At 62.3% G+C, this 113,309-nt stretch carries 108 protein-coding genes, 2 other RNA genes and 1 pseudogene (2 of these 111 cut by a window edge); 67 read left to right on the forward strand and 44 right to left on the reverse strand.

What is annotated here, in order from left to right; translation table 11 throughout:
* Both HFC70_RS07440 and HFC70_RS07445 read right to left on the reverse strand, forming a co-directional pair.
* Positions 1-887: the 5' portion of a pyrophosphate--fructose-6-phosphate 1-phosphotransferase gene (locus tag HFC70_RS07440; protein ID WP_168472604.1), read on the reverse strand. The gene continues 328 nt to the left of window position 1, outside the view; the window shows 887 of its 1,215 coding nt (coding positions 1-887); the start codon lies at positions 885-887; its stop codon lies beyond the left edge, outside the window.
* A gap of 91 nt (positions 888-978) precedes the next feature.
* On the reverse strand, positions 979-1,854 hold the full coding sequence (locus HFC70_RS07445) for a DMT family transporter (protein WP_168472605.1): 876 nt from the start codon (positions 1,852-1,854) through the stop codon (positions 979-981).
* A gap of 182 nt (positions 1,855-2,036) precedes the next feature.
* Here HFC70_RS07445 and HFC70_RS07450 point away from each other — a divergent pair, with 182 nt between their 5' ends.
* The 28 genes from HFC70_RS07450 (at position 2,037) to ligA (ending at position 35,394) form a co-directional block, all read left to right on the forward strand.
* Entirely contained in the window at positions 2,037-2,774 is a 738-nt protein-coding gene (locus HFC70_RS07450; protein ID WP_168472606.1) for a DnaJ family molecular chaperone, read from the forward strand.
* Positions 2,771-3,532: an N-acetylmuramoyl-L-alanine amidase gene (locus tag HFC70_RS07455; protein WP_168472607.1), complete on the forward strand. Its 762-nt coding sequence runs from the start codon at positions 2,771-2,773 to the stop codon at positions 3,530-3,532. Before HFC70_RS07450 ends, HFC70_RS07455 begins: the two co-directional genes overlap by 4 nt.
* 253 nt (positions 3,533-3,785) lie before the next feature.
* Complete coding sequence (locus tag HFC70_RS07460; protein ID WP_168472608.1) at positions 3,786-4,307, forward strand: lytic transglycosylase domain-containing protein; 522 nt, start codon at positions 3,786-3,788, stop codon at positions 4,305-4,307.
* 108 nt (positions 4,308-4,415) lie between these two features.
* Positions 4,416-5,609 carry an FAD-binding oxidoreductase gene (locus tag HFC70_RS07465; RefSeq protein WP_168472609.1) on the forward strand — a complete coding sequence of 398 codons (1,194 nt, stop codon included), beginning with the start codon at positions 4,416-4,418 and terminating at the stop codon, positions 5,607-5,609.
* A 68-nt stretch (positions 5,610-5,677) separates the two neighbouring features.
* Positions 5,678-6,076: RNase P RNA component class A (gene rnpB, locus HFC70_RS07470), an RNA gene on the forward strand.
* A 410-nt stretch (positions 6,077-6,486) separates the two neighbouring features.
* Positions 6,487-6,927: a division/cell wall cluster transcriptional repressor MraZ gene (gene mraZ, locus HFC70_RS07475; protein WP_168472610.1), complete on the forward strand. Its 441-nt coding sequence runs from the start codon at positions 6,487-6,489 to the stop codon at positions 6,925-6,927.
* A 14-nt stretch (positions 6,928-6,941) separates the two neighbouring features.
* On the forward strand, positions 6,942-7,967 hold the full coding sequence (rsmH, locus tag HFC70_RS07480) for a 16S rRNA (cytosine(1402)-N(4))-methyltransferase RsmH (RefSeq protein WP_168472611.1): 1,026 nt from the start codon (positions 6,942-6,944) through the stop codon (positions 7,965-7,967).
* A gap of 3 nt (positions 7,968-7,970) precedes the next feature.
* The gene (locus tag HFC70_RS07485) at positions 7,971-8,354 is read left to right on the forward strand and encodes a hypothetical protein (protein ID WP_168472612.1); all 384 of its coding nucleotides are present in this window, start codon (positions 7,971-7,973) and stop codon (positions 8,352-8,354) included.
* Positions 8,354-10,105 (forward strand): penicillin-binding protein 2, encoded by a 1,752-nt coding sequence (locus HFC70_RS07490; protein ID WP_168472613.1) that lies wholly within the window; start codon positions 8,354-8,356, stop codon positions 10,103-10,105. Before HFC70_RS07485 ends, HFC70_RS07490 begins: the two co-directional genes overlap by 1 nt.
* Positions 10,106-10,158: 53 nt before the next feature.
* On the forward strand, positions 10,159-11,619 hold the full coding sequence (locus tag HFC70_RS07495; RefSeq protein ID WP_168472614.1) for a UDP-N-acetylmuramoyl-L-alanyl-D-glutamate--2,6-diaminopimelate ligase: 1,461 nt from the start codon (positions 10,159-10,161) through the stop codon (positions 11,617-11,619).
* Positions 11,616-13,049 (forward strand): UDP-N-acetylmuramoylalanyl-D-glutamyl-2,6-diaminopimelate--D-alanyl-D-alanine ligase, encoded by a 1,434-nt coding sequence (locus HFC70_RS07500; RefSeq protein ID WP_168472615.1) that lies wholly within the window; start codon positions 11,616-11,618, stop codon positions 13,047-13,049. The genes HFC70_RS07495 and HFC70_RS07500 overlap by 4 nt, the downstream gene beginning before the upstream one ends.
* A 25-nt stretch (positions 13,050-13,074) precedes the next feature.
* Positions 13,075-14,175: a phospho-N-acetylmuramoyl-pentapeptide-transferase gene (gene mraY, locus HFC70_RS07505; protein ID WP_168472616.1), complete on the forward strand. Its 1,101-nt coding sequence runs from the start codon at positions 13,075-13,077 to the stop codon at positions 14,173-14,175.
* Between the two features lie 7 nt (positions 14,176-14,182).
* Positions 14,183-15,592: a UDP-N-acetylmuramoyl-L-alanine--D-glutamate ligase gene (gene murD, locus HFC70_RS07510; RefSeq protein WP_168472617.1), complete on the forward strand. Its 1,410-nt coding sequence runs from the start codon at positions 14,183-14,185 to the stop codon at positions 15,590-15,592.
* A gap of 1 nt (position 15,593) precedes the next feature.
* Positions 15,594-16,751 (forward strand): putative lipid II flippase FtsW, encoded by a 1,158-nt coding sequence (gene ftsW, locus HFC70_RS07515; RefSeq protein ID WP_168472618.1) that lies wholly within the window; start codon positions 15,594-15,596, stop codon positions 16,749-16,751.
* A 6-nt stretch (positions 16,752-16,757) separates the two neighbouring features.
* Positions 16,758-17,879, forward strand: coding sequence for an undecaprenyldiphospho-muramoylpentapeptide beta-N-acetylglucosaminyltransferase (murG, locus tag HFC70_RS07520; protein ID WP_168472619.1), 1,122 nt, complete (start codon positions 16,758-16,760; stop codon positions 17,877-17,879).
* Positions 17,876-19,288, forward strand: coding sequence for a UDP-N-acetylmuramate--L-alanine ligase (gene murC / locus HFC70_RS07525; RefSeq protein ID WP_168472620.1), 1,413 nt, complete (start codon positions 17,876-17,878; stop codon positions 19,286-19,288). The genes murG and murC overlap by 4 nt, the downstream gene beginning before the upstream one ends.
* Positions 19,289-20,263 carry a UDP-N-acetylmuramate dehydrogenase gene (gene murB / locus HFC70_RS07530; RefSeq protein ID WP_168472621.1) on the forward strand — a complete coding sequence of 325 codons (975 nt, stop codon included), beginning with the start codon at positions 19,289-19,291 and terminating at the stop codon, positions 20,261-20,263.
* Positions 20,264-20,407: 144 nt separating this feature from the next.
* Positions 20,408-21,265 (forward strand): GGDEF domain-containing protein, encoded by an 858-nt coding sequence (locus tag HFC70_RS07535; protein WP_168472622.1) that lies wholly within the window; start codon positions 20,408-20,410, stop codon positions 21,263-21,265.
* Positions 21,266-21,513: 248 nt separating this feature from the next.
* Positions 21,514-22,440: a D-alanine--D-alanine ligase gene (locus HFC70_RS07540; protein WP_168472623.1), complete on the forward strand. Its 927-nt coding sequence runs from the start codon at positions 21,514-21,516 to the stop codon at positions 22,438-22,440.
* Complete coding sequence (locus HFC70_RS07545) at positions 22,437-23,354, forward strand: cell division protein FtsQ/DivIB (protein WP_246735690.1); 918 nt, start codon at positions 22,437-22,439, stop codon at positions 23,352-23,354. The genes HFC70_RS07540 and HFC70_RS07545 overlap by 4 nt, the downstream gene beginning before the upstream one ends.
* Positions 23,351-24,682, forward strand: a complete 1,332-nt coding sequence (gene ftsA / locus HFC70_RS07550) for a cell division protein FtsA (RefSeq protein ID WP_168472625.1) — start codon at positions 23,351-23,353, stop codon at positions 24,680-24,682. The genes HFC70_RS07545 and ftsA overlap by 4 nt, the downstream gene beginning before the upstream one ends.
* A gap of 105 nt (positions 24,683-24,787) precedes the next feature.
* Positions 24,788-26,551 (forward strand): cell division protein FtsZ, encoded by a 1,764-nt coding sequence (gene ftsZ, locus HFC70_RS07555; RefSeq protein ID WP_168472626.1) that lies wholly within the window; start codon positions 24,788-24,790, stop codon positions 26,549-26,551.
* A gap of 306 nt (positions 26,552-26,857) precedes the next feature.
* Positions 26,858-27,814: a UDP-3-O-acyl-N-acetylglucosamine deacetylase gene (gene lpxC / locus HFC70_RS07560; RefSeq protein ID WP_168472627.1), complete on the forward strand. Its 957-nt coding sequence runs from the start codon at positions 26,858-26,860 to the stop codon at positions 27,812-27,814.
* A 280-nt stretch (positions 27,815-28,094) separates the two neighbouring features.
* Positions 28,095-28,964: an outer membrane protein assembly factor BamD gene (locus tag HFC70_RS07565; RefSeq protein WP_168472628.1), complete on the forward strand. Its 870-nt coding sequence runs from the start codon at positions 28,095-28,097 to the stop codon at positions 28,962-28,964.
* 32 nt (positions 28,965-28,996) lie between these two features.
* Positions 28,997-30,670: a DNA repair protein RecN gene (gene recN / locus HFC70_RS07570; RefSeq protein ID WP_168472629.1), complete on the forward strand. Its 1,674-nt coding sequence runs from the start codon at positions 28,997-28,999 to the stop codon at positions 30,668-30,670.
* 174 nt (positions 30,671-30,844) lie between these two features.
* Positions 30,845-32,293 (forward strand): cardiolipin synthase, encoded by a 1,449-nt coding sequence (gene cls, locus HFC70_RS07575; RefSeq protein ID WP_168472630.1) that lies wholly within the window; start codon positions 30,845-30,847, stop codon positions 32,291-32,293.
* A 54-nt stretch (positions 32,294-32,347) separates the two neighbouring features.
* Positions 32,348-33,160 carry an endonuclease/exonuclease/phosphatase family protein gene (locus tag HFC70_RS07580; RefSeq protein ID WP_168472631.1) on the forward strand — a complete coding sequence of 271 codons (813 nt, stop codon included), beginning with the start codon at positions 32,348-32,350 and terminating at the stop codon, positions 33,158-33,160.
* A gap of 74 nt (positions 33,161-33,234) precedes the next feature.
* Positions 33,235-35,394, forward strand: a complete 2,160-nt coding sequence (ligA, locus tag HFC70_RS07585) for an NAD-dependent DNA ligase LigA (protein ID WP_168472632.1) — start codon at positions 33,235-33,237, stop codon at positions 35,392-35,394.
* An 18-nt stretch (positions 35,395-35,412) separates the two neighbouring features.
* Here the strand turns inward: ligA and HFC70_RS07590 are convergent, their stop codons facing one another.
* The 6 genes from HFC70_RS07590 to HFC70_RS07615 form a co-directional block, all read right to left on the reverse strand.
* The gene (locus HFC70_RS07590) at positions 35,413-35,823 is read right to left on the reverse strand and encodes a TIGR02588 family protein (protein ID WP_168472633.1); all 411 of its coding nucleotides are present in this window, start codon (positions 35,821-35,823) and stop codon (positions 35,413-35,415) included.
* A gap of 10 nt (positions 35,824-35,833) precedes the next feature.
* On the reverse strand, positions 35,834-36,697 hold the full coding sequence (locus HFC70_RS07595) for a TIGR02587 family membrane protein (protein WP_168472634.1): 864 nt from the start codon (positions 36,695-36,697) through the stop codon (positions 35,834-35,836).
* A 164-nt stretch (positions 36,698-36,861) separates the two neighbouring features.
* The gene (locus HFC70_RS07600; protein WP_168472635.1) at positions 36,862-37,257 is read right to left on the reverse strand and encodes an MAPEG family protein; all 396 of its coding nucleotides are present in this window, start codon (positions 37,255-37,257) and stop codon (positions 36,862-36,864) included.
* Between the two features lie 28 nt (positions 37,258-37,285).
* Positions 37,286-38,065 carry an SRPBCC domain-containing protein gene (locus HFC70_RS07605; RefSeq protein ID WP_168472636.1) on the reverse strand — a complete coding sequence of 260 codons (780 nt, stop codon included), beginning with the start codon at positions 38,063-38,065 and terminating at the stop codon, positions 37,286-37,288.
* Positions 38,066-38,197: 132 nt separating this feature from the next.
* Complete coding sequence (locus tag HFC70_RS07610; protein ID WP_168472637.1) at positions 38,198-40,153, reverse strand: DEAD/DEAH box helicase; 1,956 nt, start codon at positions 40,151-40,153, stop codon at positions 38,198-38,200.
* A 211-nt stretch (positions 40,154-40,364) separates the two neighbouring features.
* Positions 40,365-40,907: a GNAT family N-acetyltransferase gene (locus HFC70_RS07615; protein ID WP_168472638.1), complete on the reverse strand. Its 543-nt coding sequence runs from the start codon at positions 40,905-40,907 to the stop codon at positions 40,365-40,367.
* Between the two features lie 245 nt (positions 40,908-41,152).
* On the opposite strand from HFC70_RS07615, the gene HFC70_RS07620 reads away from it, so the two are divergent.
* Complete coding sequence (locus HFC70_RS07620) at positions 41,153-41,782, forward strand: 3'-5' exonuclease (RefSeq protein ID WP_210259181.1); 630 nt, start codon at positions 41,153-41,155, stop codon at positions 41,780-41,782.
* 71 nt (positions 41,783-41,853) lie between these two features.
* On the forward strand, positions 41,854-42,345 hold the full coding sequence (locus HFC70_RS07625) for a CreA family protein (protein WP_168472639.1): 492 nt from the start codon (positions 41,854-41,856) through the stop codon (positions 42,343-42,345).
* Positions 42,346-42,643: 298 nt separating this feature from the next.
* Here the strand turns inward: HFC70_RS07625 and HFC70_RS07630 are convergent, their stop codons facing one another.
* The 4 genes from HFC70_RS07630 to HFC70_RS07645 all read right to left on the reverse strand — a co-directional run bounded on the left by HFC70_RS07630 (position 42,644) and on the right by HFC70_RS07645 (position 46,645).
* The gene (locus tag HFC70_RS07630) at positions 42,644-42,991 is read right to left on the reverse strand and encodes a hypothetical protein (protein WP_168472640.1); all 348 of its coding nucleotides are present in this window, start codon (positions 42,989-42,991) and stop codon (positions 42,644-42,646) included.
* A 224-nt stretch (positions 42,992-43,215) separates the two neighbouring features.
* Positions 43,216-43,680 carry a chemotaxis protein CheW gene (locus HFC70_RS07635; protein WP_168472641.1) on the reverse strand — a complete coding sequence of 155 codons (465 nt, stop codon included), beginning with the start codon at positions 43,678-43,680 and terminating at the stop codon, positions 43,216-43,218.
* Between the two features lie 2 nt (positions 43,681-43,682).
* The gene (locus HFC70_RS07640) at positions 43,683-45,653 is read right to left on the reverse strand and encodes a methyl-accepting chemotaxis protein (protein ID WP_168472642.1); all 1,971 of its coding nucleotides are present in this window, start codon (positions 45,651-45,653) and stop codon (positions 43,683-43,685) included.
* Positions 45,654-45,856: 203 nt separating this feature from the next.
* On the reverse strand, positions 45,857-46,645 hold the full coding sequence (locus HFC70_RS07645; protein ID WP_168472643.1) for a DUF2189 domain-containing protein: 789 nt from the start codon (positions 46,643-46,645) through the stop codon (positions 45,857-45,859).
* Positions 46,646-46,785: 140 nt separating this feature from the next.
* Between HFC70_RS07645 and HFC70_RS07650 the strand changes: the two genes are divergently transcribed.
* The 3 genes from HFC70_RS07650 (at position 46,786) to HFC70_RS07660 (ending at position 48,728) form a co-directional block, all read left to right on the forward strand.
* Positions 46,786-46,944, forward strand: coding sequence for a hypothetical protein (locus tag HFC70_RS07650; RefSeq protein WP_168472644.1), 159 nt, complete (start codon positions 46,786-46,788; stop codon positions 46,942-46,944).
* Positions 46,945-47,121: 177 nt separating this feature from the next.
* Complete coding sequence (locus HFC70_RS07655) at positions 47,122-47,721, forward strand: SCO family protein (RefSeq protein WP_168472645.1); 600 nt, start codon at positions 47,122-47,124, stop codon at positions 47,719-47,721.
* A 134-nt stretch (positions 47,722-47,855) separates the two neighbouring features.
* On the forward strand, positions 47,856-48,728 hold the full coding sequence (locus HFC70_RS07660) for a 50S ribosomal protein L11 methyltransferase (RefSeq protein ID WP_168472646.1): 873 nt from the start codon (positions 47,856-47,858) through the stop codon (positions 48,726-48,728).
* A gap of 248 nt (positions 48,729-48,976) precedes the next feature.
* On the opposite strand, the gene HFC70_RS07665 is transcribed toward HFC70_RS07660, so the two are convergent.
* Positions 48,977-49,150, reverse strand: coding sequence for a hypothetical protein (locus HFC70_RS07665; protein ID WP_168472647.1), 174 nt, complete (start codon positions 49,148-49,150; stop codon positions 48,977-48,979).
* Positions 49,151-49,491: 341 nt separating this feature from the next.
* Here HFC70_RS07665 and HFC70_RS07670 point away from each other — a divergent pair, with 341 nt between their 5' ends.
* Positions 49,492-51,327 carry an aminopeptidase P family protein gene (locus HFC70_RS07670; protein WP_168472648.1) on the forward strand — a complete coding sequence of 612 codons (1,836 nt, stop codon included), beginning with the start codon at positions 49,492-49,494 and terminating at the stop codon, positions 51,325-51,327.
* Here the strand turns inward: HFC70_RS07670 and HFC70_RS07675 are convergent.
* Together HFC70_RS07675 and HFC70_RS07680 are read right to left on the reverse strand one after the other, a co-directional pair.
* The gene (locus tag HFC70_RS07675; RefSeq protein ID WP_168472649.1) at positions 51,317-51,628 is read right to left on the reverse strand and encodes an AzlD family protein; all 312 of its coding nucleotides are present in this window, start codon (positions 51,626-51,628) and stop codon (positions 51,317-51,319) included. The two genes, HFC70_RS07670 and HFC70_RS07675, sit on opposite strands and share 11 nt — an antisense overlap.
* Positions 51,625-52,353, reverse strand: a complete 729-nt coding sequence (locus HFC70_RS07680) for an AzlC family ABC transporter permease (protein ID WP_168472650.1) — start codon at positions 52,351-52,353, stop codon at positions 51,625-51,627. The genes HFC70_RS07675 and HFC70_RS07680 overlap by 4 nt, the downstream gene beginning before the upstream one ends.
* Positions 52,354-52,502: 149 nt before the next feature.
* Here HFC70_RS07680 and HFC70_RS07685 point away from each other — a divergent pair, with 149 nt between their 5' ends.
* Entirely contained in the window at positions 52,503-52,751 is a 249-nt protein-coding gene (locus HFC70_RS07685) for a DUF2164 domain-containing protein (protein WP_168472651.1), read from the forward strand.
* 6 nt (positions 52,752-52,757) lie between these two features.
* Here the strand turns inward: HFC70_RS07685 and panB are convergent, their stop codons facing one another.
* The 3 genes from panB to pncA all read right to left on the reverse strand — a co-directional run bounded on the left by panB (position 52,758) and on the right by pncA (position 55,163).
* Positions 52,758-53,576 (reverse strand): 3-methyl-2-oxobutanoate hydroxymethyltransferase, encoded by an 819-nt coding sequence (panB, locus tag HFC70_RS07690; protein ID WP_168472652.1) that lies wholly within the window; start codon positions 53,574-53,576, stop codon positions 52,758-52,760.
* 1 nt (position 53,577) lies between these two features.
* Entirely contained in the window at positions 53,578-54,450 is an 873-nt protein-coding gene (panC, locus tag HFC70_RS07695) for a pantoate--beta-alanine ligase (RefSeq protein WP_168472653.1), read from the reverse strand.
* 86 nt (positions 54,451-54,536) lie between these two features.
* On the reverse strand, positions 54,537-55,163 hold the full coding sequence (gene pncA, locus HFC70_RS07700) for a bifunctional nicotinamidase/pyrazinamidase (RefSeq protein ID WP_168472654.1): 627 nt from the start codon (positions 55,161-55,163) through the stop codon (positions 54,537-54,539).
* 229 nt (positions 55,164-55,392) lie between these two features.
* Here pncA and HFC70_RS07705 point away from each other — a divergent pair, with 229 nt between their 5' ends.
* Both HFC70_RS07705 and HFC70_RS07710 read left to right on the forward strand, forming a co-directional pair.
* Positions 55,393-57,741 carry a glucose/quinate/shikimate family membrane-bound PQQ-dependent dehydrogenase gene (locus HFC70_RS07705; protein WP_168472655.1) on the forward strand — a complete coding sequence of 783 codons (2,349 nt, stop codon included), beginning with the start codon at positions 55,393-55,395 and terminating at the stop codon, positions 57,739-57,741.
* A 175-nt stretch (positions 57,742-57,916) separates the two neighbouring features.
* On the forward strand, positions 57,917-58,198 hold the full coding sequence (locus HFC70_RS07710; RefSeq protein ID WP_168472656.1) for a DUF6074 family protein: 282 nt from the start codon (positions 57,917-57,919) through the stop codon (positions 58,196-58,198).
* Between the two features lie 131 nt (positions 58,199-58,329).
* Here HFC70_RS07710 and HFC70_RS07715 read toward each other — a convergent pair whose 3' ends face one another.
* Positions 58,330-58,944 (reverse strand): cupin domain-containing protein, encoded by a 615-nt coding sequence (locus HFC70_RS07715; RefSeq protein WP_168472657.1) that lies wholly within the window; start codon positions 58,942-58,944, stop codon positions 58,330-58,332.
* 140 nt (positions 58,945-59,084) lie between these two features.
* Between HFC70_RS07715 and HFC70_RS07720 the strand changes: the two genes are divergently transcribed.
* Positions 59,085-59,984: a LysR family transcriptional regulator gene (locus HFC70_RS07720; protein WP_168472658.1), complete on the forward strand. Its 900-nt coding sequence runs from the start codon at positions 59,085-59,087 to the stop codon at positions 59,982-59,984.
* A 63-nt stretch (positions 59,985-60,047) separates the two neighbouring features.
* On the opposite strand, the gene HFC70_RS07725 is transcribed toward HFC70_RS07720, so the two are convergent.
* Entirely contained in the window at positions 60,048-62,528 is a 2,481-nt protein-coding gene (locus HFC70_RS07725; protein ID WP_168472659.1) for an ATP-dependent helicase, read from the reverse strand.
* Positions 62,529-62,804: 276 nt separating this feature from the next.
* On the opposite strand from HFC70_RS07725, the gene HFC70_RS07730 reads away from it, so the two are divergent.
* The 6 genes from HFC70_RS07730 to HFC70_RS07755 all read left to right on the forward strand — a co-directional run bounded on the left by HFC70_RS07730 (position 62,805) and on the right by HFC70_RS07755 (position 73,993).
* A complete protein-coding gene (locus tag HFC70_RS07730; RefSeq protein WP_168472660.1) occupies positions 62,805-63,992 on the forward strand; it encodes an efflux RND transporter periplasmic adaptor subunit in 1,188 nt (395 codons plus the stop codon).
* Positions 63,992-67,159, forward strand: coding sequence for an efflux RND transporter permease subunit (locus HFC70_RS07735; protein ID WP_168472661.1), 3,168 nt, complete (start codon positions 63,992-63,994; stop codon positions 67,157-67,159). Before HFC70_RS07730 ends, HFC70_RS07735 begins: the two co-directional genes overlap by 1 nt.
* A gap of 94 nt (positions 67,160-67,253) precedes the next feature.
* Positions 67,254-67,934: a dienelactone hydrolase family protein gene (locus HFC70_RS07740; RefSeq protein WP_246735692.1), complete on the forward strand. Its 681-nt coding sequence runs from the start codon at positions 67,254-67,256 to the stop codon at positions 67,932-67,934.
* A gap of 56 nt (positions 67,935-67,990) precedes the next feature.
* The gene (locus HFC70_RS07745; RefSeq protein ID WP_168472662.1) at positions 67,991-68,611 is read left to right on the forward strand and encodes a methyltransferase; all 621 of its coding nucleotides are present in this window, start codon (positions 67,991-67,993) and stop codon (positions 68,609-68,611) included.
* A gap of 149 nt (positions 68,612-68,760) precedes the next feature.
* A complete protein-coding gene (locus HFC70_RS07750; protein ID WP_168472663.1) occupies positions 68,761-70,170 on the forward strand; it encodes an FAD-binding oxidoreductase in 1,410 nt (469 codons plus the stop codon).
* Between the two features lie 76 nt (positions 70,171-70,246).
* Positions 70,247-73,993 carry an AsmA family protein gene (locus tag HFC70_RS07755; protein WP_368669576.1) on the forward strand — a complete coding sequence of 1,249 codons (3,747 nt, stop codon included), beginning with the start codon at positions 70,247-70,249 and terminating at the stop codon, positions 73,991-73,993.
* A 75-nt stretch (positions 73,994-74,068) separates the two neighbouring features.
* Here the strand turns inward: HFC70_RS07755 and HFC70_RS07760 are convergent, their stop codons facing one another.
* The gene (locus HFC70_RS07760; protein ID WP_168472664.1) at positions 74,069-74,455 is read right to left on the reverse strand and encodes a hypothetical protein; all 387 of its coding nucleotides are present in this window, start codon (positions 74,453-74,455) and stop codon (positions 74,069-74,071) included.
* Between the two features lie 390 nt (positions 74,456-74,845).
* Here HFC70_RS07760 and HFC70_RS07765 point away from each other — a divergent pair, with 390 nt between their 5' ends.
* The gene (locus tag HFC70_RS07765) at positions 74,846-75,424 is read left to right on the forward strand and encodes an XRE family transcriptional regulator (RefSeq protein ID WP_210259182.1); all 579 of its coding nucleotides are present in this window, start codon (positions 74,846-74,848) and stop codon (positions 75,422-75,424) included.
* Between the two features lie 7 nt (positions 75,425-75,431).
* On the opposite strand, the gene HFC70_RS07770 is transcribed toward HFC70_RS07765, so the two are convergent.
* The 5 genes from HFC70_RS07770 to HFC70_RS07790 all read right to left on the reverse strand — a co-directional run bounded on the left by HFC70_RS07770 (position 75,432) and on the right by HFC70_RS07790 (position 77,793).
* On the reverse strand, positions 75,432-75,644 hold the full coding sequence (locus HFC70_RS07770; RefSeq protein ID WP_168472666.1) for a ribbon-helix-helix domain-containing protein: 213 nt from the start codon (positions 75,642-75,644) through the stop codon (positions 75,432-75,434).
* Positions 75,645-75,737: 93 nt separating this feature from the next.
* A complete protein-coding gene (locus tag HFC70_RS07775) occupies positions 75,738-75,932 on the reverse strand; it encodes a DUF4169 family protein (protein ID WP_168472667.1) in 195 nt (64 codons plus the stop codon).
* Between the two features lie 60 nt (positions 75,933-75,992).
* On the reverse strand, positions 75,993-76,505 hold the full coding sequence (locus HFC70_RS07780) for an SspB family protein (protein WP_168472668.1): 513 nt from the start codon (positions 76,503-76,505) through the stop codon (positions 75,993-75,995).
* A 151-nt stretch (positions 76,506-76,656) separates the two neighbouring features.
* Positions 76,657-77,024, reverse strand: a transfer-messenger RNA (tmRNA) gene (gene ssrA / locus HFC70_RS07785).
* 22 nt (positions 77,025-77,046) lie between these two features.
* On the reverse strand, positions 77,047-77,793 hold the full coding sequence (locus tag HFC70_RS07790) for an AprI/Inh family metalloprotease inhibitor (RefSeq protein WP_168472669.1): 747 nt from the start codon (positions 77,791-77,793) through the stop codon (positions 77,047-77,049).
* Positions 77,794-78,033: 240 nt separating this feature from the next.
* On the opposite strand from HFC70_RS07790, the gene HFC70_RS07795 reads away from it, so the two are divergent.
* The 6 genes from HFC70_RS07795 to HFC70_RS07820 all read left to right on the forward strand — a co-directional run bounded on the left by HFC70_RS07795 (position 78,034) and on the right by HFC70_RS07820 (position 83,407).
* Complete coding sequence (locus HFC70_RS07795; RefSeq protein ID WP_168472670.1) at positions 78,034-78,828, forward strand: thymidylate synthase; 795 nt, start codon at positions 78,034-78,036, stop codon at positions 78,826-78,828.
* 42 nt (positions 78,829-78,870) lie between these two features.
* On the forward strand, positions 78,871-79,398 hold the full coding sequence (locus tag HFC70_RS07800; RefSeq protein WP_168472671.1) for a dihydrofolate reductase: 528 nt from the start codon (positions 78,871-78,873) through the stop codon (positions 79,396-79,398).
* A gap of 146 nt (positions 79,399-79,544) precedes the next feature.
* Complete coding sequence (gene hflK, locus HFC70_RS07805; RefSeq protein ID WP_168472672.1) at positions 79,545-80,630, forward strand: FtsH protease activity modulator HflK; 1,086 nt, start codon at positions 79,545-79,547, stop codon at positions 80,628-80,630.
* Positions 80,630-81,550 (forward strand): protease modulator HflC, encoded by a 921-nt coding sequence (hflC, locus tag HFC70_RS07810; RefSeq protein WP_368669588.1) that lies wholly within the window; start codon positions 80,630-80,632, stop codon positions 81,548-81,550. The genes hflK and hflC overlap by 1 nt, the downstream gene beginning before the upstream one ends.
* A gap of 11 nt (positions 81,551-81,561) precedes the next feature.
* A complete protein-coding gene (locus HFC70_RS07815) occupies positions 81,562-81,747 on the forward strand; it encodes a DUF2065 domain-containing protein (RefSeq protein ID WP_168472674.1) in 186 nt (61 codons plus the stop codon).
* A gap of 109 nt (positions 81,748-81,856) precedes the next feature.
* Positions 81,857-83,407 (forward strand): Do family serine endopeptidase, encoded by a 1,551-nt coding sequence (locus tag HFC70_RS07820; protein WP_168472675.1) that lies wholly within the window; start codon positions 81,857-81,859, stop codon positions 83,405-83,407.
* A 33-nt stretch (positions 83,408-83,440) separates the two neighbouring features.
* Here HFC70_RS07820 and HFC70_RS07825 read toward each other — a convergent pair whose 3' ends face one another.
* From HFC70_RS07825 to serB, 3 genes are all read right to left on the reverse strand, one after another.
* Positions 83,441-85,699 carry a putative bifunctional diguanylate cyclase/phosphodiesterase gene (locus HFC70_RS07825; protein WP_368669577.1) on the reverse strand — a complete coding sequence of 753 codons (2,259 nt, stop codon included), beginning with the start codon at positions 85,697-85,699 and terminating at the stop codon, positions 83,441-83,443.
* 251 nt (positions 85,700-85,950) lie between these two features.
* On the reverse strand, positions 85,951-86,508 hold the full coding sequence (locus HFC70_RS07830) for a GNAT family N-acetyltransferase (RefSeq protein ID WP_168472677.1): 558 nt from the start codon (positions 86,506-86,508) through the stop codon (positions 85,951-85,953).
* Positions 86,509-86,525: 17 nt separating this feature from the next.
* The gene (gene serB / locus HFC70_RS07835; RefSeq protein WP_168472678.1) at positions 86,526-87,416 is read right to left on the reverse strand and encodes a phosphoserine phosphatase SerB; all 891 of its coding nucleotides are present in this window, start codon (positions 87,414-87,416) and stop codon (positions 86,526-86,528) included.
* Between serB and miaA the strand changes: the two genes are divergently transcribed.
* Positions 87,415-88,308, forward strand: a complete 894-nt coding sequence (miaA, locus tag HFC70_RS07840; RefSeq protein WP_168472883.1) for a tRNA (adenosine(37)-N6)-dimethylallyltransferase MiaA — start codon at positions 87,415-87,417, stop codon at positions 88,306-88,308. The two genes, serB and miaA, sit on opposite strands and share 2 nt — an antisense overlap.
* A gap of 21 nt (positions 88,309-88,329) precedes the next feature.
* Here the strand turns inward: miaA and HFC70_RS07845 are convergent, their stop codons facing one another.
* Positions 88,330-90,381 carry an ATP-binding protein gene (locus HFC70_RS07845; protein ID WP_168472679.1) on the reverse strand — a complete coding sequence of 684 codons (2,052 nt, stop codon included), beginning with the start codon at positions 90,379-90,381 and terminating at the stop codon, positions 88,330-88,332.
* 335 nt (positions 90,382-90,716) lie between these two features.
* On the opposite strand from HFC70_RS07845, the gene HFC70_RS07850 reads away from it, so the two are divergent.
* The 3 genes from HFC70_RS07850 (at position 90,717) to HFC70_RS07860 (ending at position 93,522) form a co-directional block, all read left to right on the forward strand.
* On the forward strand, positions 90,717-92,495 hold the full coding sequence (locus tag HFC70_RS07850; RefSeq protein WP_168472680.1) for an acetolactate synthase 3 large subunit: 1,779 nt from the start codon (positions 90,717-90,719) through the stop codon (positions 92,493-92,495).
* Between the two features lie 22 nt (positions 92,496-92,517).
* Positions 92,518-93,090, forward strand: coding sequence for an acetolactate synthase small subunit (ilvN, locus tag HFC70_RS07855; RefSeq protein ID WP_168472681.1), 573 nt, complete (start codon positions 92,518-92,520; stop codon positions 93,088-93,090).
* Positions 93,091-93,252: 162 nt separating this feature from the next.
* The gene (locus HFC70_RS07860; protein WP_168472682.1) at positions 93,253-93,522 is read left to right on the forward strand and encodes a hypothetical protein; all 270 of its coding nucleotides are present in this window, start codon (positions 93,253-93,255) and stop codon (positions 93,520-93,522) included.
* 12 nt (positions 93,523-93,534) lie between these two features.
* Here HFC70_RS07860 and HFC70_RS07865 read toward each other — a convergent pair whose 3' ends face one another.
* Complete coding sequence (locus tag HFC70_RS07865) at positions 93,535-94,380, reverse strand: aldo/keto reductase (RefSeq protein WP_168472683.1); 846 nt, start codon at positions 94,378-94,380, stop codon at positions 93,535-93,537.
* Positions 94,381-94,506: 126 nt separating this feature from the next.
* Between HFC70_RS07865 and HFC70_RS07870 the strand changes: the two genes are divergently transcribed.
* Together HFC70_RS07870 and HFC70_RS07875 are read left to right on the forward strand one after the other, a co-directional pair.
* Positions 94,507-95,118 (forward strand): LysE family translocator, encoded by a 612-nt coding sequence (locus HFC70_RS07870; protein ID WP_168472684.1) that lies wholly within the window; start codon positions 94,507-94,509, stop codon positions 95,116-95,118.
* A 31-nt stretch (positions 95,119-95,149) separates the two neighbouring features.
* Positions 95,150-95,941: a DUF4239 domain-containing protein gene (locus HFC70_RS07875; protein ID WP_168472685.1), complete on the forward strand. Its 792-nt coding sequence runs from the start codon at positions 95,150-95,152 to the stop codon at positions 95,939-95,941.
* 11 nt (positions 95,942-95,952) lie between these two features.
* Here HFC70_RS07875 and HFC70_RS07880 read toward each other — a convergent pair whose 3' ends face one another.
* Both HFC70_RS07880 and HFC70_RS07885 read right to left on the reverse strand, forming a co-directional pair.
* Positions 95,953-96,432, reverse strand: a complete 480-nt coding sequence (locus HFC70_RS07880; RefSeq protein WP_168472686.1) for a DUF2269 domain-containing protein — start codon at positions 96,430-96,432, stop codon at positions 95,953-95,955.
* Entirely contained in the window at positions 96,432-97,718 is a 1,287-nt protein-coding gene (locus HFC70_RS07885) for an SDR family oxidoreductase (protein ID WP_168472687.1), read from the reverse strand. Before HFC70_RS07885 ends, HFC70_RS07880 begins: the two co-directional genes overlap by 1 nt.
* A 100-nt stretch (positions 97,719-97,818) precedes the next feature.
* On the opposite strand from HFC70_RS07885, the gene nthA reads away from it, so the two are divergent.
* Genes nthA through HFC70_RS07900 form a run of 3 tightly spaced genes read left to right on the forward strand, consistent with a single transcriptional unit; the run spans position 97,819 to position 99,495 of the window.
* Positions 97,819-98,481 (forward strand): nitrile hydratase subunit alpha, encoded by a 663-nt coding sequence (gene nthA, locus HFC70_RS07890; RefSeq protein ID WP_168472688.1) that lies wholly within the window; start codon positions 97,819-97,821, stop codon positions 98,479-98,481.
* The gene (gene nthB / locus HFC70_RS07895; RefSeq protein ID WP_168472689.1) at positions 98,478-99,137 is read left to right on the forward strand and encodes a nitrile hydratase subunit beta; all 660 of its coding nucleotides are present in this window, start codon (positions 98,478-98,480) and stop codon (positions 99,135-99,137) included. Before nthA ends, nthB begins: the two co-directional genes overlap by 4 nt.
* On the forward strand, positions 99,124-99,495 hold the full coding sequence (locus HFC70_RS07900) for a nitrile hydratase accessory protein (protein WP_168472690.1): 372 nt from the start codon (positions 99,124-99,126) through the stop codon (positions 99,493-99,495). Before nthB ends, HFC70_RS07900 begins: the two co-directional genes overlap by 14 nt.
* Positions 99,496-99,504: 9 nt before the next feature.
* Here HFC70_RS07900 and HFC70_RS07905 read toward each other — a convergent pair whose 3' ends face one another.
* The 3 genes from HFC70_RS07905 to HFC70_RS07915 are packed head-to-tail and all read right to left on the reverse strand — an operon-like array spanning position 99,505 to position 101,211.
* Positions 99,505-100,299, reverse strand: coding sequence for an anti-sigma factor (locus HFC70_RS07905; protein WP_168472691.1), 795 nt, complete (start codon positions 100,297-100,299; stop codon positions 99,505-99,507).
* The gene (locus tag HFC70_RS07910) at positions 100,296-100,850 is read right to left on the reverse strand and encodes an RNA polymerase sigma factor (protein ID WP_168472692.1); all 555 of its coding nucleotides are present in this window, start codon (positions 100,848-100,850) and stop codon (positions 100,296-100,298) included. Before HFC70_RS07910 ends, HFC70_RS07905 begins: the two co-directional genes overlap by 4 nt.
* A complete protein-coding gene (locus tag HFC70_RS07915; protein WP_168472693.1) occupies positions 100,834-101,211 on the reverse strand; it encodes a hypothetical protein in 378 nt (125 codons plus the stop codon). The genes HFC70_RS07910 and HFC70_RS07915 overlap by 17 nt, the downstream gene beginning before the upstream one ends.
* Positions 101,212-101,381: 170 nt before the next feature.
* Between HFC70_RS07915 and HFC70_RS07920 the strand changes: the two genes are divergently transcribed.
* Entirely contained in the window at positions 101,382-102,509 is a 1,128-nt protein-coding gene (locus HFC70_RS07920; RefSeq protein ID WP_168472694.1) for an ATP-dependent RecD-like DNA helicase, read from the forward strand.
* Between the two features lie 134 nt (positions 102,510-102,643).
* On the forward strand, positions 102,644-103,714 hold the full coding sequence (locus HFC70_RS07925) for a type II CAAX endopeptidase family protein (protein WP_168472695.1): 1,071 nt from the start codon (positions 102,644-102,646) through the stop codon (positions 103,712-103,714).
* An 84-nt stretch (positions 103,715-103,798) separates the two neighbouring features.
* Here the strand turns inward: HFC70_RS07925 and HFC70_RS07930 are convergent, their stop codons facing one another.
* From HFC70_RS07930 to HFC70_RS07940, 3 genes are all read right to left on the reverse strand, one after another.
* Positions 103,799-104,443 (reverse strand): DUF4405 domain-containing protein, encoded by a 645-nt coding sequence (locus HFC70_RS07930; RefSeq protein ID WP_246735682.1) that lies wholly within the window; start codon positions 104,441-104,443, stop codon positions 103,799-103,801.
* Positions 104,433-105,125 carry a MerR family transcriptional regulator gene (locus HFC70_RS07935; RefSeq protein WP_168472696.1) on the reverse strand — a complete coding sequence of 231 codons (693 nt, stop codon included), beginning with the start codon at positions 105,123-105,125 and terminating at the stop codon, positions 104,433-104,435. Before HFC70_RS07935 ends, HFC70_RS07930 begins: the two co-directional genes overlap by 11 nt.
* A 250-nt stretch (positions 105,126-105,375) precedes the next feature.
* Positions 105,376-106,545: a hypothetical protein gene (locus HFC70_RS07940; protein ID WP_168472697.1), complete on the reverse strand. Its 1,170-nt coding sequence runs from the start codon at positions 106,543-106,545 to the stop codon at positions 105,376-105,378.
* Positions 106,546-106,756: 211 nt separating this feature from the next.
* On the opposite strand from HFC70_RS07940, the gene HFC70_RS07945 reads away from it, so the two are divergent.
* Entirely contained in the window at positions 106,757-107,509 is a 753-nt protein-coding gene (locus tag HFC70_RS07945) for a pyridoxine 5'-phosphate synthase (protein WP_168472698.1), read from the forward strand.
* Positions 107,510-107,590: 81 nt separating this feature from the next.
* On the opposite strand, the gene HFC70_RS07950 is transcribed toward HFC70_RS07945, so the two are convergent.
* Positions 107,591-108,481 carry an SDR family oxidoreductase gene (locus HFC70_RS07950; RefSeq protein ID WP_168472699.1) on the reverse strand — a complete coding sequence of 297 codons (891 nt, stop codon included), beginning with the start codon at positions 108,479-108,481 and terminating at the stop codon, positions 107,591-107,593.
* A gap of 140 nt (positions 108,482-108,621) precedes the next feature.
* Between HFC70_RS07950 and HFC70_RS07955 the strand changes: the two genes are divergently transcribed.
* Complete coding sequence (locus HFC70_RS07955) at positions 108,622-109,032, forward strand: helix-turn-helix domain-containing protein (RefSeq protein WP_168472700.1); 411 nt, start codon at positions 108,622-108,624, stop codon at positions 109,030-109,032.
* Between the two features lie 17 nt (positions 109,033-109,049).
* Here HFC70_RS07955 and HFC70_RS26940 read toward each other — a convergent pair.
* The 4 genes and pseudogenes from HFC70_RS26940 to HFC70_RS07975 form a co-directional block, all read right to left on the reverse strand.
* Positions 109,050-109,187, reverse strand: a pseudogene (locus tag HFC70_RS26940) (MarR family transcriptional regulator); the annotation flags it as partial.
* Positions 109,184-109,525, reverse strand: coding sequence for a DUF4087 domain-containing protein (locus HFC70_RS07965; protein WP_246735695.1), 342 nt, complete (start codon positions 109,523-109,525; stop codon positions 109,184-109,186). The pseudogene HFC70_RS26940 and the gene HFC70_RS07965, both read right to left, overlap by 4 nt.
* A gap of 190 nt (positions 109,526-109,715) precedes the next feature.
* The gene (locus HFC70_RS07970; RefSeq protein WP_168472702.1) at positions 109,716-109,961 is read right to left on the reverse strand and encodes a hypothetical protein; all 246 of its coding nucleotides are present in this window, start codon (positions 109,959-109,961) and stop codon (positions 109,716-109,718) included.
* 98 nt (positions 109,962-110,059) lie between these two features.
* A complete protein-coding gene (locus HFC70_RS07975) occupies positions 110,060-110,305 on the reverse strand; it encodes a hypothetical protein (RefSeq protein ID WP_168472703.1) in 246 nt (81 codons plus the stop codon).
* Between the two features lie 364 nt (positions 110,306-110,669).
* On the opposite strand from HFC70_RS07975, the gene HFC70_RS07980 reads away from it, so the two are divergent.
* The 3 genes from HFC70_RS07980 to HFC70_RS07990 all read left to right on the forward strand — a co-directional run.
* Positions 110,670-111,320, forward strand: a complete 651-nt coding sequence (locus HFC70_RS07980) for a TetR/AcrR family transcriptional regulator (protein ID WP_168472704.1) — start codon at positions 110,670-110,672, stop codon at positions 111,318-111,320.
* A 70-nt stretch (positions 111,321-111,390) separates the two neighbouring features.
* Complete coding sequence (ilvC, locus tag HFC70_RS07985; protein ID WP_168472705.1) at positions 111,391-112,410, forward strand: ketol-acid reductoisomerase; 1,020 nt, start codon at positions 111,391-111,393, stop codon at positions 112,408-112,410.
* 254 nt (positions 112,411-112,664) lie between these two features.
* Positions 112,665-113,309 carry the 5' portion of a PLP-dependent aminotransferase family protein gene (locus HFC70_RS07990; RefSeq protein ID WP_168472706.1) on the forward strand. It continues 582 nt past the right edge of the window, so the window shows 645 of its 1,227 coding nt (coding positions 1-645); it begins with the start codon at positions 112,665-112,667; its stop codon lies off the right edge, out of view.

Here is a 113,309-nt window from a genome sequence, read left to right on the forward strand (position 1 = left end):
TCGATCTTCACATGGCCGAAGGCATCGCGCTTGATGTCCTCGCCGGCTGCCTCGCGGTCGGCGACAATCTCTTCCAGGCAGGCGCCTTCCGAGACGAACAGCGTCACAAAGCCGCAGCGGTCCATGATTTCCTTCAGGCGCTCGGCTTCGGCATCGAGATCGAAATGGGTCTCAGGCAGGTAGATCCCGTCGATGTTCTTCATCTCGGTGTTCATCATGAAACCGTCGATATATTCGTTGTGACGGGTGCGCTGGATATAGGCGCGGGCGGTGGCAGCCGTCAGCCAGCCGCAATGGCGGCCCATGACCTCGTGGATGACCAGCGAACGCGGTGCCGCACTCTGCTCGTTGGAGACGTGATCGAAGAAGCGCGCGCCGACTTCCGCCGCCGTCCAGGCGCCGAGCGATTGACGGATCGGCACGACGTCGTTGTCGACGGTCTTCGGCAGGCCAACCACGGTGAGGTTATAGCCATTGGCGCCGAGATAGGCGGCAAGGTCGGCAGCGGTCGTATTGGTATCGTCGCCGCCGATGGTGTGCAGGATGGTGACGCCGTCCTCGGCCAGCCGTTCAGCGGCGACGCGCAGCGGATTTTCGCCTTCCTTGACCAGGCCGCGCTTGATGCAGTCGGCCGCGTTGGTCAGCTTGACGCGGCTGTTGCCGATCGGCGAGCCGCCATAGCGATGCAGCACATGGGCCTTCTCGCGCATCTCCTTGGTGATCTCGATCTTGTAGTCCATCAGGAGGCCGCGATAGCCGGATTTATAGGCGATCAGCTCGACATCGGGGGCGATGTCGGTGTAGCGCTCGATCAGGCCTCCGACTGCGGACGAGAGGCAGGGTGCCAGACCGCCGGCGGTCAGCATTGCGACTTTCTGTTTGGCCATCATTCCTCCTTGGACGCCGGGATGCGCCGCTCAGATGTTTGTTTCGGCGCCATGGATGCGACAAGACAGGCAGGCCTGTAAAGTGAATTAATCAAGAAATTCGGGCCTTTCGCCCGAGCCAGACGACGAAGGCGACGCTGAGCGCGAATATAATCGTTTCAATGTCGATATGCTCGCCGAGCAGCAGCGCAGAAAAAATCAGGGTGACGAAAGTCTGCATCAGTTGCACCTGCGCGACGCGCGAAATCCCGCCGATCGCCAGGCCGGCATTCCAGAAAACGAAGCCGCCGAACATCGACAGCAGACCGTGGTAGAACAGCGCGCCGACCGCTGTCGGACCGGGTGACGCGATGCCGCCGGTCAAGGCGGTAACAAGTGCGCCCACCACCGCGATCGGGCAGGTCACAAGCAAGGCCCATGAAATGACTTCCCAGCCAGCGACGCGGCGGGCGAGCCTTGCCGACAGGACATAGCCGAGCGACGCCGAGACAGCGGCGGCCAGCAGCCACAAGTCGCCGATTTCCAGATGCAGCCCGCTCTGGCGCACGGAAAAGCCGATCACCAGAAGTGCGCCGGCAATGCCGCAGACCCAGAACAGAGGGCCGGGCCGTTCGCCATCGACGATCACGGCGAAGATCGAGGTCAACAGGGGAAGGGTGCCCAGCACCACGCCGCCATGGCTGGCCGGCAGGGTCTGCATGGCAATGGAGGAGAAGGCCGGAAAGCCGACGGTGACGCAAAGACCGGCGCCGAACAGGGTGGCGAAGGAACCTGTCGGCCAGCGCTTGCCGAGCGCCAGCAGGGTGATGCCGGCGGCGGTCGAGGCAATGACGGCGCGGCCGAAGGTGATGAACAGCGGCGAAAAGCCATCGAGAGCGATCCGGGTCATCGGCAGCGTCAGCCCAAAGATCGTGACGCCGGCAAGGCCAAGGAGCATGCCGAGGGAGGCGGAGGATAACGGCTGCATGATGGCTCCTGTATGGGGAGCCGAGGCCTCGCATGCGGCAAAATGATAGTCCAATCAATTGCGCAAATGACAAGAACGAAAGCCGCTGCCGCGCTTGAACGCGTTATTGTGAACAAAGTTTAACCTGGTCCGCAAGTCTCCGTGGCTTGCTTTTTGCGCGATTATTTGGTCATGCTGCCTATATGATTTTCGATTTTGCATGCGAACAGATAGCTTCGTTCTGGGATAAGCTGCTCGGCGCTATCGGCGATGCGGCGGGAAATGCGCTGTCCAGCATGGTCGAAGCGGTCAGGACCGTCTTCGAGGGCGATCCGGAAACCCGCCGGCGCGTGTCCTTTTCCGTGGCGATCATCGCCTTGTCCGCCAAGATGGCAAAGGCCGACGGCATTGTCACCAATGCCGAAGTGGACGCGTTCCGGTCGATCTTCGACTTTCCGCCGGAAGAGGCGAAAAACGTGGCACGGCTTTACAATCTGGCCCGCCAGGACGTCGCCGGCTACGAGGCCTATGCCGAGAAGATCGCCAAGATGTGCGGCTCCGGCACCAAGGGCTGCCCGGTGCTGGAAGACATCGTCGACGGTCTTTTCCACATCGCCAAGGCCGATGGGCTGATCCACGAGAAGGAACTGGCGTTCCTGGCGCGCATCGCCGACATATTCGGCCTAGATGAGGACCGCTTTGAGCTGGTGAGCCGCCGGCACCTTCATGGCGAGCGGGATCCCTATGGCGTTCTCGGCGTGTCGCCGTCGGATGATTTCGCGACGATCCGCAAGCGTTACCGGGCCCTGGCCTCGGAGCATCATCCCGACCGGCTGCATGCCCGCGGTGTGCCCGTGGAATTCCATGCCGCGGCCCATCAGCGCATGGCGACGTTCAACGCGGCCTACGCAGCGATCGAAAAAGAACGCCGCGCCGCATGATATCCTTCAAGGCCGATTACCCCGGCGCTCGCGTCGTGCCGTCTCCCAACTTTGGGGAGCGGGCCGGCGGGATCGCCGCCGACATGATCATTCTCCATTACACCGGCATGGAATCGGACGAGGGCGCGCTGGCCTGGCTCTGCAACGCGGAAAGCCAGGTCTCGAGCCATTATTTCGTGCACCAGGATGGCACGGTCGTGCAGATGGTGCCCGAGGCGCACCGGGCCTGGCATGCCGGCAAGAGCCAATGGGCCGGCGAGAGCGATATCAATTCCCGGTCGATCGGCATCGAGATTGCCAATGGCGGCCATCCGGCGGGCCTGCCGGCCTTTCCGGATGCGCAGGTCGATGCGGTCGTCGAATTGTGTCGAGATTGCGTCGAGCGCCGTGGAATCGCGCCCGAGCGGGTGCTGGGCCACTCCGATATCGCGCCCGGACGCAAGGTCGATCCGGGTGAAATGTTCCCCTGGGGAAAACTCCACCGGGCGGGCGTCGGTCACTGGGTTGAGCCGGTTGCGGTTAGCGGCGGCCGCTACTTCCAGCGCGGCGATTGCGGCCAGCCGGTCGAAGCCCTGCAATCGATGCTGTCCCTCTATGGTTACGGAATTGATATCACGGGTGAATTTTCGGAAAAAACCGAGGCGGTAGTGAAGGCCTTCCAGCTGCATTTCCGGCCGCAGCAGGTCGACGGCATTGCGGACATGTCGACCATCGAGACGCTGCACCGCCTGTTGTCCTCCCTGCCGCGTTTCGGCTGAAAAACCGGACTTGGTGAGTGCGTGATCCGAGCGCTCTGGACGGTCTTTCTGCCTAAAAAACCGGAGTGCCACAGGAATTCCTTAAAGAACGGCTCTAAGGACGGTGCTGAATGCGGTGCTCGCTGAGTAGAGTGGCCGCGGATATCAACGATGAGGGCAGGGCAGCGCGGATCCGATGGTGGAGCGTGTCGCCGGAAGACTGACGCAATACAGCGCAGCGGCACCGCCCCTGGTTCGGAGACTGACTTTCAAAATGACAAGACCCTTTGTTGCTGCTGCGGCATGCCTCGCTATTCTTGTGTCCGGATTCGGAACGGCGAGCGCCCGCGATGAGGAACGCACCTATACCAAGCCGCTTTTGACCGTAAAACGCGAGAGCGGCTTTGCCATGCCGAAATTCTCGCAGAGCCCCTATGGAAAGCTGATCTCGACCTATGCGGCCAAGTATGGCGTGCCGGTCTCGCTGGCCCATGCGGTGGTGCGTGTCGAGAGCAATTTCAACCCGAAGGCCCGCGGCAGCGCCGGTGAAATCGGCCTGATGCAGATCAAGCCTGCCACCGCACGGGCCATGGGCTATCGCGGCAAGATATCGGGTCTCTACGATCCGGAGACGAATATCATGTTCGGCATGAAATACCTGGCGGCAGCCCACGAGCTTGGCGGCGGCGAGACCTGTGGCACGATCCTGCGCTATAATGCCGGACATGGCGCCACGCGCATGAACCCGGTGTCGAAGCGTTATTGCGGCAAGGTGCTGGCCCTGATCGGCTCGTGACGGAATGTCGCGCGGCGGTCTCGCTGCGCGACGCAAACCGATGATGCAGGACGTTTGTCCGCATGCTATCTCCGGACGATTGCAGTCGATCGGTTGGTGGATAAGGGCATGGCGGACAGGTTTAGATTTATCATTGTCGGGAGAGGCATGATGGGGGCCGCGGCGGCCCGCCATCTGGCGCAGATGACGGATGGCGTGGCCTTGATTGGTCCGGACGAGCCGGTCGACAAGGCCAGCCACCAGGGCGTTTTTGCCAGCCATTACGACGAGGCGCGCATTACCCGCACTATCGATCGCGATGCGGATTGGGCCTTGCTCGCCAACCGTTCCATTGCACGATATGGCGAAATTGCCGAGCAGAGCGGCATCGACTTCTATCATGAGACCGGGTGCCTGATCGTCGGGCCGCAGCGCGGCGGCGCCAATGCCTATGTGGGCGAGGTGGTGGGGGCCGCGGGCCGGCTCGGGGTTTCGACCGATCTGTTGGACGATTCCGGGCTTTCGGACGGGTTTCCCTATTTCGCCTTCGAGCCGCGCAGCGAAGGCGTGTTTGAGGCGAAACGGGCCGGTTATGTCAATCCGCGCAAGCTGGTGGCAGCACAGGCGCTGCTGGCTAAGCGGGCAGGAGCGGCGATCATTGCTGAGACCGTCGTGTCGGTTGTTCCGGATGGTTCCGGTGCCACGGTGACGACGGCCGAGGGCCGCAGCTATCGGGCCGACAAGGTTCTGGTAGCCGCGGGCGGTTTCTCCATTGCCCAGAATCTCTTGCCGCGTCCCGTTGACCTGAAGGTTTACGCGAGGACCGTCGCCTTCTTCGAAATCGCAGACGCAGATCTGCCGCGCTATGCCGGCATGCCGTCGCTGATCGTCGAATCGCACGAACCCCACGATCACATCTATCTGCTGCCGCCGGTGCGTTATCCCGACGGGCGGACCTATCTGAAGATCGGCGGCGATCCGGACGATCTGCCATTGTCCACCGAGCCGGAGATTCGTGCCTGGTTCCGGCGCGGCGGTCGCGACAGCACGCGCGATCACCTGAAGCGGATCATCGACCGGCTGGTGCCGGGTCTTTCGCAGGCGCCGGTGACGATGAGCGCCTGCGTGACATCCTTTACGCCAACGGGATATCCCGCTATTGGCCCGGCCGGTAGCGACAATGTCGTGGTGTTGACCGGCGGCTGCGGGGCGGCGGCCAAGAGTTCCGACGAAATCGGCCGGCTTGGCGCTGAGATGCTGCTCACAGGCCGAATCAACGACGATGGCTACAGCACTGATTTCCGGCCGCATTTCCTCAGCTGAGGGCAGTGCGGTCCTGGAGGAGATATTTTCGGTGGCTTTCCCGGTCGGTGTCGGTTATGGACGCCCTGCCAGTTGGCTGGGCAGCCGCGCTTTACCAATGCCGAAAGGCGGTAAGGTGAGGAAAGTCCGGGCTCCACGGAAACACGGTGCCGGATAACGTCCGGCGAGGGCGACCTCAGGGAAAGTGCCACAGAAAGCAAACCGCCCCGTTTACGGGGTAAGGGTGAAAGGGTGGGGTAAGAGCCCACCGCGTGTCTGGTGACAGAGACGGCACGGTAAACCCCACCGGGAGCAAGACCGAATAGGGATGACGCGGGTCCTGCGCAAGCAGGGCTACAGCCTGTTTCCGGGCCAGTCATCCGGGTGGGTTGCGAGAGGCAGCGTGCAAATGCTGTCCCAGATGAATGGCTGCCACGTTCCGGGCGACCGGAGCCATACAGAACCCGGCTTACAGGCCAACTGGCACCCTTTGCCCAAAGGGCATGAACAAGGACTGAGACTTCCCGTAATGCATTGAAAGATAATCCTTATATCCGCCCATTTCAGCGTGGTGACACCGCGCCGGCGAAGCTTTGCGCAGGCGTCTTCAAATGAGCGTTCCTAACCATTCGTTAAACTTAACAGCTTATAAAGATTTGAATGCCGAACGTGTCGCTACAGACCTCATCCCATTGACGCCCAAATTGTCCCATGATATCCCATAATTGCACTTTTGAACGACCCATCGAAGCGTTCGTTTCCGGAACCGGAGGCGGTGAATTCGATGTGTTTTGCGGTTGCTCAAGCTGCTCTTTTGCAGGCGTCGCGGCGCAGGTGCGGGGGAAATCAAGGGGGCGGGCAATCCGTCTCATTCGAGAAGGAGCGGCTGTAAAGCGTCATGAACCGCTTCCTGTCCAATGCGACAAACAGGATCGATGCGAAGGGGCGGGTTTCCGTTCCGGCGGCGTTCAGGTCTGTTCTGGCGCAGCGCGATATCCAGGAGCTTTACTGCTTTCAGGATTTCGTGTTTCCAGCGATCAGCGTCGGCGGTCCGGATCTGCTCGAAAGGTACGAGCGGCAGATTTCGGCGGAGGATCCTTTTTCGCCGGAGGCGAACGAGATGTCCTTGCTGGTGCATGGCGGCGGCATCTTCATGCGGCTCGATGCGGAAGGGCGCTTGATGGTTTCGGATTTCATCCGGGACTTCACGGGTATCACGTCCGAGGTCACCTTCGTGGGGCGTTCGGATCATTTTCAGCTTTGGCAGCCGCAGGCGTTTCACGAGGCGCAGGCGGCGGCAAGAGAGGAGCGCAAGCGACTGGGTTTGCGCTCCCGGTAGTACGGGGAAACGGAATGGCGGCGGATCTTGGCGGAGGTTCTACTGAAGCTGATGGCGGACCGGTCCGTCACATTCCGGTTCTTCTGAAAGAAGTGCTGACGGCGCTGGCGCCGCAGCCGGGCAAGGTCATCCTCGACGGCACGTTCGGTGCCGGCGGCTATACGACGGCGATCCTGGATGCAGGCGCCGACGTCATCGCGCTCGACCGCGACCCCACGGCCATTGCCGGCGGACAGGCGCTGGTCGCGTCGCGCGGCGGTCATCTGGCGCTGCATCACGCGCAGTTTTCCAATCTCGACCAATTCGCACCTGAAGGCGGGCTCGACGGTATCGTGCTCGATATCGGCGTGTCGTCGATGCAAATCGACGAGGCGGAACGCGGCTTTTCCTTTCAGCGCAACGGGCCGCTCGATATGCGCATGTCCGGCGCCGGCGTTTCGGCAGCCGACGTGGTCAATCGCGCTAAAGTGTCGGATCTGATCCGCATTTTCGGCTTTCTCGGTGAAGAGAAGCAGTCGGGCCGCATTGCCCGTGCGATCGAAAAGCGGCGGACCAACGAGCCTTTCCGCACCACCCGCGACCTGGCGGGCATGATCGAGATCGTCACGCCGCGCAAGGCCAAGGACAAGATCCATCCGGCGACGCGCGTCTTCCAGGCGCTGCGCATCTTCGTCAACGACGAACTCGGCGAATTGGCGGAGGCGCTTTTCGCGGCGGAACGGGCGCTGAAGCCTGGCGGCCGGCTGGTGGTCGTCACCTTCCATTCGCTTGAGGACCGCATCGTCAAGAAATTCCTGTCGGATCGCGACGGTCGGGCTGCCGGCTCGCGGCATATGCCGATGGTGCATGAGCGTCCTGCCACCTTCGAACCGATCGGCAAGACCATGGTGTCGGTCAGCGAGGAAGAGGCGGAGGCCAATCCGCGGGCCCGTTCGGCCAAGCTGCGGGCTGCGGTGCGCACCCAGGTGCCGGCCGAACGGCCCGACATGTCAATCTTCGACCTGCCGGATCTGGCAGAGATCAACCGGATGGGAGGCTGATCGATGCTGAGGACCTTCGATCTCGTCATGATCGGCGCCATGGCGGCTGCGGCGACCGTGACCTATCAGATCAAGCATCTGACCGACAACAAGCGGCAGGACGTTCGCCGTATCGAGGCCGAGATCAAGCTTGAGAGGGATACGATCGAACTGCTGAAGGCCGACTGGGCGCTGCTCGCCCAGCCTAACCGCCTGGAGCGGCTGATTGCCGTCTATGGGCCTGAGCTGAAGCTGGAGCCGACGATGCCGACACAGCTGGCACGGCCCTTCGAGCTGCCGATGCTGCGCTCGCAGCTGCCGCAGGCCGAGCCCAAGGACGAAATTGCCGATGGCAATGGCGCGGGCGAGGCCACGGATGAGATTGCAACCGGATCGGTGAAGCCCTGATGTCATTCCTTTCCCGCATCATGCTCTTGAAGAGCCAGGCCCATTTCTCCTCCGACGGCAAGGGTGGCGTTTCCCATTCCGTCAAGAAGCCCGCCTTCGAGGGATCCGGCAAGCGCAAGACGGAACTGGCGAGGAAACGCGTCGGCCTGATGATCGCCGGCTTTGCCGTGGCCTACGGGGTGATCGGCGGGCGGCTGGTGCAATACGGCTATGCGCAGCCCGAGACGGTGTCGAGCATCATGCCGGCCGACCGGCTGATGGCATCGCGGCCGGATATTCTCGACCGCAACGGCGAACTTCTGGCCACCGACATCCGTACCGTGTCGCTGTTTGCCGAACCGCACAAGGTGGTCGATCCGGACGAGGCGATCGAGAAGCTTGCGACGGTTCTCACGGATCTCGACATGAAGGACACCTATAAGAAGCTGTCCTCCAAGTCGCATTTTCAATGGCTGCGCCGCCAGCTGACGCCGAAGCAGCAGAGCCAGATCCTGGCGCTCGGCATTCCCGGCATTGGCTTCCGTCCGGAAAAGCGGCGTTTCTATCCCGGCGGCTCCACCGCCTCGCATATCGTCGGTTACGTCAATATCGACAACCGCGGCATGGCGGGCATGGAAAAGTTCATCGACAATCAGGGGCTGGCCGATCTCGCAGCCCTCGGCATGACCAGCGACACGCCGCTCGAGCCCGTCAAGCTGTCGATCGACCTCAGGGTTCAGAACATCGTTCGCGACGTGCTGGTGGGGGCGATCACCAAATTCGAAGCGCTCGGTGCCGGTGCTGTGGTCATCGATGTGCATACGGGCGAAGTGTTGGCAATGGGCTCGCTTCCCGACTTCGACCCCAACAATCCGGCGGCCAGCGCCAAGGAAGGCTGGCTGAACCGCATGTCGAACGGCACGTTCGAGATGGGCTCCACCTTCAAGTCCTTCACCATTGCCATGGGGCTCGATTCCGGCAAGGTGAAGCTCACCGACAGTTTCGATGCCCGTGCGCCGATCCGCATCGGCGGCTTCACGATCAAGGATTTTCACGGCAAGAATCGCGTGCTGACGGTGCCGGAAATCTTCCAGTACTCGTCGAATATCGGCACGGCGAAGATTGCGGACACGGTCGGGACTGATGGACACAAGGAATTCCTGACCAGGATCGGCCTGCTCAGCAAGATGCAGACCGAACTGCCTGAAGTGGCGATGCCGAGCCAGCCGCGGCAGTGGAAGAAGATCAACTCGATCACCATTTCGTTTGGCCACGGTGTCTCGACCACCCCCTTGCAGACGGCGGTGGCGGGAGTGGCGCTGGTCAATGGCGGCAAGCTGATCGAGCCGACCTTCCTGCCTCGCACCCGCGAACAGGCCGACCAGGTTGCCACGCAGGTTCTGCAGCCCTCGACCAGCAAGGACATGCGGTTCCTCTTCGAGTGGAACGGCGTCAACGGCTCCGGACGCAATGCCCGCGTCGACGGCTTCAACGTTGGCGGCAAGACCGGCACGGCCGACAAGGTGGTCAACGGCCGCTATGTCGGCGACAAGAACTTCAACGCCTTCCTGGCGGCGTTTCCGATCGACGATCCGAAATATGTGGTTTTGACCGTCATTGACGAGCCGAGGACCGACAAGGGCAATGGCGCAGCGCTTGCCGGCAATTCGGCCGCACCGATGGTGGCCGACATTATTCGCAGAAGCGCCGCAATTCTCGGTGTAGAACCAAATTTCGGTGAGGTGGGCAACGAATTGCTCGTGTCCTATTGAGAGATGTTTAATTACGCGGCCGATTCGGCCGCGCTACTGGAAAAGTCGACATCATGAAACTGCGAGATCTGGCTGACGGGACCTTCGGTAAGCAGGGAGACCGTCCCGACGATGCAACAGGCGATATCGAGATCTCCGGCCTGACGGCCGACAGCCGCAAGGTGACGCCCGGCATGCTGTTCGTGGCGCTGGCCGGCACCAAGGCTGACGGTGCGGCCTTTATCGACGACGCCGTGTCGCGCGGCGCATCCGCCGTCGTCGCTTCGCACGCCCATTCCACATCGGTGCCGGTCCTGGTGTCCGACACGCCGCGCCGCTTCCTGGCGCTGGCCGCAGCAAGATTCTATGGCGCGCAGCCGCAGACCATGGTTGCCGTCACCGGGACGGCCGGCAAGACCTCGGTTGCCTCCTTCACCCGGCAGATCTGGGCGCAGCATGGTCTTGCCGCTGCACAGATCGGCACGACCGGCGTCATTTCACCTTCCCGCAACGATTACGGCTCGCTGACCACGCCTGACCCGATCGCCCTGCACAAGCTGCTTTCCGAGCTTGCCGAAGAGGGCGTTACCCATGCGGCGATGGAGGCCTCCAGCCATGGGCTCGACCAGAGCCGGCTCGATGGCGTCAAGCTGGCGGCGGCCGGTTTCACCAATCTCGGCCGCGATCACATGGACTACCACCCAACGGTCGAGGCCTATATGGCCGCCAAGATGCGGTTGTTCGACACGCTTTTGCCAAAAGGCTCGCCGGCGGTGATCTTTGCCGACGATCCGTGGTCGACGGAAGCGATCCGTGTTGCGACAGCGGCCGGACACGATATCCGCACGGTCGGCCGGCACGGTGAATTCCTGGCCTTGAAGCGCGTTGAGCATTTCCGCCACAAGCAGGTCGCCGAGGTTCATGCCGAGGGTGAGATCTTCGAGGTGCATATCCCGCTTGCCGGCGACTTCCAGGTGGCCAATGCGCTGGTGGCGGCGGGCCTTGCGATTTCGACCGGCGTACCGGTTGGCGCAGCGTTGAAGGCGCTCGAAAAGCTGGTCGGAGCCTCTGGCCGTCTCGAACTGGTCGGTCACACCAAAACCGGGGCGCTGGCCTATGTCGATTATGCCCACAAACCCGATGCGCTGGAAAACGTGCTGGCCTCGGTGCGGCCGTTTACCACCGGCCGGGTGATTGTCGTGTTCGGCTGCGGCGGCGACCGGGATCGCGGCAAGCGGCCAATCATGGGCGAGATCGCCTGCCGGCTGGCCGATGTGGCGATCGTCACCGATGACAATCCGCGTTCCGAAGTGCCGGCGGAGATTCGTGCCGCCATCATGAAGGCAGCGCCTGGCGCCCTTGAGATCGGCGATCGCGCGCAGGCCATCCGGCAGGCCGTCGCGATGCTGGCCGCCGGCGACACCCTGATCGTGGCCGGCAAGGGGCATGAAGAGGGCCAGACGGTCGGCGATGTGACGCTGCCGTTCTCCGACCATGCAGAATTGCGCAAGGCGCTGGAAGGGATGGAGATTTGAGTTTTCTCTGGACGACTGAAGAACTGATAACCCATCTCGTCGGGCGTCCGTTCGGCACCTTGCCCGAGGGCATTACCGGGATCTCGATCGACAGCCGCAGTATCGCTCCGGGCGAGGCGTTCTTTGCGATCAAGGGCGACCGGGTCGATGGTCATGACTATGCCAGCATAGCGGTTGCCAATGGCGCGGCGCTGCTCATCGTCAGCGAGGCCAAGCTGCCGGCGCTGGGACGCATCACGGTTCCGATGATCGTCGTCGAGGACGTGCTGGCCGCACTGCAGAAACTGGGTCTTGCGGCGCGCGACCGCAGCCATGCCAAGATCATCGCCGTCACGGGATCGGTCGGCAAGACGACGACCAAGGAAATGCTGCGGCGGGTACTCGAGCCGTCGGGCCGGGTGCATGCCGCCGTCGCCTCGTTCAACAATCATTGGGGTGTGCCGGTAACGCTGGCCCGCATGCCGGCCGATACCGACTACGGCGTCTTTGAAATCGGCATGAACCATGCCGACGAAATCCGGCCGCTGGTCAAGATGGTGCGTCCGCATGTGGCGGTGATCACCACGATCGCGCCGGCCCATCTCGGCAATTTCGCCGATCTGGAGGAGATCGCCGCCGCCAAGGCCGAGATTTTCGAAGGCATCGAGCCGGGCGGTCATGCGCTGCTCAACCGCGACAATAGCCAATTCGAGTATCTGGAGCGGGCAGCACAGGCGGCCGGCGTCGAGCATATCCACAGTTTTGGCCAGCATGCCAAGGCCGAGTTCCGGCTGGCCGAATTCGACGGTTCTGCCGAAAGCTCGGTTGTCTGGGCGGTGATCGGCGGCGAGACCCGGGAGATCGCCATCGGCGCGCCCGGCCGACATCTGGCCGAGAACGCCATGGCGGCGCTGGGGGCTGCCAGCCTATGCGGTGCCGATCTCACTAGCGCGATCGAGGCGCTCGGGCACCTGTCCGCCGTCAAGGGCCGCGGGCAGCGTCACCGACTGGCGCTCGACACGGGCAGCTATGTGCTGATCGACGAAAGTTACAATGCCAATCCGGCCTCGATGCGCGCGGCCATCGCGGTTCTTGCCTCGTCCGTTCCGACCGGCGAGGGGCGGCGGATTGCGGTTCTCGGCGACATGCTGGAAATGGGCGCCTTTTCGAAGGACGTTCACAGCGAGTTGGCCGGACCGCTGCTGGCGGCCGGCATCGAGCATGTCTGGCTGGCCGGTCCGGAAATGGCGGCGCTGCGGGACGCACTGCCGGATAGCGTCCAAGTGGAATACCTGGAAAAGACCGAGGATCTGGCGGCTTTCGCCGTTCGAGCCGTGCGACCGGGCGATGTCGTGATGGTCAAGTCGTCGCTGGGCATCGGCTTCGGCAAGATTGTCGCGGCCCTGCTTGACAAGCATGCACCATTCACCGACACCGAGCGCCAAATTTAAACTTGGGCTTTTGGAAAGGGCTCTTATGCTGATCTGGCTTGTGGAACTGGCGGATAATCTTCAATTTTTCAACCTGTTCCGATACATTACCTTCCGCACGGGTGCAGCCCTGTTCACCTCGGCGCTGATCGTCTTCCTGTTTGGCCCGCGGATGATCTCGTCGCTGCGGGTGCGCCAAGGCAAAGGACAGCCGATCCGGGCCGACGGTCCGCAGACCCATTTCAAGAAGGCCGGCACGCCGACCATGGGCGGGTTGATGATCCTGGCCGGCATCGTCGGCTCGTCGCTGCTCTGGGCCGATCTCTCCAGCGTCTATGTGGTGGCGACGCTGCTGGTGACGCTCGGCTTCGGTGCCATCGGCTTCTACGATGATTACCTCAAGGTTACCAAACAGACCGACAAGGGCTTTTCTGGCAAGGCACGGCTCGCCATCGAATTCGTGATTGCCGGCATCGCCGTCTATTTCATGATGAACACGGCGCTGGCATCCGGGCAGCATGGCTCGACCTTCGGCTCTTCGGTCGCCTTTCCGTTCTTCAAGGATTTCCTGATCGATCTCGGCATCTTCTTCGTGCTGTTCGGCGGCTTCGTCATCGTTGCGGCCGGCAATGCGGTGAACCTGACCGACGGTCTCGACGGTCTGGCCATCGTGCCGGTGATGATCGCGGCGGCCTCGTTCGGCATCATCGCCTACCTGACCGGTAATGCGGTGTTTTCCAACTATCTGCAGATCAATTTCGTGCCCGGAACGGGCGAATTGGCCGTCATCCTGGGGGCGGTGATCGGGGCGGGGCTCGGGTTCCTGTGGTTCAACGCGCCGCCGGCCGCCATCTTCATGGGCGATACCGGGTCGCTGGCGCTCGGCGGCCTGATCGGCTCGGTGGCGGTCGCCACCAAGCATGAGATCGTCATGGCGATCATCGGCGGCCTGTTCGTCATCGAGACCATGTCGGTGATCATCCAGGTCGGCTATTTCAAGATGACCGGCAAGCGCGTCTTCCTGATGGCGCCGATCCATCACCATTTCGAAAAGCTCGGCTGGACCGAAAGCCAGGTGGTGATCCGCTTCTGGATCATCGCCGTCGGCCTCGCCATGCTTGGCCTCTCGACGCTGAAATTGCGGTGAGGCTCTGATGATACCGGTCACCACCTCCAGGGATCAACGGATAGCGCTTTTCGGTCTCGGCGGCTCGGGACTGGCCACGGCGCGGGCGCTTTTGGCCGGGGGTGCTGATGTGACCGTCTGGGACGACAATCCCGACAGCGTGGCCAAGGCTGAGGCCGAGGGCATGCGCGCCGAAGACCTGCGCGGTATCGACTGGAGCGGCTTGTCGGCGCTGGTGCTGTCGCCGGGCGTGCCGCTCACCCACCCGAAGCCCCATTGGTCTGTCGATCTGGCGCGGGCGGCCGGTGTCGAGATCATCGGCGATGTGGAACTGTTCGTGCGCGAACGGCGGGCGCATGCGCCGGATTGCCCGCTGATCGCCATTACCGGCACCAACGGAAAATCGACGACGACGGCGCTGATCGCTCATATTCTCTCCGCCAGCGGACGGGATACGCAACTGGGCGGTAATATCGGCACGGCCGTGCTGACGCTCGATCCGCCGAAACAGCAGCGCTTCTATGTGGTGGAGTGCTCGTCCTACCAGATCGACCTGGCCCCGACGCTCGATCCCTCCGCCGGCATCCTGCTGAACCTGACGCCCGATCATCTCGACCGGCATGGCACTATGCAGCATTATGCGGATATCAAGGAGCGGCTGGTCGCCGGCAGCGACGTGGCGATCATCGGCATGGACGACAGCTTTTGCGAGCGCATCGCCGACCGTGTCGAGCGCTCCGGCACCAAGGTTATCCGCATCTCCAAGCGCCTGGCGCTGGCCGATGGTTACTATGCCGAGTCACATTTTATTGTCGCAGCACATGGCGGGGCGAATTTGGTGGTCGCTGATCTCGACGGTATCCAGACGCTGCGCGGCAGCCACAATGCCCAGAATGCCATCGCGGCGGTTGCCGCCTGCCTCTCCGTCGGATTGTCGATCGAGGAAGTGCAGGCCGGCCTGTCGTCGTTTGGCGGGCTCAAGCACCGCATGCAGCCGGTCGGACGGCGGGGCAACGTCGTCTTCGTCAATGACAGCAAGGCCACCAATGCCGATGCGGCTGCACCCGCTCTTTCGAGCTACGAGCGGATCTACTGGATTGCCGGCGGCCTGCCGAAGGAAGGCGGGATCACCAGCCTTGCGCCGCTGTTTCCGCGCATTGCCAAGGCCTATCTGATCGGCGAGGCGGCGTCCGGCTTTGCTGCGACCCTTGGCAACGCCGTTCCCTTCGAAATCTCCGGCACTCTCGACAAGGCCCTGGCCCATGCGGCAGCCGATGCGACTGCGGACGGGGCCGACGTGGCCGTGATGTTATCACCGGCTTGCGCAAGCTTCGACCAGTATAGGAACTTTGAAGTCAGGGGCGACGCCTTCGTAAGCCAGGTGGCGAGCCTTGATGGCGTGACCATGCTGATCGAAACAGCCACAGGAGACAGATGAGATGGTAAGCCGTGCGGAGCGAGGGCCGGTCGCCGACTGGTTTTGGACGATCGACCGTCTGTTCGTGGTGCTCTTTGTCCTGTTGATGGGCATCGGCTTCATGCTGTCCTTTGCCGCATCGCCGGCGGTGGCCGAGCGGCTCGGTCTCGACAGCTTCCATTTCGTCAAGCGTCATGCCGCCTTCATGCTGCCGGCGCTCGGCGTGATGATCGGCCTGTCCTTCCTGTCGCCGCGCCAGATCCGCCGCACCGCCATGCTGATCCTGGTCGTCTCGCTCGGCATGATGCTGCTGGCGCTGTTCTTCGGCATCGAGGTCAAGGGCGCGCGGCGCTGGATCACCATTGCCGGCCTGTCGATCCAGCCGTCCGAATTCATGAAGCCGGCCTTTGTGGTGGTCTGCGCATGGCTGTTTGCCGAGCATTCCCGCCAGCCGGAAATTCCCGGCAATTTTTTCGCCATGATCCTGTTCGGCATCGTGGCGGTGCTTTTGATCGCCCAGCCCGACTTCGGCCAGACCATCCTGACATCGGTCGTCTGGGGCGGCATGTTCTTCATGGCCGGCGTGCCGTGGTTCTGGATCTCGGTCCTGGCGGGTCTCGGGGCGGCCGGCCTTGTCGGCGCCTACTACACACTGCCGCACGTGTCGGGCCGAATAGACCGGTTCCTGACAGGCGAGGGCGATACGTTCCAGACGGATACGGCGCGCGACGCTATCGTGCGCGGCGACTGGTTCGGCGCCGGGCCGGGAGAGGGCGTCGTCAAGCGCATCATTCCCGACAGCCATACGGACTTCATCTTCTCGGTGGCGGCCGAAGAGTTCGGCATCATCTTCTGCATGGTTCTGGTGGCGATCTTCGCCTTCCTGGTGCTGCGCGGCCTCAACCATGCCTTCAAGGAGCGCAACGACTTCAACCGCTTTGCGGTGGCGGGCCTCGTACTGCAGATCGGCGTGCAGTCGATGATCAATATCGGCGTCAATCTGGAACTGCTGCCGGCCAAGGGCATGACCCTGCCGTTGATTTCCTACGGTGGCTCGTCGATGATCGCGGTCTGCGTCACCGCCGGCTTCATCCTGGCCCTGACACGGCGCCGGCCGGAAAAGCGCGCCCAGGAGCGCAGCCTGTTCCGGACCATTCACCATGGCGTCCCGGCGGAGTAAATGTCGATGAGCAAAGGGATCATTCTTCTGGCGGCCGGCGGCACCGGCGGCCATCTCTTTCCGGCCGAGGCGCTGTCGCACGAGCTGATCGCGCGGGGCTATGCGGTCCATCTGGTGACCGACAGCCGGGCCGAGCGATTTGCCGGCATGTTTCCCGCCGACACCATTCACACGGTTCCCTCGGCGACGATCGGCTCGAAGAACCCGGTGGCGGTGCTGCGCTCGCTGTGGACCCTGTGGCGCGGTTTGCGCGCCGCGCGCCGGCTGATTGCTGAGCTGAAACCGCGGGCGGTCATCGGCTTCGGCGGCTATCCCACCGTGCCGCCGCTGCTGGCTGCGACCGGGCTTGGCGTGCCGAGCGTGATCCACGAACAGAATGCCGTGATGGGGCGCGCCAACAAGGCGCTGGCCAAGCGAGTGCAGGCGATTGCCGGCGGTTTTTTGCCCGAAGGCGGAATCTATGCCGCAAGGACCGTGGTGACCGGCAATCCGGTGCGTCCGGCGATTCTGGAGGCGGCCTCCCGCGATTACATACCATCGGCAGCGGAAGAACCGTTTCGTCTGGTGGTGTTTGGCGGCAGCCAAGGCGCGCAGTTCTTTTCCTCGGCGCTGCCGACGGCCATCAGCCTGCTCGACGAGGCGTTGCGCGGCCGCTTGACCGTCACCCAGCAGGCGCGGCCGGAGGATGAGGAGCGAGTAAGATCCTGCTACAGCAAACTCGGCATAACCGCGGAGGTCTCGCCGTTCTTCAAGGACATGGCGGATCGCATCGCATCTGCCCATCTGGTGATCTGCCGGTCGGGTGCATCGACCGTCTCTGAACTTGCGGTGATCGGTCGGCCGTCGATCCTGGTGCCTTACCCCTATGCGCTGGATCACGATCAGGCGGCCAATGCGGCGGCCCTTGCCGGGCTTGGCGGGGCAAAAGTCATTGCGCAGTCAGAGCTTTCGCCTGAAAAACTGGCCGAACTGCTGAAAGGTGCGATGACCGATCCCGTCCGGCTGCAGGCCATGGCGGATGCGGCGCGACAAACCGGCAAACCGCAGGCGACGCGCTTGCTTGCCGATCTGGTTGAGGCTATTGCCGCTGGAAAGAGTGTCGCCGAGGTAAAGGGAGCCCATTCATGAAAATGCCGACAACCATAGGACTGGTCCATTTCATCGGGATCGGCGGCATCGGTATGAGTGGCATTGCCGAAGTGCTTCACAATCTCGGCCATCGCGTCCAGGGCTCCGACCAGGCCGATAGTGCCAATGTGCAGCGACTGCGCGACAAGGGCATCGAGGTGTTTGTCGGCCACAAGCCGGAAAATCTCGGCGATGCGGAAGTGGTCGTCGTGTCGACGGCGATCAAGAAGAGCAATCCGGAACTGATCGCGGCGCGCGAAAAGCTGCTGCCGATCGTGCGTCGCGCCGAAATGCTGGCCGAGTTGATGCGGTTTCGCAATGCGATTGCCATCGGCGGCACTCATGGCAAGACCACGACGACCTCGATGGTGGCGGCGCTGCTCGATGCCGGCGGCCTCGACCCGACCGTCATCAACGGCGGCATCATCAATGCCTATGGCACCAATGCCCGCATGGGCGAAGGCGAATGGATGGTGGTGGAGGCCGACGAATCGGACGGCACCTTCCTGAAGCTGCCGGCCGAAGTGGCTGTTGTCACCAATATCGATCCTGAACATCTCGACCATTACGGGACGTTCGATGCCGTGCGCGCCGCCTTCCGCCAGTTCGTCGAAAACGTGCCGTTCTACGGTTTCGGGGTGATGTGCCTCGACCATCCGGAGGTGCAGGCGCTGGTCGGCAGGATCGAAGATCGCAAGGTCATCACATACGGCGAAAATCCGCAGGCCGACGTGCGTTTTTCGAATGTCCGTCAGGACGGGGTACGCTCGACCTTCGACGTCGAAATCCGCCGCCGCCGCACGGGCCGCGTCTTCAATTTCAATGATCTGGTGCTTCCCATGCCGGGTCGGCACAATATCTCCAATGCCTGTGCGGCGATTGCGGTTGCCAATCGGCTTGGCATTTCGGAAGAGGCGATCAAGAAGGGCTTGTCTTCGTTCGGCGGCGTGAAGCGGCGCTTCACGTTGACCGGCACCTGGAACGGCGTTCAGGTCTTCGACGACTACGGCCACCATCCCGTCGAGATCAAGGCGGTGCTGAGGGCGGCGCGCGAGGCCTGCAAGGGGCGAATCATCGCCGTGCACCAGCCGCATCGCTACAGCCGGCTGGCCAGCCTGTTTGAAGATTTCGCCAATTGCTTCAACGATGCCGACAGTATTTTCCTGGCACCGGTCTATGCGGCCGGCGAGGATCCGATCGAGGGGTTCAACTCGGAAGCGCTGGTTTCGCGGATCAAATCGGGCGGTCATCGCGACGCACGCTATCTTCCTTCGCCTGACGGACTGGCTTTAGCCGTATCAGGCATTGCACAACCGGGTGATTTCGTGATTCTCTTGGGGGCTGGAAATATCACGCAATGGGCGGCTTCGCTGCCCAGGGAATTGGAAGCTCTTTCGGGAAAGTCTTGAATGAAACAGGTGGATGGGGAAAAGCTGCTGGCCTCGCTGGGCAAGGGGGTCGATGAGTTGCGCGGGCGGTTGACGCCTGACGCGCCGATGGACCGGGTTACTTGGTTCCAGGCGGGCGGACTTGCCGAACTGATGTTCCAGCCGCACGATATCGACGATCTCGTCACCTTCCTGAAGCTGTTGCCGGAAGAGGTGCCTCTGACGGTGGTCGGCGTCGGCTCCAACCTCCTGGTGCGCGATGGCGGCATTCCGGGCGTGGTGCTGCGGCTTTCGGCCAAGGGCTTCGGCCAGGTCGATCTGGCCGGTGAAAACCGCATCCGCGCCGGCGCGATCTGCCCAGACAAGCATATTGCCGCGATGGCCATGGACAACAATATCGGTGGCTTCCACTTCTATTACGGAATTCCCGGCTCGATCGGCGGCGCGCTTTACATGAATGCCGGCGCCAATGGCGGCGAGACTGCCGACCGGCTGGTCGAGGTCGAGGCTGTCGACCGTCAGGGCAATATCCATGTCCTGTCGAAGGCCGACATGGGCTACAGCTATCGTCACTCGGCAGCGCCCGAAGGCCTGATCTTCACCAGCGCCGTGTTCGAGGGTTACCCGGAGGAAAAGGCCAAGATCCGCGCCGACATGGATGCGGTGCGCCATCATCGCGAGACCGTGCAGCCGATCAAGGAAAAGACCGGTGGTTCGACCTTCAAGAACCCGCCGGGCCATTCTGCCTGGGAACTGATCGACGAAGCCGGCGGTCGCGGCCTGATGATTGGCGGCGCGCAGATGTCGTCGCTGCATTGCAACTTCATGATCAATGTCGGTCACGCCACCGCATACGATCTGGAATATCTCGGAGAGACGGTGCGCCAGCGGGTGTTCGAACATTCCGGCATCAAGCTCTCGTGGGAAATCAAGCGGCTGGGTCTTTTCATGCCGGGACGCGAAGTCGTTCCGTTCATGGGCGTGACCACGGAATAGGTCTATTTAATCCCAAATGAATGTCCACTGCGGCGAATAGTGCGCCGCAGCATTTTTCTCCGGAATTACCACTTCGTGCCGTGCCTTGGCACGAAATGTTAATTGCGCGGCTCTAGGCTTCGCCGAGTTTTTCGGAGCAGCGCTATGGTTCTCGCCACCAGGAACTGGATCGTTCGTCAGCTGTCGCTTGGCGAATTTGCATCCCGTCGCGATGTCGTGCTGCATGCATTCTGGATGTCCCTGAAGATCGCAGCCCTTGCCTATGGGCTCAACCTGATCGCTCACTTCAACCTCTACGCCTTCGACCTCCTGCCTTACGACCTGTTCCCCGCTCTGATCATTGCGACGGTGCTGACGCCGCCGGTGTCCTTTGTCGTGGCCATGGCCGCCTATAGCGTCGTCGGTTTCGCCGTCTACGATCTTGCCATGTCGTCCCAGGAACTGTCGCGGCTCAGTCGCACCGACGCCTTGTCGGGGCTGCTCAATCGTCGGGCGTTTCTCGACGCGTTCGAGACTCGCCAGGGGGAGGCAGTGCTGGTGTTGTTCGACATCGACCGCTTCAAGGCAGTCAACGATACCTATGGCCACGCGGCCGGCGACGATGCGATCGTGGCCGTTGGCAAGGTCATCGAGACGTCGTTTGGCGAAGGTGCCGTTTCGGCGCGAATCGGAGGCGAGGAATTTGCAGTGCTTTGCGCCAGCGATAGCCACGAATCGCTGATGCACCGGGCAGAGCTTGCCCGACGTGCCGTCTGCGCTTGTCGCATCGTGTCAGGCGACCGTCAGTTCAGCGTTACCGTGTCGGCCGGCGTTGCCAATCCGTCGGGGTCCCGCGGGTTCGCCGAGGTTTTCACGGAGGCCGACCGGGCGCTCTACGGTGCCAAGGCGGACGGCCGCGACCGGATCGTCGCCTTCCGGGATCTTGAAATCACGGTTGCCAACGATCTGCCGCAGCCGGGCGGCCAGGTTGCCGAGAACACCCCGTTCAGGAAATACGCTTGAGCGGAGCGGCTATGTGGCGATCTGCCAACTCACTGAATATTGCATATTATTCAATGGCATAGCTCAATTTTCTTGCTTTTTGATTCCAGGGCGCCCGCTCGCCTGTGCCTCCCGGTTAACCAAAGTAAACGCTTCGTTAACTATAATGTCGTTCTATCACGGCTAGCGAATGTTGCAGAGATTCGACTCTGGTCAGCTTCGCGCAAGCGTATCGTCGTTTTCTGCAGGTTATTTTTCCGGGGTCGTAAATGGGTAGCAAGCATGTCGCCGTCCTGATGGGCGGATTTTCCTCGGAACGACCGGTCAGTCTGTCGTCGGGAACGGCATGTGCCGCAGCTCTCGAAGCCGAGGGCTACCAGGTCACCCGTATCGATGTCGGCCGCGATGTGGCTGAAGTTCTGGCTGCATTGAAGCCGGACGTCGCCTTCAATGCGTTGCATGGCCCGTTCGGCGAGGACGGCACCATTCAGGGCGTGCTGGAATATCTCGAGATTCCCTATACCCATTCCGGCGTTCTGGCCTCGGCGCTTGCCATGGACAAGGCGCAGGCCAAGATCGTTGCCAAGGATGCCGGCATAGCAGTTGCCGAAGCGCGGGTGATGCAGCGATTCGATATCGGCTCCAAGCATCCGATCGCGCCGCCTTACGTCGTCAAGCCGGTCCGTGAAGGATCGAGTTTCGGTGTGGTGATCGTGCAGGAGGGGCAGTCCCATCCGCCGCAGGTCATCGGCTCGTCGGAATGGCGCTATGGCGACCGGGTCATGGTCGAAAAATACGTGGCCGGCCGGGAACTTACCTGCGGGGTCATGGGCGATACGGTTCTGGGTGTCACCGAAGTCGTTCCGCAGAGCGGTGCCTTTTACGACTATGACGCGAAATATGCCGCCGGCGGATCAAAGCACGTCCTTCCGGCGGAAATTTCACCAAATATTTACCAAAAAATACAAAGAATGGCACTAAGGGCGCATCAGGCGATCGGGTGCCGCGGGGTCAGTCGATCCGACTTCCGCTACGACGATCGCTTCTCCGAGGATGGCGAGCTTATCTGGCTGGAAATCAACACGCAGCCCGGCATGACTCCCACATCGCTGGTGCCTGAAATGGCGGCTCTTGCCGGCTATTCCTTTGGTGATTTCGTTCGTTGGATGGTGGAGGACGCGTCGTGTTTGCGTTGAGCGGCAGAAAAGCTCCGGGAAGTGGTCGTCGCGCCGTGCTGGCTGCGGACGAAGACACTTTCATTTTGCCGCGGCCGCTGCGTCGCGTGGTGCGATTCGTGATCGCGCTCTGCTCCGGCAAGATTGCCGTGCCGGCCCATACCGGCCGTCTTTCGTTTGCGCTTTATTGCTCGGCCGTCGGCGCCTATGGCGTTGTGGCAGGCGGCCATGGTCCGGCCTTCACCCAGGCCATGACGTCGGCTGCCGGCTTTGCCATTGAGGATGTCCGGGTGTCCGGCAACGAGCATACCTCGGAAATCGATATCCTGCAGTTGCTGGGCCTCGATGGCACGACGTCGCTTGTGGCGCTCGATATCGACGAGGCGCGGCAGAAGCTGTCTGGTCTGGCCTGGGTCGAGGCTGCCGAAGTGCGCAAGATCTATCCCCGTACCATCGAGGTCGTTTTGAAAGAGCGCCAAGCCTATGGCATCTGGCAGCACGGAACCGAGCTCTCGCTGATTGAACGCAACGGCAGCGTCATTGCGCCGCTGCGCGACAACAAGTTCGCCGACCTGCCGCTGTTCGTCGGTCGTGACGCCGAAATCGCCGCTGCGGCCACGGAGGCGGAATTCTCCGGCTGGCCGGATATCGCATCGCGCGTCAAGGCCTATGTGCGGGTCGCCGGTCGCCGTTGGGATCTCCATCTCGACAATGGCATCGTCGTCAAGCTGCCGGAAGAGAACGTCGCTTCGGCGCTGACGCTGCTGTCCAAGCTCGATGCCGAACAGCAGGTTCTGTCGCGCGATATCGCGGCGATCGACCTCCGCCTGAATGACCGTACCGCCATCCAGTTGACGCCGGATGCGGCGCTGCGCCACCAGGCGGCCCTGGCCGAGCGCAGCAAACTCCTCAAGAAGGCGGGCCAGCGCACATGAGCCTGTTTGGATCGTCCCATTTCGGTCTGCCCCGCCTGAAGCCGCTGTCGTCGAAGCGGTCTCATGTCGTTTCCGTGCTCGATATCGGCTCGACCAAGGTCGTCTGCATGATCGGCCGGCTGACGCCGCGCAAGGAAAGCTCGGTTCTGCCGGGCCGCACCCACAATGTCGAAGTGATCGGCATCGGTCACCAGCGCTCGCGCGGCATGAAGTCCGGTGTGATCGGCGATCTGGAAGCGGTGGAAAGCGTGGTGCGCCTGGCGGTCGATGCTGCCGAGCGTATGGCAGGGCTTACCGTCGAAAGCCTGATCGTCAACATTTCTGCCGGCCGGATCGGCAGCGACGTCTACACGGCGACGATCGATCTTGGCGGCCAGGAAGTCGAAGCCGGCGATCTGAAGCGGGTGCTGACGGCTGCCAGCCAGCAGTCGCTGAGCCAGGACCGGGCTCTGCTGCACTCGCTGGCCACAGGCTTCTCGCTTGACGGCGAGCGCGGCATTCGCGATCCGCTCGGCATGTTCGGCGACGTTCTCGGCGTCGACATGCATGTGGTGACGGCCGAGCGCTCGGCGCTGAAAAATCTCGAGCTGTGCATCAACCGGGCGCATCTGACGGTCGAAGGTGTCGTTGCGACACCTTACGCCAGCGGCCTTGCAGCACTCGTCGATGACGAGGTCGAGCTTGGCTGCGCTGCCATCGACATGGGCGGCGGTACGACGACAATTTCGGTGTTTGCCGAGGGTAAGCTGATCCATACCGACGCAATCGGTATTGGCGGCCATCACGTGACCACCGACCTGGCGCGCGGTCTGTCGACCCGCATCGAGGATGCGGAGCGTCTGAAGGTCGTGCACGGTTCGGCCTTTTCCAACAGCGCCGACGAGCGCGACGTGATTTCCATCCCGCCGATCGGCGAGGACGATCGCGACCTGCCGACGCAGGTTCCTCGGGCCCTGGTGACGCGGATCATCCGCGCCCGCATCGAGGAAACGCTGGAAATGATTCGCGACCGCATCCATGCCTCGGGCTTCAGCCCGGTGGTCGGCAAGCGCGTCGTGCTGACGGGTGGTGCCAGCCAGTTGACCGGCCTGCCGGAAGCGGCTCGCCGCATTCTGGCCCGCAATGTCCGCATCGGTCGTCCGATGGGCGTGTCCGGCCTGCCGGCGGCGGCCAAGGGGCCGGCCTTTTCGACGGCCGTCGGGCTGATGATCTATCCGCAGGTGGCGGACCAGGAAGTCACCATCGGGCAGGGGGGCTTGTTCTCCCCGTTCGGAATGGCCAACAGCCGCGTGGCGCGGGTTGGTCAATGGCTGAAAGAGAGTTTTTGAGCATTCGCCGATCCGTCCACAGAAGGGCGGAGCGGCGCGAGACACACGAATTGAACTGATATGGCCGGCGTGGCGATGCGGCCAGAGAAAGAAGGAACGGGTACAATGACGATCAAGCTGCAAAAGCCAGATATCACCGAGCTCAAGCCTCGGATCACGGTGTTCGGGGTTGGTGGTGGTGGCGGCAATGCCGTCAACAACATGATCACGGCCGGCCTCCAGGGCGTCGACTTCGTCGTCGCCAATACCGATGCCCAGGCCCTGACCATGACCAAGGCCGAACGGATCATCCAGCTCGGCGTCAACGTCACCGAAGGTCTCGGCGCCGGCTCGCAGCCGGAAGTCGGCAGGGCGGCGGCCGAAGAGTGCATCGATGAAATCATCGATCACCTCAACGGCACCCACATGTGCTTCGTCACCGCCGGTATGGGCGGCGGCACCGGCACGGGTGCAGCCCCCGTCGTTGCCCAGGCGGCCCGCAACAAGGGCATCCTGACGGTTGGCGTCGTCACCAAGCCGTTCCATTTCGAAGGCGCGCGCCGCATGCGTCTGGCGGAAGCCGGTATCGAGGAACTGCAGAAGTCCGTCGATACGCTGATCGTCATCCCGAACCAGAATCTCTTCCGCATTGCCAATGACAAGACGACTTTCGCCGACGCCTTTGCCATGGCCGACCAGGTGCTCTACTCGGGCGTTGCCTGCATCACCGATCTGATGGTCAAGGAAGGTCTGATCAACCTCGACTTCGCGGACGTTCGCTCCGTGATGCGCGAGATGGGCCGCGCCATGATGGGCACCGGCGAGGCATCCGGTCCGGGCCGCGCCATGCAGGCGGCAGAGGCGGCCATCGCCAACCCGCTGCTCGACGAAACCTCGATGAAGGGCGCGCAAGGGTTGCTGATCTCCATCACCGGCGGTCGCGACCTGACGCTGTTCGAAGTGGACGAAGCGGCAACCCGCATTCGCGAAGAAGTCGACCCGGATGCCAACATCATCCTCGGCGCCACCTTCGACGAAGCGCTGGAAGGCCTCATCCGCGTGTCGGTCGTCGCCACCGGTATCGATCGTGCCATGAATGCCCAGGCCAACAAGGCATTCGACGCTCGCCCGATCGCCAAGCCGATTGTCCGTCCCTCTGCGGCCGTTGCTCCGGCACCGGCCGCGATGCAGCCTGTCCAGCCGCAGGCACCCAAGGCCATCGATCCGATCGCCGAGACCATCCGCTCGGCCGAAGCCGAAATGGAACGCGAACTGGAGATCGCCATCGCCCGCCAGGCCACGCAGGCCCAGCCGGTCCAGCAGGCTCCGGTCGAAGACTTCCGTCCGCAGAGCAAGCTCTTTGCCGGCGCAACTCCGATGGAAGCCCAGCCGGCTCCGCGCATGGCTGTCGCTCCGGCTCCCCAGCCGGCTCCGGCACCTGCACCGGTCATGACCCGCCCGGCCGCTCCGGTCCAGTTGGCTCCGCTGCGTCAGGAGCCGGTTGCTCCGGTCGTTCGTCCGTCGGCCGACAATGTCCGCATGCCGAAGGTGGAAGACTTCCCGCCGGTCGTGCAGGCCGAGATGGACCACCGCACCCATGGTGCCGCTGCTGCTGCTTCGACGGAAGAGCGCGGCCCGATGGGCCTGCTGCGGCGAATCACCAATTCGCTCGGCCGGCACCAGGACGAAGAGGGCGTTGCCTCCGACATGACCGCTCCGCCGCCGGCTGCCGCCTCGCAGCAGCGCCGGGCCTTGTCGCCGGAAGCCAGCCTCTACGCACCGCGCCGCGGCCAGCTCGACGACCAGGGCCGTCAGGTTCCGCAGGCCCGCACCAGCCACGAAGACGATCAGCTTGAAATCCCGGCATTTCTGCGCCGCCAGTCGAACTGATCGCTGTCTTTTCAACATTGATCGGCGCCCGGGCATCTGCTCGGGCGTCGCTGTTTTCAGGGCTCTGGTCCGGCGCCGAGATACCAAGCCTTTTCAATCACCTGCCTTCGTAACAATCGGAAAGAAACATTGATTTGGATTGTTCCGCGACCATCCGTATATCCCGGATAGGGCAAGGGAAAACCGGCAGCCGAATGTTTCGCGCAAACGGCCGGGTTGACATCTTGATGAATAAACGGCGAGAGCGCAGCCGCTCTATCTCGGGCGGCACTGGTTTTTGCTGACAGTGCGGAAGGCGACACATATATGGCAATCGGATTGCTCAGTTTTCAGACGACCATCGCGAGCCCCGTCACATTGACCGGGATTGGCGTGCATTCCGGCGTGCCGGTGACGATGAGCTTCCTGCCGGCCGAAGCCGGTACGGGCGTCGTCTTCAATCGCCTGCATCCCGATGGCAGCGTCACTGAACTGAAGGCCGTGTCCTCGCAGGTCGGCAATACCGATCTCTGCACGGTTCTCGGCTTTTCGCCGGCCCATTCGATCGCCACCATCGAGCATGTCATGGCGGCCGTTTATTCGCTCGGCCTCGACAACCTGATCATCGAAGTCGATGGCGCCGAGGCGCCGATCATGGATGGCAGCTCGGGCTATTTCATCGATGCGATCGAGCAGGTCGGCATCAAGATCCTTGGCGTGAAGCGCCGCTACATCCGGGTTACCAAGCCGGTGCGCATCGAATCGGGCGCATCCTGGGCCGAGTTCCGGCCCTATGACGGCACGCGCTTCGAAGTCGAGATCGATTTCGATTGCCCGCTGATCGGCCGCCAGGCCTGGAACGGCGACCTGACGGCGGCAAGCTTCAAGCAGGAGCTGTCGCGCGCCCGCACCTTCGGTTTCATGCGGGATGTCGAACGGCTGTGGGCCGCCGGCTTCGCGCTCGGCTCGTCGCTGGAAAATTCCGTCGTCATTTCCGACGACAACAAGGTCATCAATATGGAAGGCCTGCGCTACGAGGACGAGTTCGCACGGCACAAGACGCTGGACGCCATCGGCGACCTGGCGCTGGCCGGCGCGCAGTTCATCGGCTGCTACCGCTCCTATCGCGGCGGTCACAAGCTGAATGCCAATGCCCTGAAGGCGCTGCTCAGCGACAACGGCGCCTATGAGGTCGTCGAAGCGCCGGCCGCAAGGGGGCCGCAGGCACGGGTCCGCGAATTCGTGGCCGTCAACGCACCGGGCTTTGCTCCCTGGTCGGCATGAGGCGACCGCCGTTCCGGCCGTTTGCGAAGGCAAGATAGAAGGCCGTGATCCCTATCCTTTCGAGGGCAGGGATCACGGCCTGATTTTTTCACGCAATGAGCGTCTGCGGTTTGTCGGCGGCGTCGCGCCAAGTGACGCAAATAACTGAATTTACTTTCCGACGCGCCATAAAAATGCGTTAAATCGCCATCATTGCGTTGCTCTCACGTGGCTTTTATGGCTAGAAACGCCAGTCGGAAGCGATGGCTTTTCTAGCGACGCTGCAATCGGGATCTGTCGAATGAGTGAAGTAGGGTCTGCAATGGTAATTAAAGCGGCGCGGATTTTGACCGTGTGTTTGTCGATCGCAGGCGCCGGTGCTCTGCTTTCGGCCTGCCAGACGGACCCGGATATCGACATCACCAAGCTTGCCGCGGAAACAGATCCGCCGGAAGTGCTCTACAATCAGGGTCTTGCCAACATCAAGGCCGGCAATATGTCGGAAGCCGGACGCAAGTTCGACGCCGTCGATGCGCAGCATCCGTTCTCGGAATGGTCGCGCAAGGCGCTGGTCATGAGCACTTTCGTCAAGTACCGGCTCGGCCGCTACACCGAAGCGACATCGACCGGCGGGCGCTATCTCAATCTCTATCCGAAGTCGTCTGACGCGGCCTATGTGCAGTATCTGGTCGGTCTGTCCAATTGGCGCCAGATCGCATCGGTCACCCAGGACCAGAAATATTCGCAGCGCACCATCGAGGCGATGCAGAAGGTCGTGACCGATTATCCCGAGTCGGAATATGTCGAGGACGCCCAGGCCAAGATCCGCTTTGCCCGCGACCAGCTGGCCGGCAAGGAAATGCAGGTCGGCCGCTACTATCTGGAGCGCAAGGAATATCTCGCCAGCATTTCGCGCTTCCGCGTCGTGGTCGAGCAATATCCCAATACCAACCAGGTCGAAGAGGCTTTGGCGCGTCTGGTCGAAGCCTATTTCGCCATGGGCATCGTAACGGAAGCCCAGACGGCTGCGGCCGTTCTTGGTCACAACTATCCTGACAGCCAGTGGTATGCCGACAGCTACAAGCTGCTGAAGAGCGGCGGGGTCGAGCCACGGGAGAATTCCGGCTCCTGGATTGCGAGAGCGGGCAAGAAGCTTATTCTGGGATCCTGATCCTAACCCATCTGCGTGAGATTTGAACGCCCATGCTCGTCCAGCTTTCGATCCGCGATATCGTCCTGATCGAGCGGCTGGACCTTGCCTTCGAGGCGGGGTTGTCGGTGCTGACCGGCGAAACGGGCGCCGGCAAATCCATTCTTCTCGATAGCCTATCCTTGGCCCTTGGCGGGCGCGGCGATGGGTCGCTGGTCCGCCATGGAGAAGACAAGGGGCAGGTGACGGCGGTCTTCGACGTTCAGCCGGATCATGCGGCGCGACTGCTTTTGCGCGAAAACAGCATCGACGACGACGGCGACCTGATCTTCCGCCGCATGCAATCGGCCGACGGCCGCACCAAGGCCTATGTCAACGATCAGCCGGTCAGCGTGCAGTTGATGCGCCAGGCCGGCCAGATGCTGGTCGAGATCCACGGCCAGCACGACGACCGCGCGCTGGTCGACATCAATGCGCACCGGATCCTGCTAGACGCTTTCGGCGGCCTCACCGACGAGGCGACGACGGTCTCGCAGGCCTATCGTGCCTGGCGGGATGCCGAACGGGTGCTGAAGGTGCATCGCGCCAAGGTGGAGGCTGCTGCCCGCGAGGCGGATTATCTGAGGGCCTCCGTCGAGGAGTTGGAGGCCTTGGCACCGCGCGACGGCGAGGAGGACGAGCTTGCAGACCGCCGCGGGCAGATGCAGAAATCCGAACGCATCGCCGGCGATATTTCCGAAGCCTCGGAGTTCCTCAACGGCAATTCATCGCCCGTGCCGCTGATCGCCTCGCTGATGCGCCGGCTGGAGCGCAAGAGCCACGAGGCGCCGGGTCTGCTGGAGGAAACCGTTCAGCTGCTCGGCACGGCGCTCGACAGCCTGTCCAACGCCCAGATGGAAGTGGAAACGGCGCTGCGGCGCACCGAGTTCGATCCGCGCGAGCTGGAGCGGGTCGAGGAGCGGCTGTTTGCGCTGAGGGCTGCCGGCCGCAAATACTCCGTTCCGGTGACCCAACTGCCGGCACTCGCTGAAAAGATGGTGGTGGATCTGGCGGATCTGGATGCCGGCGAGGAGCGGCTTGGCCATCTGGAAAAAGCCGTTTTGGAGACGAAGCTGGTTTTCGATCAGGTGGCGCGCGCGCTGTCCGACAAACGCCATCATGCCGCGGTCGCCCTTGCCGACGCGGTGATGGAAGAACTGCCGGCCCTGAAGCTGGAGCGGGCCCGGTTCATGGTCGAGGTCGGCACCGATGCTGATCAGCCGACGGCCGACGGCATCGACACGATCGAATTCCACGTCCAGACCAATCCGGGCACGCGGCCGGGACCGATCATGAAGGTGGCCTCAGGTGGCGAACTGTCGCGCTTCCTGCTGGCGCTGAAAGTGGCGCTGGCGGATCGCGGCTCGGCGCCGACCTTGGTGTTCGACGAAATCGACACGGGTGTCGGTGGCGCCGTGGCCGATGCGATCGGCCAGCGGCTGAAGAAGCTGTCGCGCCGCGTCCAGGTCCTGTCGGTCACCCATGCGCCGCAGGTCGCCGCCCGCGCCGAAACCCATCTGCTGATTTCCAAAGGCCCGGCGGGCGAAGCCGGCGACAAGATCGCCACGCGCGTCGCCACGATGCAGCCGGAGCATCGCACCGAAGAGATCGCCCGCATGCTGGCCGGTGCTTCGGTGACCGACGAGGCGCGGGCGGCCGCCGCAAAGCTGTTGGCCGGCGACCACTGAGCGGTCGAGGTCGCATCAGGATCTGCTCACTGCGCAATGCTTGATCGATTTGGGGGCCAGCTATGGAACAATTTTGGGGAGTTGAGCGTCTATCGACGGTCGGACAATGCTCTGCGGCCGTTGCGCCCGCAGGCTGTGCTTTCGGCCATGCCGATCCTCTTTCCCCGGTGACCGATGTTTGAGGTCTTCACGACATACTGGCCGCATATCCTGGCGGTCATTTCCGCCGTCATGGGCACGGTGGCTGCGGTGCATGCGGCAATGACCAAGCGCGACGTGCGCTCGGCCGTCGGCTGGGTCGGCGTCATCATCCTCTCGCCGATCCTTGGCGCGCTGATCTATGCCATGGTGGGCATCAACCGCATCCGCCGTGCTTCGATCATGGCGCGCCGGGCGCTGCGTCTCGGTCCGCTGCAGGATGTGCTGTCGCAATATGCCGTGGAGCCTGGCGATGTCGGACGGCGGTTCGGCGGACGAATGGAGTCCCTGCGCACGCTCGGCGATCGGGTGGCCAAGCATGCGCTGACATCGGGAAATGTCGTGGTGCCGCTGGCGACCGGGGACGAGGCCTATGATACCATGTGCCGGGACATCGATGCAGCCGAGCGCAGCATTATCCTGGAGACCTATATCTTCGACCGCGATGCGGTCGGCCTGCGGGTCGCCGATTGCCTGATCGCCGCCCGAGCCCGCGGCGTGGAGGTGCGCGTGCTGATCGACGCGGTCGGGGCACGATACAGCGTGCCCAGCATCCTGGGCTATCTCCAGGACGGCGGCGTGGCGGTCAAAGCCTTCAACGGCAAGGTCATCATGGGGCTGCGGCTGCCTTATGCCAATCTGCGCACGCATCGCAAGATCATCGTGGTGGACGGCCAGACGGCGTTCATCGGCGGCATGAACATTCGCGCCGCCTTCAGCGGCACCGATGCGGCGCGCGATACCCATTTCCGCCTGACCGGTCCTGCCGTGTCGGATCTGTTTTCGGTGGCGGCCGACGACTGGCATTTCGAAACCGGCGAGATCCTGAAGGGCGAAGCCTGGCACATCTTGGTGGACGAGGCGGTGCCCGGCGAACCGCCGCTGGTACGCACGGTAGTGTCCGGCCCGGACACCAATCTGGAAACCAACCACAAGATGCTGCTCGGGGCATTTTCCGTGGCCGAGCGGTCGATCCGCATCATGTCGCCGTATTTCCTGCCGGACAACGTGTTCCTCAGCGCGCTTTCAACGGCGGCCCGCCGTGGCGTCGCGGTCGATATCGTGGTGCCGGAGAAGAACAACCAAGCGATCGTCAACCACGCCATGAACGTGCAGTTCGAGCAGATCGTCAAGGACGGTTGCCGGATCTGGCGGGCGCCCGGCACCTTCGACCATTCCAAGCTGTTGGCGGTGGATGGACAATGGGCCTTTGTCGGATCGTCCAATCTCGATTCCCGCTCGATGCGGCTCAATTTCGAGGTGGATGTCGAGGTGTTCGATACAGCCTTTGCCGCGTTCGTCGACCAGCGGGTCGCGGCGGGAATCGAGACCGGCGAGCCGGTGACGCTGGAGCGCCTGCAGGCGCGGCCCTTCGTGCTGCGCCTGTTCGAGCGGGTCCTGTGGCTCGCTTCGCCCTATCTGTAACCGGTGAACTTGAAACTGCCTGTGGAAAACGACAAGATGGAACGGTCGGCCTGAATGAAGAAGCCCCATCCCACGCTCGCCACCCAGATGATGGCCTCGATCCGCAGCCGCGGCGAACGGCCGCTGGTGTCGGTGCGGGATGAGAGTGACGGCGGGCTGCTGGTTGCCTCCTACAATGTGCACAAATGCGTTGGCACGGATGGCAGGTTTGATCCCGAACGCATCATCCATGTCATCCGGGAGATCGGCCCTGACGTGATCGCGTTGCAGGAGGCCGACAAGCGGTTCGGCGAGCGCATGGGCTTGCTCGACCTGCCGCGCCTGCACCTGGAAACCGGGCTGACGCGGGTGCCGGTGCTGAGCCAGCCGAAATCCCATGGATGGCGGGGCAATGTGCTCTTGTTCAAGGAGGGCGTGGTGCGCGACGTGCACCAGGTCGTGCTGCCGGGGCTCGAGCCGCGCGGCGCGCTGGTGGCGGAAATCGACATGAAGGGCGGCGCGGAACTCAGGGTCATCGCCGCCCATCTGGGGCTTCTGCGCTGGGCGCGGCGCCAGCAGGCCGACATGATCCTCGAGCTGATGCGGGCCCGGGCCGATTGCCCGACCATTCTGATGGGGGATTTCAACGAATGGCGACTGGGGCAGGGCTCGTCGCTGAGCCGCCTGGAGCCGATGTTCGGGCCCTTGCCGCCGGCGCTTCCCAGTTTTCCGGCTCGCCTGCCAGTTCTGTCGCTCGACCGTATCATGGCCAATCAGGCAGGCCTCATCACCGATATCTCGGTGCATGATACGCCGCTGGCGCGCACGGCGTCGGACCATCTGCCGATCAAGGCAAAAATCAACCTGTCGCTCGGCAAACTTGCCTGAGGGTTTTGCGCAAGTGGTCTTCTCATTGCGCAGATTTCGGCTAATACCTGCCAAGTCGCAATTCGGAGGTGGCCATGGCGTTTGAAACGATCGCAATCGAGGATCTGAGCCCGGACCAGGCAAAGGCCGAACTGGAACGTCTGGCGCGCGAGATCGCCCGTCACGATGCGCTCTATCACGGCAAGGACCAGCCGGAGATCTCGGACGCCGATTATGATGCGCTGAAGCGGCGCAACGATGCGATCGAGGCGCGGTTCCCGGACCTGCTTCGCACCGATAGCCCGTCGCAACGGGTCGGTGCCGCACCGGCCGGCATTTTCTCGCAGGTCACCCATGCGCGGCCGATGCTGTCGCTCGACAATACGTTTTCCGACGAGGACGTCGCCGATTTCGTCGCCTCGATCTATCGCTTCCTCGGGCACCTGCCCGACGACAGCATTGCCTTTACCGCTGAACCCAAAATCGACGGGTTGTCGATGTCGATCCGCTACGAAAACCGCCGGCTGGTGACGGCCGCAACCCGCGGCGACGGCACGACGGGCGAAAACGTCACGGCCAATATCCTGACCATTCCGGAAATTCCAACCGAGCTACCCGCCAGCGCGCCCGACGTGGTCGAGGTGCGCGGCGAGGTCTATATGGCCCGGAGCGATTTCCTGGCGCTGAATGCGCTGATGGAGGCCGAGGGCCGGCAGACCTATGTCAATCCACGCAACACGGCGGCGGGCTCGCTGCGGCAGCTCGATCCAAAGGTGACCGCCAGCCGCAAGCTGAAATTTTTCGCCTATGCCTGGGGCGAGATGTCGGCAATGCCGGCCGATACCCAGATGGGCATGGTCGCGGCGTTTGCCGACTGGGGCTTTCCGGTCAATCCGCTGATGAAGCGGCTGACTTCGGTCGTTGAGATCATCGAGCATTACCGCGAGATCGGCCTCAAGCGCGCCGACCTCGACTACGATATCGACGGCGTGGTCTACAAGGTGGATCGTCTCGACCTGCAGGCGCGGCTCGGTTTTCGCTCGCGGAGCCCACGCTGGGCAACGGCCCACAAGTTCCCGGCCGAGCAGGCCTTTACCACGGTGGAGGCAATCGACATCCAGGTGGGCCGCACCGGCGCCCTGACGCCCGTGGCGCGGCTGGAGCCGATCACCGTCGGCGGCGTGGTGGTGACCAACGCGACCTTGCACAATGCCGACTATATCGAGGGCATCGGCAATGGCGGCGAGCGCATCCGCGAGGAGGGGCACGATATCCGGGTTGGCGACACGGTCATCGTGCAGCGCGCCGGCGACGTCATTCCGCAGGTGCTGGACGTGGTTCTGGAGCGCCGGCCGGACGGGTCCGTCAAATATGAGTTTCCGACCAAATGCCCGGTCTGCGGCAGCCATGCAGTCAGGGAGAAGAACGAGAAGACCGGCAAACTCGATTCGGTGACGCGCTGTACGGGCGGCTTTGTCTGTTCTGCCCAGGCGAAAGAGCACATCAAGCATTTCGTGTCGCGCAATGCCTTCGACATCGAGGGGCTCGGCACCAAGCAGGTCGATTTCTTCTTCGACAGCGAGGATCCGTCGCTCTCCATTCGTACGGCGCCGGATATCTTCACGCTGAAACAGCGGCAGGAGGCCTCGACGCTGACCAAGCTCGAGAACATCGACGGGTTCGGTCGGGTCAGCGTGCGAAAACTGTTCGAGGCTATCGATGCACGGCGCGAAATCGCCCTGCACAGGCTGATCTTTGCGCTCGGCATTCGCCATGTCGGCGAGACCACGGCCAAGCTGCTGGCGCGCTCCTATGGCTCTTATTCCGTCTTTGCCGAAGCCATGCAGGCGGCAGCGCCAAAATTCGGCGACGCCTGGAACGAATTGAACGCCATAGACGGAATCGGCGAGGTGGTCGCCGCCTCGATCGTCGAGTTCTTCAACGAACCGCGCAACATGGAAGTGGTGTCGCGCCTGCTCGACGAGGTGCGCCCGATCGACGCGGAGGCACCGGTGACCAGCGGCAGTCCGGTTGCTGGCAAGACGGTGGTGTTCACCGGCTCGCTGGAAAAATTCACCCGCGACGAGGCAAAGGCGCGAGCCGAAAGCCTCGGGGCGAAGGTTGCCGGCTCGGTGTCGAAGAAGACCGATTATGTCGTCGCCGGGGCCGATGCCGGGTCGAAGCTTGCCAAGGCGCGGGAATTGGGTGTGACGGTCATGACCGAAGACGAATGGCTGGCGCTGATCGGCGGGTGAGCGCGACGGCAATCCACGTCACGGATCGGTAAAACCGACGGGGCGGATGGTGATCTGTTTGCCCGTCGGGTCGGTCTGAAACATCAGAGCGCCGCCGGCCTTGGATTGCGAGGGTACATAGTCGAAGGTCACTTCGGCCTCTTCGACGACCTCACCATTGTCGGTGATTTCGCCATGCAGCACGACGGCCGCCGCGGTGGCGGTCGAACCGTTTTTAACTTCGAAGGTGACGCGATGGCCGGAGGGGCCGCTTTCGGTGCCAATCAGCGTCACGGACAGAGCCGGTGGCTCGTCGGTGCGCGTGACGGCCTCGTAGCCGACCCAGCCGATGATGCCGAGGACCAGCACCAGCGATAGCATGCCGGCGACCCACTCGATCCAGTGGGGCTGGTCATGTTCGGTGTGGCGGCCGCTTCTGCTGGTTGTCATGGTCGTCCCCTTACAGGATCAGGCGGGCGGCGGCCGCACCCAGGGCGGCGGGAAAGCCGAGCACGATCATCGATATGATGATCTCCACCGAGGCCGTGTCGTTGATGCGCTCGAAGGTCCACAGCGCGTAGAGACTGATGGCGAGTGCTATGGCATAGCCGGGCAGGGTGAAGCGTATGAAGGCATGCCACCAGGGCGTTTCCGGCGACAGCTCATGGCCACCTTCGAACGATACCGCATAGACAAAGCCATGCATCAGGCCGATCGACAGGGCGAGGATGGCCAGCGCATGCCAGGGCGTCATCTTGTAGGCCAGCACGATCATCTCTTCGGTCGGGGCGACATTCAACGACAGGAACAGGGCACCGGCCGCCATTAGGAACAGTTCGCCGCCATAGCTGGTCTGCCGCTCCTGCTCGGGCTCGTCGTCCTCGTCGTCGTCGACATTGCCGGCCAGCTGGCTGCGGCCGAGCATGGCGCCGATACTGGCCGGAACGGACTGGATGGCGATCTTGCCGATCCATTCGCCGAGCGGCATATCGCCTTTCAGGAGACCAAAAGCGGTGAGGATCACGGCGCTTGCCAGAACGCCGATGCCATAGGCAACGGTGGCATCGCGGATCGCTTCGCGCCAGGTCAGCGTCTTTTCAAAGCCGATGCGATGGGACAGCACGATCAACAGGGGGATGTTCAGCAACATCAGCAGCAGCAGACGTTCGCGGCTGATGTAGAAGCCGAGATACCACATTTCCATGGTCATCAGCATGGGCAGGGCAAAGAGCAGTGCGCCCGCCAGTCCGCGCGCCAGCCCCATCACAAAGCGATTGCGTTTGAGGCGACGCGCGTCCTGCCTGGCTTCGACCGCTGAATTCATGACTGTTGCCCGCTGCTCCCCGATGTGGCGAGGTAATGCGGACAAGGGCGGAATGTTCCCAAGGAAAGGGGCGGCTCAGGATCCTGGGGCTGACCAAGATACGGAAAGGTTCAGTCTCCGGCACCCCGTGCGACATTGACATTTTGCCAATCTCGCGAACATCCTTACTGGGATGTGATCAACAGGAGTGATGCTATCAGGATCACGATCCAGGTCACCACCATGGCAGGTGCGCGAAGTGCGTATTGCTGAAGCGAGCCTTCAGGTGCAAGCATACCAAAGGGATGGATGATGCGGGCCGTCATGAGTGCAATCAGCATCGTGCGAACCATCCAGCTTTCCACGCCCGACGCTTCGTTGAGGCCAATCAGCAAAAGCGCAAGGGGCACGTATTCGGCGAAGTTTGCATGAATCCTGATCCGCCGCTGGAGCTGGACTTGCCCACCATCGCCATGATGGGCTTTGTATTGGGCGCGGCCGAGAGTTACCCAGACGGACAGCAGGATAAACAGGATGCCGAGCAATCCACCGTAGAATGCGGTAAGGTCGGGGAATATCATTCTTTCGGCTCCTCGAACCGTGTCGATCTCACGCCGATGCAGGGGCCGGCATGTAGAAAGGTTCTCCCGTTTCCGCGAGCGTCTTGAGCCGCGACAGGGCTTCCGGCCAGCCGCCGCCGACCGCTTTGCTGGTCGCGGTGTCACCGCCGAAATCATCATGGGTCAGCGTCACCTTGCAGGCTTTGTCGCCGATCGGCTCCAGGGTCCAGGTGACGCGCGAGGCTGGATCAACGGCGACATCCGGGGACCATTGGGCACTGAACGTGTGCACGAACTTGCTCGGCGGCACAATTTCCAGCACCTTGCCGACGATCATCGGCCGGTCGCCGAGGAAGAAGGTAATCGCACCGCCGGCGGCCCACTCCGTTTTCGACGTCATGTTGAAGTGCTGCCAGAGCGGCGTTTTCTCATCGTCGGTCAGGATGTCCCAGACCTCTTGCGGTGTGGCGCGTATGAACATTTCCCAGACATGTTTCGGTGCGGCGGCGGCCATGACTGTTTCCCTTTTCTCTGCAGCGGTTGCCAGATCACTCAGCGTGCGGGCGAAGGGCGCGGAAAAGCGCGATATCCAGCGATCCGCAATCTCCTGAACGGGTAGCGGATTGAGATAATGCAGCTTTTCCCGTCCGACCTTTCGGGTCACGACGAGATGGGCATCTTCGAGGACGCCGAGGTGCTTCATCACCCCAAAACGGGTGACCGGCTGGTCGCGCTCGAGCTCGCTCAGCGTCTGCCCGTCCCGTTCGCGAAGGCGGTCGAGAAGCCCGCGGCGGATCGGATGCGCCAAGGCGTGGAAGATGTCGTCCATGGAGATTTAATATGTGACTATTGGGTCACGTGTCAATATTGTCACTTATAATGAAGGCAGGATGGCAAACAAAAAACGCTCGCAACTTTTCTGCTGCGAGCGTTTCGATATCTCAATCTGATTGAGCTGGCCTCACGCCTTCGGCTTGCGGGGCTTCTTCTTGTCGAAGGAAGGGGCGCCGTCGAATTTCGGCTTGCCGGCATAGGCCGGCTTGTCGCCCTTGGGCTTCCAGGCCGGTTTTTCGCCGGTGGCGGCCTTGGGCGCATCGCCCCAGACTTCGCGGTCGGCCTTGACCAGATCGTCGTCGCGGCGCTTGCCGGCAAAGGGTTTCTTGTCCGCATAAGGCTTCTTGTCGCCGAATGCCTTCTTCTCGCCGTAGGGCTTCTTGTCGGCATAGGGTTTCTTGTCGGCGTAAGGCTTGCGGTCGCCGGCCGGCGCACGGCCGCCGCTCAAGTCCGGAACGCCGTCGATCGCCTTGACGGTGATGCCGCGTTCCAGCGCCTTGTTGGGGCCGAGCGCGTCCATGAAGCGTTCGGCGCTGCCGGCGGCGATCTCGACGAAGGTTTCGTCCTGCTGCATCTTGATCGCGCCGATATCCACCTTGGTCAGCTGGCCATGGCGGCAGATCATCGGGATCAGCCAGCGCGGCTCGGCGCTCTGCTTGCGGCCGACCGACAGCGAGAACCACTTGCTGGGCCCGAAAGCCGGATCCGGGCCGCGGCTGGGCGAGGGGGCGAATTCTTCGCCCTCGCGGCGCTTGCGCTCCGGCGTCAGGGTGACCTCGATCAGGTCTTCAGGGGCAGAGCGATTGTTGCGATAGAGCCGGACGAAGGCGGCGGCGATCTGTTCGGCGCCGTGCTTTTCCAGAAGCTCGGCAATGAACGGACGCTCATCATCGGTCAGCGGCACGGAAAAGGCCGGATCGGCCAGTACGCGCTCGTCATCGCGGCGCAGGATATCGTCGGCCGACGGCGGCTTTGCCCAGGTGGCGTCGATATTGGCGTTCTGCAGCAGGCGTTCGGCGCGGCGGCGGCCGCTGGCCGGCACGATCAGCGCGGACACGCCCTTGCGGCCGGCACGACCGGTGCGGCCGCTGCGATGCAGCAGCGTATCGGGATTGGTCGGCAGGTCGGCATGGATGACCAGTTCGAGGCCGGGCAGGTCGATGCCGCGGGCGGCAACGTCGGTGGCGATGCAGACGCGGGCGCGACCGTCGCGCATGGCCTGCAGCGCGTGGGTGCGCTCGTTCTGGCTGAGTTCGCCGGACAGGGCGACGACGGCAAAACCGCGATTGTTGAAGCGGGCGGTCAGATGGTTGACGGCGGCGCGCGTCTGGCAGAACACGATGGCGTTCTTGGCATCATAGTAGCGCAGCACGTTGATGATGGCGTTCTCGCGGTCGGACGGAGCGACGACCAGAGCGCGGTAGTCGATGTCGACATGCTGCTTGGCTTCGGCTGCGGTCTGCAGGCGCACGGCATTGCGCTGGTAGTTCTTGGCAAGATCGGCAATGGCGCGCGGCACGGTGGCCGAGAACATCAGGGTGCGGCGCTCTTTGGGGGAGGCCTGCAGGATGAATTCGAGATCGTCGCGAAAGCCGAGGTCGAGCATTTCGTCGGCTTCGTCCAGCACCACGGCGCGCAGGCCGGAGAGATCCAGCGAGTTGCGGGTGATATGGTCGCGCAGGCGGCCCGGCGTGCCGACGACGATATGGGCGCCGCGGTCGAGCGCGCGGCGCTCGTTGCGCATGTCCATGCCGCCGACGCAGGAGGTGATGACGGCGCCGGTCAGTTCATAGAGCCATTCCAGTTCGCGCATCACCTGCAGGGCCAGTTCGCGGGTCGGCGCGATGGCGAGCGCCAAAGGCGCCTCGGCCTTGCCGAAGCGTTCGGCAGTTCCCAACAGCGTCGGGGCGAGCGCCAGGCCGAAGGCCACCGTCTTGCCCGAACCGGTCTGGGCCGAAACCAGAGCGTCGGCTCCGTTCAGTTCGCCATCCAGGACTGCCTTCTGGACGGGGGTGAGGTCGAGGTAACCGCGCTTGCGCAAGGCCTCGGCGATCGCCGGGACGATGCCGTCAAATTGTGTCATGAGGTCCGTCTTTCGAAATTCTGTTCACTTGCACGCGTAGCCGATGGTGCAATCGGGCGGCTATAGGCGCCGCGCCCGCGCCAGCGCGGGTCATTCCTGATGGGGCCGTTCCTACTTTGCTATGGTCGCATTGTATAGAGCGGAAACGCAGCCACTTGCGAGAAAAGCCGCCCGGCAGGCCGAATTTGGGGCCGGGACGGCTGTTTTGGCCTCAACGCCGGTTGATTCTGGCCATGGAATAGGCATCGACATACGATCCGGCCCGAAAGGCAAAATCCTGCAGCTGGCCCTCGCGAACGAAGCCGAAGCTCTCGTAAAGGCCGATGGCGCCGGCATTGTCGATAAAGACCGTCAGTTCCAGGCGCGCCAGGTTCAGCCAGTCATCGGCGATCGCGACGATTTCGCCGAGCAGCGCCCGCCCGATGCCGCGCCGTTGATAGGCGTCATGCACGCCCATGCCGATGCCGGCGGCGTGTGACCTGCGGCCGACGAAGCGATTGAGACCGATATCGCCGACGATCATCCCATCCATGACGGCCACCAGCGACACGCTGCCGGGCGTCTCGGATTCGATGAACTTGCGCACGTCCTCGGGCCTTGGATAGGGCAGGCGCAGGGTGCCGGCCCGAAAGCCGGGCTGCTGCTGCATGGCGGTGATCTCTTGCGCATCGGCCGCGGCGCGAGCACGGATGACCAGCCCCTCGGGCCAGGCACATGCGGCATTGATCGGATTTATGGGCGGGATGTCAGGCATTCTACTCTCCATCTTGGGACCGGGAGAGCAGGCGTTTCCAAACCCTACTCGCCTCGGTAGGGTTCGCCGGATGATCGTGCCGTTATCGACGCAACCGCACTCCAGCGTCCCTGATGAGGACGATGGTGGAGTGGGTCATGTACAGGGTCGAAACGGTGGCGATCATTGGGGCATGGTGTTGGCGATCGCCGGCGATGTCAAGCCTGGGGCGGCTCGTTGGTTTGCCACGTCGCTGCACAGGCGATATGAGGGAGCGAATCTTCTCCATCCGAGTGGTCCGCCCGTTGAAAGCCATCGCCGTCGATTTCGAGACCGCCAATGAATCCCGGGGCAGTGCCTGTTCGGTGGGGCTTGCCTGGATCGAAGATGGTGTCGTGACGCGGGTCGAGGAGCGGATGATCCGGCCGAAGGTGATGCGGTTCTCCTCCTTCAATATCGCCATACACGGGATCCGGCCCGAGCATGTCGAAGATGCCGGCGAGTTTCCCGAAGTGATGGACGAATTCGCCGACGATTTTGCCGGCGCGACGATGATCGCCCACAACGCAGCCTTCGACTTCAGCGTCTGGCGCTCGGCGCTCGACATCTACCGCCAGCCCTATCCGGAGTTCCAGTATCTCTGCAGCGTCAAGCTGGCCCAGAAGGTCTGGCCACACCTGCCGTCGCATAAGCTGAACATTCTGGCCCAGCACCTGGGCCTGCGCTTCGTGCATCACAATGCGGCGGAGGATGCCGTCGTGTGCGCCAGCGCCACCATTGCCATGGCCCGCCAAACAGGCGTTAGCGGCATTCTGGACCTCGCTGCCCAGATCGGCATGCGGCCGGGCCGGCTGCATGCCACGGGCTATGAGTCCTGCTCGGTGCGCAAGCGCTGAAGCTTCGCGTCTTGTAACGATCGGACACTCCCTTATGTATGGAGCAATCGCAATCGTCTGGGAGCATGTCGATGTCGTTCAAGTCTTTCATTGCCGCCGGTGTAGCAACCCTGGTCCTGACAGGTGGAGCGGTTTCCGCCGAAGAGGTCGGCAAGGTCGGCGTCGATTGGGTTGGCAATGATATCATCGTTGATGCCGTCACCGATCCCGAGGTCAAGGGCGTGACCTGCCATGTCACCTATTTCGACCGCTCGATCATCGACCGCCTGTCGAAGGGCAACTGGTTCGAGGACCCATCCAACAATTCCATCGCCTGCCGCCAGACCGGGCCGATCGAGATCGGCGATATAGACCTGTCGAAGGACGGCGACGAGGTCTTTCGCGAGGGCATGTCGCTGATCTGGAAGGCGCTGGTGGTCAACCGCATTTACGACAAGGACAATGACACGCTGATCTATCTGGCGCATTCGCGACAGGTCGTGGACGGCTCGGCAAAGATGGCGATTTCGACAGTACCGCTGTTTGGACAGCAGGTTGTGTGGAAGAACGGCAAACCGCAGTAAATGCGCAGATATCGACCTGTCCCAAGGCGATACGATATCGTGCCCAAAAAAGGTCTGTCAATTCGTTGAACGACGTACCTCTTTGCGCGAAAATACACTTTTTAAGCGTGAGAAATTCAGGCAAATTGCCTGGGCGTGAAGACGGCCGACAACGAAAACCCCATCGTTCCGGTCTCATCCTGTTCACGTTCTGCCTATGCATTGATCCAATCTGCGGGATCAACCGAAATCGCCCTGGATCTCGTCCAGGGCGATTTTTGTTTCTGGCGAAAGCGGAGTTCGTTTCCGCCTAATCGTATCAGCGAACGTAAACCGTCTTGCCGCCGTTTGCAGCGGTCTGAATGGCCACGACGTTCTGCAACTGAACGTTCTTGGATTCCAATGTCATACGCAGGGCTGCATCGCTGGAGATTTCAGCCTGAGCCGACTGGATGGTTTCCGGCGATGCGTTGATCACCGTGCCGGGGATGGACGTGTCGCTGCCTTCACCGGCATTTTCAGGGATAACCACGACCGATACCATGTCGTCGGACATCATCGGGGCCGGGGTAGTGGCGGCCGGAGCTGCGGTCTGGGCAAGAGCGACGCCGCCCAGGGCCGATACCGACATCATGGAGGCGAGAGCGATCTTCAACATCTTGGTCATTGTGCTTCTCCTTAGCATTTGTTTTTCTCGGCCGGATCGTTGGTACCGATCCGGTCAAATTGTTGTTTGCATTAGCGAAGGGTGAACACGCCAAGGCCCTGGATGTTCCGAAAAACACCAGGGCAAGTTTGGCCAGCCGATAGCACCGCCGATAGTGTCGGCGTCAAAAGATATGCAGGATACTGGTCAAGAGGCGACGGGAAGCGCGCCTCTTGATCGGTCGATCAGGCCGCCTGGGCCAGTTCGTCGGCGATGACAGTGTCGAGGTTGAGGAAGCAGACCATCGACTTCTCAAGCGCCACGATGCCGCGGCAGAAGGCGCGCTGTTCCTCCGGAATGATTTCCGGCGCCGGCTGCAGATCCTCACCGCGAATGGTCATCATGTCGGAGACCTGTTCGACAAGCAGGCCCACCAGCTTGCCGGCGATATCGGTGACGATGATCGCCGCGCGCTCGGAAGGATCTGTCATTTTCATGCCGAGGCGGCAGGCCATGTCGATGACCGGGATCACCGCGCCGCGCAGGTTGATGAGGCCGAGAACGTAAGGCGGCGTGTGGGGCATCGGCGTCACGGGAGCCCAGCCGCGGATTTCGCGGATCGCCATGATGTCGATGCAGAACTCCTGGTCTCCCAGGTGAAACGAGACTATTTCCAGATAGGCGCCGGATTGCTTGATAGCATTGGACATGGTCAAAATTCTTCCCAGTTGTCTTTGGCGGCTGCCACGTTTTGCCCGGCAGACGACGTGCTTCGGTTGAATGCACCCGCAACCTTGCCCATGAGGCTCCTTGCGGGTGACGGTTTCGGTTCGGCGGAGGGGGTGACGGCCTCCGGTCCACGGCTCGCCGCTCTCTGGCGGCCGTCGATCCTGAACTGGCCGACGAGGCGGCCGAGGTTCTCCGCATCGCTGGCAAGCGTGTGGCTTGCCGCATTGGTCTGCTCGACCATGGCGGCGTTCTGCTGGGTCACCTGGTCCATCTGGCCGATGGCCGCGTTGATTTCGCTCAAGCCCACGGATTGCTCGCGGGCCGAGGTGACGATCGATTTGACGTGCTCGTTGATGCGCAGCACGTCCTCGCCGATACGGTGCAGTGCCTCGCCGGTGGCCGTCACCAGTTCGACGCCGGTCTTGACCTCGACATTCGATTTGCTGACCAGGGATTTGATGTCCCGGGCGGCTTCCGCCGCGCGACCGGCCAGCGCGCGCACTTCCTGGGCGACAACTGCAAAGCCCTTGCCGGCCTCACCGGCGCGCGCCGCTTCGACGCCGGCGTTCAGCGCCAGAAGATTGGTCTGGAAGGCGATCTCGTCGATGACGTTGATGATCTTGCCGATTTCGCCGGTGGCACCTTCGATACGTTCCATGGCGGCCATGGCGTCATTCACCACCGATCCCGATGCCTCGGCATAGGTCTTGGCATTGTCCACCATGTGGCTGGCATGCTCGGCCTGTTCGGTGGAGTTGCGAACCGTGGCGGTAATCTGGTCGAGGGCCGCCGAGGTTTCCTCGAGCGAGGCTGCCTGCTGTTCGGTGCGGCGGGCAAGATCGTCTGCCGCCGTGCGCATCTGGTTGGCGTTGGCCTGGATCGAACTGCTGTTGCTGGCGATTTCGCCCATAACGCCCTGAAGCTGCCGGGTTACCTGGTTGAAATCGTTGCGCAGGCGATCGAGGTCGCCATAGAAAGGCTGGTCGATCGTGGCCGAGAGGTCGCCGTCGGAGAGCTTGTTGAGGCCGAGTGCCAGGGCATCGACAGCCGCTTTGACGGCATTGGCATCTGCCAGGGTGGCGGCTTCGCGACTGGCGCGTTCATCCTCGTTGCGCCGGCGCGCCTCGGCCGTGCTCGCTTCCAGATTCCGCTTTTCGATGGCGGCAAGCCGGAAGATATCGGCCGAGCGGGCGATATCGCCGATTTCATCGCTGCGCTGATCGTCCGTCAGTGCCTCTTCGTAGTCGCCATCGATGATCCGCTGCATGCTGGTGCGGACTGTGCGGATGCCGTTGACGATGGCGTTGGCGTGAATGAACTGAAGAGCCAGAACGGTGACGAGGGCCAGCAACCCCAGGCCGGTCTGCAGGGTGAGCGACAGTTGCGATCCTTCTGTAGCCTCGGTGACGCGTTTTTCCAGAAGATTGCCCGCCTGTATCGAGACATCGCCGAGAGTTTTCGCGAGACCTGCACCGGCCCCGTCAATGGCGTCATCGATCTTCGCGTAGGCATCATCATCGGCACCGGTTTCGACCAAGACCTTGAGATCGACGGCAATCGCCTGGCGTAGCGCCGCCAGATCGGCATCGTAATTGGCGACGAGCCCGGACTGATCAACTTCGGCTGCCACCGCCTTCAGCACGGCCGAACCGTCTGCCAGTGTTTGTCCAGCGGCTTCGATGGTCGCCACACGCTCAGGCTGTATCTTGCCTTCGCCCCGGTCGATGATCGTGTCCATGGCTGCCAGGACCAGTTCGCCATTGGCGAGGCGCATCTCGTTGATGCGCTCCAGGTCTTGTTGCAAGGTTATGGTCCGGTTGAGGGCGCTGTCGACGCGGCTATTCTGGTAGAAACCGACCGCGACCATGGAAGCTATGCCGCAGATCGCGGCGCCGCCCAAGGTCATCATCCGTTGTCTAACGGAAAGCCTCCGGCCCGAAATAATATCAAACATGCGTCCCCTCGAATCCACCCGGATGCCGGTCTGTCGTGCCGATCTTTGAACCTTGCATGCGGAGAGCCGGGGGAAGTTCGCAGTTCGGCGGACGTCATGTCACTGCAATCGTTGGATTGCCTTCGCTCAGTGAGAATCACAAATAGTGGTTAAACTTCCGCTAATAATATTCAAGCCCGGTAATATAGCGGTCGGTCCGGGCACTATTTCACGCTGATTGCCCGCTTGTAGAGATGCCAGGTCGCGTGACCGAGGGGCGGCAATACAAAGAAGAGGCCAAGAAAGGCCGGGATCATTGATAGGATCGCTGCCGCTGCGACTATGAAGCCGAAACTCAGCATGGCCCGGGGGTTTTCCGTCACCGTACGGACGCTGGTGATCATGGCGGTGATGAAGTCGAGGTCGTGATCGAGCAGCAGGGGGATCGCGATGACCGTCAGGGAAAAAAGCAGCGTGGCGACGACGGCGCCGACAACCGTGCCGACGGCCAGGAACAGCATGCCCTCGGGCGTGGTGGTGACGACGGTGGCAAAGGCGGCCAGCGAGGCAGGAATCTTGAAGCCGAGGAAGAGGGCGAGCAGCAGTCGGACCTGATAGATCCAGATCCAGAACACGAAGAGCACGACAAAGGCCATCCAGGACAATTGCCGTTCACGCTGACGAAAGACCTCGGCAAGCACGCCGCGCCAGGTGACCGTCAAGCCTGCACCGTGGCGGCGGCTGATCTCGTAGAGGCCGACGGCCACGAAAGGCCCGATCAGCGGAAAACCGATCGCCACGGGGATGATCATCCAAGGCAGATGGTAGACGGCGAGGGTTACCACGATGAAAAGGCCGCCGATGGCATAGATGCCGCCGAAGAACAATCCGAACAGCGGAAAGCGCATGAAATCCCGCCATCCCTCGACAAGCGCGGCGCGGATATCGGCCAGCGTCAGCGGATTGATGTGCAGTCTCGGTACTGCCGCGGTCCCTGCCAGTTGATCCTCCATCAGTCCCTCCCAAGACGAATGCGCAATAAACCACGCTAGAACCAAAGGCCTAGACCAATCCTTGACGATCATCAAGATGAGGCGGCGATGGGCAAAAAATTGCGCTTTGCCAGAAGGACGATCGACGGTATCCTGTAGCAATGGAACGTATCGACAGCATTGCACCGCGCTTTTTGATCACTGCCCTGGGAGTTACTGTCGGTGCAGGGCTTGCCGTGGTGGCGTTTGCCGGGTGGATCCGTTACGGATCCGATATCGTCATCAGCCTGTCGGAGACCGGCCTGTCGTTCTGCTTCTGAGGACGGCTTCCGGCGTTCCCCTTGGCCAATCACGGACGGCGAGACAAAAGCGCGCAATCGCCTCTCTTCACGCTCAGTTAATTTGCATGACCCTCGCGCCCGGAGTATCAGCGTGCGACGCGGTTGCGCCTGTCCGCCCTGGCGACGGTGCTGACCCATGCCTCAAGGATTGCTGACATGAAGACATTTCGCATCGTACTCTGGGTTGCCGTTCTCGCCTGCGCCGGCCTTCTCGGCTGGCTGACGCTGGAGATCACCCGGTCCAAACAGGATATTGCCGAGGCGCCGTTCGGCGTGCCGTTCACGCTGACCGACCAGAAAGGCCAGCCGATCACCGAGCAGGCCTTTCGCGGCAAGCCGACGGCGCTGTTCTTCGGCTTTACCCATTGCCCAGAAGTGTGCCCGACCACGCTTTTCGAACTGAACGGCTGGTTGACGAAGATCGATCCGGACGGATCCCGCCTGCAGGCCTATTTCGTGACCGTCGATCCCGAGCGCGACACGCCGGCTCTGCTCGGCGCCTATATCGCCAACGTTACCGACCGGGTGACCGGCATTGCCGGCGAACCGGCCAAGGTGGCCGAGGTGATCAAGGGGTTCCGCGTCTATGCCAAGAAGGTGCCGCTCGACGAGGCCAAGCCGGATGGCGACTATACGATGGACCATACGGCATCGATCTTCCTGCTGGATGCCGGCGGCCGTTTCGTCGGCACCATCGCCTATGGCGAGAATCCCGATGTGGCGGAGCAGAAGCTGCAGAACCTGCTGAAGGGATAATCGCCAGACCCTGACCCCTGGGGTTCGCGGTTGTGCGTCCCCGGTTGCCAGACGAGCGCGGGCGTTGTACCGGAGGCACTGAAAACGCGCCATGACGCGTGTCCTGCAATCCACCCAAAATGGAAGACCGAGCCTTGAGCGAAATCCGCCTTTACGTGACCACCGGCGAAACGCAGGCCGGCGACATTCTCGACCTGATGACGATCGCCTTCGACGAGGAGGATTATCCGATCGCCACCAACGAGATCGACGAAAAGAACGATGTCTGGGAGGCCTCGATCTACCTGATGGCCGACGAGGAGGAGGTTGTCCGCGAACGGCTGGCGGCGGCTCTCAAGCCAAGCTTTCCCGATGCGGTTATTCACAAGGAGATCATTCCGGATATCGACTGGATTGCCAAGTCTCTGGAAGGGTTGAGCCCGGTCCGGGCAGGGCGGTTCCTGGTGCATGGCTCGCATGACCGCGACAAAGTGCGCGCCAACGACCTGGCGATTGAGATCGATGCGGGCCAGGCCTTCGGTACCGGCCATCACGGCACCACGGCAGGCTGCCTGGAAATGATCGACCAAGTGATGCGGGCCTATCCAGTCACCAATGCTCTGGATCTGGGAACCGGCAGCGGCGTGCTGGCGATTGCCGTACGCAAGCTGCATCCCGTGCCGGTTCTGGCCACCGACATCGACCCGATCGCCGTGCGCGTGGCGCGCGAAAACGGGCGCCGCAACGGCATTGCGTCCGGCATCGATTTTCGCACCGCTCCGGGCTTTCATTCCACGGCCTTTGCGAACCACGGGCCGTTCGACCTGATCATCGCCAATATCCTGGCCCGGCCGTTGATGAAGATGGCGCCGCAACTGGCCGCGCATCTGGCGGTCGGCGGTTCTGTCATTCTGTCGGGCATTCTGGCCGCCCAGCGCTGGAAGGTGATTGCGGCCTACAATAGTGCCGGCCTCAAGCATGTCAGGACGATCTGGCGCAATGGCTGGGTGACGATCCACCTGCGATAGGCCGACGCCTTTTGGCCGGATCAACGATCCGGGTGATCCATGTTGCATCGCAGCATTGCGTTTTGCGCATATCGGCCCCGCTTTTTACGCCAAGGGCGGACATGCAAAAGGCGGCATCATGGATGCCGCCTTGCAGATCAGTTTTGCTGATCATCCCGCGAGCTTGAGGAGGAGAGCGCTCAAGCGGGTTACGTATTCCAAAGGCCGGGCCAGCTTAAGGGAGGAGGAGTAGCCGGACCGGGTCTTGATCAGAATACGTAGCTGTTTACGCCCTTGCGGCGCAGTTCTTCGCGGCTTGTGCCCATGCCCTTCAACGTTTCGTCGTCGAGGTTCATGAGGGCGCCGTTGACGTAACGGCTTGCCTGACGTTCGCGTGCCGCTACCACGCGCTGGTATGCATCACGGAAGAAGGAGTTTGCCATTGTCTTTATCCTTTGGTTCGGAAGCCGTCTGGCCCCCGTTCGATGATGTGAATATAGGCTCTTCGCAGAATTTAGGCAGAGGCTTTGCCTCATGGGTGTTATGCGTTGAATGCATGTGTGTTCGGGTTTTCCGGCCGAATCTCCAGGATTTGCGCAAAAATCGGGCAGCTGAGCGAGCATTTGCCTGTTGCGATGCAAAATGAAATACGGCCGGGGCGCAAGGCCACGAGGTGACTTGCCGATCGCGCCGTCTGCAATTGCGTCTGGCCGGGGGTGGATTCTCCTGGCCGCTGGTATAGCATCCGCGCCAATCGGTTCATTTCTTCAAGCAGGCAGATTCCATGTTTCAATCCTTTGACGTCACCTCCACGCCGCAATTCGGAAAACAAAGGGTGGAGGCGTTGCGGACGCGTTTCGAGGCACTTGGCATAGACGGATTTCTCGTGCCGCGCGCCGACGAATACCAGGGCGAATATGTGCCCGCCTCGGCTGAGCGGTTGGCCTGGCTGACCGGCTTTACCGGATCGGCGGGGCAGGTGCTGGTCACCGCGACGCAAGCCGTCGTCTTCGTCGATGGCCGTTATGTGACGCAGCTGGCAGAACAGGTCGACGGAACGGTGTTTACCGGCGGCGATCTGGTCGGCGAACCGCCGCACAAGTGGCTTTCAGCCCATGCAACGAAGGGTTTTCGTCTCGGCATCGATCCATGGCTGCATACCAGCGCCGAGGTCCGGCGGCTGGAAAAGGCTCTGGCGGCGCTCGACGGCTCCCTGGTGTTTCTCTCTGACAACCCGCTGGATGCCATCTGGGATGACCGCCCCGCCGAGCCGCTGGGCACGGTTGCCATCCAGACCGACAGCTACGCCGGTGTACTGGCCAAGGACAAGATCGCCAGGATCTGCAGCGAGCTGACCGACAAAGGCCATGCGGCCGTACTGGTCACCGATCCCTCCTCGATCGCCTGGATCTTCAACATCCGCGGCAGCGACGTGCCGCACACCCCGCATCCGCTGGCTCGCGCCATTCTTTATGCGGACGGCAGCGCCGATCTGTTTCTCGACCAGCGCAAGACCGGCATCGAGGTCGAGGCCTATCTCGGCCAACTCTGCGTGCAGCGCGCGCCGGGCGAACTCACCGAACGGCTGGCGGTGCTGGCCGGGCAGGGCGGCCGCATCATGGTCGACCCCGATCTGGCGCCCTTTGCGCTCTGCGAATTGATCCGCGCCCATGGTGGCACGATCGTCGAAGCCCATGATCCGGCCAAGATCCCGCGGGCGGTCAAGAACACCGTGGAACTCAATGGATCTGCTGCCGCCCATTTGCAGGATGGCGTGGCCATGGTCGAGTTTCTCTACTGGCTGGAGCAGAACCATCCGGGCAACGTCACGGAGATCGGCGCCACGCAGGCGCTGGAGGCGGCGCGCCGGCAGGTGGGCGAGCGCATGCAGAACCCGCTGCGCGACATTTCCTTCGATACGATTTCGGGAGCGGGCGAGCATGCCGCGATCATGCATTACCGGGTGACGACGGCGAGCGATCGGCCGATCCGCTCGGGCGAGATGTTCCTGATCGATTCCGGCGGGCAATATGTCAACGGCACCACCGACATTACCCGCACGGTGGCGATCGGTGCCGTTCCCGAGGAACAGAAGCGCTTTTTCACGCTGGTGCTGAAGGGCATGATCGCCATCAGCACGGCGCGCTTTCCGAAAGGTTCGCGCGGCTGCGATCTCGATCCGTTGGCGCGCATCGCACTCTGGAAGGCCGGGGCCGATTTCGCCCATGGCACCGGCCACGGCGTCGGCTCGTTTCTCTCCGTGCATGAAGGGCCGCAGCGCATCTCGCGGCTTTCGACGCAGGAATTGCTGCCCGGCATGATCCTCTCCAACGAGCCAGGCTACTATCGCCCCGGCGCCTTCGGCATCCGCATCGAGAACCTTGTCTATGTGCGCGAGGCGGAGGCCGTCGAGGGCGGCGACATGCCGATGCTCGGCTTCGAGACGCTGACCTTCGTGCCGATCGACAAATATCTTGTCGTGACCGAGATGCTGACGCGGGAAGAACTGCACTGGCTCGACGGTTATCACCAGCGTACGCGCGATGAACTGATGCCGCTGATCCACGATCCGAAGATCCGCGGCTGGCTTGAACTCGCGACGGAACCGTTCAGCCGATGAAGTAACGGGCGGCCAGAACGACGATCCAGCCGATGATCAGCATCGGGATGGCGGACAGGCGCAGCCCGACCAGCAGGGCGGCCGTCATGGCCAGTTTGACATCCGTCCCACCGGCAAAGAAGGCGGGCGCGACGAGGGTTGTCAGGACCGCTGCCGGAACGGCGTTGAGGGCGGCCTCGAGGCGTGGCGGCATGGCGTTGAGGCGCGAGATCAGCAGGTAGCCGCCGATCCGGGTCACATAGGTGGCGACAGCGCTCATCAGGATCAGCAGCGTCATCTGCGGGGTGAAAAATTCGCTCATTCGGCTGCTCCGCCTTGCTGTGCCATGCCTTCGGCGGCCTTAGGGTCGGAATTGCGCGGCGGTAGGAGTGCGGCGACCAGAACGCCGGCCAGCGCGCCGAGGCTGACATGCCAGGGGGAGCCGACGTAACGGTGCGCCAGAACCGAGGCCGTCGCGCTGACGACGACGACTGCCAAGAAATTGTCCCGCCGGCGGAAACCGAGCACGAGCCCCATGAAATAGATCGGCAGGAGGACGTCGATGCCCCAGGCCGCCGGATCGCCGATTAGGCTGCCGAAGGCGGCGCCCACCGCCGTCACCGACACCCAGGGGACGTAGATCGTCAGGGCAAATCCCATGTACCAGGCAAACGAGACGCGGGCGCCCGTCTCACCGCGGGCCAGCGTCTGGGCGAATTGCGGATCGGTCAGGAGAAACAGGGCGATGGCCTTCTGCAGGCCGGTGAAATGTCCGAAGAAGGGCGCAATCGCCGCCGAATAGAGGATATGGCGGAAGTTGACCGCAAAGACCGACAGCACGATCAGCCAGGCCGGCACATGGTGGCCGAAAAGCTCGATGCCGACCAACTGGCTGGCCCCGGCAAACACGGTGGCGCTCATCAGCGTCGCCTCGGCGACCGTCTGCTGGTTGCCGACCGCGATGGCGCCGAACAGGGCGGCAAACGGTACGGTCGAGACCAGCACCGGCAGGCTGCCGCGCATGCCTTCCAGAAAATCTGCCTTCATGAGATAATTCGTATCCTTTCCTTTCAGCCCTATCGCGACCGCTGTTCGAGGACAAACGAATAGGGCTGATGGATCAATTGATTTGGCTTAAGCGTCATCGTAGTTTGACAGGATTGCGGATGACTCTCTTGCACAAAAGGATCCGGCCCATGACCAATCTCGATTTTTCCAAGGAAGACCAGGCCGCCATCGTTGCACGGATCCAGGAATATTTCCTGCAGGAGTTCGAGCTGGACATGGGAGGCCTAGAAGCCGAATCCGTCCTGGAATTCGTGGCCGGCGAGATCGGCGGCCATTTCTACAATCGCGGCCTTTACGACGCCCAGTCGGTCTTCACGGACCAGATCGAGCTCATCAACGATGCCATCTACCAGCTGGAGCGGCCGACCGGCGCCTGATCCGGCCTAGCGCTTGATCTGGAAGGTGTGTTCGGGGCCGGGGAAGGTTCTCGCCTTGACCTCGCTGGCATAGGCCTCGACAGCCGCGGAAATGGTCGGCGCCAATTCGGCATAATGCTTGACGAAACGCGGGCGGAATTCGTTGAACAGGCCGAGCATATCGTCGGACACCAGAATCTGCCCGTCGCAGGCCGGGGAGGCGCCGATGCCGATGGTGGGCGCCTTGACCGTGCCTGTGATGTCGCGGGCCAGCGGCTCGACCGTGCCTTCGATCACCATGGCAAAGGCACCGGCCTCGTCGATGGCTCTGGCATCGCGGCGGATCTTGTCGGCTTCCGCCTCGCTATGGCCCTTGGAGCGATAGCCGCTGGCATTGACCTGCTGCGGCATCAGCCCAATATGGCCGAAGACCGGCACGCCGCGGCTGGTCAGGAAGGCCACCGTCTCGGCCATTTCCTCGCCGCCTTCCAGCTTGACGCCATCGCAGCCGGTTTCCTTCAGGATGCGGGCGGCGTTGCGGAAGGCCTGTTCCCTGGATTCCTGATAGGCGCCGAAGGGCAGGTCGACGATGACGCAGGCGTGTTTGGCACCCCGCATCACCGCCTGGCCATGGGCGATCATCATCTCCATCGTCACGCCGACTGTGGTGTCTAGGCCATAGATCACCATGCCGAGGCTGTCGCCGACCAGCAACAGGTCGCAATGCGGGTCGAGCAGGCGGGCGATCGGCGTCGTATAGGCGGTCAGCGAGACGATCGGGCGCTGGCCCTTCATCGCAGTGATGTTGCTCGGCGTCAGACGTTTCTGGCTCGGGGGTGTGCTCATGTCAGGCGGCCTCCATGCCGGTTTGGGCGGGTGCGCCGATGACGCGGTTATCGAGCAGCCTTGTCGTGCCGATGCGCACGAAGACAAGCAACAGGAAGGAACCGGCGATGGTGTCGATCCCGACCAAGGTCTGCGGATCGCGGATGGCGACGACCTCCGGCTCTGCCAGGGGTTCGCGGCGGATGAAGTCGGTAATCGCGGTTTCCATGGCATTGGGATCGCGCAGGCCGTGGGCAAACAGCCGCTCGGCTTCGGCCAGCGCCTTCGGCACGATCACGGCGGCCGATCTTTCTTCGGGTGACAGATAGACATTGCGCGACGAGCAGGCGAGGCCATCGGCTTCCCGCACGGTTTCGACAGGCACGATGCGCACCGGCTGGGCAAGGTCTTCCACCATGCGGCGGATGATCGCCACCTGCTGGTAGTCCTTTTCGCCGAAATAGGCGGCATCCGGCTGGACGATGTTGAACAGCTTGGTGACCACGGTGGCGACGCCGGCAAAATGGCCGGGGCGGGCGGCACCTTCAAGCTCGGATCCGAGCGTCGGCACATCGACCACCGTTTGCATCGGCTGCGGATACATGTCCTCGACACCGGGCGCGAAGAGGATATCGACGCCGGCGGCCTGAAGCATGGCGCTGTCGCGGGCCAGATCGCGGGGATATTTGGCCAGATCCTCATTGGCGCCGAACTGCAGCGGATTGACGAAGATCGACACCACCGTCACCGCATTGTCGGCCCTGGCGCGGGCGACGAGTTGCAAATGCCCCTGATGCAGGTAACCCATGGTCGGCACGAAGCCGATCGACCGGCCGCTGCGGCGGGCCGGAGCCAGCCTGTCGCGCAAGTCTGCAATGGTGGTGATGGTTTCCATATCCGGCTCCTCCGCTCCCCCAATGGCGGGGCTGACCTAGCGCGGATGGCCGCGGAAATCAATCGGCGGACATCGAAGGAAGTGGTCTACGGGAGCAGTGTCTTGCTGGTGACGATCTCGACCCCTCTCGCCTTCATCTCTTCGATGGCCGCCGTGACGCCGGCCGGATCGATGCCGCGCGATGCGTCCTCGATGAAGCGGACCGTCACGCCGGGCAGCATCTCCACGGCATCGACGGCCGAGAATTTGACGCAATAGTCGGTGGCAAGGCCGCAGAGGTCGAGTTCGGTCACACCCTTCGATTTGAGATAGTCGGAAAGGCCGGTCAGGGCCGCCTGGTCGTTGTCGCGGAAGGCCGAGTAGCTATCGACGGCGGGATTCTGGCCCTTCTGCTGCACGAAGTCGATCTTGGCCGTGTCGAGATCGCCATGAAACGCCGCGTCGCTCGTCCCCTGCACGCAATGGTCCGGCCACATCATCTGCGGTTTGCCGGAGAGTTCGCCGATATCGAACGGCGCCTTGCCGGGATGCTGCGAGGCGAAGCTGCCGTGATTGGCCGGATGCCAGTCCTGCGAGGCGACCACCAGATCATAGCGGCCGCTGGCCATCAGCGCATTGGCAACCGGCACGATTGCGTCGCCTTCGGCCACCGGCAGATTGCCGCCGGGGCAGAAGCCGTTCTGGATATCGATCAGCAGCAATGCCTTGGTCATGGATGGTCCCTTGTTCTTGCGTTGCACACAGCATGGCAAGCGGCGCGGCAGGGATCAAGCCGGAAAGCATATGGCGCAGCTCATCCGAACAGGTTTGACTTTCATCAATTTTTTCAGGTGGTGATGGAACAAAATCATGTTCCCGGCGTTAGGCCCCACGCTGGGGCCTGCAGCAACGCCGGGCCGCCAGCGCCCGCCTCTTTTATTTAAACAATTTCGGGATATCAAAATGGTCCTCCTCCTGACCGCCGTCGTCTTCGGCGCCATCGGCATTGTCCTTGGCATCGGGGGCGGTGAACTCGTGGCCCTTGGTGGCAGCGTGTATTACCTCATCGCCGGCCTCGCCTTCGTCGCGACCGCCATTCTCCTCTTCCTGCGAAAGCCGCTGGCCCTCTGGCTCTACGGCGTGTTCCTGCTCGGCACGCTTGCCTGGGCGGTGTGGGAAGTCGGTTTCGACTGGTGGCAGCTCGGCCCGCGCGGCGGTGTCGTGGTGCTGGCCGGTCTGTGGCTCTTGACGCCCTGGGTGCGCCGGCCGCTCGGCTTTACCAGCCTCGAAGGGTTTCGCTACAGCGCCAGCCCCTGGCCGGTCGCCATTCCGGTTGTCATCGCCATCGGCGTGGCCGGATATTCGATGACCACCGATCCGCATGATCTCTCCGGCAACCTGCCGACCGAGGCGGCATCGACTGTGGCACCGAGCTATGGCGGACAGGTTCCCGACGGCGACTGGCATCAATATGGCCGCACGCCTTTTGGCCAGCGCTATTCGCCGCTTGCCCAGATCACCACGGACAACGTCGCCAAGCTCGACGTCGCCTGGACCTACCAGACCGGCGACGTCAAGCGTCCCGACGATGTCGGCGAGACCACCTATCAGGTGACGCCGCTCAAAGTCGGCAATTCGCTGTATCTCTGCACGCCGCACAATTGGGCGATCGCGCTTGATGCAGCGACCGGCAAGGAAAAGTGGAAATATGATGCCAATGCCGGCATGAACCCGGATCGCCAGCACCAGACTTGCCGTGGTGTCACCTATTATGCCGATCCGGCGATCGCGCCCGGTGCTGCCTGCGCCGAGCGTGTCTATCTGCCGACCTCGGACGCGCGCCTGATCGCGCTCGATGCCGCCAGCGGCACGGTCTGCGAGAGCTTTGCCGACAAGGGTGTGCTGCACCTGGAAACCGGCATGAAGTATAATCCCGCCGGATACTACTATTCGACCTCGCCGCCTGTCATCGCCGATGGCAAGATCATTGTCGGAGGTGCTGTCAACGACAACTATTCGACGCAGGAACAGTCCGGCGTCATTCGCGCCTTCGACGTCAACACCGGCGCGCTGGTGTGGAACTGGGATTCGGGCAATCCGACCCAGACTGCGCCGCTGCCGGCAGGCCAGACCTACACCACCAACTCGCCCAACAGCTGGTCGGTGTTCTCGGTCGACGAGCAGCTGGGTCTCATCTATGTGCCGCTCGGCAACCAGGTGCCCGACCAGATCGGCATCGGCCGGTCGGACAATGTCGAGAAATATTCGTCGTCCATCGTGGCGCTCGACATGCGCACCGGTCAGGACCGCTGGGTGCGCCAGACCGTGCATCACGATCTCTGGGACATGGACGTGCCGGCCCAGCCTGTTCTGTTCGACATCACAGCGAAAGATGGCTCTGCCGTACCGGCTTTGGTCGGCCCGACCAAGCAGGGCGATATCTACGTGCTCGATCGCCGTACAGGCGAGCCGATCATCCCGGTCAAGGAAATCCCGGCGCCGGGTGGAGCTGTCGAAGGCGATTTCACGTCACCGACCCAGCCGATCTCGGACCTCACCTACTCGCCGCCGCCGCTCACCGAGAAGAATATGTGGGGCGTCAGCCTGTTCGACCAGCTGCTGTGCCGCATCGAGTTCCACAAGCTGAAATACGAGGGTCGCTACACGCCGCCGTCGCTGGAAGGCTCGCTGATCTATCCCGGCAATTTCGGCACGTTCAACTGGGGTTCCGTGGCCGTTGATCCGGAACGCCAGGTGATGTTCGGCATGCCGACCTATCTGGCCTTCACCTCCAGGCTGGTGCCGCGCGATCAGGTTCCGCCAAAGGGGCAGGGCGAAAAGGGCAGCGAACAGGGCCTGAACCGCAACGATGGCGCGCCCTATGGCGTCTACATGGGTCCGTTCCTGTCGCCGATCGGCATTCCCTGCCAGGCGCCGCCGTGGGGCTATGTCACCGGCGCGGACCTGCGCACCGGCGAGATTGCCTACAAGCACAAGAACGGCACCGTGCACGACATGACGCCGCTGCCGCTGCCTTTCAAGGTCGGCGTGCCGGGCATCGGCGGTCCGATGATCACCAAGGGCGGCGTCGCCTTCCTGGGAGCGGCTGTCGACAACTATCTGCGGGCTTATGACCTGACGACCGGCCGGGAGCTGTGGAAGGCCCGCCTGCCGGCCGGCGGACAGGCCACGCCGATGACCTATGCGCTCGATAGCGGCAAGCAGTATGTGGTGATGGTGGCGGGTGGCCACGGCTCGGTCGGCACAAAGCCGGGCGACTATGTCATCGCTTATACGCTGCCGACCGAATGATCTGAACGCATCGTCTTTGACTGCGAGGAGCCGAACCCTCCGGGCGCCCATGCCCGGAGGGTTTTTCATGGCAAAATGGCGGACCAAAGGGAAAAGCGCGCCAAGCCGGCAGGCCGAAACCAAACGTTAACCATGGCCGGCCTAGAAAAGATGCCGTAACGTGAGGATGGTTCGCATGACAGTATCTGAGTTCGACAGCCTGGCCGCCGCGAAGATCGCCTTCTTCCCCCTGGCCAGCCGCCGCGATCTGGTGCGCACCTCCGCCGAAAAGCTCGACCAATGCCACGGCCCCGATGCCGTCCAGTTCTGGCGCACCACTTGCCGGTCGCTGGGCGCCGAACTGCTCTCGCTCGGCTGCCCGGAAGACATCATGCGGGCCGAAATCATGGATTTCCAGGAAGCGGTGCAGTTTGAGCTCATGCGGCTGCATGGTGGCGAAGCGATAGCCGAGGCCTGAGGGCTTCCGGAAATGGCGCGTTTCGGGTAAGGATCTGGCCCATCGATAGAGCTTCTTGCATGTAGCGCCCCAACGCTGTCCTGAATTTATCAAGACGGGCGCGGCAACCCGCCACACCGTGTCCGAAGCCGTCAGGCGGCAAAGGCCTGGTCGTTTTCCAGGGCGCGCCGCTCGGCCTTGCTGACAGGCTCGGTTGCCAGGCGGTAGCCCATGAGGCGCGCGATCGGGGCGAGGGCTGCATACAGTGCCTTCTGCAGCCAGACCGGCGGACCAGAGATATACAGATGGTCCGGGAAGGCATGGAGTGCCAGGGCGATCGGCAGAAGCTTGACCGAGCCGTCCGGCTGGAAATAACTCGGATATTGCGAGGTCCAGCGGGCGATGTTCAGGAAGAACCGCAGATGCTGCTGGGCTGTGACGAAGGCCACGGTCAGGTGCGTGTCGCCGTCGAAGGCATTGCGGAAAAAATGGCTGGCGCCTTTCGGCACGGTTATCGACTGACCTGCCTGTGCATAGTATTCCTTGCCATCGATCATCACCATTACGCAGCCGCTGTTGACGGTGAAGATTTCGTCGGTCCCAGGGTGGATATGGGCGATGGCATTGCCTCCGCCCGAGCCACCTTTTCCGAGGATCACATCCATGCGGCTCGATTTGCCGTCCTCATAGGGATCGGTAAAGACGAAGGTTTCCTTGTTGAAATGATTGACGATACGGGTATGGGCAGGCACGAGCGCTGGGCGCATGGGCGTTTCTCCTGGCTGTTGCGGTAAATGGCGAATTTTGGTCCGCAGACACGTTTCGCGGGCAATGAAAGCGGTGTAGATTGTTGGCGTTTTTGCATCAAACACCGTTTTTTCTGCGCTCTTCACCGGATTTGCATAACGTGACTCAACCCACCAATGTCGACGATCTGCGCTTCCTGCTGTCGGTTGCCGAGACGGGGTCAACGCTGTCGGCTTCCAGGGTGCTGAAGGTCAGCCAGAGCACGGTGTCGCGCCGGATCGCGGCGCTTGAGGCCGATCTCGGCGTTCAGTTGTTCGACAAGCGGCGCACCGGTTATGTGCTGACTGCTGCAGGCACAGCACTGATCGCGCCTGCGGACGCTGTGCGCCAGGCGGTAGACGCTTTTTCCAGTGCGGTGAGCAGCCTGTCGCGCGAGACTTCCGAGGCCGTGCGCTTCACCACCAATGAGGTGCTGGCCGCACTGGTGCTGCCGGAGCTGACAAGGCGATTAAGGCAATCCCATCCGGGCATTCGGCTGGAAGTGGATACCAGCAACCTGTTACGAGACCTTGCCAAGGGTGAAGCCGACGTCGCGTTGCGGGCGGCACCAGCGCCCACGGATCCTGGGCTGGTCGGTGTCAAGTTGGTTGAGGATCACTGGAGCCTCTACTGCTCGCGCGACTATGGTTCTCGCAACGGCGTGCCGAAAAATGTGGAGGAACTGACCGGCCACGCCTTGATCGGCATCGATACGCATGCAAAGGGCCGGCCAATCTTCGACTGGGCCAGGCAGCACTTTCCGCTGGAGCGGTTGCTGCTGCGGCAAAATACGGTTCCGGCGGTCTTTGCCAGTGTTCGCAACGGTCTCGGCATCGGATTCTATTCCGAGTTCATCGCTGCAGGCGATCCCGAACTCGTGCTCTGCTTCCGCCCTCCTGTACCGCCGGCGGCGGAAATCTGGCTGGTGACCCATGAGCGGTTGCGCCATGTGCCGCGGGTGCGCGCAGTGATGGATCTGCTGAAGGCGCTGGTACGGGAGAGGCTGGCGCGTAGGGTGTGACGTGATCCCCGCTGCTCGGTTACCGGGCGTGGCGAGAGCCTCGAATCGATTTGCCTTCGCCCCTCACACCCGCTCCACAAACCCGTCCAGCACGCGTTTCTGGCCGGCCCGGTCGAAATCGATGGTGAGCTTGTTGCCTTCGATGCCGACCACATTGCCGTTGCCGAATTTCATGTGGAAGACGCGGTCGCCGAGGGTGAATTTCGAGGGTTCGGTGCTGGTCGATTTGGCGATCAACTCGCCATCGATGGTTTTGGCGCGCGGGCCGCTTTCGCCGTAGCCGATGCGTTCCACGGCATGGCCGGAGCGGTTGCCCCAGTTGTCGCGGGTGGCGTCGGTCTTGTTGGCCTGGGCGCGTTTCCAGCCCGGCGTCGAATAGCTGTTGGCAAAGGGCTCGGCCTTGTCGAAGCGCGACTGGCCGTAACCGCCGCGCCCGTAGCCGCCATAGGACTGTTCGGACTGGGCGACATCGACATGAGTTGCCGGCAGTTCATCCAGGAAGCGCGAAGGCAGGGTGGATTGCCAGAGGCCGTGGATGCGGCGGTTGGAGACGAACCAGATGTGGCAGCGCCGCTTGGCGCGGGTCAGGCCGACATAGGCAAGGCGGCGCTCTTCTTCCAGCCCCGAGCGACCGCCTTCGTCGAGCGCCCGCTGGTGTGGAAACAGGCCTTCCTCCCAGCCGGGCAGGAAGACGGTTTCGAATTCCAGGCCCTTGGCCGAATGCAGCGTCATGATCGACACGGCGTCCATTTCGGCATTCTGCTCGGTATCCATGACCAGCGAGACATGCTCCAGGAAGCCGCGCAGGCTCTCGAAGGCCTCCATCGAGCGTACCAGCTCTTTGAGGTTTTCCAGCCGGCCCGGCGCTTCGGCTGATTTGTCGTTCTGCCACATGGCGGTATAGCCGCTCTCATCGAGGATCTGCTCGGCGAGCTCGGTATGGGGGGTGTTTTCGAGCAGCGACTGCCAGCGGCGGAAATCGGTGACGACGTCGAACAGTGCCTTGCGGGCTTTTGGCTTCAGCTCGTCGGTCTCGATGATGTCGCTGGCGGCAGCCAGCATGGGAATGTCGCGGGCGCGGGCATAGTCGTGCAGATTGCGGATCGTCGTATCACCCAGGCCACGCTTCGGCGTGTTGACGATGCGCTCGAAGGCGAGATCGTCGGCCGGCTGGCAGACCATGCGGAAATAGGCCATGGCATCGCGGATTTCCAGGCGCTCGTAGAAGCGCGGGCCGCCGATGACGCGGTAGTTGAGGCCGAGCGTCACAAAGCGGTCTTCGAACTCGCGCATCTGGAACGAGGCGCGCACCAGGATCGCCATGTCGTTGAGACGATGCTCCTTGCGCTGCAACTGCTCGATTTCCTCGCCGACGGCGCGGGCTTCCTCCTCCGAATCCCAGGCGGCATGCACGACGACCTTCTCGTCTTCCGGGTCGCGGCGGTCGGTGAACAGCGTCTTGCCGAGCCGGCCCTCGTTATGGGCGATCAGGTGGCCGGCGGCACCGAGAATATGCTCGGTGGAGCGGTAGTTGCGCTCCAGCTTGATGACCTTGGCGCCGGGAAAATCCTTCTCGAAGCGCAGGATATTGTCGACTTCCGCGCCGCGCCAGCCGTAGATCGACTGGTCGTCGTCGCCGACGCAGCAGACGTTCTGCGGCACATCCTTGGGCCGCTGCGCCAGAAGCCGCAGCCACATATATTGCGCCGTATTGGTGTCCTGATACTCGTCCACCAGGATATATTTGAAGCGTCCGTGGTAATCGCGCAGGATATCCGGATTGGCGCGGAACATGCGGATCGGGTGCAGCAGCAGGTCGCCGAAATCGCAGGCGTTCAGTGTCTTCAGGCGGGCCTGATAGGCGGCATAGAGTTCGCGGCCCTTGCCATTGGCAAAGGCGCGGGCGTCGCCTTCGGGGATCTGGGCGGGATCGAGCCCCTTGTTCTTCCAGCCGTCGATCATGCCGGCGAACTGTTTTGCCGGCCAGCGCTTGTCGTCCAGGCCCTCGGCCTGGATCAGCTGCTTGATCAGCCGGACCACGTCATCGGTATCGAGAATGGTGAAATCGGAGCGCAGGCCGACCAGTTCGGCATGGCGGCGCAGGATTTTCACGCCGATCGAGTGGAAGGTGCCGAGCCAGGGCATGCCCTCGACGGCACCGCCGACCAGATGGCCGATGCGCTCCTTCATCTCGCGGGCCGCCTTGTTGGTGAAGGTGACGGCCAGGATCTGGCTCGGGAAGGCGCGGCCGGAGGCGAGGATATGGGCGATGCGGGTGGTCAGCACGCGCGTCTTGCCGGTGCCGGCGCCGGCCAGAACCAGAACGGGACCGTCGAGCGCCTCGACCGCGGCACGCTGTTCCGGGTTGAGGCCGCTCAAATAATCCGGGGTGCGGTTCTGGTCGCGGGCCGCCATGGCGCGGGCGGCAATGCCGGACGGGGCCGCAGTGCCGGTCTCAGGTGCTGTCGATGCCGGGCCGCCGGGCGCTTTGCGCGGGGCGGGCTCTTCATCGAAAAAGGGTATGTCGTCGAAACCGTTGCTCATGGGGCTCAATGTAGTGATTCGGATCCGAAAGGCCAGAAAAGATGTTCTGGTTTCATTCCAGTCGGTACCGCATTGCTCTCTCATATGCGCAAACCGCGCTGCCGTCCTATTGCCTGCCGCCAGGCACGGCCGACGCCGGAAGCCGCCTTTCAGTTCACGAAAGCGTGAAAATCCAGTGATATTACAATTCCGTAACCAAGGCGATGCGGCATTGCGTGAGCGGCCGCAACAAACGATACTTGGGTCATCAAATCCATGCCCGATCTGGAGACTTGAATGCGACTTTGGAAACAGTTTCTGATCAGTGCAGTACTGCTGTTTGTTTGTTTCGTCGGCTGGGTCGTCTTCGTGCCGGGCGCTGCGGATACATTGGCGCGGCTCGGCCTGCCGGACAGCGTGGTGGCCATGCTGCGTCCGTCGCAAACGGCCGAGCCGGCGCCCGCCAGTGGCAAGGCATCGGCCTCCGGAGCGGGCAATGCCGGCAGCGGCCAGTCCCGCCGCGGCGGTCCGCAGGCGACGCTGGTGGCTACCAAGCCCGTGGTCAACGGCATCGTCAACGATAGGCTGAATGCGATCGGCAATGGCGAGGCCATCCAGTCGGTGACCGTCATGCCGCAGGCGACCGGCACGATCAACGAGATCCTGGTCTCGTCCGGCGAAAGGGTGACCAAGGGGCAGGTTCTGGCGCGCCTTGACGATGACGAGCAGGTGATCCTGCGGGATCAGGCTGAAGTTCTGCTGCGCAGCGCGACCGAAAAATCCGCGTCCTACAAAAACCTGGCAAGCTTCTCCCGTCTCGAGGTTCTCGATGCGCAGATCGCCGTCGAGACGGCGCAGCTTGATCTGACCAATGCCCAATTGAGCCTCAAGCGGCGCTCGATCGTCGCGCCGATCGACGGGATCGTCGGCATCGTTGCGGTCAATATCGGCGACAATGCCACGACGTCCACCAGCGTGGTGTCGATCGACAACCGCTCCGAACTGCTGGTCGATTTCTGGGCGCCGGAGCGCTTCGCGATCGCCGTCAAGCCCGGCATGCCGGTCGAGGCCAGTTCAGTCGCCCGGCCGGGCAAGGTCTTCTCCGGTGAAGTGGAAGCCGTCGACAACCGTCTCGACGAGGCCAGCCGTACCATCCGCATTCGCGCCCGCATTCCCAACACCGACGACGAATTGCGGGCCGGCATGTCGTTCGGCGTGACCATGGCCTTTCCCGGCGAGACCTATCCGTCCGTCGATCCGTTGGCCATCCAGTGGGATTCGGAAGGTTCGTTCGTCTGGCAGATCCGCGACGACAAGTCGACGAAGACGCGGGTCCGCATCATCCAGCGCAATCCGGATTCCGTTCTGGTCGATGCCGATCTCAAAGAAGGCGATGCCATTGCCATTGAAGGCTTGCAACGGGTTCGGGAAGGGGGCACCGTGCGTATTGCCGGTGCGGCGGAGACGGCTGAGGTGGCAAGCTGATGAGCGTTGAATCCAACAGTCATGGTGGCAGCAGCAGTGGGGGTGCGTCGAACACCTTTACCGCGATGTTCGTGCGGCGACCGATCTTTGCGGCCGTATTGAATACTCTGCTGGTGGTCGCAGGCCTTGCCGCCCTGTTCGGTGTCGAAGTGCGCGAGCTGCCGGATGTGGATCAACCGGTTATCACGGTTAGAACCACCTATGATGGCGCTTCGGCGCAGACCATCGATCAGGAACTGACCGAAGTCATCGAGGGGGCCGTCGCCCGCGTCAGCGGCCTGAAATCGATCTCGTCCTCTTCGCAGTTTGGGTCAAGCCGCGTAACACTGGAATTCAACGATACCGCCGATCTTGCCGTGGCCGCCAACGATGTGCGCGACGCCCTTGGCCGGATCACCGACCAGTTGCCGGACGACGCCGACGAGCCGCGCATCGTCAAGGCCGATTCCGATTCCCAGCCGATCATGCGGCTTGCCGCCACGTCCTCGACGCTCAGCATGGAAGACCTGACGCTGCTGGTCGAAAACGAGATTTCCGACCGGCTTGCGGCCGTCGACGGCGTTGCCGACGTGGAGCTCTACGGCGACCAGGAGAAGGTGTTTCGCGTCGATGTCGACCAATCGGCGCTGGCCAGCCGCGGGCTGACGATCGCGGATCTGTCGGACGCGTTGCAGACGGCGGCTTTCGACGTGCCGGCAGGCTCGCTGGAATCGGCGACGCAGGACATCGTCGTGCGGGCCACGGCCAATCTGTCGACGCCTGAGGATTTCGAAAATATCCTGATCGGCGGCAACCGGGTGCGGCTGCGCGACGTGGCGACCGTGATGCTCGGCGCCGATGACGGCACCACGGCGCTGCGGTCGAACGGCGTGCAGGGCGTCGGCCTTGGCATCATCCGCCAGGCGCAGTCCAATACGCTGAATATTTCGGCGGGTGTCGAGGCGGCTGTCGCCGAAATGTCGAAAACCCTGCCGGAAGGCACACGGATTGCCATTACCAGCAATGATGCAGTCTTCATCCAGGGCGCCCTGCACGAGGTGGAGATCGCACTGTCGCTGTCGGCCTTCATCGTCGTGGTGGTGATCTACCTGTTCCTGCGCGACTGGCGCGCCACGTTGATCCCGGCGCTGACCATGCCGGTGGCACTGATCGGCACCTTGATCGCCATCTATCTTGTCGGCTTTTCCATCAACATCCTGACGCTGCTCGCCATCGTTCTGGCGACCGGGCTTGTGGTGGACGACGCTATCGTCGTTCTGGAGAACATCGTCAGGCGCCGCACCGAAGGCATGGGGCCGCGGGCTGCCGCCGTGCTCGGCACCCAGGAAGTGTTCTTTGCCGTCATCGCGACGACAGCGACGCTCGCCGCCGTGTTCATTCCGCTATCCTTCCTGCCGGGGCAACTCGGCGGGCTTTTCCGAGAGTTCGGTTTCGTGCTGGCGTTTGCCGTTGCCCTGTCGTCGGTGACGGCGCTGACGCTCTGCCCGATGCTGGCGTCCCGCATGCTGACACGGCCGATGGCGGAAAAGCACGGGCCTCTCGACTGGTTCGGCAAGGCATTTGCCGGCCTCTATGCCCGGACATTGCAATCCTGCTTCAACGCGCCCATGGTGGTCATCGCGTTTTCCATCGTGTTTTCCGTGGCGGCCTATGGCGCCTTTCTGCTGGTGCCGAACGAGCTGACGCCGCAGGAAGACAGGGCCGTGGTGCTGATGCGGCTGACCGCGCCGCAGGGGGTGAGCCTCAGCTACACCCAGGACCAATTGCAGCGGGTCGAGGAAAATCTGCAGCCGTTGCGCGACAGCGGCGAGATCCGCAACATCTTTTCCATCTCCGGGCAGGGCGGCTCGTCGAACAGCGGCTTCATGGTGCTGACGCTGGCGCCGTGGGCCGAGCGCGAACGGACGCAGAATGACATTGTCGCCGATGTCAATACGGCCGCTGCGAAGGTGCCGGGTCTGCGCGGCTTCGCGATGCAACAGAACAGCCTGCGCATCCGCGGCGCCGGCAACGGCCTGCAGATGGCCATCGTCGGCAACAATCACGCCGAACTGACGCAGGCGGCGATCAAGCTGGTTCAGCAGATGGGCACGACCGGCCTGTTCGACACGCCGCGCCTGCAGACCGAACCGAGCCAGGCGCAGATCTCCGTGACCGTCAGCCGCGAACGCGCTTCCGATCTCGGCATCGATATCGATGGGCTGGGCACGGCGCTGCAGTCGCTTCTGGAAGGTCGTTCGGTTGTCGATGTCTTCGTCGACGGCGAGGCCATCCCGGTGAAACTGACCTCCACCACCCGTCCGGTCGACGATCCGACGGATCTCGAAAACATCTTCCTGAAAGCCGGCGATGGCCGGATCGTGCCGGTGTCGACGATTGCCAACCTTGAGGAAAAGGCCGTTGCGCCGGAACTCAACCGCGAGCAGCAGATGGCATCTGTGGCCTTCTCCGCCGGCCTGAAGGAGGGCGTGTCGCTCGGTCAGGCTGTCGAGCAGGTGACGGCGCTGGCTCAGCCGCTGTTGCCGCCCGGCGCGCGCCTGAAGCCGCTTGCCGAAGCTGCGACGCTTGCCGAAAACTCGAACGGCATGCTTCTGACCTTTGGCTTTGCCATTGCCATCATCTTCCTGGTTCTGGCGGCCCAGTTCGAAAGCGTCCTGTCGTCGCTGATCATCATGTCGACCGTGCCGCTTGGCCTTGCCTGCGCGGTGTTCGCCCTGGTGGTCACCGGCTCTAGCCTCAACGTCTACAGCCAGATCGGCCTTGTGCTGCTGGTCGGCGTCATGGCCAAGAACGGCATCCTGATCGTCGAATTTGCCAATCAGCTGCGCGACCGTGGCGAGGATGTGCGCTCGGCCATCGAGAAGGCGTGCAAGCTTCGGCTTCGGCCGGTCATGATGACGATGATCGCGACCGTGATCGGCGGCGTTCCGCTGGTGCTGGCCGAAGGGGCAGGCGCCGAGGCCCGCATCGCGCTGGGATGGGTCATCGTCGGTGGCCTTGGCCTGGCAACGCTTGTTACGCTCTATATCACGCCCGTGGCCTATCTTCTGATCGCCCGCTTCGCCAAGCCGCATGCCGATGAAGAGCAGCGGTTCCATAAGGAATTGGCACTGGCGTCGCGCACACCGGCCAAGGAACAGGACACGCTGCCGATCGCGGCCGAGTGATCGCCAAGAACCTCGGCACAAAGGGAATATACGTTTGACGACATCGACGATTGATATCGCCATGGGCGACGGCGTGGCCAAAGGCTTTCTTGCCATGCCGTCATCGGCGTCCGGCCCTGTGCCCGGCATTGTTCTCTATATGGATGCCTTCGGGCCGCGGCCGGCGCTTTATTCCATGGCTGAGCGCATGGCAGCGGAAGGTTACGCCGTTCTGGTGCCCGATCTCTACTATCGCCTCGGTCCCTACGGCCCGTTCGAGGCGGCGACGGCGTTCAAGCATGACGAGACGGCGCGCCAGCTTCGCGGCATGATCGGCGCGACCACTCAGGCGATGACGGAAGCCGATACCGGTTTCTTCATCGCGGCGCTGGAGGCGGCAGGCGCCAGGGGACCGATCGGCGTCGTTGGCTATTGCATGGGCGGCGCCCGGGCGCTGACGGCGGCGGCGGCCTATCCCGAACGGATCGCAGCGGCCGCGAGTTTTCACGGCGGAAACCTGGCCAGCGATGCGGTCGACAGCCCGCATCTGCGGGCCGCCGACATCAAGGCGCGGGTCTATGTCGGGACAGCCGGCATCGACGGTTCGTTTCCGCCGGAGCAATCGACCCGTTTCGTCGAGGCATTCCGTCGTGCCGAGGTGGGGTTTGCCCTGGAAAACTATGTCGGCGCGGCCCATGGCTGGTGCATTCCGGACCATTCCGGTTATGACGAGACGGCGGCCGAGCGGCATTGGCAGCGGTTGTTGACCCTGTTTGCCGAGACGCTTTGGCCTTGACCGTGGACGACGGACCCCGACTGTTGCTCCCGGATGGCGAGGCCAAGAGGTCAGCCTTGATTCGCGACCGGCTGACCTTGCAGGTGCCGTCCGGCCTCGCGGGAACCAGTCTTTGCGACCTGAAACTCTACCGTGCTGGTTCCTCCAGCGGGCTGTCGAACCTGGTCGGCTCGGCGGCGCCCTATTGGGCGCATCCGTGGGCTGGCGGCCTGGCGCTGGTGCGCTATATCGCGGAACGGCCCGAAGCGGTCGTTGGCCGCCATGTGCTGGATCTCGGCACCGGCGGCGGGCTGGTGGCCATTGCCGCGGCGCTGACGGGGGCAGCCTCGGTTACCGGAATCGATATCGATGCCTGGGCGATTTCGGCGGCGCGGTTGAACGCGGACGCCAATGGCGTCGACGCCCAATTTTTGCAGGGTGACGTGGCCGACGTGGCGCTGGCCGGCTTCGAGATGATCCTGGTTGGCGATCTCTTCTATGACAGGGATCTGGCGTGCACTGTATCGATCGTCCTGGCGTCGGCCGTGGCGCGCGGCATCCCCGTGTTGGTCGGCGATCCCGGGCGAAAACCGTTGCCGCGGGCGCGTCTGCTTGATGTGGTCGAGTATCCCGTCGCGGATTTTGGTGATCCGCCGGGCACGGTCTCGGCAACCGGCAGGGTCTACCGCTGGGTTTGATGCGACGACGCGTGGGGGAAGTACCTTGCAAATCGTTGTTGCAACAGCCTCTTTGTCCTCTGGACAAGCGGGATCGACTTGGCTCATACCTCCTCGATATTTGCTAAGCATGCCCCGCATCTGGCGCGGCAATTCGAGAGGGCCGTTCCATGGCATTGAAGGACGTTGTCGCAGGGGTTCGCAACGAGGCGGGGATCGCCACTGTTCTCGGTCTGCTGAAGCAGTCCTTCGGGGAGCGTTTCCAGACCGGGCAGTCGTTTCGCGAGCAGCATGCCCACACCACCACCTATCTGCCGGCACAGCTTCCCGATGGCGTCGTCTTTGTCGAAGGCGCCGAGGACGTATCGGCGGTCGTCAAGACCTGTGCGGCCCACAAGGTGCCGATGATCCCGTTTGGCACCGGCACGTCGCTGGAGGGGCAGATCAATGCGTCTGCTGGCGGAATCTCCATCGATTTCAGCCGCATGAACAGGGTTCTTGCCGTCAATGCCGAGGATCTCGACTGCACCGTGGAGCCCGGCATCACGCGCGAGGAGCTGAACACCCATCTGCGTGATACCGGCCTGTTCTTTCCCATCGATCCCGGCGCCAACGCCTCGATCGGCGGCATGGCCTCGACGCGGGCATCCGGCACCAATGCCGTGCGCTACGGCACGATGAAGGACAATGTGCTGTCGCTGACGGTGGTGACGGCCAATGGCGAGGAAATCCGCACGGCGCGCCGGGCCAAGAAGACATCGGCCGGCTACGACCTGACGCGGCTGTTCATCGGCGCGGAAGGCACGCTCGGCGTCATCACCTCGGTCACCCTCAAGCTGCAGGGCATTCCGGAAAAAATCGGCGGCGGCGTTTGCGGTTTTCCGAGCCTGAAGGCGGCCTGCGATGCGGTGATCACCACGATCCAGATGGGCATCCCGGTCGCCCGGATCGAACTGCTCGACGAGACGCAGATGCGGGCCTGCAATGCCTATTCGAAGCTCTCCTATGCCGAAAAACCGACGCTGTTCCTTGAATTCCACGGCACGGAGGCAACCGTCGCCCTGCAGGCCGAGCAGTTCAAGGAAATCGCCGCCGAATTCGGCGCCGACGAGTTCCTCTATACGGCCAACGCCGAAGAGCGCAGTCAGCTCTGGAAGGCGCGACACAATGCCTATTGGGCGGGCATGGCACTCGATCCGACCTTGAACGGGTTGTCGACCGATGTCTGCGTGCCGATCTCGCGGCTTGCCGACTGCGTGGCCGAGACTCAAGCCGATATTCGCGAGACCGGTCTGCTGGCGCCGATCGTCGGTCATGCCGGCGACGGCAATTTTCACGTTCTGGTGCTGTTCGATGCCAAGAACCCGCAGGATGTGGCGCGCGCCGAGGCCTTCGTTTCCCGCCTCAATACGAGGGCGCTGGCCATGGACGGTACCTGCACCGGCGAGCACGGGGTGGGGCAGGGCAAGATGAGTTTCCTCGAGCAGGAACTCGGTCCGGCGCTCGATGTCATGCGGCAGGTCAAACGTGGGCTCGATCCGGACAATCTCTTCAATCCGGGCAAGATCTTCCGATTATAGCAATGGGCGTTTGCGCCTTCGCAACGCAGCAGATAGGGTTGCCCAACCCTTGAGAGAACGAACGGAGTGAGCACAGGTGCTCGGACGGTTATTGGTTTTCTGTGGCGGGCTTCTGGTCCTGGTGCTGTTTGCGGCGCTGCTGGCGCCCCTGTTCATCACCTGGACGGATTTTCGCAAGGACTTCGAGGACCAGGCCAGCCGGATCATCGGCAAGAAGGTGACGGTGCATGGTGCCGTCGAGGCGCGCATCCTGCCGTTTCCGTCGGTCACGTTCAGTGATGTCACGGTCGGTCAGGACGAGCAGGGCCGGCCGCTGGTCAGGGCCGACCGCTTCTCGATGGATGCAGAGCTGGCACCCTTCCTGTCCGGCGAGGCGCGGATCTTCGACATGCGCCTCGAGGGACCGAAGGTGCAGTTGCGACTTCTGGCCGACGGCACGCTCGACTGGCTACGCAACGGCCATTCCGCCATTCCTGCCCGCACCGTGGTTCTCGAAAACATCCACGTCACCGACGGGGTGATCGAACTGGTCGACGAGCAGGCCGGGCGGACAAGGGTGGTGCGCGGCCTCAATGCCGATATGTCGGCCCGCTCGCTGGCCGGCCCATGGACCGTCAATGGCCGGGCCGAACTGGACGGCCAGGCCGGCGCCTTCGCGTTGTCGAGCCTGCTGCCCAATGCCGAAACGGGTGCCGTACCGGTCAGGCTGCGCCTCGATCCGGATCACCACCCCGTGCAATTCGATCTCGACGGGGACCTGGCCATTGCCGAGGGCAGGCCGACCTACAAGGGCAAGTTCCAGGCTGAGCTGCAAGCCGAGCCGGCCGACAAAAACGCTGGCGAAAAGCCGGCGCCGGAGCCGCGGGCCAAGGGCTCCTTCGAGCTTGCCAATGACCGCATTCGCATTCCCGACTATCGCCTGGAGCTGGGCGGTCTCGACAACCCTTACGCCGTGACCGGCGAGGCGACGCTCGACACGGGCCGGGCGCCGGAATTCCTGCTGACCGCCGAGGGACAGCAGATCGACGTGAACAGCATCAATGTCGAGGCGCCGCCGACCGGCAAGACGGGGCGTCGGGCGGCCAGTTCGGTGCAGCAGCGGATCAACGCCCTGGTGGCGATGGCGGCCGATATTCCCATTCCGACGGTTGCCGGCCGCGCCAGCCTGTCCCTGCCGGCGATCGTCGTCGGCGATACGGTGATCCGCGACATAAAACTCGATCTGCGGCCGGCCGGAACGGGTTGGACCGTCGATCGGGCGGTGGCGCTCCTTCCGGGCCGCACCCATGCCGAGGTTTCGGGCAAGCTCAACCTGCAGGGCGAGCCGTCGTTCAACGGCGATATGCTGGTCGCCTCCACCCAGCCTTCCGGACTGGCGAGCTGGCTGACGGGTGAGGTGGACCCAACGATCCGGCAGATGAAGTCCGCCGGCTTTTCCGCTGCGGTCAACCTGACAACGCAGCTCCAGCGTTTCGAGAAGCTGGAATTGTCCGTTGGCCCGGCCCGGCTTCTCGGCCGCGTCGAGCGGCAGTCTTTTGACGGCAAACGGCCGAACCTGTCGATCGATCTGGCCGGCAACGCATTCGATTTCGATGCGATGCGGGCGCTGGCGACGCTGGTTGCCGGCGAGCAGAGCGACGATCGCATGCTGGACCACCTGATCGCCGCGAAGATCAAGGTGGACGATTTTTCGGCCTTCGGCGTGAACGCCCATGGTGTCGATGCCATCTTCACCTTCGCCGATGGTGGCTTTTCCTTGCAGCGTCTCAATGTCGGCGATCTGGCCGGCGCGACGGTTCAGGCTTCGGGCGAGGCTGAGGGGTCGCTGCTCGACTATAGCGGCAAGGCGACGGTGACGCTTCGCGCCGCAGATCCCACAGCGTTTCTGGCGATGCTGCAGCAGAAGCTGCCGCCGCATCCCGTCCTCGACCGGATGGTCGCCAATGCCGAGTGGTATATAGACACCGACCTGACGTTGAGTGCAGCCTTCGGCGAGGCTGAGGCCGGCGGCCTGAAGATCAAGGCCGATGGCCGCTCCAACGGCAGCCACGTCGCTATCGACTATTCACGCGACAGCCTGCTCGATCTCATGGGCGACGCAACGGTTGCGATCAATGCGAAACTCGACAATCCCGAGCCGTCTGTTCTGCTTGGCCAGTTGGGCCTGCGGCCGCTGCCGATTCCGGTCGGCGGTGCGGCCCAGGCGTCCCTTGAGCTGAAACAAACCGGCACGGAGCAGGCCGATGCAGACCTGCGGCTGTCGGCGGACCGGACGGCGCTGACGGCGACGGGCAAGGTCGATCTTTCGGCTGCGTCCTTCCTGCAGGGCAGCGGCCATGTGACGCTCGAAAGTGCCGATATCGAGCCGTACCTGATCATGAATGCCATCGTGCCGCCGCAGACCGGGTCTGGACTGCCGGTCCGTCTGGCGGCCGATGTGTCGGCCAAGGGAGAACGGTTGGACATAAACGGGCTTACCGGCACGATCGCGTCGAATGCCGTGGCCGGCACGCTCAACCTCGACCAAAGTGGCGCTGTGCCGCGGATCGGTGGAGTGCTTGAACTCGATCATACGGATCTTTCATGGCTTGCCGAAACGGTTCTCGGTTCGGTCAGCGATCCTCTATCGGGAGACCTTTCGTCCGAACCGATCGCCGGCATGGTGCCGGGCAGTGTCGACGCGGCGATTGCATTGCGGGCCAAGGCTTTCGATCCAGGGGTGTTCGGCCCTGTCACCGGCTTTTCCGCCAATCTGTCGCTCCAGGACGGCACGCTGGCGCTTGAGGATATCAAGGGCGGCTGGCTGGGCGGCAGTGCGGCGGGCCGGCTGATGCTGTCGAATGGCGAGGGTACCGCCTTTTCGCAGATGCGGCTGGATCTGACGGGGGGCGATCTGGAGGCCGTGCTCAGTGGGCCGGCCGGCCATCCCGCGGCCAAAGGCAAGTTCGATCTGACGCTGGTCTCGGAAACGAGCGGCAAGAGCGCTGCCGACCTGCTGTCGTCTGCTAACGGCTCGGGCGAATTGCGGGTGAGCGGGCTGACGGTGCCGGCGCTTAACCTCAATCTGTTTGCGGCCGTTCTCAAGGGTGCCGATGCGATCGAGGGCGAGATTGGGGTCGATGCGGTCAGCGCCATCGTGACGCCGCTGGTTGGCCAGGGCGAGGCGGTGCTGGGTGCCCTTGTCGTTCCCTTTACCGTGACCGACGGCGTGGTGCGCGCCCAGAACGTGGCTGTGGCAACGCAGGCGGCGCAGCTTTTGGGCGAGGGGCGGATCGATCTGACAGAACGGCAGCTGTCGGCAGCCATCGGCATTTCACTCAATGCCGGCGACGAGGTGCTGGATGGGGCCGAGCCGGCGTTCCGGATGCTCTATGAAGGCGATCTTGCCGGACCCGACCGAAGCCTCGATGTGGCTGATCTCACCAATTACCTGTCGCTGCGCGCCTTTGAGCGCGAGCGGCGCAGGGTCGAAACGATGCAGTCGAATGTGCTGGAGAAGCAACGGTTGCGGCGCGAGGTGGCGCTCTACCGCTTTCAGGCGACCGAGCGCCAGGTGGCGCGGGAGAAGGCGGAAGCCGAGGAGCGTCTGAGACGCGAGGAGGCCGAGAAGGCTCGGTTGGCGGCCGAGGAAGCGGCTGCACGTCAAGAGGTCGAGCGGCGGGCAGCCGAAGCGGCCCGCGCCGTGGATCCGCCGGTCGTCCCACCGGCCGACGCACCGGCGGCGGCCAATCCCGTACCTGTGCCGAACACGGATACCGTCGAGCGCGGCGCAAACCTGCCGCCGGCCGGCCTTCGGTTCGACAGTCTGCCGGGCGTGAACTGAGGACATTGCTACGGCAATCTTAAAACAAAAACGGCGACCCGAGGGCCGCCGTTTCGTTCTCCGATGTCTGCTTGCTCAGACGTAGGCATAACGCTGGCCAAAAGGCGTTTCGGAGTCGAAGTTCTTCGAACCGATGTTTTCGCTTTCGCCGGAAAAACGCGGCATCGGCGGTGGGGGCATGTCACCCCATGGCCGTTGCATTTGGGTGCCTTCCTGCGTCTGCTCGGCCTGCTGTGCCTGCTTTGCCTGAAGGGCGGCCAGTTCGGCTTTTAGGGACGCAAGCTCGGTTTCCAGATCAGACTTGGCGTCTTCGTCTTCCTCGTCGTCGATTTCCGCCTGTTTGGTGGAAATCTCGGTCTGAAGCTTGGTGATCTCGGCCTGGGAAGAACCCTTGGACGAACTGGTGGAACTGATCGATGCGGTGGATGCCGCGGTCGACGCCGATGATATTGCAGTGACCATCTTCAATCTCGCTTTTTTCAAATTGCTGAGGAAAAATCCGCATCATGCGGTGATCTCGATGAACTGCGGGCCGCTATCGACACTGCGGCGGGCCGTAATACGGATATGCATCGAGGCCGATCATCTCCATCGGCGTCAAGACACGCTAGGGCAAGATCCTGAATTATTCGTTATCAAATAAAACTATTATGCTGGATAACGCAAAAGCTGCCAGCGAGGCCCGCCGGCAAGCGCCCTTGCATTGCCGGGCACTGGATTTCCTTGCGTTCGATAGCTATTACCAAGCCTCGGCCCGAGGGCAGACTTGTCGATGTTTTGACAGTCGTCCACTATAGAAGATGACAGTTTGCCGGACGGCGGGTCTATCGATGGATTGTCCCGCGGCATGGGATGGGTGGAGTGAGAGAAACGGCTGAGAGGGAAGTGGCCCAAGCGATTGCCGTAAGGCTGAAGATCGAGCGGGAGGCGCGTGGTTGGTCGCTGTCGGATCTCGCCGAGCGGTCGGCCGTGTCGAAGGCGATGATCAGCAAGATCGAGCGCTGCGAGGCCAGTCCGACCGCCACAGTGCTCGGCCGGCTGTCGGGTGCCTTCGGTCTTCCCCTGTCGGTGCTGCTGGCGCTGGCGGAGCGGGCCGGGGAGCGACTGGCACGGCGCGATGCCCAGCCGGTCTGGACCGATCCCGAGACCGGCTATACCCGGCGCTCGGTGTCACCGCCCAATGGCGGCCATTTCGAATTGCTGGATGTCATGCTGCCGGCCGGTGTGTGCGTGCCCTATCCGGCATCGGCCTTCGCCTTCCAGCATCAGCAGATCTGGCTGCTGGAGGGACGGCTCGACTTTACCGAGGGCGAGAGGCTGCACCGTCTGGAGGCGGGCGACTGCCTGCAACTCGGTGCACCATCGGATTGCGTGTTCTTCAATCCGGGGCCGGATGCTGCTCGCTACGTGATTGCCCTGACGCGGTGCTGACGGCTGGTCAGCGGGCGGTTTTCAGCCAATTGAAAATATAGATCCGCAGCGCCGAGGACAGATTGCCGGCGGGATCGCGTGCCGAATCGATCTCGGCGATCAGGGCGGCCAGCGCCATTTTGCGCGACGCGGCGATTGCTTTCAGCTCTTCCCAGAACACGTCTTCCAGCGACAGGCTGGTGCGATGGCCGCGAAGGGTCGTGGAGTGTTTTCGGATCATGAGACCTTGAAGCAGACTGTGAGGGGCTTGCCAACCTGATTCCGGACATGCCGGCAAGCGGCTGATCCGGAATCGTTTTTTGGTCGGGCCAAGCTATTCTTTTGATTCGGGTTTTTCGATATGGCCGGCGTCCAGCGCCTGTTCGGCCTTCTGCCGGAGCCTGTCCGTCAGGGTCTTTTCGGCCTTGGTTCGCCCGAAGGTCAGGCGGTTCTGGTCCGCCTGTTTTTCCTTCTCGGTACGCGCTTTGGCTTTTCGAAACTGGCGCAGATTGACGACATCAGCGGACATGGGCGCTCCCGTCGAGGCGTGACAGGGACGGAAAGATCCATCCGTCCCCGGATTGCGGATTTACTGCTTCTTGCGGAACGAATCGAGCGAGACGACGGAGCCGGGCTTTTTTTCCTCGTCGCCGCCGTCCTTGCGTTCTTCGCCGTCTTCCACCTTTTCGGCGGTGTTGACCGGATAGGCGGTGATCTCGGCGGTGGTTTCGTCCTCGTCGGCCAGCGGCACGTCGAATTCGAGTTCGAAATTGACCGAGGGGTCATAGAAGCCGCGGATGGCGTTGAACGGGATCACCAGCTTTTCCGGCGTGTCGGAGAAGGACAGGCCGATCTCGAACAGGCTGTCGGTGACCTTGAGGTCCCAGAACTGGTGCTGGACGACGATGGTCATCTGTTCGGCATATTTCGATTTCAGATGCTGGGAGATTCGCACGCCCGGTGCGCCGGTGAGAAAGGTGATGAAGAAATGATGCTCGCCGGGAAGACGGCCCGTCGCTGCCACTTCCGTCAAAACCTTGCGGATGACGCCACGCAGTGCGTCCTGAGCCAGTATGTCGTAGCGGATGTGGTCCTGCGCCATGGGGTCCCTGTCTTTCTTTCCTGTCGCGTCAATTGCCGCGTATTTCGTCGGCGTCTTTTAAACGCCTATATGACATGTCGCAGAACAGGGGAAAAGCCCCGGTCACGAGTCAGTCCATATTATCACGATTGCACGACGAGGAGGAGGGTTAGGTGAAGGCTTCTGTTGCCAGGTGCCTTCGGACCCCGCCTCAAGGGGCTAACCTAGAGGACTTGGTTCGGATTTCCCGCACCGCCATTAGGCAGCGAGAGCATAACCCTTAGCGTTGTTGTCATTTGCAACTACACTTGTGACCCGATAACGGCGGTATCATGCCGAGCAAAAGTTCGATCTTTACGCCCTTGTCGATCCTATTTCGCCCCCATCAAAAGCCGGTCACGAAGACCGACCGGTTTTTGGTGGAGGCGCCGGGTACCGCCCCCGGGTCCAATAGGTTTATTACACCGACCGTTTATTGCTATAGCCGGAGCAAGCCCCGGCGACATTCATATAGGCGCTTATCGGGTGGATGAAAAGGGGTGTCTCGCGCCGCTGGTGCAGTTCAGCGGCATTCGTTGGTGAAAGCGATGTAACGACGGCCATCCCGCTCATAGTGTTTGATCGTGTAGCCGACGTTTCCGGCGCGATCCACCTGCACCTCGCAGCGAAGGCCCCAGCGCGAATCCTGGCAGCCGTTGACGGTAAAGCACTGTCCCTGGCGCAATTGCCCGATGACGGGGCTCGACATGTCCACGGCCCGGCGCACATTGATGTCATAGGTCGCGCGCACGAAGGACTGTCTGTTTGCCGGCGGCGGCGCGATGTCCCGCGGTGAGGCGCACCGACCCGTATCGGCGCGCAGGTAGCAATCCTTCGATTGGCCGGCCTCGGCGCCCGGAAGCGGGATGGGAAAGGACGAGTCGGGGCGGGGCGTACCGTCGCCCCTGGCAAAACGTTGTCCGCTCAAGGGCTTCAGCGTAATCAGGCTGCCGTCATTGGTGCGCCCGACCAGCGCACCACGGCTCGGGCTGAACGCGGCAATCGGGGCATTGCCGGTTCCGGTGATGACGATGCCGTCGGCGCTGGGCGCCCAGGCCCAGGCAAACGACATGGCCCCGGCGCAGGTATAGGTCGTGGCTTTCAGCGCGCCGCCCATGGCCTGCCCCGAAAGGGTGATTCTGCAGGCGCCCAGCGGACCGCCTTCGACCGACCATTCGCCGACAAAATCCTGTGGCGCCTGCGCGCTGCTGCTTACTGCTGCAAAAAGCGTGAAGAGGACGGCTGGCCATGCTCTGGCGGGTTTGCGCATGCGGGTCTTGCTCCTCTGCTCGGAATTGCGGCTGCTTGTGCGCAGTGCCTTCACGCCTTGGGGCGCAAGGGGTACGCTTGTTCAAAGCAAGGCTAAATCGGCTCTGATTCGCCGACAAGAGGCGATGCTGCTGGAAAGCGATGGCAATCGGCAATATCTGGGGGACGGTGCACGCCGCAGGCTATGCTTGACCCGCAGGCTGCCTATAAATAGAGCCCGAACGGAACAGGCAGGGCAACCATGAAACAGTATCTCGATCTCTTAAGCCATGTGATGGACAAGGGTTCCGACCGGGGCGATCGCACCGGCACGGGCACCCGCTCCGTGTTCGGCTACCAGATGCGCTTCGATCTCTCTGAGGGCTTTCCGGTCACCACGACCAAGAAGCTGCACCTGCGCTCGATCATCCATGAACTGCTGTGGTTCCTGAAGGGCGAGACAAATATCGCCTATCTCAAGGAAAACGGCGTTTCGATCTGGGACGAATGGGCCGACGAGAACGGCGATCTCGGGCCGGTCTACGGCGCGCAGTGGCGCTCCTGGCCGGCACCGGACGGCGGATCCATCGACCAGATCGCCAACCTGGTCGAGGGCATCCGCAAAAACCCCAATTCGCGCCGGCATATCGTCACCGCCTGGAACCCGGCGGAAGTCGATAACATGGCGCTGCCGCCCTGCCATTGCCTGTTCCAGTTTTACGTGGCCGACGGCAAGCTCTCCTGCCAGCTCTACCAGCGCTCGGCGGATATCTTTCTCGGCGTGCCCTTCAATATCGCCTCCTATGCCTTGCTGACGATGATGGTGGCGCAGGTGACGGATCTTCAGCCGGGTGATTTCGTGCATACGCTGGGCGACACCCATCTTTATGCCAACCATTTCGAGCAGGCCAGGCTGCAGCTGTCGCGGACGCCTAAGCCGCTGCCGGTGATGCGGCTCAACCCCGCGGTCAAGGACCTGTTTGCCTTTACATTCGAGGACTTTACGCTCGAAGGCTACGAGGCTGAATCAAGCATCAAGGCGCCGATCGCGGTTTGACGAGAGGCGCAGGACCGGCGCGGTAGCGCGAGAGGAGACATCATGACGGGCATCAAGATCATCGTGGTGGTGGCCGTGTCGCGCAATGGCATCATCGGTCGGGACGGCGACATGCCTTGGAAGCTCTCGACGGACTTGAAGCGCTTCAAGACGCTGACGCTCGGCAAGCCGCTTGTCATGGGTCGCAAGACTTTTGAATCAATCGGCAGCCGGCCCTTGGCCGGTCGGCCGCATATCATCGTCAGCCGCAATGCCGATTTCGCGCCCGCAGGTGTCGAGGTCGCGGCAACGCTGGAGGATGCGCTCGATCGCGGCCGGATCCTTGCGACGGCAAGCGGCGTCGACGAAGTCTGCGTCGCCGGCGGCGGCGAGATCTACCGGCAGGCCATGCCGTTGGCCGATTACCTGCATGTCACCCATGTCGATGCGCAGATTGAAGGCGATACGCATTTTCCGACGATCGATCCGGAACGATTCGAGATGGTCGGGGAACAGACGGTTCCGGCAGGCGAACGGGACAACTATGCGACCCGTTATGCAATTTATCGGCAAAGGCCCGCGACAAATTGATATATTTGCGGTTTCCGTCCAAGAAGTTGCCCGCTTCGCGTTGAAAGCGGCAGCGCCGATACCTATAACGGGTCATGCTCTGCGTGGCGCGCCTCGAAAGGCTGCACCGTTGCGGGTTGGGAGAGTTTACAAGCAAAGAGGTATTGATGCCCTGGAGCAATCAGAACGGCGGCGGCCCTTGGGGCGGCGGCGGCAACAATCAGGGGCCCTGGGGCCAGGGACCGAACCGGCCGCGCGGTGGCGGGGGCGGCAACACGCCACCGGATCTTGAGGAGATTATCCGTCGCGGCCAGGACCGGTTGAAGAACCTCGTTCCGGGTGGTTTCAACGGCGGCGTTGCCGTCATCATCATTCTCGTCATTGCGGCGTTCTGGCTCATACAGTCGATCTACACCGTGCAGCCGGATGAGCGTGGCGTCGAGCTGCGCTTCGGCAAGCCGAAGGACGAGATCTCCATGCCGGGCCTGCATTTCCATCTATGGCCTCTGGAAACCGTCGAAATCACCAAGGTGACGGAGCAGCAGCAGAATATCGGCGCCAAGGCCTCGTCTTCTTCGTCTGCCGGCCTGATGTTGTCGGGCGATCAGAACATCGTCAACGTGCAGTTCTCGGTGCTGTTTACGGTCAGCGATCCGAAGGCCTATCTGTTCAACATCGAAAGCCCGCCGCTCACCCTGCAGCAGGTTGCCGAAAGTGCGATGCGTGAAATCGTCGGCCGCCGTCCGGCCCAGGACATCTTCCGGGATGCCCGCCAGGACATCGCCACCGAAGTTCGCACGATCATCCAGAGCACCATGGACTCCTATGGCGCCGGCATTTCCATCAATGCGGTGGCGATCGAGGATGCGGCTCCGCCGCGCGAAGTCGCCGATGCCTTCGACGAAGTGCAGCGTGCCGAGCAGGACGAAGACCGTTTCGTCGAGGAAGCCAACCAGTATTCCAACCAGAAACTCGGTCAGGCCCGCGGTCAGTCGGCGCAGATCCGCGAAGAAGCGGCTGCCTACAAGAACCGTGTCGTCAACGAGGCGGAAGGCGAGGCGCAGCGCTTCGTGTCCATCTACGACCAGTATGCCAAGGCGCCGGAGGTTACCCGCAAGCGTCTGTATCTTGAGACCATGGAGTCCGTCCTGAAGAATTCCACCAAGGTTATCATCGGCGAGAACCAGAATGTCATGCCGTATCTGCCGCTCGATGAGCTGGCCCGGCCGCAACAGCAGCAGGGAGGCAATTGATCATGGGTAACCGTCTTCCCATCATTCTGATCGTCATTGCCGGCCTGCTGATGCTGGCCTATTCGTCGGTCTTCGTTGTCAACGAGCGCCAGCAGGCCGTCGTCGTGCGCTTCGGTCAGATCCAGTCGGTGCGCAGCGAGCCCGGTCTCTACTTCAAGCTGCCCTTCGCCTTCATGGATGCCGACCGCGTCCAGTATGTGGAGGATCAGGCCCTGCGGTTCGACCTCGACAACATCCGCGTCCAGGTATCCGGCGGCAAGTTCTACGAAGTCGATGCCTTCGTGGTCTACAAGATCACCGATGCCCGCCGTTTCCGTGAAACGGTGTCTGGCGACCGCGAGTCGGCCGAATCGCGGCTTCGCACCCGCCTCGACGCCTCGTTGCGCCGGGTCTACGGTCTGCGCGGCTTTGAATCGGCACTCTCCGATGCCCGTGCGTCGATGATGCAGGAAGTGCGCGACGATCTGCGCGCCGATGCGGAATCGCTCGGTCTGACGATCGCCGACGTTCGCATCCGCCGCACCGACCTGACGCAGGAAGTCTCGCAGCAGACTTTCGACCGCATGAAGGCCGAACGTCTGGCCGAAGCCGAGCTGATCCGCGCCCGCGGTAACGAAGAGGGCCAGCGCCGCCGCGCCATTGCCGACCGTCAGGTCGTGGAATTGCAGGCGGAAGCCCAGCGCGATTCCGAAATCCTGCGCGGTGAAGGCGATGCCGAGCGGAACCGCATCTTTGCCGATGCATTCTCGCGTGATCCGGCCTTCTTCGAGTTCTATCGCTCGATGGCGGCCTACGGGCAGTCGCTCGGTTCCAGCGGCACGACCATGGTGCTGTCGCCGAATTCGGAATTCTTCCGCTTCTTCAATGACGCCACAGGCGCGCCGCCTGCCGCCGCTCCGGCGGTTCCGGCCGGCAATTGATCGAGGCATCCGTGTCGGAGCTTCTGACAGGATTTGCATTCTTTCTGATTATCGAGGGGCTGGTGTACGCACTGGCCCCTCGTTTTCTTGTGGCCATGGCCCGCCTGCTTCCCGCCATTCCCGAACAGCAATTGCGGATCGCCGGCCTTGTCGCCGTGGCATTTGGTGTCGCCCTTGTGTGGTTGATCCGCGGCTGATCCGTGGCTGAGTTGACCCGCAGATCACAGCAAAATGCGTTTCACAGATCATCAATCCGCCCTATGATCGGGCCAGATATTAAAGCCGATTCCACAGCGAGGACGCCCGATGACCGCAACCGTATTCAAGACAGCGAAGCTTTGCTCGGCGCTTATGGTCGGGGTCGCACTCTGCCTTGGAACCCTTGGGGGGCAACCGCGTCCGGCAGTCGCGCAGGCCGTCGGCCCGGCCTCGGTGGCAGATTTGGCCGATGGTCTGCTGGATGCGGTCGTCAACATCTCCACCTCGCAGAACGTCAAGGACGAAGGCAATAGCCCGTTGCCGCAGGTCCCGGAGGGGTCGCCCTTCGAGGAACTGTTCGAGGATTTCTTCAAGAATCGCGATGACGGTGCGACCAATCACAAGGTCAACTCGCTCGGCTCCGGTTTCGTGATCGACCCGGCGGGCTTCATCGTCACCAACAACCACGTCATTGAGAATGCCGACGATATCGAGGCGATTTTCCCCGACGGTTCCAAGCTCAAGGCGACGCTGGTCGGCACCGATCCGAAGACCGACCTGTCGGTGTTGAAGGTCGAGCCGCCGGAGCCGCTGACGGCGGTGAAGTTCGGCGATTCCCGGCAGATGCGGATCGGCGACTGGGTGATGGCGATCGGCAATCCGTTCGGGCTCGGCGGATCGGTGACGGTCGGCATCATCTCGGCGCGCGGCCGCAATATCAATGCCGGCCCGTACGACAATTTCATCCAGACCGACGCCGCCATCAACAAGGGCAATTCCGGCGGGCCGCTGTTCAACATGAAGGGCGAGGTGATCGGCATCAACACTGCCATCATCTCACCCAGCGGCGGATCGATCGGCATCGGCTTTTCCGTGCCGACCGAGCTTGCCGAAAACGTCATCAAGCAGCTGATCGAATTCGGCGAGGCGCGGCGCGGCTGGCTCGGCGTGCGGATCCAGCCGGTGCCCGAGGATATGGCCAAATCCGCTGGTCTCTCGCGCGGCCGCGGTGCGCTGGTCAGCAGCGTGATCGAGGGGGGGCCGGTCGCCAAGGGCCCGATCCTGGTCGGCGACGTCATCGTCAAGTTCGACGGCAAGGAGATCATCGAAAGCCGTGATCTGGTGCGCGTCGTTGCCGAAAGCCCGGTAGAAACCGATCTCGATGTCGTCGTGGTGCGTGACGGAAAACAACAGACTGTCAAGGTGCGGCTTGGACGGCTGGAGGATGCCGAGGCAGCCAGTGCCGCGCAGGCGGTCGAGCAAAGCCCGGAGGACGGCAAAGACGATCCGACGGTTGCGCCGGAAGACGGCAAGCCTGTCCCCGAAACGCCTGATGTGCCGGATGATGGGGCCGCTGCCGTCGGACCGGTGCTCGGCCTGACACTTGGTGTACTCGACGATCAGGCCCGTCAGGCCCACGGCATTGGCGAAGGTGTCGAGGGCGTTGTCATCACCAAGGTCGAGCCGGGATCGCCGGCCGACCAGAAGAGCTTGAAGGTTGGCGAGGTGATCGTCGAGGCGGCGCAGGAATTTGTCGAGACGCCCACGGATCTCGCCGAGACTGTGGCGGCCTTGAAGGCGGAGGGACGCCGCAGCGTGCATCTGATGGTCGCCAACGGCGCGGGCGACCTGCGCTTCGTCGCCATTCCCCTGGAATGACGGTCGCCGTAAAGCATTGAGGCAGCGGCTGTCTTAAGCCGCTGCCTCCGGCAAAAATGGCGTGATAGCCTCTAGCGGCTGCGGACGGCCGATCAGATAGCCCTGGATCTCGTTGCAGCCGAGCTCACGCAGCAGGGTGAACTGCCCCTCGGTCTCGACGCCTTCGGCGGCGACCGACATGCGCAGATCCCGGCCGAGTCTCAGGATGGCATCAACGATGGCGCGGCTGTCGGCATCGGTGTCGATATCCTTGATGAAGGACTGGTCGATCTTCAGCTTGTCGAAGCGGTATTTGCGCAGGTAGCTGAGCGACGAATAGCCGGTGCCGAAATCGTCAAGGGCGATGCGCACGCCAAGCCCCTTGAGGGCGGCCAGCGTCGATTCCACGGCGCCGGTGGTATTGAGCAGCAGGGACTCGGTGATTTCCAGTTCCAGACGGCTGGGATCTAGGCCGGTCTCCTCGATGGCGTTCTTGATGGCTGAAAACAGGCCGGGCGAATTGAACTGGCGGGGCGACAGGTTGACGGCGATACGCACATCCTGCGGCCAGCCGGCAGCAATGCGGCAACCCTGGCGGATGACCCATCCACCGATCTGGGTGACGATGCCCGCATCTTCGGCAATCGGGATGAATTCGGCCGGGCTGATCGGGCCGAGCGTCGGATGGGTCCAGCGCACCAGGGTCTCGAAACAGACGACCTTGCCGCTTTGCGCATCGATCAGTGGCTGAAAGTGCAGCGACAGGGCTTCGGTCGCCAGCGCATTGCGCAATTCCTGTTCCAGCAGATTGCGCCGGCGGGCGGCGCGGTCGAGCGACAGATCGAAGAAGCGATAGCGGTTGCGGCCGTCGGCCTTGGCGCGATAGAGCGCCAGATCGGCATTGCGCATCAGGGTATCGCCATCCTGGCCATCGATCGGGGCGCAGGCGATGCCGATGCTGACGCCGATGCGCACGGTGCCGGTCGTAAGCTGGAACGGTTTTTCAAGGGCTGCGATGATGCGCTCGGCAAGCTCGGCAGAGGCTTTCGGATCGCGGGCCGAGGAGTGGATGAAGGCAAATTCATCGCCGCCGATGCGGGCGAGAGTATCAAGCTCAGTGGCAAAGGAGCCGAGGATTTCGGCGATCTTTTCCAGCAATTCGTCGCCGGCACCATGACCATGCGCATCGTTGACCTGCTTGAAGCGATCCAGATCGAACAGCAGGATCGAAAAGCTCTCGTTGAAATGGGCCAGCCGGGTCAGGGCCTGATCGAGGTTTTCGCCGAGCAGGACGCGGTTGCCGAGATCCGTGAGAGGATCGTGCCTTGCCATGTGTTCGATGCGGCTTCGCGCCTCGCGCGCCGCCGTGACATCGCGCCCAACGCCACGATAACCGGCGAACAAACCCATCTCGTCAAAGACGGGTTTGGCGCTCAGCGACCAGATCCCCGGTTTGCCGTTCTGGTCGACGCAAAGCTCGAAATCCCGGAACGGTTCACGCATGTCCAGCTGCTGGCGCAAGCCGAGCGGCCCGTTCATGTTGCGCATCGTCCGGCAATCGCCTTCCCGGCAGGGAAGAACCATCCAGAGTGGATGGCCACAGACCTCTTCCTCGCGTTTGCCGGTCAGTTCAAAGAAGCGTGTCGAGGCACGTTGCACGATGTGGTTCTCGTCTGCCGCCCAAAGCCAGTCGCTGGCATTCTGTTCGAAATCGTTCAAAAGCAACCGGATCACGTCACGCTGTTCGTCGGCCGCCAGCTGTGCACGCACCCGCGCACTCAGGCTCTGGCAAAGGCTCAAGGACGATTTGACGATGATGACGAAGTAGATGACATAGAGGGCAAACAGATTCATGCCGACCAGGCTTGGGGTGGCCGTGAGTGCAAGGGCCGAACCAATCCCCATGAACAGCCCGAAGGTGATCGATGCGGCCGGGATCGTGGCCAGCGCAAAGCCGCCGCCGCCCGACATGCCGACGGTGATGGCAACCAGCACCAGTTTCTGTTGGGCGTCGGCATGGAAATAGAAGACGGCGACCAGCACGGCCCACATGGCGCTGAGGACGCCGGCATAGATGACCGCCTTGCGCACCCCGCGGAGGGAGGCAGTCTGCCGGGGCGGCTTATCCTTGGTGCGCCACCAGGTCAGGCCGGTCATGACGGCCAGAACCGAAACGAAAATGGTCCACAGGGCAATCCAGGCGAACATCGTGCTGTCGCGGAAGGCCGCCAGCGTGACGGCGGCATTTCCGACATTGGCTGCCATCAGCCAGGGCGTGTTGCGCAGGACCGCCCCAAGCCGGACAGCGCGCACGCGCTCGGCTTCATAGTCGGAGAGCCCGCGCTCGCCAAGTCTGAAGAATCGGTCCAGGGGGGATAGAGATCGCCCTGCGGGTCGGTCGGAATGTGCCTCGTTCATGCATGTAAGAATATGCGAAACTGCTTAAGGCTGCATGAAAATACCTGTTTCCGTCCCGCATCTGGGCAGGCAATCCGGCGGATGGTTAAAAAACTGCATGCTCTTCCGCACGAATTCTAAGGGTCGGTTTACTCTATACCGGCGGCCTATTCCGGACGATCGGCCGTGGCTGCGATGCGATAAAGGACGTGCCGCTGCAAGTGCGGATGGCTGTCGGGCACGCGCGGATGATCGAAATCGGCGTTTTCATCACGGGTCATGCCGATGCGTTCCATGATGGCGCGAGAACGCTGATTGCCGGCAACGGCGAAGGAGACGACTTCGTCGAGCTTCTTTTGAGCGAAGGCATAATCGAGCAGCGAACGGGCCGCTTCCGTCATGTAACCATTGCCCCAGAACCGGGTTGCCATGCGCCAGCCGATTTCGATGGTGTCTTCGGGCAGGACCGGCGCGATATCGGCTTTTGCCAATCCGCAAAAGCCGATCGTCTCGCCGGTTTCCTTCACTTCCACTGCAAAGAAACCATAGCCGGTCTCGGCGATCAGCCGGCGGACCTTGTCCATCATCGCATCGGCTTCCGCGTGGTTGCGACGCTGGGCGAAAAATTCCATCACCTTGGAATCGGCGTTGATCTCGCGAAACAGGTCGCGGTCGTCGTCGCGCCAGTTGCGCACGGTCAGCCGCGGTGTTTCGAGGATGATCACGCCTCGTCCTCCGCCCGTCAGACCGTCACGAAATCGGCCTTGCGATAACCCTGCAGATAGAGCAGGGCAGTGAGATCGCCGTGGTCGATGCGGATCTTTGCCTGGGCTGCGACCGAGGGCTTGGCATGCAGCGCTACGCCGGAGCCGGCAAGCTCCAGCATGCCGAGATCATTGGCGCCGTCGCCGACGGCGATGACATCGGCCGCTTCTATTTTGAGCATAGCAGCAATCTCGACCAAGGCATCGACCTTGGCCTGCTTGCCGAGGATGGGTTCAGCCACCGTGCCGGTGAGGACACCGCCTTGCTCTTCCAAAATATTGGCGCGGTTTTCGTCAAAGCCCAGACGCGCGGCGATACGCGCGGTAAACACGGTAAAGCCACCGGAGACCAGCGCCGTGTAATGGCCCTTGGCCTTCATCGTGGCAATCAGCTCCGGTCCACCCGGCGTCAGGGTGATGCGCTTGGCGATCACCTCGTCGACCACGGAAATCGGCAGGCCTTTCAGCAGTGCGACGCGCTCGCGAAGGGCGGGTTCGAAGGCGATTTCGCCGTTCATGGCACGTGCCGTGATCTCGGAGACGCGGTCCTTCAGGCCGACTTCGGCGGCCAGTTCGTCGATGCATTCCTGGCCGATCATGGTGGAATCCATGTCGGCAATCAGGAAGCGCTTGCGGCGGGACTCTGCATCCTGGATGGCCAGATCGATCGGCAGGTCGGCGATCAGAGCGCGCAGGCGGGTCTCTGCCTCGACAAGATCGGTCCCATCGCGCAGTGCGATATCGCAGGCAATGCCGTCGGCAAGCCAATAGAGACCGGAGGCCCTCAGCACCTCTGCTGCGTGTTCGGCAAGGGCGGGCGACAGAACGGGGTTTGACGGATTGGCTAGAAGCGTGGCAACGAAGGCCATGATGAAGAACCCTGCGGATGATACGGACGCCATCCTGATAACCGGCCCGACTGCCAGCGGCAAGTCCGCGCTTGCGCTTGATCTGGCGAAACAGCATGGCGGCGTGGTGATCAATGCCGACAGCATGCAGGTCTACGACACGCTGCGCGTCGTCACGGCCCGGCCATCGCTTGAGGACATGGACGGCGTTGCGCACCATCTTTACGGCCATGTGCCGGCCGGCAAGGCCTATTCGACCGGCGACTGGCTGCGCGAAATCGCCACTCTCGTCAGTGATCTCAAGGAAAGGGGCGTCCTGCCGGTCATCGTCGGCGGCACGGGGCTTTATTTCAAGGCGCTGACGGGAGGCCTGTCGGATATGCCCGATATCCCCGACGGTATCCGCACGGCGCTGCGCGACCGTATGGCGGCGGAGGGCCCCGAGGCGCTGCACCGGGAGCTTGGCGTACTTGATCCGGACCTCGCCGTGCGCCTCAATCCGCAGGACGGCCAGCGCATCCTTCGGGCTCTTGAAGTTTTGCAGGCGACGGGGCGGTCAATTACGGATTTCCAGGGCCGCAGCGGGCCGGTGATCGTCGATCCGGCCCGGGCGCAGAAAATCGTCGTCCTGCCGGATCGTGCCGTGCTGCATGAGCGGATCAATCGGCGCTTCGAGACCATGCTCGACACCGGGGCCGTCGAGGAGGTCGAGGCGCTGCTGAGACTGGGGCTTGCCGCCGACATGCCTGTGATGAAGGCGATCGGCGTTTCGCAGATAACGGCCATGCTGAAGGGCGAGATGCCGCGCAGCGAGGTCATCGACAAGGCGTCGGCCGCTACCCGGCAATATGCCAAGCGCCAGATGACCTGGTTTCGCAACCAGATGGACGAGAGCTGGGCGCGGCGCGGCTGAGGCGAGGCGGAAATGCTTGCCTCAATCCTTGCGATACAGGCTGGACAGCGGCTTCTTCAGAATGCTGTCGCGCAGGGATTGGCCGGGTTCCTTGCGAAGAGGTGCGGTCGGCGATGGCGCAGCAGCAAACAGCGTGGACGGGTCGTCTGCGACCCGTGCCGGGCTTGCGTCGATATCTCGCCTGATGATCCGCGACAACGGTTCTTCAGCCATCGTACGCGGCAGCATGTCGGGGCGATAGGGCTCGACGGGTGGTGTTTCTCGCGGCGGATGCGGCGCGGGTGCTGTCGGCGCTACGTCGATCGATGCCGGCTCGGAGTAGAATGGTGCCGGAAAACCGTCGTCGTCAGCCAAATCCTCATCGTCATCGCGGGCGGAGGGGAAATTCTGCTGGAAGGCGGAGATATCCGGCGCGGAAATGGCGCGCATCCTGCTGATGACGTTGCGCAGGTCGACCGTATCCGGCGTTTCGTCGGTGACCTTGGCCGTGACGCCATGGGCCTTCGGCAGATAGTGCTCCTCGACTCTTGAAAAGCGCATGCGCATCGGCACGGTGATGGCTTCGCCGAAGGCGATCGCCTCGCCATTACCGATCGAAGAGATGAAGCTGGTCGTCGAGATCGACGAATCCGGGATGGCCGAACGGATGATTTCCTGGTCGTGATCGTTGGTCAGGCGCATGGCAAACAGCGTCGAGCACTGCGACAGGATGGTCTGGTCCAGTTCGCCGGGACGCTGTGTGATGATGCCGAGCGACACGCCGTATTTGCGGCCTTCCTTGGCGATGCGGGCGATGGCCTGGCGAGTGGGCACGAAGCCGAGGCTCGCGTCTGCCGGCACATAGCGATGGGCTTCTTCACAGACCACCAGCATATGGATGGCGCCATTCGACCACAGGGCGATTTCGAAGGCCATGCGGCAAAGCACGGAAGCAACCGAATTGACCACTTCGGAAGGGATGCCGGCGAGCTGGAAGGTCGAGATCGGCCGATTGTCGCCGGGTATGCGGAAGATGTGGGCGATGGTCTCCATGATCGTGTCGCTGATCGTATTGTTGGAGAACATGAAATGATAGCGCGGATCGTTGATCGCCGACATGACGCGCATCTTCAAGGCGCGCAGGAAGGGTTTTTCGCCGCGACCTTCGAGGCGGCCGAGGCGCTCGTCGATCAAGGCCAGAAGGTCGGCCATGCGGTAGGGAACGGGTGTGTCGGCGGTGATCGAGCTCTTGTCGGAAGAACGACGCATCAATGTCGAATCGCTGCCGCGGAAGGCGCGCTTGGCCTCCGGCATGACGTCGCGCAGGATATCCAGTTCCTCCGGCACGGGCGGGCGGCCGCGAAACAGGACCTCGGCGAACTCTTCGAGCTTCATCAGCCAGAAGGGCAGGTCGAGCGTATCGGTGTCGATGACGACGGCATGATCGGGAAAGGCCGCGGCAAATTCATTGTGCGGATCGAGGATCAGGACGCGCAGTTTCGGATCGCTCTCGATCGCCTTGTGGAGCAGTAGCGAAACGGCCGTCGACTTGCCGACGCCGGTCGAGCCGACAATGGCGAAGTGTTTGGACAGCATGGACGGAATGTGAATCGTCGCGTCGATGCTCTCGTCCTGGGTCAACTTGCCGATGACGCAGGTATCGCCATGGCGGGTATCATAGATACGCAGCAGGTCGGCCGCACGAATGCGATGGGCAATGGCGCCAAGATAGGGATAGCGGGAGATGCCGGTCGAGAATTCCTCGCGGCCATTGTCGCCGACATGCACTTCGCCCATCAGTTCGACTTCGATGAGGAAGGTGTTGTCGACGCCCTCGGCCCAGTCGCGCGATCCGGTCTGCATGGAGTAGGCGAGCGCCACGACGCGATTGGTGCCGACGGTAATCGAGATCAACCGGCCGACCGACCAGAGTTCGGTCAGGTCCGTTTCGCCGTTTTCCGCAATGGCGGCGATGGTGGCGCGCGAGCCATTGCACGCAACGACGCGGCCCAGGAACCGATTGCCAGGGGTCAACTGGTCGCGGCGATCCTGTTCCCCGGCCTTCCCCGATGTCTGAAGGTCGTTGTTAAGCAATGTCTACTCCATACATAGGGCAAACAGTAACGTTTCCGGCTTAACAAGTGGTGTAGGGCTGAATGGGGCCCACCGGCACTGCCGGTTAAATAGGCTGGGCGGCGACGTTTTTCTGGGCAGGCTGCGTTGACGGACATCAGTTTTGCGGCTAACACTTCGGACATGAAAAAATTTCGTGCACTTATTGTGGTGGGACCGCGCATGGGCAGGATGGTGTAACCATCCGGCGTTAGCCACCCATGCGCGAAACGACAGGCTCCTCAAGGGGCCTTTTTTTATGGCCAAAACCGGGCTTCAGGCCCTCGCAAAAATCCCAAAGGCAAATGGACACAGGCATGACGGGCAAAGACAATCAGATGACCGGCGCGGAAATCGTTCTGAGGGCGTTGAAGGACAACGGCGTCGAGCACATCTTCGGCTATCCGGGCGGAGCGGTGCTGCCGATCTATGACGAGATCTTCCAGCAGGACGAGATCCAGCACATTCTCGTGCGCCACGAACAGGGCGCCGGCCATGCGGCCGAGGGCTATGCCCGCTCGACCGGAAAGGTTGGCGTCATGCTGGTGACATCAGGCCCCGGCGCCACCAATGCCGTGACGCCGCTGCAGGATGCGCTGATGGATTCGATCCCGCTGGTCTGCCTGACAGGTCAGGTTCCGACCTCGCTGATCGGCTCGGATGCCTTCCAGGAATGCGACACCGTCGGCATCACGCGTCCCTGCACCAAGCACAACTGGCTGGTCAAGGACGTCAACGACCTGGCCCGCGTCATCCACGAAGCCTTCCGCATTGCCCAGACAGGGCGTCCCGGCCCGGTTGTCGTCGATATCCCGAAGGACGTGCAGTTTGCCACCGGCACCTACACGCCGCCGGAAAGCCACGAGGTGCAGCATAGCTACCAGCCGAAGACGCAAGGCGATCCGCGCGCCATCCAGGCGGCCATCGAACTGATGTCCAAGGCGCGCCGGCCGATCATCTATTCCGGCGGCGGCGTCATCAATTCCGGCCCGGATGCCTCCAAGCTGCTGCGCGAATTGGTCGGTCTCACCGATTTCCCCATCACCTCGACGCTGATGGGTCTCGGCGCCTATCCGGCGTCGGGCAAGAACTGGCTCGGCATGCTCGGCATGCACGGATCCTATGAAGCCAATATGGCGATGCACGATTGCGACGTGATGGTCTGTATCGGTGCGCGCTTCGACGACCGCATCACCGGCCGTCTGAACGCGTTCTCGCCGAATTCCAAAAAGATCCATATCGATATCGATCCGTCCTCGATCAACAAAAATGTCCGGGTCGACATTCCGATCAACGGTGATGTCGGCCGGGTTCTCGAAGATATGGTTCGCCTGTGGCGTGCCCTGCCGAAGAAGCCGGATACGGCGCAGACAGTCGAGTGGAAGGACAGCATCGCGCGCTGGAAGGCCCGCAAGTCCTTCTCCTATACGCCGTCGAAAGACGTCATCATGCCGCAATATGCCATCGAGCGGCTCTATGAGCTGACGAAGCATCGCGACACCTATATCACCACCGAAGTCGGCCAGCACCAGATGTGGGCAGCGCAGTATTTCGGCTTCGAGGAGCCGAACCGCTGGATGACCTCGGGCGGTCTCGGCACCATGGGTTATGGTTTCCCGGCGGCGATCGGCGTGCAGATCGCCCATCCCGACAGCCTGGTCATCGACATCGCCGGCGATGCGTCGATCCAGATGTGCATTCAGGAAATGTCCTGCGCCGTGCAGTATAACGCGGCGGTCAAGATCTTCATCCTCAACAACCAGTATATGGGCATGGTGCGCCAGTGGCAGCAGCTGCTGCATGGCAACCGCCTGTCGAATTCCTACACGGAAGCGATGCCTGATTTCGTCAAGCTGGCGGAAGCCTATGGTGCCGTCGGCCTGCGTTGCGAAAAGCCGGGCGATCTGGACGGCGCAATCCAGGAAATGATCGACGTGAAGAAGCCGGTGATCTTCGATTGCCGCGTCGCCAATCTCGCCAACTGCTTCCCGATGATCCCGTCCGGCAAGGCGCACAACGAAATGCTGTTGCCCGACGAGGCGACGGACGACGCCGTTGCGACGGCGATCGACGTCAAGGGCCGCCAGCTGGTTTGATTTGAGGGAGAGGATAGACATCATGAACGCACATCTACAGCCCACGGGCTCCGCCTACTTCATCTCTCCCGAAACCGCAGCGGTCGAAAGCCATACGCTTTCGGTGCTGGTCGACAACGAGCCGGGCGTCCTTGCCCGGGTCATCGGCCTGTTCTCCGGCCGCGGCTACAATATCGAGAGCCTGACGGTGTCCGAAACCGAGCATGAGGCGCATCTGTCGCGCATCACCATCGTGACGCGCGGCACGCCGAGCGTGCTCGAGCAGATCAAGGCGCAGCTGGAGCGCATAGTCCCGGTGCATCGCGTGCTGGACCTGACGGTGCGAGCCCGGGAGCTCGGCCAGGAGCGGCCGATCGAGCGGGAAGTGGCGCTGATCAAGGTCGTCAGCTCCGGTGACATGCGTGCCGAAACGCTGCGGCTGGCCGATGCCTTCCACGCCAAGGTGGTGGATGCGACGGTCGAGCATTTCATCTTCGAGATCACCGGCAAGTCGTCGAAGATCGACCAGTTCGTGGCGATCATGAAGCCGCTCGGTCTCAATGAAGTCTGCCGCACCGGCATCGCCGCGATGAATCGCGGTTCGCAGGGCATGTAAAGATCCGCCCAACTCGCTGTTCCTGAAGAGGCTTTGCGTGCCCCACGCAAGGCCTCTTCTGCTTTTACTTGCGATGCCAAACAACCCATCACGCAACGGTGAACGGCGTTGCTTGAACAAAATCCTGCCTGATGCGTTAACGGGGCGAAGGAGATTTTCGTCATGAAGAAGGCAATCGCACTTATTCTGTTCGCAGTGGTATCTGTCCCGGCCGCCGTGGCCGGCGTTTCCGTTGCAGACCGCTCAATGTCCGAGATTTCCTACACGGATGGCGCCTTGGCCAAGACCGACCGGATCGTTCCGTTGATCGGGCAAGGTCTGCCCGACGAGTCCGTCAGCGAATGGGTGCTGGATTGCTACGATACGTTCGGCCCCGAAGGCGGCAGCCCGAATGAGAACGATCTGTCGCAGTGCCTGACGACTGCCGGCTAAATCACTGCAATCTCAGAGCATTTCCAAAGCCGTTTTTGACTGCGGCGGCGGAAAAGCCGTATCCAGCACCTCCCAGTCCGCGTCGCTGATATCGAGATCGACCGCGTCGCGGTTTTCGCGGACGCGGCGCAGGTTGGATGATTTCGGGATCGGCACCACGCCGTCCCGCTCCAGCAGAAACGCCAATGCCACTTGCGCAGGCGTTGCCTGATAGGCCTTGGCGACATGGATCAGGTCGGGATGGTGGACGAGGCGGCCCTGCTCGATCGGCGAATAGGCCATGATCGGAATGCCGCGTTGCTGGCACCAAGGCAGAAGATCAAACTCGATGCCGCGCCGCGACAGATTGTAGAGCACCTGGTTGGCGGCACAGTTCGCGCCATCCGGCACGGCAAACAGCTCCTCCATATCCTCGACATCGAAATTCGAGACGCCCCAAGCGCCGATCTTGCCGGCTTTCTTCAGGTGCTCGAAGGCAGCAACGGTTTCTGCCAGCGGCGTGTCGCCGCGCCAGTGCAGGAGATAGAGATCCAACCGGTCGGTGTTTAACCGGGCAAGGCTGTTGTTGCAGGCGGCAATCGCTTTTTCGAAGCTGGCATTCGACGGATAGACCTTGCTGACCAGGAAAACTTCGTCGCGGCGATCCTCCAGCGCCTTGCCGACGATCCTTTCCGCGCCGCCATCCCCATACATTTCCGCCGTGTCGATCAGCGTCATGCCGAGATCGAGGCCGAGGCGCAGGCTGTCGATTTCGGCATGGGCACGGCCGGCGGCTTCGCCCATGTTCCAGGTGCCAAGACCAAGGGCGGGGATTTCCAGGCCGGAGGGAAGGGTGACGGTGGGGATCGGATCGTGCATGGGGGCCTCGTAATTGCTTCAGATGCAGCTTAAACAAGCCGGTCGCGGTTTCAATCGGTATCGGGATTGCCATGGTGACAAAACTTAAATGGTCTGGCGGCGCGGTGGCGACTATCTTGCCGCGAAATGGTCCGGAGACATGACTTGGATATTGCGACTCTATCGGCGTTGACGCTGTTTGCCTTCACCACATCGATCACGCCCGGCCCGAACAATATGATGCTGTTTGCCTCCGGCGTGAATTTCGGCTTTCGCCGAACCATTCCGCACATGCTGGGGATCGGGGCCGGCTTCTTTTCGCTGTTGATCGGTGTGGGTCTGGGGCTTGGCGCCTTGCTGGCAACCATGCCGCTGCTGTTTCTGGCCCTGAAGATCGCGGGCGGTGTCTATCTGCTGTGGATCGCCTACAAGATCGGAACGTCGCGCAGTCTGGGCGAGGGCAAGGCCGAGGCGCGACCGATGACGTTTCTGGGGGCTGCCGCGTTCCAATGGGTCAATCCGAAGGCCTGGGTGATGGCGGTTACGGCCATGGCGACCTACACGCAAGCCGACCGCTATCTCGCGAGCGTTGCCGTGGTCGGCCTGGTCTTTGCTGTCGTCAACGTGCCGTCGGTTTCGACCTGGGCCGGCTTCGGCTCGGCGCTGCGCGACTGGCTGTCGGTTCCGGTTCGGTTGAAATGGTTCAACATCACCATGGCGCTCTTGCTTGTCGTCAGCCTATGGCCGATGCTGAAGTAACGGCGGCATCCTGGAAGAAGATGGCCAGGCGATGATGGATTTTCTACTCTCCGCTTTGGGCGGGCTCGGATTTGTCGGTGCTGCTGTGGCGCTGGTTCTCGGCAGCTATTTCCTGGCGCGTCACCTGCTGACGGCAGGCGGCGAGGGCGATCGCACCCATGATGCGGCGAGCACGGTTGCCGTGCGGGTGGCCGCCCTGCATGGCCTGATCCTGGCGCTGGTCTATGCGCAGGAACTGGACGATTACAAAGGCATCCGCACGGTCCTGACGCAGGAGGCGGTGGCGATTTCCGACGTGTTCAACGACGCAAAACGCTATGGCGGCCCCGCCGTCACGCAGATCCAGGAGCATCTGGCGACCTATGTGGCGCTGGTGGTGAACGAGGAATGGGCGTCGCTTGCCAAGCGGCAGGGCCTGACGGCGGCGGCCTGGATCGAATGGGACAAGGCCTACAATATCCTGCTGGATCTGCAACCGTCGAACGACCGCGAGCGTTTTCTCGCCCAGCGGATGCGCAACAGGATTACCGAGGTCGCCGGTTTTCGGCAGATGCGAGAGGCCCCATCGCTCGGCAGGTTTGCGGGGCTGTTCTGGGGACCGGCGCTGATCGGTCTTGTCTGCGTCGCGGCACCGTTTTATGTCTACCGTCCGACGCGCACCCATATCGCGCTGCTGTCGATGTTCGGCGCCTATTCGGGTGTCATCCTGTTTTTCATCTTCGCCTTTTCCAACCCTTTCTCGACGCCCGGAAGACTGGAGCCGGCGCCGTTCGAGCATCTGTTGAGGGGGGATATCGGCAAGGCGCTACCACTGAAGGGCTGACCGTTCGCCATTCAGAACAGTGCAATCTGCGGCTTGGTCAACATCAGCCAGAAGATGGCAATGACCGAGAAGAAGGCTGGAAATCCGGCCGCAAACCAGATGCGGTAGAGCCTTGAAAACTCTGGCGTCAAGGATTCGCCGGCCATGCCTGCGTGGCGGGCCAGATCGCGCAGGCGCAACTGGATCCAGACGACGGGCAGCCAGAACAGGCCGGTCAGGACATAAAGTCCGAGCGAGAGGGCAACCCAGCCTTCGGTCAGCGGCCAGCCGATGCTTCTGGCCAGCAGATAGCCGGTTATGGGCTGGAAGACGACTGCGGTTGCAGTGAAAACCGTATCGGCAATCACCACCGTGGCTGCGACATGGGCGATGACGGATGGATTACTGGTGCGCACCGCCATCACCATGAAAAAGGCGATGCCGGCGCCGGTACCGAATAGCACGGTCGCGCCGATCACATGGGCGAGCCGCAAGAGATCCTCGAAGGGCATCAGCGCTCCTCCAAGATGGCGAGCGATACCAATGTCAGCAGGATTGAGGGCGGGACCTTGACCAACGGACCGAGCGGATCGGTCCAGAGAGCCGGCTCGACCAGGGTTGCGCTGCCGAGATAGCCGACGGTGACGGTCAGCATGCCGATCATGGCGTATCGCGCCCAGGGTCGAACGAGGATCGCAAGCCCCAGGCCGACATCAATCAGGCAGGTCAGGAGCAATACCGCGAGCGCGGCGGCAGGCGCCATCAGCGGGGCGAAATGGGCGGCGGCTCTTGCCGTGTCGAGAAGCGGAACGAGGCCCGAGAGTAGCCAGAACAGCGACAGTGTCAGGATAACGGGCGCCTTCAGCAGATAGAGCCGGGCAAACCACAGATCCTGCACGCCCGCCGGGTGCGAGGCCAGCGTTTCTGCCAGCGTTTTCAGCGGCAAGGGTGCAGGTGCAGCGGTTGGCCCGTGGATGACCCCCTCGGCCATGATGGCCATGGCGGTGGAGCGCAACGGTGAACGCCAGCCAAGATGTCCTGCCAGATCCGCGAGAGCCGTTACCGGTCGGGCAAGGACCGGCGGAAGTTCGACTGTTCCGGCCGGATCGAGCCCCAGCCAGGCGCGGTGAAGAGCGAGCGCATCCTTCAAGGACAGGGCGCCGGTGGCGGCCAGGTCGAGATCGGCTTTGGTTCCAAGCGAACCTTCAAGCGCGGCCGACACGGCCTTTGCAACGTCGTCCACATCTACTGTTTCCAACGGACTGCCGGGATGGATCAGCGGCAGCACGAAGGGGAATGCCGCCAGTGCGCGCAGCAGGGCGGTGCCGCCGAACGCATTGCGGCCGACGACGAGGGCCGGCCGTAGGATGGTGTGCGGCAGGCCGCTTGTCGCAAGCGCTGCGTCGGCAATGCGTTTGGTGGCCAGGAACGGCAGGTCCGCCCCGGCGCCATCCACGCGCGCCGAGATCTGGACGATATGCCGGATCTTTTCGTCCTGTGCCGCTCGGTAAAGGGTGAGCATGGCGTTTTGCTGGGTGGCGACCAGATCGTCGGACAGGCCGTCCTGCAAGGCGCCGGCGCAATTGACGATGGCATCCTGGTCAGCCAGGAGCGGTCTCCAGGCGTCCGGCTCCTGCAAAGTGGCAAGATCGGCGGCGATCCAGTCGGCCTGCGGATAACGGCTGTGGGCCCGACGAATGTCGCGGCCAAGGCCCGTCACACGATGCCCATCGGCCAGCAATCGTTGCAGAACCACCGTGCCGATGAAACCGGTTCCGCCGAGAATCAGGATTTTCATTATGGCAGAATAGCTGTTTAAGGCGTGGGAGATAGGGGCTTGGCAGACCATCAGCACGCGCTTAAGACTATCCGCCCACCGACCCTTGGGAGACAGGTTCTTGGTTCACGATCATCACCATCCGCACGACCACGATCATCACGGTGACCATGGCCATGACCATCATCACGACAACCAGTATTCCGACATGCAGGCACGGGTGCGGGCGCTCGAGACCCTTTTGACGGAAAAAGGACTGATCGATCCGGCGGCGATCGATGCGATCGTCGAGACCTACGAGACCAAGGTGGGCCCGCGCAATGGCGCGCAGGTGGTGGCCAGGGCCTGGACCGATCCGGGCTTTGCCGAATGGCTGAAGGCCGATGCGACGGCGGCGATTGGCAGCCTCGGCTTTGCCGGCCGGCAGGGCGAGCATATGCGCGCCGTGTTCAATACGCCGGACACCCACAATATCGTCGTCTGCACCCTATGCTCCTGTTATCCCTGGGCGGTGCTTGGTCTGCCGCCCGTCTGGTACAAGGCGCCGGCCTATCGCTCGCGGGCGGTGATCAATCCTCGCGCGGTGCTTGAGGAATTCGGGGTAACATTAGATAAGTCTAAGAAGATCCGGGTTTGGGATTCGACGGCGGAGCTGCGCTATCTGGTCGTGCCGGAGCGCCCACAAGGAACGCAGGGCATGGAGGCGGATGCCCTTGCAGACCTGGTGACGCGCGATTCGATGATCGGCACCGGGCTGGCGTTATCGCCGGAGCAGCGCCCGTGAACGGCCCGCACGATCTGGGCGGACAGATGGGGCTCGGCCCGGTTGCCCCGGAAAAGGACGAGCCGTGGTTTCATGCGGAATGGGAAAAGCGGGCGCTCGGCATCACCCTGTCCTGCGGTGCCTTCGGCGCCTGGACGATCGATGAGAGCCGGCATGCCCGAGAAAACATTCCGCCGGCCGAGTATCTGGCTGCCAGCTATTACGAAATCTGGATCCGGGCCGTCGATACCCTGCTGGAGCGACACGGTTTTGCGACGCGACAGGAGCTGTTGTCGGGTCACCACGCGACTGTCGGCACCGTGCCGAAACGGGTGCTGACGGCAGACATGGTGCCGGCGGTTCTCGCCCGCGGTGGGCCTTGCGATCGGCCGGTGCATTTCGAGCCGCGCTTTGCGCCGGGCGACCGGGTGCGGACCAGGAATTTCAACCCCGAGACCCATACGCGGCTGCCGCGCTATGCCCGCGCCAAGCAGGGCGTGATCGAGGCGGTGCAGGGCAGTTTCGTCTTTCCCGACGACAATGCCCATGGCAAGGGCGAGAACCCGCAATGGGTCTATACCGTGGTGTTTTCGGCCGACGAAATCTGGGGCGAGGGCGCCGACCCGACGCTCACCGTGTCGATCGATGCCTGGGAGAGCTATCTTGAGCCGCTGTGAGCCACCTTCGTCACTGGTGCAATCTCCCGGTTTGCCGGTGTCGCCGCAGGGCGAGCCGGTGTTTGCCGAGCCGTGGCATGCGCAAGCCTTCGCGATCACCGTGCATCTCCATCAGCAGGGCGTGTTTGCGTGGACCGAATGGGCCGAGAGCCTGTCGAAAGAATTGCACAAGCCCGGCCGCGCCGACGACGGCGGCGACTATTTCGACGGCTGGGTGGCGGCGCTGACAACGCTTCTGGCTGAGAAGGGCGTTGCCGACGAAGCCGTGCTTTTCGACCTGCAGCAGAGCTGGCAGCGGGCGGCGCAAGCGACGCCGCATGGCCGGCCGATCGTGCTTGGCAACGATCCGCTGCGCTGAAGATCCTTTTCAGGTCGGAAACTGCCGGTAACACTCATCGGCCACCTGCTGCAGGCGGTCGCGGGAGATTTCGCCGGTGACGGCATAACCGATCGGCCCGTCTATCCAGTAGAAGGTTTCAAGGCCATCTTGGCTGGCATAGCGAAAGGACGTGCTGCGGTTTTCGCCATTGCGGCCGATCAGCACGGTGACGCGCTGGCCGCTGTCGTCCTCATACATGAAGAGCGCGCCCGGTTTGCCGTTGACCGGCACCAGTCGTCCGCCGACCAGCCGAAAGCCGATCGAGCCAAGGTCCGGCACGGCCAGCGGATAGTCGAGGCGCTTGCCGAGCCATGCAGCGAGATGGGTTTTCTCGCTGGCACCGACCTCGACCGGATGGCGCACGTCGCTGGCATAGATCAGGAAGGCCGAACGCGACTGGTCGGGCAGGGCGATTTCCTGGAGGACGGCCTGCGGTGCGACTGGATAGATCGGCGGCACCCAAGGTCCGACGGCCGCGCCCGCTACAAAAAGAAGGAATGCGGCCGCGGTTTGCATGACGAACCGTCTCGGCGCCGGACGTCCAAAGGACGAGCGCTCCTTCGCTCCGGCGATCAATGCGATATCGGCGGGATCCGTGCGTTCGTAATCGGCAAACAGCGCGCGGATGGCGGTGTTCTGGCGTTTCCAGTCCTCCACCATGGCGGCCTGCTCCGGGTTCCGGTCGAGCCATTGTTCGACCTCGGCTGCCCGCGCGGCATCCAGCTTTCCATCGGCATAGGCATGAAGGTCGCTCTCATTCACGGGTGTCGTCTCCTTGCTCATCTCGGCCCCCGCAGCGAGATGATATTGTTTAGCGCCAACTGCTCGCGCAGGCGTTGCCGGGCCCGCGACAGGCGCGACATCACGGTTCCGATCGGAATGTTCAGGATGTCGGCAACCTCCTGATAGCCATAGCCCTCGACCACCACCAGCATCAGCACGGCGCGGTTTTCCTCGGAAAGCATGTTCAGGGCCGTGACGAGCCTGTCGCGCTCGAGAGGGTCGTGCGGCGCCTCCGGCAGCGACAAGTCACCGGCCTCGTCGATGGCCACCGTCGGACGGCGGTGGCTGCTGCGGTAGCCGTTGCGGTGAAGATTGGTCATGATGGTGGTGATCCAGGCCTTGAGGTTGACGCCGCGCCAGCGGGACCTGTTGGCCAGGCTACGTTCAAGGCAATCCTGCAGCAGGTCTTCGCCTTCGGCGTCAGAGCGCGTCAGGCTGCGCGCATAGCGTCGCAGAGCCGGAATCAGCGCCAGAAGATCGTGTTCAAATGGGCCGGGGCCGGGAACAGGTGTCCCCGGGCTCCGGTTGTCGCCGTCAGGGCCGTGCGGCATCCCAAACGCCTTTCACGCCGTCGCCGGTCGCGTCGCCTTCCTTCATGTCCTTGATCCAGAAATACAGCGGCTTGCCGTCCTTTGCCCATTGCTTGGCGCCGTCCTTGCGGGTCACCAGCGAATATGCACCGTCCGGCTGGGCATTGCCAGCGGCGGTGAAGGGCGGCCAGTTCTTCGCGCAGTCGTCGTAGCAGTTGGAGACGTCCTTCTTGTCGTTCTTGAAGGTGTAGAGCGTCATGCCGGTGTCGGCCGCGGCGACCACTTCGCCCTTTGCAGATTTGACGGTCTTGACGGGGCTTGCGGCAAAAGCCGGACCGGCAATGGCGAGCAGGGCGAGAGACAGGAGAATTCGGTGTTTCATGGCGTGTGCTTCCTTCGATGCGGAGTTCGGCCGGCGCCGTCATGGGCCGCCTGCACAGTAAGACACCGGTGCGCGCCGATTTATTCCCGAAGGCGGACGGATTGTTCAGAACGGAGTTTCGCCGGTCGCGTCGCCTTGCCTTTTGACGACGAATCCTGCCAAGTCGCCCGATGCAATTCGCACCGCAGCAGGACGAGGCCTTGAAGGCCGTTTCGAAGTGGCTGAAAGACGGCAAGCAGCCGGTTTTTCGCCTGTTTGGCTATGCCGGTACCGGCAAGACGACGCTTGCCCGCCATTTTGCCGAAAATGTCGATGGCGATGTGCTGTTTGCGGCCTTCACCGGCAAGGCGGCGCAGGTGCTCCGCTCGCGCGGCGCCACCAATGCCCGCACCATCCATTCGCTGATCTACCGGCCGCGCGGCGAGGAATCGGTCGAGGATGAAGAAACCGGCAAGACGTCGATTTCGCCGATGTTTTCCATCAACCGCCAGAGCCCGCTCGCCAAGGCGGCGCTGATCGTCATCGACGAATGCTCGATGGTCGACGAGCAATTGGGCAAGGACCTGATGAGCTTCGGCACGCCGATCCTGGTGCTGGGGGATCCCGGCCAGTTGCCGCCGGTCTCGGGTGGCGGCTATTTCACCGATCAGGAACCGGATTACCTGCTGACCGACATTCATCGCCAGGCCCGCGACAATCCGATCATCCAGCTCGCCATGCATGTGCGCGAAGGCAAGGAGATCATGCACGGCGACTATGGCACCGCGCGGGTGATTTCCAAGGCGGAGGTGACGCAGGAACTGGTGCTGGAGGCCGATCAGGTACTGGTCGGCACCAACAGGACACGGCGGCGCTACAACAAGCGGCTGCGCGAACTGAAGGGCTTTACGGCGGATTATCCGCAAGCAGGCGACAAGCTGGTCTGCCTGCGCAACGATCAGGTGAAGGGTCTGCTGAACGGTTCGCTCTGGCAGGTCATGACCTCGTCGCGCGAAACCGTGAAACCGGGCATCAACCTATTGATCAAGCCCGAAGACGACGACATGGAGCGTGGTGCAGCGAAGATCAAGCTGTTGAAGGCGTCGTTTGAGGATGTTGAGACGGAAATCCCGTGGGCGACGCGCAAGCGCTATGACGAGTTCGACTACGGTTATGCGCTGACAGTCCACAAGGCGCAGGGCTCGCAATGGAACAACGTCGTTCTGTTCGACGAGAGCTGGGCCTTTCGCGACACCCGCGAGCGCTGGCTCTACACTGCCGTCACCCGCGCTGCCGAGACGCTGACCATCGTCCGGTGAACGAAGCGGCGCATGGTCACTCAACGCCTGTATGAAAGCTGTCATGCACTTCCGATATGGAAAGAGATGTGGGGCGACCTTGCGTATGACTGGCGCTTCCGGTTCCCGGGGTATCTCAAGGGGGCTTGCGCAGGGTGGTACATACCGACGTCGTTTCTGCCGAAATGTCGCCGCCCGATAGCGGTGAGCGTGGCGTCATCTTTCCGGCCATCATCGAGAACATGCGGGACGGGGTCCTGGCGCTGGACGGTAACGGCAATATCATTGCCGCCAATCGGCCGCTGCTGGACATCCTCCAGGTCGGCAACGTCGAGTGCATCGGCCAGAACTTCGCGGAACTGCTTCTGATGCACGGGGATCTCGAGCAGATCAACGATGCCATTGTCGATGCCATGTACGCGCCCAACAATGTCGTGACCCGTGACGTCGCAATCGCCCGTCGCGGCGGCGAACGCCATCTGGTCGTGCGGACCAGCATGTTGCGCGACGACGGTCGTCAGGAGGTGCTGGGGGTCGTGGCGATCATCAGCGATATATCCGCTCAGGTGCAGGCACTACGCGAGCGCATAGAGTTCGGCCATCTCGTCGTTCTGTTCGTAGCCCTGCTCGGCACGGCCAATATCGTGGCGCTGCTCGTTGACAAACATTTGCCGGTCAACGTCTATTCCTCCGGATTTTCGTGGGCCTATCTCGGTCTCATCGCCGTGCCGGTGTTGTTTTCCGTGTGGCGTCTCAAGCTGCCGCTCGCCTCGATCGGCCTGACGCTTCAGAACTGGCGGCGCGCGCTCGTCGAGGGACTTTCGATCTCGGCGCTGATCCTGGCTGCACTCTACACGTATTCACAGGTGAAACAGGGCATCGAGCCGACCACGGCGGGGCAGGGCGCTTTCGGCTCGGCGATGGCGATTGGCCTGGCGATTGCGCCCTATTTGCCGCACAGTTTCGTCCAGGAACTGCTGGCCAGGGGTGTGTTGCAGAGTTCACTGATGCGGCTCCTCAATGATCAGCGAGGCGTCCGTTCGTTATTGGTCACATCGCTGATTTTCGGGCTCTTTCACAGCTATTTCGGCGTTTCCGCCATCGCGGTCACCGCGGCTTCGGGACTTCTGTTCGGTTGGCTGTTCAACCGGCATGGCAATCTGATTGGCGCCACGCTGGTCCATTTCATCGGAGGCATCGCCGCCTTCACCTTGCAATTCCTTTGATTTGCGGACCCCACTGCGGCGATGGGCCGAAGTGAGTTGCGATCGAGAGACATGTTCTGGCGACGGCGCTCAGGCCAATGGGCGTCACTTCTTGATAGCGGGCAGCGTGCCGATCAGGTCGCGATCCGTCTTTCCGGATTGCGTGGCGATATTGGAGAGGCTGAGGCCGGTTTGGGCGGCGGAAAAGCCTTTATCCTTCAGAGCGGTGGCGAAGCTCTCGGGCGTGTGACCATAAAGGGGAGCGACCTGTTCGAGCATGCCGCCGGCAATCGCCTGGATGGCAGCAATCTGCGGGTTGCTGGTTGCAGCATCGCCGCTCAATGTCGGGATGACAAAACCGATGGCTGCGGCAAGCGACAGACCGAGCGCGATCGCCATGGGCGGGCGCTTGAAATACGAGACGAACGGCCGCCAGTTTTTCCAGACATGCAGGACGAAGGGCAGGGCGAGCACCATGCTCAACCATTCATGCATGCCGCGGAAAGAGTTTGCGCCGAGGTGAAAGAACAAGGCAATGCCCGATACGAGGGAGACGACGAACAGCCCAGTGGTGAAAGGAGTGGCGTAGCGACTGAGGAGAGATGGCATATTGAAATTCCATTGCGGGACATTGGTGATGTCATGAGCAATAAGATTGGGTTCGGCAATTGTCGTGTTAAAACATAGTAATATTTGCCAATGTTCAAGTTGAGGCGGCGTCGGCGCAGATCCTTTCGCGTCAGGAGGCAACGACGCCCATCAGCACCGCTTTGGCGACCGCCTGAAAGCGGTTGTTCGCGTCGAATTTGCGGATAATCTCGTTTTCCAGCGCCGTGATTTCCTCGTTCTTCAGCTGCAGCGCCCGCGCAAGGCGCATCGGCGCATAACCCTCGGCCATCAGTTCCAGGCAGCGTCTTTCCAGCGCGCTCAACGACACGGCGTCGCGGCCGTCGACCCTTGGCGCCGACGGTTCATTGTCGTCCTGCGCCAGAAGGCCGTTGATCTGCTGCATCTGCCGGCGGATGGTGGAAAGGCCCGAGGTCAGTTCACGCTTGCGCACCGTCAGGGAGTCGCGAAAGATCTCGTCGGCCTGCTCCTGTGAAACCGTGGCGGCCAGTTCCTCCAGCAGATCCTGGATGATGGCCACCGGCATGCCGACTTCACGGCAGGCATTGATCAGCGCCATGCGCACGATGTCCTTGTGGAAATACACCCGCATTAGGCCAACGCGGCTGGCGGACAGCAGTCCTTTTTCCTCATAGAAATGCAGTGTCCGGTGCGTGACGCCGAACAGGTTCGCCATATCCGCAATGGCCACCGGTTCATTCGGCATGGCGTAGGGCAATGCTATGCTGGGCAAATATCCGTTGTGCTGGTCTTGTCTATTGGCCGTCGTCTTTGTCGTGTGGAGATTTTCGGATTGGTCCGCCATGGTTCCCCCCCATTTTGTCGGCGTACGTATTTCCCTCTCATGATTCCGGCATGCCTTGCTGTTTGCCGATGTTCCTTGTGTCTTCGGATCTCTAGCGAGGATTGACATCCACCTGCCAAGCGACTGGCCCCACCGTCGGACGCAGCAGGCAAATGTCATGATCGATCAGGATAAGCGCCGGATGGTGGTATTGTAAACCGCAAGCGGTGCTGTTTCTGCAAATAGGTGGTAAACGCTCCCTTTGCATGGCTCAGCGAGCGAGGTCCCGCACGCCGGCAAGACTGGTGACGATTTCGGCGGGCGTTTTGGGATGGGCCAACCGCAACTGGCTGAAGCGCGCTCGTTGATAGGACGCTTCCGATCCGTCGAGTCGGTAATCATAAGTCGCTTGCAGGCCGTCCATCAGCAGGGTCGTCAGTCCCTTGCTCCGGCAGTAGCGATAGATCAGTCCGGCCAGCGTCATGGTCCGGGCAACAAACTGGTTGGCTTGTCCGGCGAGCTGGTCGGTCGTGTCCATGCTTGTCGCGGCAATGGTTCTGATGTCGATCACTTCGCCGGTCGACTGGTGCTGCAGCGAGACGGAGAGCGAGGTCTCGTGAGCCTCTATGAGCACGGCGAAGGCGAGGACATCGCGCGTATCGCTGCTTAAGGATGAAACAAGCCTGATACCCGGCAACTGTTCGGCGGCCAGAAGGATGGCATTGGCATAGATACGGGCCTGCCGCGCGGGCTTGGCTGAAAGCGTTACGAGGAGGCTGGGAAGCGCTGCCTGGGAGTGGCGGTGTTGCGGAGGGGATTGCTGGCCGGCCGGGCTGGCGTACAGGCCGGAGGGCGGTGGCAGGAGGTCGCGCAGGCCGGTTTCGGACGTCGGCAAATCCGCCCCCTGGCGTTCATAGACAGGGATATAGGCGCCGAGAGGGATCCGGATATGGATCGGGTCCTCGCGTCCCTCGTCGGCATAATACCGGCCGAGCAGGCGACGCAACTTGCCGGCCTGAACGCGAACCAGCGGATCACCGCCTGATTCAAAGGTGCTGTCGCGACCGAAGACGTCGAGTCCGATCGTATAGCCCTTCAGCTTGCGCGCGAGGCCAAGCTGCTCTGTCTCGACAATGAATTTCAGGAAGGCGCGGAGCCGCCCGGAGCGGGCGAATGTCCGGCTTTGCAGGATCTTGGACAGGCAGTCGCCAACCTCGTCTCGATCGATGGGCCGAAAGTGCTTCATGGGAATTGTCTCGGATCTCTTGAGCCGCGGCCGTGTCGCAGGGGCCGGATAGTCGCGGGCACGAGCCGACAGGGCAAACGGCAGGAAAAGGGCTTTGGGCAGAAAATCATGACAAATGGGAATATCAAATGATGATCGTCCAGCTTGGAGGCTGGCGTAAATCCTATAAGTTTTAGGGTAGATTTTCACCACCATCTGTCAATCCCCACAAGCGACGTGGCATGTCGACAAACCGATCCGGACGGTGTCGCTGTTCCATACATCAATCCGATACATGGAATTATCTGCGAAACTCGTTGGCGTTTTGGCGGGAGATCGCCTAAATGCTGGACTGCTAGCATCATGTTCCCAAAGCTTTGTCGGCCGGAGCGATCGCTGCACGAAGACCGTAAATGGGATTGATCCGATGCCTGCGAAACTGTCCGTCAACCTCAATGCCATCGCCATGCTGCGCAACCGGCGCGACCTGCCTTGGCCGGATGTCGCCCATCTTGGCCGCATCGCGCTCAAGGCTGGTGCCAGCGGCCTGACCGTGCATCCGCGTCCCGATCAGCGGCATATCCGCTTTTCCGACCTGCCGGTCTTGCGCGCCCTGATCGATGACGAATTTCCGACGGCCGAGTTCAATATCGAGGGCTATCCGACCGAAGAATTTCTTGATCTGTGCGAGGCGACACAGCCCGAACAGGTGACGCTGGTACCGGACGATCCGTCCCAGGCGACATCCGATCACGGCTGGGAATTTGCAAAGCATGGCGATTTTCTGAAAGGCGTCGTCGGTCGCCTCAAGGCAAACGGCATGCGGGTGTCGCTGTTTGCCGATGGCGACGGCGACGAGGCGGCGGTCCTGGCCGCCAAAGCGACGGGTGCCGACCGGATCGAGCTTTATACCGGCCCCTATGGCGGCTGTTTCGATGATCCGGAGGGGGCACGCGCGCAACTCGATCTGCTCGCAAGAACGGCCGATGCCGCGTTGAAGGCCGGTCTTGGCGTCAATGGCGGCCATGACCTGACGGTTGCCAATCTGCCGGGGCTTGCCAGGCGCATTCCCAATCTGGCTGAGGTGTCGATCGGCCATGGACTGACGGCCGATGCCCTGGAATACGGCATGGCGGAGACGATCCGCCGCTTCTGCCGGGCCTGTGGCCAGACAATCTGACGGAGATATCCGTCTTGTTTCACCGGTTTCGGTGGCAGAACAGACCCGCTCGGCGCTGATCGGCCGAGCGGGTCTTTTGCATCAGCCGTTGAGGGCCGCGGTATTGGCTTCGAGGAAGGCCTTGAGCGAGGCAGGCGCCTTGCCGGTCAGCTTTTCGATGTCGCCGGTTACCATGGAAATTTGGCCCTCGCGGGTATTGGCATCGAACGAGACCAGCATGGGCACGAGGAAATCGGGAAGGCCAGCAGCCTTCATGCCACCGGCCAGTTGCTCGTCGCTGACGTGGACGACCTCCAGCGGCTTGCCGGTGACGTCGCGCACCAGTGCGGCAATCTGATCCGTCGTATAGGCCGTGCCGCCGGTCAGTGTGTAGGTGACGCTTGCGGCTTCATCGGAGACCAGTGCGGCAGCGATGGCGCGGGCGATGTCTTCGCGGCCGACATGGGCAATCACGCCCTGTCCGGTCGAGGTATACCATTGGCCGCTGGCGAGCGCATGGGGCAGGGCCATGAACAGGTTTTCCATGTACCAGCCGTTGCGCAGGATGGTGTAGGCAATGCCGCTTGCCTTGATGGCCTGTTCGGTGCCGAAATGATCGGGCGCAAAGGTCACGAGGCTCTTGCCGGGCTCGGGGTTCGGCATGGAGGTGTAGAACAGGCGCGACACGCCGGCCTTTGCCGCGGCATTGACGGCAGCCTTATGCTGCTCCAGGCGGCGGCCCGGACGGTCGAGCGCATCGGTGGAGATGATCAGCACACGCTCGACGCCGGTGAAAGCATCGCTAAGGCTCGCCGCATCGTCGAAATCCACCTTGCGGGTGATAACGCCCTTGGCAGCAAGATCGGCCAGCTTGGACGTGTCGCGGCTTGCGGCGATGATCTGCGCCGGTGCGACGCCCTGGGCCTCGATCAGGTTGCGGATGACGGACCGGCCAAGATGTCCGCTGGCGCCGGTGACGAGATACTTGCTCATTTCAATCCCTTTCCAGAGGCGGGTCTGTCGTCCGCCTGAAATTAGTAACTCTCTAATTGAGAGTAGGGGTAAAATAGGAATTGACCGCGGCTTGTAAAGAAGGCAGTTTTTGGTGCCTACCAGATTTGAAAGGAACCGGAATGGATGCGTTTGCCACGACCCAGAGCGACAGGCTGGCGGTCTACAAGGAGCAATCTGCCGCTGGCGGGAGGCTTGAGGACTGCCCGGTGCGTGCCGTCATCGGCAAGATCGGCGACAAATGGTCGACGCTGCTGCTGATGGCGCTGTCGGAAAAGCCTTATCGGTTCGGCGAGTTGCGCCGGCTGGTCCCGGATATTTCGCAACGCATGCTGACCCAGACCTTGCGCGATCTGCAGCGTGACGGTTACGTGGACAGAACGGTGTTTCCGACCAAACCGCCGAGCGTCGAATATCGTCTGACGGATCTCGGTGTCTCGCTGTATGGATCAATCGCGCCTTTGCTGTCCTGGGCCGAACGCCATCATCCGTCGGTGGTCGAGGCCAGAAGGCGGTTCGACGAGGCGGCCTGACCCCAACCGGGCGGCTCTCAGAGATCCAGAACCCAGGTCTGGCCGGTCAGTTCCGGTCTGAACAGGGTGTGGCGTTCCTCCGCCACAATACGAAACCCGGTCTTCCTGTAGATGGCAATGGCCGGATGCAGGATATCACTGGTCCACAAGCTTATTGCGGCGCGGGCAGGGCCTTGTCTTTGGTGCACTTGGCGAGCGGCAGTTGACGGAAGGAGTAGACTGCCGTGATGCGCTCTGCAGCAGCATCGGTTTCGACATCCATGCAGGCGCAGGCATAGCCGTAATAGCCATTGGTCCGGACGTAGTCTCGAGTCGAGAAATCGCCGATATTTTCCATGCCGAGCGCTTCCTCGTCGCTGCCCTGGGTGGAGAGGACCCATGTTCCCTGGCTGTCGTCCAGCCAGAGGTTGCCAGGCGTCGGATTCTGGAGCCAGCCGCAGCGTGTCTCCTTGGCAAGGACGGAGCCGGCGAACAGCGAGACGGAAAGCGCCATGGTGACGGCGAGGCTACGGGACAGCATGACGGGCATCCTTTTATGTCGGTTGTCGGGACGGTCTCGTCATAGCCCTGAAGACTGCCGGTGAGAAATGCCAAAACTGGGTTTTTCCCGAAGGGGTTGAAAAAAGTCGGAAGGCCCCGCAGCGGCGGGCTGCGGGGCCTTCGGGTCTTGGGATCGCCTGACTTTAGCTGTTGGCGACGGTGCGGCTGACCAGCGAGACGCTGCGGTCGGCATTGACCTTGTAGACTTCCCGGACTTTATTGCCGTCCTGGCCGGTGAAGGTGTGGAAGAAGTTGCTGCCGACCGGTGCCTTTTCGAGATAGGACTGGTGGCCGCCGTAGGTGATCGAGCCCTGGATCGGCTCAATGGCGAAAGCTGCGGACGAGCCGGTGAGGGCTGCGATCAGTGTGGCTGCTGCGAAAATCTTCATGGTCGTGCTCCTTGTGCCCATCTGGGCGCTGTTGTTCATTCAAGGTTGTTTTGGTTCAGACTGCCGGGCACCGATGCCCGGGCCTGTGCCGGCATCGATCAGTCGTCCAGAACCGTCCGGGATACGAGGCTTACCGAATGGTCGGCGTTGACCTGATAGATTTCGCGGACATTTCGGCCTTCCTCACTGGTGAAGTTGTGGAAGAAATTGCTGCCGACCGGCGCCTTTTCCAAATGGGACTGGTGGCCATTATAGGTGATGCTGCCCTTGATCGGCTCGAGCGCCATGGCCGCTGAAGAAGCGGCGAGGACCGAGAGCAGGGTGGCTGTAACGAGGATTTTCATAGGGGTACTCCAAAATACTGTCTGTTATTTCATCGAACTGTTTGGTTCGGTGAGCAGTATTTGGGCTATAATTTTCCGAGATGCAATATCTAATTGCGCACAATCGAACCGATCGGTTCAATGAAGAGGCATGGTATCCGTGCGGGTACTTGAAAAAAATATCTCATTATAACAATAGAATAGCGTGTCTCTTCGGTCGTTTCGGCGATGCGAAAAAAATATTTTTCCGCGCCGGTTTCAAAGAAACGTGATGGGATGTGACCGTGCGGGCGCCTTTTGAGTAGGCAAAGGGAGTCTTTCGAAAGGGGCTTGACGACAGGCGAGGCAGTTCGTAGACAGAACCGTACCGTACGGTACTTGAGCTATGAGGATTGCCTTGCAGATCGACGCCACCAGCCTTGCCGAGTTTTCGCCGCGCCAGAGTGCCGTCCTGGCCGAAGCGCTGCGTCTGCTGGTCGACGGCGGCGAGAAGGCGCTGACGACGGCGGGTTTGGCGCGGGCTGCCAATTGCTCGAAGGAAAGCCTCTACAAGTGGTTCGGCGATCGCGACGGGCTGCTGTCGGCGATGATCTCGTTCCAGGCCAGCAAGGTGCGGACGTTTGAGCGCTCCGGCGAACGGCTGTCGGCGGAAAGCTTGCGCGATCATCTGGAACTGTTTGGCCGCGACCTGCTCGAGGTTCTGGCCGGCGACGTGTCGCTGGCGCTGAACCGGCTGGCAATCGGCCAGACCAGCCGCGACAGTTCCAAGCTGGGCAAGCTTCTGATCGAACGTGGCCGTCGGCAGATCGACCGGCGGGCAAGGGCGCTGCTGGATTCCGGCCGGCGCGACGGCCTGCTGCGCTTTTCAGACGGCGAGGAGACCTATCGCACGCTCTACGGGCTGATCGTTTGTGACCTGCATGTGCGCATGCTGCTCGGCGAACGGCCGGAGACGGACAATTTCGAGGCCAGGGCGGTAAAGGCGGTATCCGCCTTCCTGACGCTCTATGGCACGGAGAAGATCCTGGCGGCCTGAGGCAGATGTCCGGCCAGGCCGCCGGCGGGAATACCAGACACAACCGACAAGCATAGGGAAGGAAAAATCAATGCGCGTCTATTACGATCGTGATGCTGACTTGAACCTCATCAAGTCCAAGAAAGTGGCCATCATCGGCTACGGTTCGCAGGGCCGCGCCCATGCGCTGAACCTGAAGGATTCGGGCGCCAAGGATGTGGTCATTGCTCTGAAGGCCGGTTCGCCGACCATCAAGAAGGCCGAAGCCGACGGCTTCAAGGTCATGACCGTTTCTGAGGCCGCCGCCTGGGCCGACCTGATGATGATGGCGACGCCTGACGAATTGCAGGCCGACATCTACAAGGCCGATATCGCGCCGAACATCCGCGACGGTGCAGCGATTGCCTTTGCGCACGGCCTCAACGTGCATTTCGGCCTGATCGAGCCGAAGGCTTCGGTCGATGTCGTGATGATCGCCCCGAAGGGCCCGGGCCACACGGTTCGTGGCGAATACCAGAAGGGCGGCGGCGTTCCCTGCCTCGTTGCCATTCACCAGAACGCCTCTGGCAATGCGCTTGAGCTCGCTCTCTCCTACGCCTGCGGCGTTGGCGGCGGCCGTTCGGGCATCATCGAAACCTCGTTCAAGGAAGAATGCGAAACCGACCTGTTCGGCGAGCAGGTCGTGCTGTGCGGCGGTCTCGTCGAACTGATCCGCGCCGGTTTCGAAACGCTCGTCGAAGGCGGCTATGCGCCTGAAATGGCCTATTTCGAATGCCTGCACGAAGTGAAGCTGATCGTCGACCTGATCTATGAAGGCGGCATCGCCAACATGAACTACTCGATCTCCAACACGGCGGAATGGGGCGAATACGTCACCGGCCCGCGCATCATCACGGCTGAAACCAAGGCTGAAATGAAGCGCGTGCTGACCGATATCCAGACCGGCAAGTTCACCTCGGACTGGATGCAGGAATACCGTGCCGGTTCGGCTCGCTTCAAGGGTATCCGCCGCCTGAACGACAGCCACCAGATCGAAGAAGTCGGCACCAAGCTGCGCGCCATGATGCCTTGGATCGGCAAGAACAAGCTGGTCGACAAGAGCGTCAACTAAGCAGTCGTTAGGCTAGAGCATTGATATCCAAAGCCGGGGAGGGCGACTTCCCCGGTTTTTCTTTGGGTACTGTCTACTTGTCGACCAGGATGACGGATGGCAAATCGCGAAAATGGCCGCCGTCGGCGCAATCGAATCTTGCCCAGATTCGACCAAATTCGATTTTTTGTTGCGACTCGATAGGTCAGTATTGTTGACATATCGAGCCCTCTGTGGTCATCTCGGTCCTATAAAAACATCCGAGGAAACGCCCCATGCTCAATTGGGATCATATCTTTGCGACGCGCTCGACCCGCATGCGCGCCTCCGAAATCCGTGAATTGCTGAAGCTGCTCGACCAGCCGGATATCATTTCCTTTGCCGGCGGCATTCCCGATCCGAAACTGTTTCCGGATGGGGAATTCAAGGCGGCCTATGCCGATATCTTTGCCGGCGAACAGGTGGGGGCGGCGCTGCAATATTCGGTGAGCGAGGGCTATAAGCCGCTGCGCGAATGGCTGCGCGGCGAAATGCAGAAGCTCGGGATTGCCTGTTCGGTCGACAATATCTTCATCACATCGGGGTCGCAGCAGGCGCTCGATTATCTCGGCAAGCTGTTCCTGTCTCCGAAAGATACCGCGCTGGTCAACTGGCCAACCTATCTCGGTGCGCTGCAGGCCTTCAATGCCTATGAACCGAATTACGACCAGTTGACGCTCACGGGCAACCGCACGCCGGACAGTTATCGCGCCACCGCACAAAATCTCGGCGGCGAGGTGAAGTTTGCCTATACGTCGGCCGATTTTTCCAACCCGACGGGCGAGAGCGTCGATCTGGCCGGCCGCAAACGCTTGCTGGATCTCGGCGACGAACTCGACATCGCCCTCATCGAGGATGCGGCCTATCAGTCGCTGCGCTAT

Source organism: Agrobacterium sp. a22-2 (assembly GCF_012276985.1).
In the GTDB taxonomy this organism is placed as follows: domain Bacteria; phylum Pseudomonadota; class Alphaproteobacteria; order Rhizobiales; family Rhizobiaceae; genus Allorhizobium.

Bases quoted from the DNA above. Each gene is read 5' to 3' on its own strand.
- HFC70_RS07765 (WP_210259182.1), top strand. From the start codon at position 74,846: ATGGGTGGAGTGAGAGAAACGGCTGAGAGGGAAGTGGCCCAAGCGATT.
- HFC70_RS07790 (WP_168472669.1), bottom strand. From the start codon at position 77,793: ATGCGCAAACCCGCCAGAGCATGGCCAGCCGTCCTCTTCACGCTTTTT.
- HFC70_RS07750 (WP_168472663.1), top strand. From the start codon at position 68,761: ATGGCATTGAAGGACGTTGTCGCAGGGGTTCGCAACGAGGCGGGGATC.
- HFC70_RS07740 (WP_246735692.1), top strand. From the start codon at position 67,254: ATGCCGTCATCGGCGTCCGGCCCTGTGCCCGGCATTGTTCTCTATATG.
- cls (WP_168472630.1), top strand. From the start codon at position 30,845: ATGTTTGAGGTCTTCACGACATACTGGCCGCATATCCTGGCGGTCATT.
- ftsW (WP_168472618.1), top strand. From the start codon at position 15,594: ATGGTAAGCCGTGCGGAGCGAGGGCCGGTCGCCGACTGGTTTTGGACG.
- recN (WP_168472629.1), top strand. From the start codon at position 28,997: ATGCTCGTCCAGCTTTCGATCCGCGATATCGTCCTGATCGAGCGGCTG.
- ftsA (WP_168472625.1), top strand. From the start codon at position 23,351: ATGAGCCTGTTTGGATCGTCCCATTTCGGTCTGCCCCGCCTGAAGCCG.
- HFC70_RS07975 (WP_168472703.1), bottom strand. From the start codon at position 110,305: ATGAAAATCCTCGTTACAGCCACCCTGCTCTCGGTCCTCGCCGCTTCT.
- mraY (WP_168472616.1), top strand. From the start codon at position 13,075: ATGCTGATCTGGCTTGTGGAACTGGCGGATAATCTTCAATTTTTCAAC.
- HFC70_RS07610 (WP_168472637.1), bottom strand. From the start codon at position 40,153: ATGACACAATTTGACGGCATCGTCCCGGCGATCGCCGAGGCCTTGCGC.
- HFC70_RS07800 (WP_168472671.1), top strand. From the start codon at position 78,871: ATGACGGGCATCAAGATCATCGTGGTGGTGGCCGTGTCGCGCAATGGC.
- HFC70_RS07650 (WP_168472644.1), top strand. From the start codon at position 46,786: ATGGAACGTATCGACAGCATTGCACCGCGCTTTTTGATCACTGCCCTG.
- HFC70_RS07870 (WP_168472684.1), top strand. From the start codon at position 94,507: ATGGTCCGGAGACATGACTTGGATATTGCGACTCTATCGGCGTTGACG.
- ilvN (WP_168472681.1), top strand. From the start codon at position 92,518: ATGAACGCACATCTACAGCCCACGGGCTCCGCCTACTTCATCTCTCCC.
- HFC70_RS07490 (WP_168472613.1), top strand. From the start codon at position 8,354: ATGTCATTCCTTTCCCGCATCATGCTCTTGAAGAGCCAGGCCCATTTC.
- serB (WP_168472678.1), bottom strand. From the start codon at position 87,416: ATGGCCTTCGTTGCCACGCTTCTAGCCAATCCGTCAAACCCCGTTCTG.
- HFC70_RS07965 (WP_246735695.1), bottom strand. From the start codon at position 109,525: ATGGCGCTTTCCGTCTCGCTGTTCGCCGGCTCCGTCCTTGCCAAGGAG.
- pncA (WP_168472654.1), bottom strand. From the start codon at position 55,163: ATGACCAAGGCATTGCTGCTGATCGATATCCAGAACGGCTTCTGCCCC.
- HFC70_RS07820 (WP_168472675.1), top strand. From the start codon at position 81,857: ATGACCGCAACCGTATTCAAGACAGCGAAGCTTTGCTCGGCGCTTATG.
- HFC70_RS07935 (WP_168472696.1), bottom strand. From the start codon at position 105,125: ATGGCGGACCAATCCGAAAATCTCCACACGACAAAGACGACGGCCAAT.
- HFC70_RS07775 (WP_168472667.1), bottom strand. From the start codon at position 75,932: ATGTCCGCTGATGTCGTCAATCTGCGCCAGTTTCGAAAAGCCAAAGCG.
- HFC70_RS07465 (WP_168472609.1), top strand. From the start codon at position 4,416: ATGGCGGACAGGTTTAGATTTATCATTGTCGGGAGAGGCATGATGGGG.
- HFC70_RS07880 (WP_168472686.1), bottom strand. From the start codon at position 96,432: ATGCCCTTCGAGGATCTCTTGCGGCTCGCCCATGTGATCGGCGCGACC.
- HFC70_RS07905 (WP_168472691.1), bottom strand. From the start codon at position 100,299: ATGAGCAAGGAGACGACACCCGTGAATGAGAGCGACCTTCATGCCTAT.
- HFC70_RS07630 (WP_168472640.1), bottom strand. From the start codon at position 42,991: ATGACCAAGATGTTGAAGATCGCTCTCGCCTCCATGATGTCGGTATCG.
- HFC70_RS07715 (WP_168472657.1), bottom strand. From the start codon at position 58,944: ATGCGCCCAGCGCTCGTGCCTGCCCATACCCGTATCGTCAATCATTTC.
- HFC70_RS07540 (WP_168472623.1), top strand. From the start codon at position 21,514: ATGGGTAGCAAGCATGTCGCCGTCCTGATGGGCGGATTTTCCTCGGAA.
- HFC70_RS07780 (WP_168472668.1), bottom strand. From the start codon at position 76,505: ATGGCGCAGGACCACATCCGCTACGACATACTGGCTCAGGACGCACTG.
- HFC70_RS07460 (WP_168472608.1), top strand. From the start codon at position 3,786: ATGACAAGACCCTTTGTTGCTGCTGCGGCATGCCTCGCTATTCTTGTG.
- HFC70_RS07725 (WP_168472659.1), bottom strand. From the start codon at position 62,528: ATGAGCAACGGTTTCGACGACATACCCTTTTTCGATGAAGAGCCCGCC.
- HFC70_RS07670 (WP_168472648.1), top strand. From the start codon at position 49,492: ATGTTTCAATCCTTTGACGTCACCTCCACGCCGCAATTCGGAAAACAA.
- HFC70_RS07875 (WP_168472685.1), top strand. From the start codon at position 95,150: ATGATGGATTTTCTACTCTCCGCTTTGGGCGGGCTCGGATTTGTCGGT.
- HFC70_RS07730 (WP_168472660.1), top strand. From the start codon at position 62,805: ATGCGACTTTGGAAACAGTTTCTGATCAGTGCAGTACTGCTGTTTGTT.
- HFC70_RS07595 (WP_168472634.1), bottom strand. From the start codon at position 36,697: ATGAATTCAGCGGTCGAAGCCAGGCAGGACGCGCGTCGCCTCAAACGC.
- HFC70_RS07735 (WP_168472661.1), top strand. From the start codon at position 63,992: ATGAGCGTTGAATCCAACAGTCATGGTGGCAGCAGCAGTGGGGGTGCG.
- murG (WP_168472619.1), top strand. From the start codon at position 16,758: ATGAGCAAAGGGATCATTCTTCTGGCGGCCGGCGGCACCGGCGGCCAT.
- HFC70_RS07565 (WP_168472628.1), top strand. From the start codon at position 28,095: ATGAGTGAAGTAGGGTCTGCAATGGTAATTAAAGCGGCGCGGATTTTG.
- HFC70_RS07950 (WP_168472699.1), bottom strand. From the start codon at position 108,481: ATGAGCAAGTATCTCGTCACCGGCGCCAGCGGACATCTTGGCCGGTCC.
- HFC70_RS07445 (WP_168472605.1), bottom strand. From the start codon at position 1,854: ATGCAGCCGTTATCCTCCGCCTCCCTCGGCATGCTCCTTGGCCTTGCC.
- HFC70_RS07970 (WP_168472702.1), bottom strand. From the start codon at position 109,961: ATGAAGATTTTCGCAGCAGCCACACTGATCGCAGCCCTCACCGGCTCG.
- HFC70_RS07680 (WP_168472650.1), bottom strand. From the start codon at position 52,353: ATGAAGGCAGATTTTCTGGAAGGCATGCGCGGCAGCCTGCCGGTGCTG.
- HFC70_RS07625 (WP_168472639.1), top strand. From the start codon at position 41,854: ATGTCGTTCAAGTCTTTCATTGCCGCCGGTGTAGCAACCCTGGTCCTG.
- mraZ (WP_168472610.1), top strand. From the start codon at position 6,487: ATGAACCGCTTCCTGTCCAATGCGACAAACAGGATCGATGCGAAGGGG.
- HFC70_RS07860 (WP_168472682.1), top strand. From the start codon at position 93,253: ATGAAGAAGGCAATCGCACTTATTCTGTTCGCAGTGGTATCTGTCCCG.
- HFC70_RS07760 (WP_168472664.1), bottom strand. From the start codon at position 74,455: ATGGTCACTGCAATATCATCGGCGTCGACCGCGGCATCCACCGCATCG.
- hflK (WP_168472672.1), top strand. From the start codon at position 79,545: ATGCCCTGGAGCAATCAGAACGGCGGCGGCCCTTGGGGCGGCGGCGGC.
- HFC70_RS07850 (WP_168472680.1), top strand. From the start codon at position 90,717: ATGACGGGCAAAGACAATCAGATGACCGGCGCGGAAATCGTTCTGAGG.
- HFC70_RS07495 (WP_168472614.1), top strand. From the start codon at position 10,159: ATGAAACTGCGAGATCTGGCTGACGGGACCTTCGGTAAGCAGGGAGAC.
- murB (WP_168472621.1), top strand. From the start codon at position 19,289: ATGAAACAGGTGGATGGGGAAAAGCTGCTGGCCTCGCTGGGCAAGGGG.
- lpxC (WP_168472627.1), top strand. From the start codon at position 26,858: ATGGCAATCGGATTGCTCAGTTTTCAGACGACCATCGCGAGCCCCGTC.
- HFC70_RS07655 (WP_168472645.1), top strand. From the start codon at position 47,122: ATGAAGACATTTCGCATCGTACTCTGGGTTGCCGTTCTCGCCTGCGCC.
- panC (WP_168472653.1), bottom strand. From the start codon at position 54,450: ATGGAAACCATCACCACCATTGCAGACTTGCGCGACAGGCTGGCTCCG.
- HFC70_RS07615 (WP_168472638.1), bottom strand. From the start codon at position 40,907: ATGCCTGACATCCCGCCCATAAATCCGATCAATGCCGCATGTGCCTGG.
- HFC70_RS07485 (WP_168472612.1), top strand. From the start codon at position 7,971: ATGCTGAGGACCTTCGATCTCGTCATGATCGGCGCCATGGCGGCTGCG.
- HFC70_RS07600 (WP_168472635.1), bottom strand. From the start codon at position 37,257: ATGATATTCCCCGACCTTACCGCATTCTACGGTGGATTGCTCGGCATC.
- HFC70_RS07770 (WP_168472666.1), bottom strand. From the start codon at position 75,644: ATGATCCGAAAACACTCCACGACCCTTCGCGGCCATCGCACCAGCCTG.
- HFC70_RS07885 (WP_168472687.1), bottom strand. From the start codon at position 97,718: ATGAAAATCCTGATTCTCGGCGGAACCGGTTTCATCGGCACGGTGGTT.
- ilvC (WP_168472705.1), top strand. From the start codon at position 111,391: ATGCGCGTCTATTACGATCGTGATGCTGACTTGAACCTCATCAAGTCC.
- ligA (WP_168472632.1), top strand. From the start codon at position 33,235: ATGGCGTTTGAAACGATCGCAATCGAGGATCTGAGCCCGGACCAGGCA.
- ftsZ (WP_168472626.1), top strand. From the start codon at position 24,788: ATGACGATCAAGCTGCAAAAGCCAGATATCACCGAGCTCAAGCCTCGG.
- HFC70_RS07675 (WP_168472649.1), bottom strand. From the start codon at position 51,628: ATGAGCGAATTTTTCACCCCGCAGATGACGCTGCTGATCCTGATGAGC.
- HFC70_RS07940 (WP_168472697.1), bottom strand. From the start codon at position 106,545: ATGGTGGTGAAAATCTACCCTAAAACTTATAGGATTTACGCCAGCCTC.
- HFC70_RS07705 (WP_168472655.1), top strand. From the start codon at position 55,393: ATGGTCCTCCTCCTGACCGCCGTCGTCTTCGGCGCCATCGGCATTGTC.
- HFC70_RS07605 (WP_168472636.1), bottom strand. From the start codon at position 38,065: ATGGACGACATCTTCCACGCCTTGGCGCATCCGATCCGCCGCGGGCTT.
- HFC70_RS07580 (WP_168472631.1), top strand. From the start codon at position 32,348: ATGAAGAAGCCCCATCCCACGCTCGCCACCCAGATGATGGCCTCGATC.
- HFC70_RS07640 (WP_168472642.1), bottom strand. From the start codon at position 45,653: ATGTTTGATATTATTTCGGGCCGGAGGCTTTCCGTTAGACAACGGATG.
- HFC70_RS07535 (WP_168472622.1), top strand. From the start codon at position 20,408: ATGGTTCTCGCCACCAGGAACTGGATCGTTCGTCAGCTGTCGCTTGGC.
- HFC70_RS07645 (WP_168472643.1), bottom strand. From the start codon at position 46,645: ATGGAGGATCAACTGGCAGGGACCGCGGCAGTACCGAGACTGCACATC.
- HFC70_RS07455 (WP_168472607.1), top strand. From the start codon at position 2,771: ATGATATCCTTCAAGGCCGATTACCCCGGCGCTCGCGTCGTGCCGTCT.
- HFC70_RS07620 (WP_210259181.1), top strand. From the start codon at position 41,153: ATGAGGGAGCGAATCTTCTCCATCCGAGTGGTCCGCCCGTTGAAAGCC.
- HFC70_RS07915 (WP_168472693.1), bottom strand. From the start codon at position 101,211: ATGAAACACCGAATTCTCCTGTCTCTCGCCCTGCTCGCCATTGCCGGT.
- HFC70_RS07590 (WP_168472633.1), bottom strand. From the start codon at position 35,823: ATGACAACCAGCAGAAGCGGCCGCCACACCGAACATGACCAGCCCCAC.
- HFC70_RS07635 (WP_168472641.1), bottom strand. From the start codon at position 43,680: ATGTCCAATGCTATCAAGCAATCCGGCGCCTATCTGGAAATAGTCTCG.
- miaA (WP_168472883.1), top strand. From the start codon at position 87,415: ATGATGAAGAACCCTGCGGATGATACGGACGCCATCCTGATAACCGGC.
- HFC70_RS07955 (WP_168472700.1), top strand. From the start codon at position 108,622: ATGGATGCGTTTGCCACGACCCAGAGCGACAGGCTGGCGGTCTACAAG.
- HFC70_RS07665 (WP_168472647.1), bottom strand. From the start codon at position 49,150: ATGGCAAACTCCTTCTTCCGTGATGCATACCAGCGCGTGGTAGCGGCA.
- HFC70_RS07910 (WP_168472692.1), bottom strand. From the start codon at position 100,850: ATGCCGCACGGCCCTGACGGCGACAACCGGAGCCCGGGGACACCTGTT.
- rsmH (WP_168472611.1), top strand. From the start codon at position 6,942: ATGGCGGCGGATCTTGGCGGAGGTTCTACTGAAGCTGATGGCGGACCG.
- HFC70_RS07945 (WP_168472698.1), top strand. From the start codon at position 106,757: ATGCCTGCGAAACTGTCCGTCAACCTCAATGCCATCGCCATGCTGCGC.
- murC (WP_168472620.1), top strand. From the start codon at position 17,876: ATGAAAATGCCGACAACCATAGGACTGGTCCATTTCATCGGGATCGGC.
- murD (WP_168472617.1), top strand. From the start codon at position 14,183: ATGATACCGGTCACCACCTCCAGGGATCAACGGATAGCGCTTTTCGGT.
- HFC70_RS07685 (WP_168472651.1), top strand. From the start codon at position 52,503: ATGACCAATCTCGATTTTTCCAAGGAAGACCAGGCCGCCATCGTTGCA.
- HFC70_RS07710 (WP_168472656.1), top strand. From the start codon at position 57,917: ATGACAGTATCTGAGTTCGACAGCCTGGCCGCCGCGAAGATCGCCTTC.
- HFC70_RS07920 (WP_168472694.1), top strand. From the start codon at position 101,382: ATGCAATTCGCACCGCAGCAGGACGAGGCCTTGAAGGCCGTTTCGAAG.
- panB (WP_168472652.1), bottom strand. From the start codon at position 53,576: ATGAGCACACCCCCGAGCCAGAAACGTCTGACGCCGAGCAACATCACT.
- HFC70_RS07450 (WP_168472606.1), top strand. From the start codon at position 2,037: ATGATTTTCGATTTTGCATGCGAACAGATAGCTTCGTTCTGGGATAAG.
- HFC70_RS07980 (WP_168472704.1), top strand. From the start codon at position 110,670: ATGAGGATTGCCTTGCAGATCGACGCCACCAGCCTTGCCGAGTTTTCG.
- HFC70_RS07795 (WP_168472670.1), top strand. From the start codon at position 78,034: ATGAAACAGTATCTCGATCTCTTAAGCCATGTGATGGACAAGGGTTCC.
- HFC70_RS07865 (WP_168472683.1), bottom strand. From the start codon at position 94,380: ATGCACGATCCGATCCCCACCGTCACCCTTCCCTCCGGCCTGGAAATC.